We start from the raw sequence: 115,343 nt of genomic DNA on the forward strand, positions 1-115,343 counted from the left end.
GCAGCTCGCCGCGCTTGGTCAGCTTCAGCCTGCCGGGAGAGCGTTCAAACAGCTCGGTCCCCAGGGCCTCTTCCAGCCGTTTGATCCGCGTCGTCACCGCCGGCTGCGTCAGGTTCAAACTTCCCGCGGCCTTGTTGACGCCGCCATGGCGGACAACGGCCAGAAAGGCCCTCAGCTGATCGAGATTGAGCGGATGCATGAAACGTCCCGGCGTGATCGGTTTGGGCTACTTTGCGCGAAGCTGCGGACATTGAAAAGGTTTCGGGAACAGACCGGCGCGCAAAAGCAGAACGAGAGAGAACCTCATCCCCGGCCTTTTTGGCGAGATGTTACTGCCCAAGGGGCTCTTGCCCCTTGAAGAAAAGAATTTCACTGCTGTGCAGGCTCAGGCGCTCAGCGCCAGCTCGGGCCCTGCAAGCACTTTCCCTGCAAGCCGCCTGATCCGCTCAGGGTCCGGATGGAGGTCAGCCTTTTCTGCCATGCGTGCCCACAGGACCTTCAACAGCGTCTTGCTCGTCAGTTTCATGAAGTCATGGGCAAGGGCTGTCGGGTCCTCGCTCTGCAACACCCGATCCCTAACCCGGCACCAGTTGGCGACAACCTCGCCCAGTTGCGGGCAAGTTTTATCGTTCCGCAGACATTCGGCCCGCAGGAATTCCTCGAATGCCTCGCTTTCCTTGCCCGGCAGCAGACGCGTGACCAGTGCTCTTTCATGAATGGCGTTGGCACCTTCATAAATCGCGGTGATCCGCACATCCCGGTAGCACTGTTCCAGGACGTATTCCTTCAGATAGCCGTACCCGCCGAGCACCTGCATGCCAAGCTCCGTTGCCTGCATGCCGGCTTGCGTGCAGTAAGCCTTGGCGATCGGTGTCAGGAATTCCGCCAGAGCCCGGTTCTCGCCTGCTTCGACCGTGACCAGCGCAAGGTGCGCGATTGCTCGTCCGCCAAGGGCAAGGGCATCGATCTCGTCCAGCATGCGACGTACGTCGGCATGACCATCCAGCGTCACCGGCTTGCCCGCAGCATCCCGGCCCTGCTTGCGTTCCGCCGCATAGGTGCTGGCGATATCCGCAGCGCGGGCGGCATGGGCAACACCCTGCAAGGCTACATCCACGCGGGCATGGTTCATCATCGTGAACATCGCCTTCAGGCCTTCGCCTTCCCGGCCAACCAGTTCGGCGACGGCGCCGTCGAAAGCAAGCTGGCAGGTGGGCGAAGCATGCAGACCCATCTTTTCCTCAATACGGGTCACGGTCACCGCGTTGCGGCTGCCGTCCACGCGGGTGCACGGGCACAGAAACAGCGACAGGCCCTTCACGCCATCGTCTGACGTGCGCGCCAGCACCAGGTGATGGATCTTCTCGCTCATGTCCTGATCGCCGCCGGAGATGAAGATCTTCTCGCCGCTGATTGAACAGCCATCACCAGCCTGCACAGCCCGGCAACGGATGCGGGAAAGATCGGACCCCGCGTCCGGTTCGGTCAGGCACATGGTGGCAAGGGCCTCGCCGGAGGCAAATTGCGGGATCACGCGCGCCTGCTGATCTTCCGTGCCAAAGGCCAGCAGGGTGCGGGCGGCACCCGCAGCAAGGCTCGTCACCATCTGCAGACTGTGGTTGGCACCGGTGAAGATTTCCGAGGTGATCGCAAGTACGCCGGCATCGAGCCCCTGCCCGCCAAGTGCTTCCGGGATCGTCAATCCCGGCCAGCCCTGCTCCGCATAAGCGGCATAGGCTTCGCGGAACCCGTCCGGCATGCGCACCCGCCCCTCCACCAGCCGGCAACCCTGGCTGTCGCCCGGTTCGTTCAACGGGGCCAACTGCTCTTCTGCAAAGGCAGCAAAATGACCGCCGATCTCGGCGGCAAGATCCGCATCGAAGTCCGGCAGATCGGCTGCCCCGGCAACATGGGTCAGGCAGAACAGGATATCGTCAAGCGGTGTGGTGAAGGGTTTCATCAGTTCCAGGCTTTCAACAGATACTCAATCGGGTATTCGCTTTGTATTCCCCCTCATCCTGAGGAGATCGGTGATCGAGGACTTCGTTTCGGGACGTTTCGAGACCCCGGACATCACAACTTCGCTCCTGTCCTCACCCCACCCGAAACAAGGACACAAGCACGGCGGAGGCAAGTCGCCGGCCGGTGCCGACGAAAAGAGTATTGTTGACCCAGTCATAACGCGGGTCTCCGGTCTCCAGCCTCGCCGCCGTGCGGAAGTAATAGAGCGTCGGGTCGATATCCTCGCCGCGGGCAAGCGCTTGCAGCACGTCCGGCGGACCATGGCGAACACCCTTGTTGATGATCTCGATCACCGCGCCGTCGTCTGTCTCGAAGGCGTAGCGGGTGTCGATGTCGGCCGACCCGTCTGCCAGGATCGTCTGCCAGTCAGCGCCCATGTCCAGCACCGTTCCGGACACCTGACCTGTCACCCGGCCACCGACAATCGGGATGATCCGCCGCGCACCCGCCCTGCCCTGGCCCAGTTCCCGGACAGGGCCAAGTTCGACCTCAAGGTCGCAGAAATGGGTGAGCTCCGGAGTGATCATGCCAGCCCCAGTAGCCTAGCCGCATTGCCCTTGATGATGTCCGGCCGAAGCTCGTCCTTGATGGCGATCTTCTCGAAATCCGCCAGCCAGCGCTCCGGCGTGATCATCGGCCAGTCGGAGCCGAACAGCACCTTCTTCTTCAGGATCGAATTGCAGTATTTCACCAGGATTTCCGGGAAATACTTCGGCGACCAGCCGGAGAGGTCGATATAGACATTGGGCTTGTGCTGGGCGACCGCCAGGGCTTCCTCCTGCCAGGGGAAGGAAGGATGCGCGAGGATGATCTTCATGTCGGGAAAATCGACCGCGACATCGTCCATATACATCGGGTTGGAGTATTTCAGCCGCATGCCGTTGCCACCGCGCATGCCGCTGCCGACGCCTGTCTGGCCGGTATGGAACAGCGCAATGGAGCCTTCTTCCGCGATCGCTTCATAGAGCTCGTAGGCCATGCGGTCGTTGGGGTAAAAACCCTGCATCGTCGGGTGGAACTTGAAACCCTTGATGCCGAAATCCCTCATCAGGCGCCGCGCCTCGCGCGCACCCATCTTGCCCTTGTGCGGATCGATGGAGGCGAAGGGGATCAAAACATCGTCGTTTTCGGCGGCAAGTTCCGCCACTTCCTCATTCTTGTAGCGGCGGTAGCCGGTCTCGCGCTCGGCATCGACCGGAAAGATTACCGCCGCAATGTTCTGTTCGCGGTAATGGGCTGCCGTTTCCGGTACGGTCGGCGGATGGCTCCAGGGCGCGCGGAAGTATTTCGCCATCGTGGCCTGCAGGTCGTCATAGCCATCGTCGGAATGACAGCCGCAGGGCTCTTCGGCGTGAGTGTGGATGTCGATGGCGCGAACCTTGGTGATGTCGACCATTTCAAGCGCTCCTCAATCAGAGTGTGACCACAGCAGGGTCATCGTCGGTGTAAAGCCGTTCCAGCAGGTCCTCGCGGCGCGCCAGAACCTTTCGGATGTTCAGATTGCCCTTGGCGGTCATCTCGCCTTCGGGCATGGAAGCTGGCTGAGACAGCACGATGGCGCGGGACACCAGTGTCGAGCTGCCGCTGATCTCGCGGGCGCGCGCCGAAAGCCGGCGGTGGATTTCGCCCTGCAGCAGCTTGCAGCGGAAAGCACCGTCATCATCGTTGAGGTCAAAGCCTTCCCGGGTCAGCTCCGCGACATTCGGGAAGATCATCACCCCGATCTGGTTCCGATCGGCGCCGGTGATGATCAGGTCTGCGGCAAGCGGTGCGAGACGGGACAGCATGTCCAGCTTCAGCTGCGCCGCCCGCACCCAGGTGCCGGACTGCAGCTTGAAGTCCTCCGATATCCGGCCGTCAAAGCGCATGCCCTTGTTTGCGTCTGCTGGATCAAGAAACAGCATCGCATCCCCGGTGATGAAGAACCCTTCTTCATCGAAGGCTGCGGCGGTCTTTTCAGGATCGTTGAGATAGCCGGGCATCACGTTGGGGCCCTTCACTCGGACTTCGCAGCGCATGTCCGCATCGGGTAAAAGCTTGACGGTGACGCCGCTCACCGGAACACCGACAATGCCGGAGTGGGGTGCAGGTTCCTGCTGCATCAGGGCCGAGGGCGCTGTTTCGGTCAGTCCCCAGGAAGACGTCATCAAGGGCACCTCGCCCTTGACCTCCATCGCCATGCGCTCAAATCCGGACCAGACCTCCTGCGGCAGGGAGGCCCCTGCATAGAAGATCAGGTCCAGATCCTCGAAGAACCGCTGACGCAGATCCGTATCTGCTTCCAGTGCCTTCAGCAGCATGCCGAAGCCAAGCGGCACGTTGAACACCAGCGTACCGGTCTTCAACGACAGGTTCTCCACCGTCCGTTCGAACAGGCCCTTCACCGGCTTGCCGTCGTCAATGTAGAGACTGCCGCCGTTGGCCAGCATCATGTTGAAATTATGCGAGCCGCCGAAGACGTGGTTCCAGGGCAGCCAATCGACGATCACCGGCGGGCGCTTGCGCAGGAACGGCATGGAGTCGGCAAGCTGGGCCTGGTTCACGCACATCATCCGGTGGGTGGTCAGAACGCCCTTCGGGCTGGAGGTCGAGCCGGAGGTCATCAGGATCTTGCCGACCGTATCCGGCGTGACGGCCGCGAAGGCACTGTCGACGTCGACGCTGCCGTCTCCCTTCAGAAGGTCGGCGAAGGCGGTAACGTTCCGGCTTCCCGGGCGGCTGGCGACAATCTCGACCGACGCAAGATCTTCAAGGTTCAACGCTTCGCCGTATTGGTCGGCATCGACCACATAGGCCATTTTCGGCTTGATGAGGTTGATCGCCTCGCGCAGGCGGCCATGGGCACCGTGAATGAGCGAATACTGCTCGGCCACCGGCACCACCGGCACTCCGACATACTGGGCAGCAAGCGCAAGAATGCCGTGATCGACACCGTTGCCGGACATGATCAGGATCGGCGTATTTGCCCCCATGCCTCTTGCCAGGAGCGCGGCACCGATCGCCCGAACCTTTTCCAGGATGCCCGCATAGCTTTCCTCGCGCCAGCCGGCACCGCTGCGTTCGGCCAGAAACACCCTGTCCGGAGCTTCCCCCGCCCATTGGTGCAGCCAGTCTCCCGTCCGCTCGACCACCGGGCTCAGCGGATAGGTGGACCGCAGCAGAATGCTGCCATCCGGGCGGTCTTCCCGCTCGACCGAGTGGCGCAGAAATTCCGTGGTGCGCTTCATGATCGTCTCCTCCCGAAACTTCATGTCAGTCTTCCCGTTGGCGGTTGCTTTCAATCAGTTGCATCACCTTGGTGGCGACACTCAACGCGTCCTTGCTGATACCGTTGAGCAGCATCTTTTCGTGCTCCATGACCGCGGCGATTGCCTTTTCACACAGCCGGCGACCGGCCAGTGTCGCCTTCAAGGCATAGGCCCTGCGGTCACTCGGCAGCCGGTCCCGGATGATCAGGTCACGCCGCTCCAGTTCGTCGACAATCACGACCAGGTTGGGCCGTTCGATATCCATGGCCTCGGCCAGTTGGGATTGTCGCAGGCCCGGGTTGTCGACGATCAGCACAAGGGCGGTATAGGTCAGCATGCGCAGGTCGAACGGCTTCAGGGTGCGGCTCAGGTCCGACTGAATGACGTTGAACGTCCGCTTCATCTGATAGCCGTAAAGCGCGCGCAGGGTCCTGTCGCTGACGTTGACAATTCCGGTCTCGGTCTCCGGTTCCATCGCGGTTTTCCTCATGAGATCACCTGAAGGTCGGGTTGCGCTTTTCCAGGAAGGCGGCAAGGCCTTCCAGCGCGTCCGGGCTGGTCTGTGTAATCGCGGCGCACAGGCTCTCGGTAAAGAGACCGTCCGTCTTGGACATGTCCGCAATGCGCGCCAGCGCCTGGATCATGATGTAGTTGGACAGCGGCGCGTTGGAAGCGATCCGGCTTGCCAGGTCCTGCGCCTTGGCCAGCGCCTCTCCCTCGCCGACGGTGTAATGAGCAAGGCCCAGAGCCAGGCCTTCGTCCGCGTTGTACTTGCGGCCGGTCAGCATCATCTCGGTCATCCGGTCCGCTCCCAGAATGCGGCCCACGCGCACGGAAGCGCCACCACCGACGAAGATGCCCCGGCGGCCTTCCGGCAGCTGGAAGAACGCGGAGGTTTCGGCAACGCGCACATGGGTGGCACTGGCCAGTTCCAGACCGCCGCCGATGACGGCGCCGAACATGGCGGATACCACCGGCAATCCGCCGAACTGGATCCGGTCCATCACCTGGTGCCAGCCACGCGAATGGCGCATGGTTCCTTCCGCGTCGCGGGCCACATGCTCGGACAGATCAAGGCCCGAGCAGAAATGCCCGGCCGTGCCGGTGATGACCACCGCCTTCACCTCGGCGGGCGGAGACAGGAAGAAGCCGTCGATGGCCCCAAGCAGCTCGTCGCACATCGCGTTGCGCTTGTCCGGACGGTTCATGGTCAGGGTCGCGACGCTGTCGGAAATCTCAATTTTCAGGATCGGTTCTGTCATCGGTGTCTCCTCAGCGCGGCGGCAGACGCACGGCGCCATCCAGGCGGATGGTCGTGCCGTTCAGGAACGGGTTGGTCACGATGTGCCCGGCAAGCAGGGCGAATTCCTCCGGCTCGCCAAGACGTGGCGGGAACGGAATGTTGGCCGTGATCTTGGCTGAAACCTCTTCCGGCAGACCTTCCATCATCGGCGTTCTGAACAGGCCCGGCGCAATGGCCATCACGCGGATGCCGTGCTGGGCAAACTCCCGCGCTGCCGGCAGGCACATGGCAGCAATGCCGCCCTTGGACGCCGAATAGGCAGCCTGGCCCAGCTGGCCGTCCTCGAAGGCGACCGATGCCGTATTGACGATCACGCCACGCTCGCCGTTTTCCAGCGGTTCCACGTCCATGAGGCGTCTTGCGGCATGGCTCATGACATTGAACGTGCCGAAGAGATTGACCTTCAGCGTCTTTTCAAAGGTATCGAAGGAGAGCTTGCCTTCCCGGCCGACGATGCGCGCGGCAAAGCCGACGCCGGCGCAGTTGACGACAACGCGCGGCGTTTCACCGAGCAACCCGATCGCTTCGTCGAGTGCAGCGCCTACGGCTGCCTCGTCGCTGACGTCGGCCTGAACGGCGAAGCCGCCGATTTCTTCCGCCACAGTGCGGGCCCGGTCGATATCGAAATCAAGGATCGCAACTTTCGCGCCCTGGCTCGCAAAATGACGGGCTGTCGCGGCCCCGAGGCCACTGCCGCCACCTGTCACGAAAGCCGCTTGTCCGGATATCAGCATGGCACAGCCTCTGAATTGGTTTTAGTCATCATTGTTATATCTCATACCTATTTTGATACGCCGAAAGGGCGCACTCCTTCCGGCTGGGTTTAGCCAGCCAGAAGGAACAGGGTGATTGACGGAAAGAGGACCAACAGGATCACACGGACTATGTCGGACGTTACGAACCAGAGAACCGCCTTGTAGGTTTCCTTCATCGGCGTCGACCGATCCATCGCGTTGATGATGAAAAGGTTCATGCCGACGGGCGGTGTTATCAGCCCCACCTCGACAACGATCAGCACCAGGATACCGAACCAGATGGCAACGTGTTCCGGGCTCATGCCGAAGTCGAGCACGCTGATCACCGGAAAGAAGATCGGGATGGTCAGAAGGATCATCGACAGGCTGTCCATGAGGCAACCGAAGACCAGGTAGAACAGCAGGATCAGTGTCAGAACGACAAGCGGACTGAAGCCCTGGCCAACGACCCAGCCGGAGAGTTCCTGCGGCAGCTGGCTGAGTGCCAGGAAGCTGTTGTAAAAGCCGGCGCCGAGCACGATGAAGAAGATCATCGCCGTGCTCATAGCCGTCTGGATCATGCTGTCGACAAAGACCTTCCAGGTCAGGTTACCGGAAATGAGCGCGATGATGCCCGTTCCGGCCGCACCGACGGCAGCGCCCTCGGTCGGGGTAAACCAGCCCAGATAGATGCCACCGACCACGAGCCCGAACACCAGAAGCACAGGCCAGACGTCCATCAGCGCACGCATGCGCTCCGCATAAGGCACCGGCTCACGCGTTCCGGCGGAGCCGGGGTTGAGGCGGACATAGATCGAGATGGTGATCATGTAGCCGATGGCCGCCAGAATGCCCGGAATGAAGGCAGCCAGGAACAGTTTGGCGATGTTCTGTTCGGTCAGGATGGCATAGATCACCAGGATGACCGACGGCGGAATGAGAATGCCGAGCGTGCCGCCGGCGGCCAGCGTTGCCGTCGAAAAGCCGCCGGAATAGCCGTAGCGGCGCAGTTCCGGCAGGGCGACACGGCTCATGGTGGCAGCGGTTGCCAGCGACGATCCGCAGATGGCGCCAAAGCCCGCGCAGGCCCCGACCGCAGCCATGGCAACACCGCCCTTGCGATGGCCGAGCCAGCTTTCGGCGGCCTTGAAGAGAGACGACGACATGCCGGAGTGGGTCGCGAACTGTCCCATCAGCAGGAACATCGGAATGATCGTCAGCGAGTAGCTGGAGAAGGTGGAATAGGTCTCCGACTTCAGCTTGGCGAGAATGATGTTGGAACTGCCGGTCGCAAGATAGAGACCACCCAGACCGCAAATCATCATGGCAAGGCCGATCGGCGCCCGCAGGAAGATCAGCAGCAGAAGAACGGGAAACGACAGATAGCCGAGTTCAAGCAGGCTCAATGGACCCCTCCCTCGGCATCGGGCGTGAAACGCCGGCCGGTGATCAGTTCAAGCACCTTGGCGACGGCGCAGTAGAGCGCGACGACGGAGGCAACAGCGGCGGCGGCAAAGCTGAGCGCGAAGGCCCACCAGATCGGAAACTGCAGCAGGAAGGTGGTTTCGTTGTAGCGCATCTTGTCTTCCATGCCGACGAACAGCCGCCAGGTGATCAGGAAGATCAGCAAGCTGAGGAGAACCTCCCACACGACTTCCAGCCACCGGTTCATCCAGCGCGGAAAACTGCCGGCGAAGACGTCCACGGTGGCGTGCCCCCGCTTAAGCTGGCAGATGGGCAGAAAGGCGAAAATGGTGAAGCTGATCCCCGCTTCGACCAGCTCGAAATCGCCGGAAACCGGACCGACGCCGGTCGCGATCAGCGCGTTGGCAGCGCTTTCGGACAGCGAGGTCATAAATTCGGAATGACCGAATGTGTTCAGCCCGCGGCCAAGCACGCTGACACAGGTCAGCCCGATCAGCGCTGTCAGAACCAGACCGCCAAGGATCGCCATGAAGCGCGCGAGACGCTCCACCAGAGTGAGCAGCATTTTACGTGTATCCTGTCGAAGAATGCCCTCCGGAACACCTGGTTCCGGAGGACTGCTTCATGACGGTCAGTTGGCCATCAGCGCTTCGGCACGGGCCTGCAGCGCCTTGCCGTCGATGCCCTTGGCATCCATTTCGGCGTACCACTCGTCGATGGTGCCCTGAGCGGCGGCTTCCCACTCGGCAGCCTGCTCGTCCGTCAGCGTGATGATGTTGTTGCCCATCTCCACGGCTGCGGCCCGCGGGCCGGCATCATCGGCCTGCATCTGCTTGCCGGCGAAGGCAGAGAATTCCTCACCGGAGTTAGCGTCGATGATGGCCTTCAGGTCGTCCGGCAGGCTGTCGTACTTGTCCTTGTTCATCCCGAAGATGAAGGACGTGGTGTAGAGCGCCTTGCCCGGGAACTCGGTGTGGTTCTTGACCAGCTCGTTCACCTTCAGCGCGCCGACGACTTCCCACGGAATAACCGTCGCATCGACAACACCCTTGCTGAGCGCTTCCGGAATGGCCGGAACCGGCATGCCGATCGGCGTTGCACCCAGATTGGAGAACAGCTTGTTGGTGACACGGGTCGGTGCGCGAAGCTTGACGCCGTTCAGGTCGGACAGCGCGACGATCGGCTTGCTGGAGTGGATGACACCGGGTCCATGAACCCAGAGGGCCAGCGGCTTGAAGCGCGCGAAGTCCTCATCCATCATCGTTTCTTCGGCAAGCTTCCAGTAGGCGCGGGACATGGTCTCCGCATCCGTCATCGTGAACGGAAGCTCGAACACTTCTGCGCGCGGGAAGCGGCCCGGAGTGTAACCGGCAACGGTCCAGACGATATCAACGACACCATCGACGACCTGGTCGATCAGCTCCGGCGGCTTGCCGCCCAGCTGCATGGCCGGATAACGCTCGATCTTGATGCGCCCACCGGATTCCGCTTCGATCTTGTCGGCCCAGGGGTCGAGAACGTTCTTGGGTACATTGGCCTGAGCCGGCAAAAACTGGTGCAGGCGCAGCGTGACTTCCTGCGCAAGTGTGGACGACATGCTCCCGCCAAGTGCGATTGCGGAGACAGTCGCAGCCACAGCCAGTTTGGCAAACTGCTTATGCAAGTTGATCATGGTTTCCTCCCTGTTCGATCAACTTCAAAACCTGACCGGATTCCTCCCTCCGATCAGATGATGATCTATAATAGTTATATTACATAACTTTTTTCAAGCTCTATTTGGCGACCTGGTTCACTCCCTTCGCCTTGAGCTTTGCATGCAGGCGACCAATCGGAAAGTTATACATTCTGGTCAGCCGCAAAAGCATCACAAGATCCCGTAAAATTTGCCGGAGTTTGTGATGGATCAATCCCGAAGGCAAGGGTTTCCGTGAGAAGAATGGACAGAAAACGTCTTTATCTTCAACCCTGCCACTTCCTGCAAAGGAAGACCCGCCAGCCGGCATGACGACAGGCACCTTACCTAACGCAAGGGCATCAAGGCGGTAGCATCAAGCCAACGGGAATTTGTGGAAAGCCTGCCGGAGGTCGCAATGTCCCGGGCCTTGCGGGCTATCCGAACGCCGGAACACCATTGGCGCGGACACTCGACCAGAGGCTGGTTCAATAGAATGGAAAATCAGGGAAAGCACCGGCAGGCCGTGGGCTCGAAGCCCGGCCTGCCGGTCAGGTGCCGGCCTACGCGGACTTGGAGGTAAGGGCCGGTGAGAGGGTCAGTTGCTCGAACAGCCGGGCGACGGCCTCCGCGCCCGGATCGTTGTGACCGGAGAGGCTCGCCTCCGAGACATAGGATGCCCTGCCCGCGCGCGCCCGCGTGATCCGCGACGTGGCGTCCGCGCCCTGACGGGCTTCGGCAGCAGCCGCCTCGACACCGTTTTCCAGCGCATTCAGCGCCGGCAGCAGGGCGTCGATCATAGTGCGGTCACCTGGCTGGGCGCCGCCCACCTGCATGATCCGGTCAAGACCCGCTTTCAGCGCCCCAATGGCCCCACGGCCGCTGGAGGACGCATCGCCGGCAGCGGCAAAGAAGATCGCCAGCAGGACACCGGAAGACCCGCCCATTGTCTGGCTGAGTTCCAGACCGATGGCCCGGTAGAGCTGGGTGAGATCCGCCAGCGGCAACCGGTCGAGTGCCTTCACCAGTGCCCGTGCAGCGGTGGCAAGCGTGCTGCCGGTATCGCCATCGCCCGACTTGGCATCAAGCGCATTGAGATCGTCCTCGGCCGCGATCAGGATGTCGCAGCAGCGTTCGATGAACTTCCGCGTCTCCGGGTTCTTGGACGGCAGCGGCTGGATCGGCGTCAGACCGTCCGGCAGCGGCAGCACCGACACAGCGCCAAGCGCAAGGCAGCCGGGCCACGCCCAGGGTGCGACCGGCGCCTGCAGCAGGGCTTCTTCCGTCTTGCCGACCGGCAGCAGCGACACCGAGAACCCATGCATGTCGAGCGAAGTCATCATCGCCGCGGGGCCGATGACCCAGCGGATCTGGCTGCCGATGCGCGAGGCCGTGAGCTCTTCCAGAAGCACCGACATTTCAAGAGGTGTCGTGCTGCCCAGGTTGTTCACGATCGCCACATGAGGTCCAGGTGCGAGGTTCGGTGCAAGCCGGTCCACCACCATGGCCATGGCGGCGCGGGCATTCGAATAATCAACCTGCTCGATCCCCGCCTCGCCGTGAATGCCAAGCCCGAGTTCCGCCTTGCCATGGGCAATCCGGTCTTCCTTGGGCGAGCCAGGCACCGTGCAGGTGTCCAGCGACATGCCGATCGAGATCGCACCGCCGATGGTTTTCTTCGCCGCCTCGGTAATGGTTTCCAGATCCGCGCCCTGATCGGCAAGCGCTCCGGCGATCTTGTGCACGAACAGCGTACCGGCGACACCGCGCGCCTGCGGCAGGTCCGGCAGGGCAACGTCGTCATCGACAATCACCATGTTGACCTTCAGTCCGAAGGAGCGGGCCCGCTCGGCCGCAAGACCGAAATTCAGCCGGTCGCCGGTGTAGTTCTTGACGATCAGAAGGCAGCCGGCCTTGCCGGTGACGGCCAGAATGCCCGCTAGTACCGCATCCACGGAGGGCGAGGCAAACACCTCTCCGCAGACGGCCGCCGTGAGCATGCCCTGGCCGACGAAACCTGCATGGCTCGGCTCATGGCCGGAACCACCTCCGGAGACAAGCGCCACCTTGGATTTGTCCCAGTCGGTGCGCACCACCACCTTGATATGCGGATAGCCGTCGAGACGGGCGAGCCGCCCGCCGGCCGTGCGCAGCATGCCGTCAATCGCTTCGGTGACGAGCGTTTCCTTGGTATTGATGAATTGCTTCATGTCCCGTCTCCTCAGGAAATGCGAGCGCCGCTGGCGTCGAAGAAAAGCGGATTTCTTGGTTGAATGGCGAGAGTGTCGCCCGGTTCCAAGGCGGTGTGGCTGTCTGACAGCGTTACGACGGAATGTCCATCCAGAGATAGATGCAGCCGGGTCTGATCACCCAGATGTTCGACCCGGCGAACTTCCGATACCTTGCCTTCGCCTTGCGCGATATGCTCCGGACGCAGACCGATGGTCTTGGCACCGCTCGGCGCACCGGCAAAAAGATCGGCCGGCAGCACGTTGATGCGTGGCTGGCCGAGACGCCCGGCGACATAAAGATTGACCGGGTTCTCGTAGATCTCGCGCGGCGATCCGAATTGCACCAGGCGGCCATGATCGAGAACACCGACGTGCGTTGCCATGGTCATGGCCTCGATCTGGTCATGGGTCACGTAAAGCAACGTCGCCCCCAGGCTTTCCTGGATGCGCTTCAACTCGATGCGCAGGTCAGACCGCAGCTTGGCATCGAGCGAGGAAAGCGGTTCATCCATGAGATAGATGGACGGATCGCGCACCAGAGCCCTGCCGATGGACACCCGCTGCATTTCGCCGCCGGAAAGGTTGGTCGCCTTGTTGGCAAGCTTGTGCGAAATGCGCAAGACTTCGGCCACTTCGGCAACCTTGCGGTCGATCTCGTCCGCAGGCGTCTTGAGCAAGGGCGAGCGAAGCGGAAATGCCAGGTTCTCCCGCACGCTCATGTGTGGATAGAGCGAATACTGCTGGAACACCATGGCCACGTTGCGCTGCGCCGGCGTGTCGCCAACCACCGACCGCCCCGCGATGACGACGTCGCCGGCGTCCGGCTGTTCCAGTCCCGCGATCAGACGCAGGATGGTGGTCTTCCCGGCCCCAGTCGGCCCCAGCAGCGTCACGAAGGCGCCATTGGGGATGTTCATGCTCACCTCATCGACAGCGAGCGTGTCGCCGAACCGCTTGGTGAGGCCTGACAGCCTGACTTCAGCCATGAGCAAGCACTCCCTCGTTCAGTTCCGACCGCAGCGCCCGCCCCGACTGATTGTCGAACAGCGTCACCGTTGACCCGTTGAATTCGAGGCCGACAAATTCACCGGCGCGAACAGGCTGGTCTGAGGGAATGCGGGCCTTCAGTTCACCGGAGGCGGTCTTCAACGTGACGATCTGCGTGGTGCCGAGATATTCGGCGGCCAGAACCTCACCCCGGTAGGATCCGCTGTCGTTGAGCGTGATGTGCTCCGGACGGATGCCGAAGACCATGTCACCTTCAAAGGGTTCCATCAGCCGCGGCACGTCCAGCTCCTCGTGATGCATCATTACCTTGGACGCGCCCGCATGGACCTCGCCGTGAAAGCGCAGGAAGTTCATCGGCGGCGAGCCGATGAAGTCGGCAACGAACATGGTTGCCGGCTTGTCGTAGATATCCTGCGGCGTGCCGAACTGCTCGATGACGCCATGGTTCATGACCACGATCTTGTCGCCCATCTGCATCGCCTCCAGCTGGTCGTGGGTGACATAGACAGTGGTGGCGCCCATGCGGTCATGCAGCGCCCGCAGCTCCTCGGCCATATGCTCGCGGAACTCCGCATCGAGCGCACCGAGCGGCTCGTCCATCATGAAGGCTTTCGGATCCCGGACGATGGCCCTGCCGAGCGCGACACGCTGGCGGTCGCCGCCGGAAAGCCCGCCCACCGGCCGGTCGAGGATCTTCTCGATCCCGAGAATGCGGGCAACTTCCGCCACCTTCTCGGCAACCTGATGTTTCGGCATACCCTGGCTGACCAGCGGATAGGAGATGTTCTTGCGCACATTCATGTGCGGGTAGAGGGCGAACATCTGGAAGACGAAGGCGATATCGCGCTGGCTCGCCGGCCGTTGGCCGACCTCCTCGCCGTCGATATAGATCTCGCCTGACGTCGGCAGCTCCAGCCCGGCAATCATGCGCAAGGTGGTGGTCTTGCCACAGCCGGACGGGCCGAGCAGCATGAAGAACTCACCGTCCTCGATCTTGAAGGAAGACGACTGCACGGCAGTGAAGTCGCCGAATTCCTTCCGAAGGTTTCTGATTACGATCTCTGCCAAGACAGTCACTCCGGAAAGTGGCTGACGATGATGAACATGACTGTTCCGGTCAGCGTAACGATGAAGGAATAGGTGTAGGCCCACAGGAAGACCGGCTGCATCAGCATGATCACACCAATGGCGATCAGAAGGGATGCGAGCATTTCCCAGGACCCGCGGCGCAGGCGGACGAGGCCGCTCATGAAATCGCTGATCATTTGCGGACCGCTCCGAAGGTGATGCCGCGCAGGAGATGTTTGCGAAGCAGGATGGTGAAGACCATGACCGGCACCAGGAACAGGGTTGCCCCTGCCGCGACCGCCGGCCAGTCCTGGCCGCCGACGCCGATGATGGTCGGAATGAAGGGGGGAGCCGTCTGGGCCGTGCCGGAGGTCAGCAGCACCGCGAAGGCATATTCGTTCCACGAGAAGATCAGGCAGAAGATGGCCGTCGAGGCGATGCCCGTTGCCGCCTGCGGCAGCACCACCTTGTAGAACGCCTGGAAGCGGGTGTAGCCGTCGATCAGCGCCGCTTCCTCGTATTCTCGCGGGATCTCGTCGATGAAGCCCTTCAGCAGCCAGACCGCAAGCGAGATATTGACCGCCGTATAGAGCAGGATCATGCCCAGGTGCGTATCCGACAGCCCAAGGGTGCGGAACATCAGGAAGATCGGGATCGCGACCGCGATCGGCGGCATCATTCTTGTCGACAGGATGAAGAACAGCAGGTCGTCCTTCAGCGGCACCTTGAACCTTGAAAAGGCATAGGCGGCGAGCGTTCCGAGGAACACCGACAGGAAGGTGGAGCCAAATCCGATGATGACCGAATTCAGGAACCTTTCGCCGTAGCGGGAGGGGCCTGCGATCACCATGTCGCGGTTGCGGACGATTTCCTCGTACCAGGTAGCGGGCGGCGGCAGGGCCTGAAGCTGTTCCGGCGACACGCGGGTGCGGGTGGTGAAGAGGTTGACGTAGCCTTCCAGAGACGGCTCGAAGAGCACCTTCGGAGGATAGGCGATGGCATCGACCGGAGACTTGAACCCTGTCGTCAGGATCCAGACCAGCGGCAGCAGGGTGATGACCGCGTAGGCGATGACCAGCGACCCGGCCACCCACTTCTGCCGCGAAGACGGTTCTGTGATGGAATAGCTGCTCATCTTTCCTTCACCTTGTTCAGGGCTTTGACGTAGATCGAGGCGAGGCCGAAGACAGTCACGAACAGGACGATCGCGTAGGCGGAGGCATAGCCGGTGCGCCACTTCTCGAAGGCTTCACGCTTCAGGTTGATGGAGGTGAGTTCGGTCACGGAGCCAGGGCCACCGCCGGTGAGCTGCACCACAAGATCGAACATCTTGAAGTTCTCGATGCCGCGGAACAGGACTGCCAGCATGAGGAAGGGCAGCACCATGGGCACAGTGATCGTCCAGAACTGGCGCCACTTGCTGGCCCGATCGATTTCCGCGGCCTCGTAGATATAGTCCGGTATCGATCGCAGGCCTGCCAGACAGATGAGCATCACGAAGGGGGTCCACATCCAGGTATCGACAATCACGATAGCCCAGGGCGCGAGCGCCACGTCGCCGATCATCTGGAAGGATGCCGGATCGACCCCGGTGAAGAAGGACACACCGTAATTGAAGAGACCGATCTGCGGCTGGTAGAGAAAGGTCCAGAAATTGCCGACAACGGCCGGTGACAACATCATCGGCAGCACGATCAGGGTGGTCCACAGATCGTTGCCCTTGAATTTCCGGTTGATCAGCCAGGCCAGTGTGAAACCGATCAGCACCTGCAGGACGATGGTCCAGAACAGGAAATGCGCGGTCGCCTGCATGGTCAGCCAGATGTCGCCATCGGTCAGGATGCGCTCGTAATTGCGCAGGCCGATGTATTCGACATCGCGGTTTGGCCGATTGGCCCGGAAATTCGTGAAGCTGAGATTGATCGTCCAGATCAGCGGGAAGATATTGACCGCAAGCAGCAGGAAAATTGTCGGAGCGACAAAAAGCCAGGCAATCGTACGGTCGGAAAGCCCTCGGATTTTCGCGGCAACGGTGGGCGGCGTTGCCTTTGCTACTCGGTCTATCGGGGTATCGGACATGAGACGCTCTTCTTGAGAAACGGTTCCGGAAAGCACGGGCCGGGACGGCCGGTCTTTCAGGGTGAGACAGCCCGCCAGAAGGCGGGCCGTCCGCAGAGGCAGGATCAGGAGTTGGCCGACAAAAGACCGGCCATCCGCTGAGACAAGGGCAGGTCAAACCCTGACAATCGCATTGGTATCGTCAGGGTTCACCTGGAGCCGTCAGAGCTTGCCTTCGTCCTCGAAGGTTTCGGTCCAGTCGGCGATCAGCTTGTCGAGCGCTTCCTGTGCGGTGCCCTGGTCGGCAACCACATAGTCATGAAGGCGTTTTTGCATCGCCAGCAGCAGTTCGGCGTAAGCCGGCTCCTGCCAGAAATCCATCACGTTATCCATGGCCAGAAGGAAGTCGGACGCAAACGGCGCACTGTCCGGGAAGCTCGGATCGCTGAGGACGCTGACATGGCAGGAATAGCCGCCGAGATCCCACCACTTCTTCTGAACGCTCGGCTGCGCGAACCACTTGATGTACTCAAGCGCCGCATCCTGCTTGTCGGAATAGGCCACCACGGAGATGCCCTGCCCGCCGAGCGTCGAGGCTTCCCGGTTCTGGCCGGGATTGACGAAGAAGCCGATCTTGTCGCCGCCCACATCCGGGTCGGCATAGAGGCCGGGGAAGAAGGCGAACCAGTTCATGGCCATGGCCACCTGCCCCGACTTGAAGGCATCGAGGGACTGTTCCATGTAGCTGTCGGTGTAGCCCGGCGGCGTGCCGGTCTTGTAGAGTTCCTTGTAGAACTCCAGGCCCGCCACGGCTTCGGGCGAGTTGACCGCACCTTCCATGTCGTATTTGCCCGGCGTCATCTCGTATTTGAAGCCGAACGGATAAAGCGCACTGGTCGCGCCCATGGTGATGCCTTCCGAGCCGCGCTCGGTGAAGATGGACGCGCCGTACCGGGTCTGACCGTCGATCTCGCGTCCCTGGAAGAACTGTGCGACTTCCAGAAGCTCAGCTTGCTTCTTGGGCGGAGCCAGGTCACGGCCGTGCTTCTCCTTGAAGGCAGCCTGAATGTCCGGCATTTCGAACCAGTCCTTGCGATAGAACCAGCCATTGGCATCGCCCATGGCCGGCAGCGCATAGTAGTTCGGCTCGCCCTTGGGCCAGGTGGAATAGGCATAGACGGTCGCCGGAGCGAAATCGTCCATGCTGATGCCTTCCTTCTCGAAGAAGTCGTTCAGCTTGACGTAATGGCCGTTTTCCGCGCCGCCGCCGATCCACTGGCTGTCGCCGATCAGCAGATCGCACAGTTTGCCGCCGGAGTTCAGCTCGTTCAGCATGCGGTCGGCGAAGTTCGGCCAGGGCACGAATTCGAAGTTCATGGTGTGGCCGTATTCGGCTTCAAATTCCTTCGACAGCTCGACCAGCGCGTTGGCCGGATCCCAGGCCGCCCAGCACAGCGTCAGCTCATCGGCCTGCGCATTGGAAACAGATAGTCCGCTAACCGCAACAATGGCGGTCGCCGCGAGAAGTTTCGCAGTTTTCATGGGTGAAGTCCTCCCGAATGGTCGCGTGCCGGCGCATGCCGGACCGCAGCACTCCTCCAAGTGCAGGCTCACGCTATCTGACATACGTATGTCACGTCAATCAAAAAACTGACATACGTCTTTCTTTTCGAGGTCAATCAGACCTGATTCATGCCGACAACACAGGGCATGATATTGATATTGCTTATTTTTAAGGGACAGAACTCTTGGCCGGAGCGGCCAGCCTCAATAGAGGTTTTCGCGCATGATGATCTCGATCCGGATCTTTTCCTGCGCCTCATAGATGTCCGTGCCGTCGCATTTGGCCCGCAAGACCCGCAGGGCACTGCGCACGAGATGACCGACATTCTGGGCGATGACAGCATCAAGTTCGCCATCGGCAAGAGCCTGCCGCGTTACGGGCGTCAGATCGTGAGCGATCACCACAAACCGTCCGGCAACGCCATGCTCACGCAATGCATCCAGCATGGCCGCATTGCCCGACCCCATGGAATAAACCGCCTTCAGCTCCGGGTGTGCCTTGAGCGCATGGTCAAGGGTTTCATGGATCCGGTCCGGATCATCGTAGAATTCGATCGTCGGCAGGGTTTTCAGTTGCGGAAAGTCCCGCGACAGCACTTCGTCCAGACCGAAGCGGCGCTCGATGCTGTCACGCGCCACCATGGAATTGGTCACCACCAGGATGCTGCCGGTCTCGTTGCGCAAGAACTTGCCTAACAGCGCCCCTGCGGTCTTGCCGGCGGAGAAATTGTCGACACCTGCAAAATAGTGGCATTTCGAGTTCGGCAGGTCAGACACCAGCGCGACGACATAAACACCTGCACTCTTGATATGCGCGATGGCATCGCGCACCTGAGGTGTTTCCGGAACCATCATGGCAACGCCGTCCAGTTCGGACAGGTCCAGGGTCTTCAGCTTGTCGACAACCGCGTGCGGATCGGCGGCGTCGACCAGCAACACGCTGACGTCAGTCCGGTCCGCCACCTGCGCACCGGACGCTTCTTCGACCGCGGCCACCAGCGTTTCGACGAAATGATTGGGCCCTTCGGGAAGAACGAACACGAATTTGTACTGGCGCTGCCTGGCGAGATTGGCCGCATTGGTATCGCGCACATAGCCGAGCTTGCGAACAGCTTCCTTCACCCGCTCCGCGTTCTTCGGGCGCACATCCGCACGCCCGTTCAAGACCCGGTCGACGGTCGACAGGCTGACCCCGGCCTCGCGGGCGATATCGTGTACGGTTGGCTTGACCATTACGTCTCCCGGACCATCCCGCGTTCTCGTGAACGCAGACAAGATGATCCACCACTTCAACGCCGATCAGCGTCTGGGCCCTCCCGCGGGACCGACCGGACACCCGCTGACCGACAGGGAGACAATGTCGCGCAGCATTCTGACATACGTCAATCAAAAATCCGCTTTACGGCGATTGACGGAAGAAATTTCCCCAAGGATATCAGGCAATTGCAAATCACGGGCAAGCGTTGCAGAAGCAAGATGGCGCCACTGGCCACGCTTTCCTGCAGCTAATCCGATTCATGGCAACAGAGCAAGCCAGGCCGGTCGTTTCAACCGGCACCAGCTCAAGAAACAGCAATCAAACAGCGGACAGACCGGCGTCAGTAGCGCCCGCACTGTAGGCACATGCAGGCTCTGCAAGCGGAGCCTTGCCATTTGCATCCGCAAAGGCCCGAACCATATGCGCAAGCCCTTCCTCTATGCTTGTCTTCGTTTGCCAGCCAAGCAATTGCCGGGCGCGTTCCCCCGACCCGACGAAGCCGTTGACGTCGAAGCTGCGCGGCCCGACATGGTGGATTTCGGCGGCCGTTCCGGCCAGCCGTACGCTGGCTTCGGCAAGTTCGGTCAGGCTGGTGCCGACCCCGGAGACGAATTGCACAGGCGGTGGCGCCTTCCGTTCAGCCTCGATGAAAGTGACCATCTTCAGAATACCGTCAACGACATCATCCAGATAATTGAAGTCGAAGACATGATTGCGGCCCTCGACCTGCAATCTGTGCCCTTCGGTGGCGGCTCTTGCGAAGGCGGGAACAACACGGTCCGCATGATCGGAAATCCGGCCATAGACGTTCGAGAACCGCAGGATAGCGGCCTTGACACCGGCCTCCTGGGCTGCCTCCACCAGCTTCTCGCCTGCCAGCTTTGACCGTCCATAGACATTCATCGGGCAGCGTGCAGTGTCTTCATCTGCCGGAAATCGGGTGACCGGCCCATAGGCTTCCCGGCTGCTGCCGAAGAGAACCCATGGACGGCTCCCGCTACTTGCAGCAGCTGCAAGAACGTTGCGGGTTCCCCCGACATTCACGTCCCGGCACAGCACGGGATTATGCTCACCCCAAAGCACCCGGGACACTGCTGCCAGGTGAATAACGCCGCTGCAGCCCCGCACCGCGTCTTCAACCGCAGCGCCGTTGCGGCTGTCCTGCCCAGCATCGGCAATATCAAACGTACGGACAGGACGGCCCAGCGCCGTCAGCGTGTCCACAAGGGCGGACCCGATAAGGCCGGCACTTCCGGTGATCAGAATGGGAAGGGACATGTTGTGGTGTGTTCCGGGGTAGCTGCGAAAGCCCGGCCGCCTACCCGCTCGGCCGTTAAATCGCGCCTAGCACGCGCCGTGCCAAAGATGCCCGGCAGCATCACAAAGCTGCCGCGGATCAAAATCTCTCGGCCAATTCCGCCAGACGGCTTCTCAATCAAGCAGCGTTTGCTCGGAGACCCCTCAGCCAATGCCGGCCCATGGCATGGCCGCGCCAGGGCATTTCCTGCCGAGCGCACCACCAGCACCGGGCGAATTTTGCCTGGGGACAGCGGCAGATTTTGTCCGACACGACCAACAGCCGGCATCCATTCAACAGGAGAAATCAGCGTTTTTCGCAAAAACAGGCACTGGCACGGAAGTTGCTGAGCAGCCTTCGGCCCGCTATGGGGCTTTCTGGAACCTCCTTAAGTGACGACAATCAACGCCACGCCCAGCGCGGCAACCTTCTACGTCTCACCTGCAAGCTCGTCGGTGTCTCCGGCCACGGAGGAGCCATCTTCCGATACAACTTCCGGACAAACGACGACGGGATCTGGAACCAGCACCCTCACCTCGTCCCAGACGCTCGCCAGTTACGATGCGATCACCTACCAGGAAGTCAGCACCGACGACGCGGACCATATCCGCGCGCTGACCACTACCCAGATCCGGCAACTGACGGCGGAGGACCTTGCCGGTTTTTCCGCGAGCGAGTTGCAGGCACTGACGGCACCCCAGATCGCCGCCCTTTCGGCCACCCAGATCCAGGATCTTTCGGGAACACAGATCGAGGCGTTTTCGCCCGGTCAGGTCAAGAGCTTTGCGACATCCGTCCTCGCCGGGTTTTCCGACAGCCAGTTTTCGCATTTCGGCTATGACGATATTTCCGCACTGACCAGCCTGCAGGTGAAGGCGCTTTCACCCGCGAGAGTGGCGGGCCTGAGCCTGGAACAGTTTTCCGGCATGGCCAGCACCCAGCTTGGCATGCTGAGCGTGTCGCAATTCCGCAATCTGACCGTGGACCAGGTTGCGGCAATGACGGCGGAACAATCCGGCCAGCTGACGACCACCCATATGGGCAGCCTGACGATGCCGCAGGTGAAGGCGATCAGCGTCGACACGCTGCTGTCGCTCGCCAGCACCCAGTTCCGCGCCCTCAGCAGCCAGAGCATCGCCGCACTGACGACGACCCAGTTCAGCGCCCTGACCGCCACCCATATCGGCACGCTGTCGACCACCCAGGTGAAAGGGCTGACGCTGCCGGAAATATCCGCGCTGACGTCCTCCCAGCTTGCCGGGCTCACGGCCCAGCAGGTCTCCGTGCTGTCGACCAGGCAGGTTCAGTCCTTCTCCGAGGACCAGATCCAGACCTTCAGCCCCGGGCAGATCAGGTTTTTTTCCGGAACCTCCATCGGCGCCATGACGACCACGCAGATCGGTGCGCTGACGGCTCCCCAGATCGCAAATTTCAGCAAGGCCCAGATCCAGGGCCTTACCCAGACCCAGACGCGTTACCTGAACGAGACCCAGCTCGGCGCGCTGAACTTCTCACAGATCGGTCAATTGACCCGGACGGCGGTGGCTGCCCTCGGGGCTCAGCAGGTCGCCTCCCTGACTGCGGACCAATTCGCGTCTTTTTCGGCAACGCAGATCACCTCGCTCAACAACGAGGTCATTTCCGGCCTCAGCGAGACACGCATCGCCAGTCTGACCACCACACAATTCCAGGGACTGACCGCCGGCGACCTGTCGCTGTTTTCCGAAGACCAGTTCAAGGCGCTGACAGAGACCCAACTGACCTCGATCACCGCGACCCAGGGCAAGGCGCTGAAAGAAACCCAGATCGCGCTTCTTACCGGCACACGCCTGAGCGCCCTGTCCAGTTTCGTGATCGCAGGGTTCAACGAGACCCAGTTCGACGCCCTGTCGACCGACCAGATCGGCGCCTTGAGCGTCAACCAGGTGCGCGGCATCGGCACCACAATGATCGCCGCACTGGATGAAACCCAGATCGGCGCACTCGGCTCGCTGCAGGTCCGCTCGCTGACCGCTCCCCAGATGCGGGCCTTTTCCGCCGGACAGCTCCGAACTTTCAGCACCGAGCAGATCGGCTCGATGGGCTATGCACAGGCGCTAGCCCTGAATGGCACGACAATCCGCCAGCTCAGCAGCGACCAGATCGCCGCCTTCAACAGCACAGCCATCAAGGGCTTTTCCACCACCACGATTGCCGCGCTCGGACCGGAGCAGATGGAAGCGCTGTCGAGCAGCTTCCTGTCGAACCTGTCGACCAGCCAGTTGCGGAGCCTGACCGAAACCGCCTTCGCAAGCCTGAGTGCCGAGCAGTTTACGGCGCTCGGCAACACGCAACTTGCCGATCTCGCCCCGGCGCAGATCCGCGGTTTGAGTGAAAGCCATATCGCGGCCCTGACGCCAGACAGGCTGGAAAGCCTGACTGCCACTGCCCTGTCGGGCCTGACCGCCTCCCAGATCGGGTTTTTCTCGACGAGCCAGCTCAGCCAGCTTGCCCCGACCCAGATTGCCGGTCTCTCGGGCCAGGCAATCGCCGCCCTTGGAACGGACCAGCTTGCAGCGCTGTCGATAACGCAAGTGGCGGCTCTCACCGGCGCACAGGTGAAAAGCCTGACCGCATCGGCGGTTTCATCGCTGTCGTCCGATCAGTTCCAGGCGTTGTCCACCACCCAGATTGCAGCCCTTGCCGGCAACACCGCCGGCCTGACGGATGCTCAGGTTTCCGCCCTGCAGGGCGAGCGCCTGAACGCCCTTTCGGCAGCCGGCATTTCGTCCCTCGGCTCCGGCCAGATCGCTGCTCTGACACCGGACCAGATTGCGGCGCTGAGCAACACACAGGTTTCAGCTCTTTCCAACACCGCCGTCGGCCAGTTGAGTACGGCGCAATTCGACGCCTTCACGACAACGCAGATCACATCCCTTGTCGCCAATCAGGCCAAGGGCCTGACCCGGGACCAGATTGCCTCCCTGTCGACAACACAGGTGGCAAGCCTTGCACCTGCCGCACTAGGCGCCCTCGACGGCACCCAGACCGAAGTGCTGTCTTCGACCCAGGCGGCCGCGCTGTCTGCCAAACAGATCGGCTCGCTGTCGACGTCCGGGCTTGCCGGCCTGAACAGCGACGTTATTGCAGGGCTTGAGAAAACCCAGATTGCCGGACTGACAGCCACCCAGACCGCATCTCTCGGTGCAACCCAGATCGCCGCATTGTCCGCAGACCAGCTGGCCCAGTTCAGCTCCGTGCAATTGCGTGCCCTGACCCAGACACAAATGGCGGCGGTGACGGCGACCAAACTCGGATCTCTGTCGAACGCGCAATTTGGCGAACTGACGGCAGCCGCGATCGGTGGCCTGCGTGAAGAGACCATCGCCGCCCTGACGACGACACAACTCGGCTCCCTGACAACAACACAGATGAAAGGCCTGACCGACGATCAGGTCGATGCGCTGTCGCCCGAGCAGATCCTGGCGCTGAGCGACAAGCAGATCGGCGCATTGTCTGCAACAGGTCTTGCAGGTCTTTCCGCCTCCGACGTGTCGGGCCTGACAACAGCCCAGTTGAACGGCCTGACCGGAGTTCAGTTGAAGGCCTTGAACGCAACCCAGTTCGAAGCGCTGGTGCCGGATCAGATCGCGGCGCTGACAGCAACCCAGATCGCCAGTTTCAACGCGGCGCAGGTGACCCGCCTGACAACGGCACAGGTGGAAGCGCTGACCACCACCCAAACCGCAGCCCTTTCGGCCACCGGGATCAAGGGCCTGACCCGAACCGCAATTGCAACCTTGAGCGATGCCCAGCTGGCCGCCTTGACCGGCACGACGATGGCGGGCCTCGCCACCACGCAGATCCAGTCTTTCAGCACCGGTCAGATATCCGCCCTGTCGGCAACACAGGTGAAAAGCCTCGGCGCCGGAACGATCGGCGCGCTCAAGGCCACTCAGGCAGCCGCCCTCACCAACGAGCAGCTTGCGGCCCTGAGCACCACACAAATTGCGGGCCTGGGTGATGAAGCCCTTGAAGCCTTTTCGAGTGAGCAGATGGCGGCGCTGTCACGGTCGCAGATCAGCAGTCTGAGCACCGCGGCGCTGACCGGACTAACCACCACACAGACCGCCTCCCTCTCCACATCACAGATCAGCGCGCTCACGAGAACGCAGATCGGATCGCTGTCGGCTGATCAGATCGGCGCTTTCACAACCAGCCAGATTGCCGGGCTGACGACCACCCAGGTCAGCGCCATTTCCGGAGACGCTGCTGCAGGCCTGAGCCCGGCTACCACCGCCTCCCTGTCGACAACACAATTGAACGCGCTTTCAGCCGCAGCCTGGAAAGGCCTTGCTCCGGCAGCAGTTTCCGCACTCTCGACCAGCCAGATATCCAGCCTCGCTGCAATCACCATCGGCCTTCTGAACGGCGATCAGGTCGGAGCGCTATCGACCACGCAGATCGAGAGCCTGTCGAAAACGCAGATGCAGCGGCTTTCCGCCGAAGGTCTCGGCGCCATGAGTGCCGGGCAACTGGGTGCTCTTACCGACAAGCAGATCTCCGGCCTGTCTTCGAAGGCCCTTGCCGGTTTGACCCCGACCCAGGCAGACCAGCTTGGCCCAGACAAACTGCTGTCGCTGACCTCCGAGCAGATATCAGGGCTCTCCACGAGCGTCATTTCAAGCCTGGCGCCGGGCACGATCGCCAGCCTCAGCACACATCAGGTAAAGGCCCTCACGACAAGGCAGACAGGTGCCCTGACAACTGAGCAGGCCGCCGCCCTCACCGGCAATCAGATCGCGGCCATGTCGACAGCCGGTATCGGCGGACTTTCGTCCACGGTCCTCTCGAGCCTTTCGCAGGAACAGATCTCCCGGTTCGATCCGGATCAGGTCGCCGCGCTTGCTCCCGGCGCCCTGGCAGGAAGCGGCACTGCCGTGCTTTCCAGATTGTCCGGGGAGCAGTTTTCCGCATTGACCGCCGGTCAGCTCGCAGCTCTCAAACCAGCGCAGATCGCGTCCCTTGAAAGCGGAACGATAGCCGGACTGGCAACGACACAGATTGCGGGGCTGTCGGCAGCGCAAGTCGGCGCGCTCACCCAGGATCAGATCGGAGCGCTTGGCACACGTCAGGTTGCGGCGCTGACACCTTCCGGCCTGTCCGGTCTGGGGGCCGATCAATTCTCCTGGCTGTCAGCCGGCCAGCTCGCCATGTTCAGCGGAAAGCATGTTGCCGGGCTTTCGACAACCACGATTGCCGCACTCGATGCAACGAGCCTTGCAGCTTTCTCCGGCGGACAATGGGCGAGCATGACCGCCACCCAGGCTGCAGCGTTGACGGCAACGCAGATCGGCACACTGACGCCACTGCGGGTCTCTCAATTGTCGCTGATCGAGATGGGTGGCCTTTCCAGCTCGGCAGCCGGTGCCCTGTCCGCCCCTCAACTGGCCGCGCTGACAACAGGACAGATTTCAGCCCTGTCCCAAAATGCTGTTTCCGGCCTGAGTGCGGCACAAATCAGTGCACTGTCGGAAGACCAACTCACAGCTCTGACGACCAGCCAGATCGAGGGATTGTCCGGAGCAGCGCTTGCCGGGCTTTCCCCAACGACGCTTGCCACCTTCACAGATCCGCAATTCGGCGCACTGTCGGCCACCGCGCTCAGCGGACTGAGCACCGGCCAGATCGCCTCCCTTTCCAGCACACGCATTGGCCTTTTGACGCCAGCCGCAGCCGGCGGCCTGACCGGGGCACAGGTCGCCTCCCTGACCACCGACCAGTTGGCCGCGCTCAAGCCCGCACAGATTACGGCCCTTTCGGCCAGCGGCATCAAGGGACTGACGGCAGCGCAGCTCTCCCAGTTCAACTCAGGTCAGCTTGGCGCCCTCGGTTCGACCGGACTGGAGGCCCTGACCGCCACCGCCATTGCCGGCCTCACGCTGTCGCAACTGAGCTCGCTCTCTACTTCGCAGATGGAATATCTGTCGGCGTCGGCGATCTCCGGTCTGAGCGCGGACCAGATCGGTGGTCTGGCGACAGCACAGCTTCTCGCTCTTGCCAGAGAGGCGGTCTCCGGCCTGACGGCAACCCAGATTGGCGCCTTGTCTGCAGACCAGTTCACCGCCTTCACCTCGACCATGATCGGTGCGCTTTTGCCGTCGACGATTGCGGGGCTTTCGGAAAACCAGATCGAAGCGCTGACCCTGACCCAGATCAGCGGCTTGAGCGCTGCGCAGGTCGGATCCATTTCCACTAGCGCGCTGGCCGGTCTTTCTCCGGATGAAATCGCCGAAATGAGCGCGTCACAACTTGCCGGTCTCGTGCGTGTGCAGTTGCGCGCCCTGTCAAACGCGCAATTCACGGCTTTGACCCCATCCCAGATCGCCTCCCTCAGCGCAAACCAGGTTTCCAACCTGACCAGCAGTGAAATCTCGATCCTGTCGTCCACCCAGTTCGGAGCGCTGACCTCGCGCCAGGTCGGGGCGCTGACGGTCACGCAGCTGGGTGCCCTGGCACCGGAACGCATCGGAGCCATGTCTTACGCCCAGCTGTCCGGCCTCACAGGAACCCAGATCCGTTCGCTCAGCGCGCAGGCGATCGCAGCCCTCGGCCCGCAGTCGATCGAAGCGCTCGACGCTGACCAGATCGGACACTTCACAGAGACACAGATCGCGACCATGACACCTGAGCAAATCGCCGCCATGGCTGTAGCGGTCTCCTGATCCTTGCGCCATCATTCCGACTCACCAGACACACCCAGGACCGCCACGAATGGCAAATGAAACCAGCCTGTCGATCGTTGAACTCATCGGCGCGGCCGAGGCCCTGAAAGGCAACGGCTCCTTTGGTGCCGCGGAAGTTCTCTATGGCACCTGGGTGGCACAGAACCCGGATGACCCACTGCTGTATGCAGTGCTTTTCAACCAGTCTGTGCTGTTTTCCGAAACCGGCAAGCTGGCGGCTGCGCGCGAGACCCTGGAGCGCGCGCTGAACCTCAATCCGAGCTTTCATGCGGCCCATATCAACCTCGGTCGTGTTCTGGAACAGCAGGGGGATATCGGCGCGGCGGTTGGCCAGTGGAACACAGTGCTGGAACAGACCCTTGCGGTGACGCCGGCTTCGCTCTCCGTTCGACTGACGGCCCTCAACCAGATCGCCCGCACACTGGAAGCCGCCAACCAGGATGTTCTAGCCGAAAGCATGCTGCGCCAGAGCCTGGAACTCGACCCGCACCAACGGGAAGTCGCGCAGCATTTCATTGCCCTTCGGCAGCGCCAGTGCGAGTGGCCGGTGGTGCAGCCGCTGGAACGGGTAACGCCTTCACAGCAGGTGCGGGCCATGTCGCCCCTTTCGGCCGCGGCCTTCAGCGACGACCCGCTGTTTCAGCTTGGCCTTTGCGCCGACTACAGCCGCCAGGACGTCGGAATACCCTCCGCCCCCATGAAGGCATGGCCAAAGGCCATGGAGCACGACGGCCCGCTGCGGATCGGTTACCTGTCGTCCGATCTTCGCGAACATGCCGTCGGTCACCTGATGGCGGAAGTGTTCGGCCTGCATGAGCGGTCCAAGGTCGAGGTCTTCGCCTATGATTGCGGCCCGACAGCGGATGATCCGCTCAGCCGGAATTTCCGGGAAACCACCGACAACTGGCGCACCATTTCCGGCATCGACGAGGAAGCTGCCGCACGGTTGATCGCCGAAGACGGCATCCAGATCCTGATCGATGTAAACGGCTATACCCGGGAAGGCCGCACGCGGCTGGTCGCACTGCGTCCGGCTCCGGTCATCGTCAACTGGCTCGGTTTTCCGGGCACGACGGCCAGCCCGTTCCATCACTATATCGTCGCCGACGACATCATCATTCCGCAGGACCACGAGATCTATTATTCCGAAGAGGTTCTGCGCCTGCCCTGCTACCAGCCGAACAACCGCAAGCGCGTCGTTTCCGAGCGCATCTGGCAACGCTCCGATTTCGGACTGCCGGAAGATGGCACGGTGTTCTGCTGCTTCAACGGCAGCCACAAGATCACGCGGTTCTGCCTGGACCGCTGGTTCGCCATCCTGAAGAGGGTACCGGGAAGCGTTCTCTGGCTGCTGACCGGCGGAACGGAAACCGACCAGCGTCTCAAGGCTTGTGCCGAAGCGGCAGGCATTGCTCCGGACAGGCTGGTTTTTGCCGGGAAGATGGCCAACCCCGACCATCTGGCACGTTATCCGCTTGCCGACCTCTTCCTCGACACCACACCCTATGGCGCCCATACCACCGCCTCAGATGCCCTCTGGATGGGCGTGCCGGTCCTCACGATTGCCGGAAAATGTTTCGCCGCACGGGTCTGTGCGAGCCTGGTCACCGCCGCTGGTCTTCAGGAGCTCGTCTGTCCGACGCCGGAGGATTACGTGAAGCGCGCAGCAGACCTCGGCAAGGACCGCCAAGCACTGCAGGACCTTCGCCAACGCCTGACCGAGAGCCGGGACGACTGCCTCCTCTTCGACACGCCGCTTCTGGTTTCGAAACTGGAAGATCTTTATGCTGAAATGTGGCAGGCATGCCGCAGCAATACGCTTCCAAAACCCGATCTCAGCGATCTGGACGCCTTGCTCGAAGTTGCCACCGGCATCGACCACGAAACGACAGACATGCTGGCCGTGGACGATTATCCCGCCGCCTGGCGCGATCTTCTCATCGCACGTCACGAGGCAAGGCCATTGTTCAGCCGCCGGTTTCTGGACTTTACAGGGGCCTGACCAACATCAGCCACGGGAACGAGTGGGGTGTTCAGGCTTGGACGAGCGCGCCAAGTCGTTCCACGGTGAGGTTCACCTGTTCATCCGCCAGGCCAGGATGTATGGGCAGACACAGGATCCTTTTTGCCAGCATGGACGCAGTTTCGAGGCGACCGGACCGGCGGCAATGCTGCAGAACCGGCTGGTCGTGCAGCGGAGCGGGATAATGAACTGCCGTTTCTATGCCTGCCTCGCGCAAACCTCTGGCAAGCGCTTCGCGATCCTCCATAACGACGGCATATTGCGAACGGGCACTGCTTGCCATGTCCGGACTGCTGACAAAATCCAAACTACCAGTCTCCCGGAGTGGTTCGAGGAGCCTGTCGTATAGCTCACCGATACTGCGGCGACGATCCAACGCCTTGCTGAAACGGTCGAGCCGCGCCAGCAGGGCAGCGGCGGCGATCGAACTCATCCTGCCGTTCATACCCAGCCGCAGGTGATGGTACTTGCCGCCTTGTCCATGGTCACGGATCTCGCGAAGCGCGCCGGCCATTACTTCATCATTGGTGAAGACCGCTCCGCCGTCCCCTGCCCCGCCGAGCACCTTCGTCGGAAAAAAACTGGTGCATCCGAGCCCCGCCAGATTGCCGCTCCGCCTGTCTTCCAGCCCCGCCCCCAGGCTCTGGGCAGCGTCTTCGATCACTGGAATTCCGTGCCTTGCGGCAATCGAATTGATGGCTTCGAAGTTGGCAGGCAGTCCAAAAAGCGAGACCGCGACGATGGCCTTGGTGCGGCTGGAAATCGCTGTTTCCAGTTCATCCGGGTCAAGCAGGCCGGACGGGTGCAGGACGTCTACCAGAACCGGCTCCGCACCGAGCACAAGAGCGCTTTCCGCTGGCGCGATGAAGGTAAAGTCCGGAACAATGACTTCATCACCCGGCCCTATGCCGAGAGCCATCATGGCCATTTGCAGGGCCGTCGTTCCCGAAGCACAGGCGACTGCAAATCTTGCCCCAGTTATTCCGGCAAGTTTTTGTTCCAGCTCGGCAATTTCCGGACCGCCGACAAAACGCCCATGTGAGAACACCCTGTCGATACCTTCCAGAGCCTTGGCCCGGACAGGTTGCCATTCGGCAACCACATCGGCGAAGGGAACAATCACCTTCACGCCGCACCTTCCGGTAGCTTGGAGGTCTCGAATGCGCATCGTCTGATTGCGTCCGACAGTCGAAGTACAGCGAGCGCCTCTTCAGCTGTCGCCAGTTCAGCCGCGTCACCTGCTCTGCTCATGACAAAAACTTCGGCCTGCCGCGTCAGTGGGTCCGGCCGCCCGTCGGGCGACAATGCAAGAAGGTCGAAACAGCGCGTTTCACCTCCGTCCAGCCTGACGTCAAGGCTGCGCTTCCGTTCGCTGGCTCCATGAACCGCAGCCAGCTCATAGGACCTGTCGCCAAAACCGAGACGGCAGCAGACATGATCCAGGCAGCCAGCCGTCCTGCGGCTCTCCAGCACCGTTATCTCGCAGTCACTTGTTCCCTCGAGTTTCACGATCCAGTCCAGATCATGCACCATCAGGTCGGCGATCACGTCCGGGCCGCCGGCAACGCTTTGCATCCGGGACAGCCGTTGCACACGCACCTTGCCCGAGCGCTTGCGCAAGGCGGCCATCGTGCTTTCGATGGCCGGGTTGAAACGTTCGACCTGCGCGACCGATAGCCTGGCGCCGCCGGTGCGGGCCGCGGCAATCATCGTCTCTATCTCTCCCGGGCACAGGGACAAAGGTTTTTCGACAAGGCAATCGATGCCGCGCGCGAGCAACGGAACGGCAGCCTCGGCATGCCTTTCGACAGGAACCGCAATAACGGCAGCTGCAAACTCGTTGGCGAGACCATCGATCGATCGCGCGAACGGGATCCCGTTTGCAGCAATCTCTTTGCCCTCGTCTTCATCGACGATACCGACAAGAGAAACGCCGGGCATTTTGGACAGGCATTCCATATGGAGCTGGCCCATCTTGCCAAGGCCAACCAGCAGCACGCGCAATGGTTCCTCGGAGACAATTTCGGCAAGATGCAGGGTCACGATTTCGGCTTCCTGAAGGACGCTATCTGCCGGCGGCACCGTTTGAGAACCTGCTTCTCGAACCCCTGCCAGGCCATCCGGACAGCCAATCCTGGAAATCTGTGTCTTTCCAGTTCCCTCTTCAGGCCCTGCACTTCTCTTTCCAGTTCAGCGATCCTCGCCTTGTGCCGCGCATCATTGTTGGCAGCAACTGCCGTATCCCGCTCCAACTGAGCTTTCGCCGCCCTGAGGTCTGCATCGGCCAGGTTTTTACAATGTTCCGCCTGTTCCCTTGCCTTCACCCGCGGTGCAAGCTGACTGACATAGCGCGATGCGGAGGTCAGTCTCTCGCCATCGTGCAGCGTCACGGCAACATCACTCCAGCATTCAATGGTCCTGTAGTAGATTTCCAGCCATCGATCCACGGCTGCTTCCAGGCCGGCATTCGCCCTGATCCACTGTGTCACCGCGCGCGCATCCGATGCGTCGTAACGCTCCAGTTCACGCTCGATCTTGTCCTGATGCAAAAGCTGGTTCTGCAAGGTTCGGATGCCGAAATTCAATCCACGCATGCTTTGCAGATTGGAGGAACTGACAAGCCCGCCAAGTTGACCGTAATCCATGACGACAACGGCACATCCGGATGCCATTGCCTCGATTGCAGCGCGCGCCTTTGCAAAGACAACGTCATAGTCCGCCAGGATGGTCTCCGGGTGCGCGGCGGAGCGGCCGGAGTTCTGTCCAACGATATCGACGCGCTCGATACCCATGCGGGTGCAAGCGTCGCGTATAGCCTTCGGGACCTGAGCCGCAGAATTGCTGAAGACAAGTGCGGACTTCGGCTTGTCCGGAAGGTCCCGCACCTTTCTGAAGCGGTCGAGATCGACAAAATTATGCAGGACCGAGATCTGGTCAGCCGATACGCCCGCACTCGTCAGAAGACGTTCCCGGCACAGGTCATCAACCGCGACATAGTGCAGGATGTTCGGGAAGACCGGTGGCCATTCCTGCCAGGGAATCCAGCCGTGACAGGTATAGGTGACCGGCACTTGCGGAAAACGAAGCGCGGCCGTCATCGTTTCCAGATGATGCTGCCCGTGGATCACATCGGGCACCGCGGACAGGTCCCGCAGGTCGTCAACGACAGGAATGGTCGCCGCTCGGAGACGGTCAGCAACCGGGCCAAGGCTCTGGCTGTAAGCAACCGGGAAGTGCCCGCGCCGCATGAGGGACAGCGCCAGATCCCTGAGATAAAGCTCCGACCCGGCTGGTTGATCCAGCGTGTTGTTCGTCATCAGGATCCGGAGCGGACGACGGTCAGCCTGCATGACGCGTCATCCCGAGCGCTTCGCGAACCTGCGAGGCAGAGGCAAACCGCTTGCCAAGGAGCGTGCAGAGTTCGCTTACCCGGCTAACCAGTTTCTCGTTCGTAGCCGGTCGCGTTCTGTCCGCGTCAAGCCACAGAAAATCCTCCAGACCGGTTCGCACACCGTTTCCGAACAAGAGCCCCAGCGTGTTGGCGGCAAGCTGGCCTTCGCCGATCCCACCTGCACACCAGACGGATTCTGGAGGCAGATCCTGCGTGATCGCCGCCAGATGCAAGGGCGTTACCTGTGCACTGCTGAGATTTCCGAGCAGCACGTTGAAATAGAAGGGAGGCTTCAATATCCCGCGGTCTGCAAGATACCTGGCGTAGTTCACCATGCCCGCATCGAAGACCTCCAGCTCGGGACGAATGCCGCGGTCTTCCATGGTCTTTGCAAGGCGGACAACCATGTCCGGTGCATTGATACTTTCGGTGCGGGCAAAGTTCAGCGAGGACAGCGTGAGGCTGGCCATGTCAGGCCTGAGGTCCCCTGTCAGCAGCAAGGGGTCTGAACGTTGTTCGAACTCCGGGAAGTTCCGACCGCTGAGGGACACGCAGATGATCACATCCGGATGCGTTTCCCGGATACCTGCGATGATCCGCGCGTATATGTCTTTCCGGAATGTTGGCCGGCAATCCTCGTCTCTTGCATGAATGTGCAGGATCGTCGCGCCAAGGTCCGCACACAGGCGGCAGTCGGCGATGATCTCGTCCGGCGACAGCGGCACGGCCGACGACATGGCACGGGTCGGCACCATACCCGTGGGTGCAAGGTTCAGGATCAGGTCCTTCATGGGGATTTCTGAGCTTGCCTGTCCTGTCCGTCGGATCTGACACGAGCCGGATTACCAACCACGAGAGCACCCGGAGGAACGTCCCTGGTTACAACACTGCCGGCACCGACAACTGCATTTGCACCGACACGAACACCTGGAAGAATGCGGCTGCCACCACCGATCTTCGCTCCGCGCTCGATATAGGGATAGACCATCGGTCCGCCTTTCAGCTTGTCGTTGAGCGTGACGACTTGCGGGCCGATGAAGACGTCATCTTCAACAGTAACCCCACGTGTAATATGGCAGCCGGTCTGAATGGAAACGTTATCGCCAATGACACATTCGCAAATATTGCAATGCGACCCGATAGTAGTTCCAGAACCAATGCTTGCATTCTTGTGAATTATCGTCATGGAACCGACACGTGTACCGGGTCCTATTGTGACGTTTTCCTGCACCTCCGTGAGTGAGGCATTGTAAAAAAGCACGTCGGGAAAACGTTCTTCTGGCGTTTCGGATTGGCTCATGTGATTTGACGGGGCTGTTGTTGTTGTTTTTGAAGATCAGGTCTGCGGAACAATGGCATAGCCGTTGACGACGTGAAAGGTCAAAAGCTTTCAAATACGCCTTTGCCGCAGGTGCTGTTTCGCGGTAGTCCACATGCCCGTTCCCGTCCTGTTACGACAGGACAAACACCACGAACCGCGAGACCTGACACCTTCACACGGAACGTGTTGCGGGCAGACAGACAAGGCAATGAAGACAGCATCGGATCAGCAAAAAACAAACGTCCAGCGCCTTGGCGAGAAGATGGCGCTCGACCACGGATTTCTTGGCGTGCCGACCCAGACCTTCGATGAAGGTGGCAGACGTCAATTCGCAGAACTCCTGCGCGAAGGCTTGTCGCCCGAAACGAGCGTGCTGGAAATCGGCTGCGGTTGTCTGCGGACCGCCTACTGGCTGATTCCCTTTCTTGGAGAGCAAAACTACTGCGGTATCGAACCGCACCGCGACAGGGTGCGTTGGGGACTTGATCTGTTGTTTGATGATCAGGTCCTTCGACAAAGACAGCCGCGTTTCGACCACAATGCCGAATTCGACCTGTCCGTGTTCGGTAAAAAGTTCGACATGGTTCTGGCGGGGTCCATCTGGACCCATTGCAGCAAGTCTCATATCCGCACGATGCTGGAGGGTTTTCTCCAGAACTCGAACGAGAATGCGGTTTTCCTCGTTTCCTACCTCCCTGCGAAGTCCCCGGAAGAGGACTACAACGGCACAGCATGGGTCGGCACAAGCCATGTTTCCGATGAACCGGGGATCGTTCGCCACAGCAAGTCCTGGATCGACACCGAGTGCACCAGTCTTGGACTTCGTGTGGATTTTCTCGACAGGAAGGCCTTCGACGGACAACTCTGGCTGCGGGTACAACGGGCATCCAGCATCGGCTTCCCCGGCCGTCTTCAAGACTGAGCCGCTTCACGCCGTCCACGAAACACGCCGCAAGCATGTGGAACCATGACGTTTCGGCAAGCGCGTTGTAATTGTATTTCCAAGAAGACTTGCTAAATAAGAATCACTTTGAAAAAATTTTATCCGGAAGGGGCCCATGGCGGATTTCAGCGCTCAGATTGAAAAGTCGAAAAAGGAAGTTGCCGCCGCGAGGCAGAAGATCGACGAGCTGACCTCGAAGATCGAAACCGCGAAGTCCAAGCTGGACACCGGGCAGGACATTTCCATCGACATCGAGAACGCGTCCCTGGACGATGTTCACAAGCACACCGAGCTCATGGGCGCCAACATCGCCGAGCTCATCATGGGTCTTGACGATGTCACCGCGACCTTCTCCAAGGACTTCGATGCCATGCGCACGAAGACCGGATGGGAAAGCTTCATCGGCATCTTTTCCAAGCAGCGCTCCGACAGCATCCGCCAGGAACGCATGCGCTCCGCCAGCATCGACGACAAGCTGCAGGACCTGATCACCAAGTCCAATGTCATCGGACAGCTGCTGCAGGAGCAGCTCAACACGCTGAACGAACATTCCAAGCGCGTGGAAACCAACCTCAGCGAAACACTGAGCCAGCGCGAACAGACTGTCGGCACGCTGGAGGAAATCAAGGCCAAGCTTGTGGCCATGGATCCGGACGTGATTGCTCTGGAAAACAAGATTTCCGTGGAAACCGATGCCTCCGAGCGCACCAAGCTGGAGAGCCAGCTGGCGGAGATGAATGCCGAATACAACCGCCTGGCCCAGGAAGAGCAGGTCAAGCTGGCCGAGAGCCAGACGCTGGAACGCTACATCGAAAAGGGCAAGACCTGGGTCGACAGCCTTCAGAACCAGGCGGCTACCCAGATGGTGCTGATCAACAAGCTGCAGACGGACACAAAGCAGCGCGTCGTGCTCTACGATGCGCTTGTGAAATCCCTCAAGACGGCCCAGCAGCAGGATATCGCCCACAAGATCAACGAGATCGGCGTGGCCACCGACAAGGAAGCCCAGTCCGCCATGGCCGCCATCGGCTCGGCAACCAACCAGCGCATGGCCGACATGATGGAAGCCCATGAGGACCACATGGTGTTCGCCCGCAAGGTGCTGGAGGAAAAGGCCAAGTCGGACGAGCGTTTCGCGCGCCGGTTCCAGCAGATCGTCGAGAAGCACGACAAGAACACGTACGGGGCCTGAGGGTCTGAACCGTGGATCTGACCCTGGACCACAGAACCCTGGAAGAAGCGCATGAAACACGGCGCTACTTCGCCAAGTTCGAGCGGATCATCTCGCATTTGCAAGGGGTGGCGGAAAGCGTCATCAACGAGAACACTGCGCTCGCCTCGGAAATACCGGTTCTGAAAGAGTACCTGGAAGCGCTGTCGGGAACCTTCACGGCGCTTTCCTACAAATATCTGCTGGCGGGCCGCGTGTCGGACATGCTGCCCTCGCTTTTGAACATCGACCGTCAGGACAGCGGCTTCCCGATCTATCAGGAGCTGCTGCAGATGGCGAACGACGCCATGCAGGCGGACAAGCATTTACGGTCGCTGCCGGCAATGCGCGAACTCAAGCTGGAGATGGTCAACCATATCCTGCGTGAACAGTCGTCGCCGACCAACCTGCAGTTTGCCGCCTCCCAGCGCCAGTATTACGAAGAGCTCGCCAAGGGCGACCTGTTCTGGGCACGGAACGACCCACGTCTGGCCTGGATGGGCAACGTCGTCGACAACCGCCGCCTCTACAGGGTGCATTGGGCCGTCTATGACAGTCAGCAGAACATTCCGCTGATCTACATTCTCGACCTGGAAGACAGCGGCAAGTGGCCTCTGGCCAAGGACGAGCGCCGCTGGCCGCGCGTCCAGAGCCATCTGACCGCCCAATCCTCGGCGTCCCTGAAGCTGGTGACAATCGCCCGCGGCTTCGACCGCGACTTCGATGACCTGCATCCCAAGCGCCTGCGCCGGTTCTTTCTGGGGCCGATGTACAGCCACACCTTTACCCAACAGTCCGGTCCGCTGCGCGACGTCCTGGCCGAAGCTGCCGGTCGTCCTGGAGAAGACTGGGCCCTGGCCTGGACGACCGAAACCCTGGTCGCCTCCGGCTCCGAGTTCGAATCCGCAGGCTTCTTTTCGTCGGTCGAGCGGCAGATCTACCAACTCGATCCGCTGTCGGCACACAATCCGGCATCACAGGAAGTCGCAGGCCATACACACCAGCAGCGATCGCTGATCCTGCCGCAGCGGCCTTATCAAATTCTGGAAGAGCGAAACCCGCCGGGCTTTGCCAATATCCGCAAGTATGTCGTCAGCCCTTCGGGCAAGATCCTCAGTTACAAATAGGTTTTTCGCGTGACCCTTTCCAACGACCTCATGGAACTGAAAGAAGACAAGATCCGCGAGAAATACGCCTTTGCGGAAGCAATGCTCCAGGGCTTCGACCACACCCCGCGGATCGCCAAGAAGTCGGATATGCCCGTTGCACAGGACCGTTCACCCGGCCTGGGCGCCCGCCGGAGGTTCCGCTCCACGACGCCTGGCCTCGTCACCCGCTCCACGGCCCGTCCCGAAGGTGTGCAGCTTTCAAACCGCATTCTGGAATGCGACGACGATGCTCTGACCACCCCGCTTCAGGCGAGCGTTCTGCGGTCCCTGCGCCGGGCGCTGGCTGTCGCCCAGGTGGCGTCCGACCAGTTTGCCGACCAGACCGGCCTTGCCGAGCTAAAGCGCGCCAACCTTGCCGGAACGCTGGACGCCTCGCAGAAGATGCGGTTCCAGGATCTTCTGTCGGCAACGGCCATGATTGCGCTGCACGTCTTTGCCAACATGACGGACTTCCTCCTGTCGGGGCTCTCAGCCGAAACCGGTGAAACCGAAGTCCAGTGCGGCGACGTCGAGGAAATCCTTTTCGACAACGACCAGCTCGCCCTTCATGGTGTTCTCTGGGAGCTGGACCAGGAAATTGCCGCCGCCGCGATTGAAACCGATGCCCAGTTGATCGGCCTGGTGACGTCCTTCTGCGAACAGCTGATGGAAAAGGTGACACTACGCGCGGAAGGCGTCAGCGTGCTTCAGGCATTCTCGGAAAGCCGCTACCGCGTGGAAGCGGACAATTTCGAGATCACCGGCTTCACGCCTTCTGCACACACGCACTCGACCACGCTCGCCATGGCGTTCAAGAAGCCGGAAGAAGTCGTCGGCAACCACATCGCCAAATACCAGGCGATGAAGCTTGCCAAGATGCTGATGGCCTACGATTTCGACCGCAAGCTCAACCCGTTCGCGGAACTCGGCGGCTTCATCTTCACCTTCATGGGCGACGGCAAACCGGGCACCGGCAAGACAACCCTGATCCAGATGATGGCCGGCATGGTCAACGACTATTGTCAGGTCGCCGGCTATCCGTTCCGCTACCAGAACCTCTCCACAGAGAGCATCGACAGCTACCAGGGCAAGTCTGCCCAGAATGCCAAGGCCTTCATACGCAATGTCACCGACCCGAATGTGATCGGTTTCGGCACCATCGACGACATAGACCAGCTTGCCGGCAAGCGCGGCGATCGCCAGTCCTCCGCCGGCCAGCTCGAAATTACAGCGGTCCTGATGGAGAGCTTTGCCGGCGCCAACACTGTGGTGCGCGGCAACTGCACGTTCGGCATGTTCTCCAACTATCCGGAGAACGTCGATGACGCCCTGCGTCAGCGCGCCGGCGCCCGCTTCCTGGTCGACGGCCCGCAAAGCCGCGAGGACTACATCGACATCCTGCATCTGCTGATGGGCAAGAACCACTCGATTCCAGTCGGCGACCATGATCTTTTCGAGGCCCAGGCCCTGAAGAAGGCCGTTGCGGCGTCCTACGAGCGTCACTCCCGGCCACAGGAAGATGCGCTGACAAAGGTGTTCGACAACGTGCGGGCTGAAATCGGTGACCTGGACACGATCGCCAAGCTCGGGACCTACCTGAAGGCCATCCAGCAAGCGGACGAACGTTTCACCGGCCGGGCGATCAAGAACATCACCGATGCCGTGAAAGTGCGGGCGATGGACTTCGAATTGCCGGATGCCTGGATGGAAGATCCGGAACTGTTCCTGTTCAAGGACTACGAGACCAAGAAGGCTATGATCGCCGACCTGGCGCAGCCGATCACCGTTGATATGGTCATCCAGGAAATCAACCGCTACGCGGACAGCGAATTCCGCTATGCGGACAAGTCGGACGAGGTTGCCATCGACAATGCCGTGCGTGAGATGCAGCGCATGGAAGAAGCCAAGCGCCGCTACATGGAAATCACGCGCACATGATGAGGCTCGTCAAACATGGTTTGATGTTCGGCAACCTCTACGAGGTCTCCGCACCGTCCATGGTGGCCCGCTACAACCGCGCGCTGGAACACCTGACCGGCAAGCGAACGGCGCTCGACGCCTTTCACGTCGATATCTCCGGATTTTCGCCGGAGATCGGCGACGAGCTGGACGACATCCACTACCTCAATCCGCACGGCTGCAACCGGCAGTTCATTCTGCTGTCGATCGAACAGAAGACCGCACCGCTGCTGAACGCGCGGTTCTCCACGTCGCGTTCGATCCTGAAACGCTTCATCGAGGACAATGAGGAACAGCTCTTTGCGCTGTCGATCCGCGATTGCGTCGTCGGTGAACTGGTCAACTCGATCTATTCCATCACCTCGCCGCAGGATCTGTTTTATATCAGGGCCATCGAGGTGGAGGCGGACACCGTCGGCGGGCATTCCGAAGCAGGTGACGAACTGACCGACAAGATCGAAGCGTTCATGAGCGAGCCCGACGGCTGGTGGGACGATGTGCTGATCGCGGACATGATCGAGCTTTCCAAGCACACCGGCGACATCATCCGCACCCCCTTGGCGATCAGTTCGAAAAGCTATGAGCAGGGAAATTTCCATACCTCCCATTTCGGCGGCCTCTACATCTTTCGCGATGTGAAGGAAACCGCATGCATCGCCTCCAGGCGCATGGACATTGTCGTCGACCTGCCCGTGAAGCATCTCTTCAGCCTGGAAGACCGCTACGAGGTGGCCGATTTCCTCAATCGAAACCAGTTGGTGGAGCCTATCCTCGATGCAGGCGGCAGCATCGCCAAGAGCCTTTTGAAACAGAAACTGGACTTCATCGTCATCGACACGGCCGCCAGCCAGGGCGAGGATCTGTCGGACGTCTCGCGGCGCGACCTGCGCGCTTTGAGACGCAAGTATCACCAGCAGCTCCCCGCGGAATATCACGCCCTCAACGACATCGTGCACAGACTGGAGCTGAAAGACGACAAGCTGTGGGTCGAACCGGAAAACGCGGCCTATTTCTATCTGCTTCGCTCGCGCAATCACCGCGACAAGAACCTGGTCAACATGCTGCTGTCCGAATTGACACCGCTTGACTTCCGCCAGCTTTTCATTTGTCACAAGGACGCATTCTACGGTCATTACCGAAGCTGGAGCGAAGCCAAGAAGAACTACGCGGTCCAGTTCCTTGCCGAAGAATATATGGTCGACAAGGTCGGCACGCGGCTGGAGCTATTCGGACCGGAGGCCGCCATGGCGGAAGAAGACCAGGCCGACTACGGCTTCGGCAGGAACATGGGGCCGTGGGGTGCAATCCCCGGGGAACAAGACGGCGAGGACGGGGTACAATGAAGTGGATCAAATGGATAATCGGCATTCCGCTTCTGCTGATCCTTGTCGCCTTCCTCCATTACACGTTGCCGGGACGTGATGTGGTTCGGATCGTCGGCACCGACGTCAAGCGCATGGACATCGGCGCTTCGTCGCTCTTCTGGGCCGCCCCCGATGCAGGTACCAACAAGAACTGGACAAGGGACGTCCGCTTCATCAACACGGTCTGGCCGAACGGCAAGCCAAGGGTCTACCGCAACGAAGACACCGACTGGGGCTGGCCGCCCTATTTCAAGTTCGACAGCAGCAACATCACCGCCCAGGCGCAGGATCTGGCCAAGAAAAGCGATGATGTCTGGATCGCCGTCACCCACTATGGCTGGCGTGTGGAGCTGTTCACGATCTTTCCCAATGCCATCAGCATCGAGGTTGTCTCCGGACCGGATGTCTTCCTGATCCCCTGGTTCAATATCCTGTTCGTCGTGGTGCTTGTCGCCCTCGCCTATCTGATCATCAAGACCGTCAACGCCTTCAAGAAACGCCGGATCGACCCGGTGGTCGACGGTATCGACGACTTCATGGACGATGTCGGTGATAGCGCCGAGCAGGCCCGCGCCAGCGCCCATCGTCGCGCGAGCGAAGCCACGAGCGGCTTCCGCCGATGGCTGAAGCGCTGGTTCGGTTGACGAGACCGGAACGGCGTGCCTCTCTGTCGGCCGTGCTCTCTGCACCGCCCTCATCCTGAGGAGGACCGCCAGGTCCGTCTCGAAGGATGGGCTTCATACTCCTGAGCAAGCGGCCCATCCTTCGAGACGGCGCTTGCGCGCCTCCTCAGGATGAGGTCGCTCGTTTTAACTTTCCAATCGGCAGGAACCCCGAGTTTGAATCAGCCAATCGACCTAGTCATCTTCGACTGCGACGGTGTTCTCATCGACAGCGAAGTCATCAGCGCGCGCATGCTGGTGGCAGAACTCGCGACGCGGAACGTCCACATCACCATGGACTACGTCGCTCACCATTTCCTGGGTCGAAGCTATCCGGTTGTCCTGCAGCAGATCCGCAAGGAATTCGGTGTCGACCTGCCGCCGGAATTCGAAACCGCCTACCGGGCAAGCCTTCTCAGCGCCTTTGAAGCGGAGCTCAGACCGATCGACGGCGTGCGGGAGGCGATCGAGAACCTTGGCGTGGACTATTGCCTTGCGACCAGTTCCAGCCCGCCGCGGCTCGCCAGATCGCTGGAGATAACCGGGCTGACGGATCTCTTTGCCGGCCGGACCACCACGGCTTCCGAGGTCGCTCACGGCAAACCCGCGCCGGACCTGTTCCTGCTGGCGGCAGAAAAACATGGCGTCGCACCGGAGCGCTGCCTGGTGATTGAGGACAGCGAAAACGGCATCAAGGCAGGGCTTGCCGCCGGTATGGCAGTCTACCGTTTCATTGGCGGTTCGCACCTTTCCGGCCTTCTGAATTCGGCCACTGCCACTGCGGGTGCCGCGCAACTGTTTGCATCTTTCGGCGAATTCTTTCAGCTTAGGCCGGATCTGAAGAACAACGGCAACTAAGATGAAACAGAAAATTCCTGCCGAGGCATCCCGTCTCGATGACGCCGCCCGCGCCGGCTGGTTATACTATGTTGCCGGCAACACCCAGGACGAGATCGCCCGCAAGCTCGGCGTGTCCCGCCAATCGGCACAGCGGCTGGTTTCGCTTGCTGTCAGTGAACGGCTGATCAAGGTGCGGCTCGACCACCCGATCGCCAACTGCATGGAACTGAGCACCCGCCTGACGGAACGCTTTGGCCTGCAGAGCTGCGAAGTGGTTCCCAGCGACCCGGATGCCCCGTCCTCCACGGTCGGCATTGCCCAGGCGGCCGCCACCGAGATGGAACGTCATTTCCGCTCCCAGAAACCCAAGATCATCGCCTACGGCACGGGCCGCACCTTGCGCGCTTCGGTGGATCAATTGCCGATGATGGACTGTCCGCAGCACCGCATCGTCTCGCTTCTGGGCAACATGATGTCGGACGGCTCGGCCTCGGCCTACAACGTCATCATCCGGCTTGCCGACCGCATCAATGCCCGGCACTACCCGATGCCGCTGCCCGTCTTCGCCCGCTCCCGCGAGGAGTTGCAACTGCTGCATAATCAGGAAGCGGTGCACAATATCCTCGATCTCATCCGGCAGGCGGACGTTACTTTCGTGGGTATCGGCAACATGGGACCGACTGCACCACTGACGGTCGACGGATTCGTCAGTCACGACGAAATGCGCGCACTGGAGAAAGCTGGTGCCATCGGCGAGATTACGAGCTGGGTCTACGACCGAAAAGGCGCGCTGGTCGAAGGACTTACCAATGACCTGGTAGCCAGTGCCCCCCTGCTGCCGGCCGGAGAGAAACCGGTTTACGGAATTGCGGCGGGTGACGGCAAGGTGCCGGCCATGCTGGGAGCGTTGAACGGCAAATTTGTCAATTGCCTGATCACCAACGAGACGACGGCTGAGCAATTGCTCAAGCTCTGAGCGATTTCCCAATATAAATAACTATATGAATTTTAAAGGCTTTTCGCAGTGCAGCGAGAAGCCTTTTTTGTTTTAGGCGATTCACATCTTGACTCGGGGTGCGAATTGGAGCGAATATTTGCCCGCAAGAATGGCAAATGCCCAATCTCGCTTGGGAGGAAAATATGGCATTTCATACCCGTGCGCTCCTCAGCGCATGTGCAATGGCGGCTCTGTGCGCATCCGCATCTGCAGAAACAATCACCATCGCGACCGTGAACAACGGCGACATGATCCGCATGCAGGGTCTGACGAAGGACTTCACCGACAAGAACCCTGACATCGAAGTCAAATGGCTGACCATGGAGGAGAACGTTCTCCGCCAGCGCGTCACCACTGACGTCGCCACCAAGGGCGGTCAGTTCGACGTCATGACCATCGGCACCTATGAAGTTCCGATCTGGGGCAAGCAGGGCTGGCTCGTTTCCCTGAACGACCTGCCGGAAAGCTACGACGCGGACGACATCCTGCCGGCCATCCGTGGCGGCCTGACCGTTGACGGCGAGCTCTATGCAGCACCGTTCTACGGCGAAAGCTCCATGGTCATGTACCGCAAGGACCTGATGGAAAAAGCCGGCCTGGAAATGCCGGAAGCCCCGACCTGGGACTTTATCGTCGAAGCCGCCAAGGCAATGACGGACAAGGAAAACGAAGTCTACGGCATCTGCCTGCGCGGCAAGGCCGGCTGGGGTGAAAACATGGCGTTCCTGACGGCCATGGCGAACTCTTACGGCGCCCGCTGGTTCGACATGGACTGGAAGCCGCAGTTCGACACACCGCAGTGGAAAGAAGCTCTTACCACCTATCTCGACGTGATGAACGAAGCAGGCCCTCCGGGCGCTTCTTCCAACGGCTTCAACGAAAACCTGGCCCTGTTCCAGACCGGCAAGTGCGGCATGTGGATCGACGCCACCGTGGCGGCCTCCTTCGTGACCAACCCGAAGGATAGCCAGGTTGCTGACAAGGTCGGCTTTGCTCTGGCGCCGGACAAGGGCCTCGGTAAACGCGGTAACTGGCTCTGGGCATGGTCGCTGGCCATTCCGGCCGGCACCCAGAAGGAAGCTGCTGCGAAGAAGTTCATCGAGTGGGCGACTTCCAAGGAGTACCTGGAGCTGGTTGCAGCCGAAGAAGGCTGGGCGAACGTTCCCCCGGGAACCCGTACTTCTCTCTATGAGAACCCGGAGTACCAGAAAGTTCCGTTCGCAAAGATGACGCTGGACAGCATCAACTCTGCTGATCCGCAGAATCCGACCGTGGATCCGGTTCCGTATGTCGGCGTGCAGTTCGTCGCCATTCCGGAATTCCAGGGCATGGCGACCGTTGTCGGCCAGGCATTCTCGGCAGCTCTTGCCGGCTCGATGGATGCGGACGCTGCACTGGCTGCTGCCCAGGCGACCGCTGAACGCGAAATGAAGAAGGCCGGTTACCTCAAGTAGAAGCCTTCGCGGACCGGCGGGTGCCTGCCCGTCCCGCCGGTCTCCTCCTTTCTGTTCCGCGTGAGCTCTGGCTCTGACCGAGCAAAGGTCGCATCATGGCTACCCAACATTCACGGGCGGCGGCCCGTTTGATGATCTCTCCGGCAGTTCTGCTGCTGCTGGGTTGGATGATCATCCCGCTCTCGATGACCCTCTATTTCTCTTTCCTGCGCTACAACCTGCTCATTCCGGGAATGGAAGAGTGGACCGGCTGGACCAACTACGAGTTCTTCCTCACCGATCCGGCTTTCTTTGCAGCGCTGAAGAACACCCTGCTGCTCGTTGGCGGCGTCCTTCTCATCACCATTGTCGGCGGCGTGCTGCTGGCCCTGCTGCTCGACCAGCCCTTCTGGGGCCAGGGGATCGTGCGCATTCTGGTGATTGCCCCGTTCTTCGTCATGCCCACCGTCTCCGCGCTGGTGTGGAAGAACATGTTCATGAACCCGGTCAACGGCCTGTTCGCATACTTTGCGAAGTTTCTGGGGCTGCAACCGTTCGACTTTCTTTCGCATGCACCGCTGTTCTCGATCATCCTGATCGTCGCCTGGCAGTGGCTGCCCTTTGCGACGCTCATTCTGCTTACCGCCCTGCAATCGCTGGACAGCGAACAGCTGGAAGCGGCCGAAATGGACGGCGCCAATTTCCTGAACCGCTTCGTCTTCATCATGGTGCCGCACCTGGCGCGCTCGATCACGGTCGTGATCCTGATCCAGACGATCTTCCTGCTGTCGGTCTTCGCGGAAATTCTTGTCACCACCAATGGCGGTCCGGGCTATGCCTCGACCAACCTCACCTACCTGATCTACGCCCAGTCGCTGCTGCAGTTCGACGTCGGCGGCGGATCGGCCGGCGGTGTGGTCGCCATTATCCTCGCCAACATCGTTGCGATCTTCCTGATGCGGATGATCGGCAAGAACCTGGAGGCCTGACCCATGGCGCGCGCAGTCTCCAACCGCCGCAAGGCTCTCGTCACCGTATGTGCGTGGGCCGTCGGCATCGCCATCTTCTTCCCGATCCTGTGGACCGTGCTGACCAGCTTCAAGACGGAAGCGGAAGCCATTGCGTCTCCTCCTAGCTTCCTGTTTTTCGACTGGACGCTGGAAAACTACAGCACGGTCCAGGAGCGTTCGGACTATTTCCGGCACTTCTCCAACTCGGTCATCATTTCCTTCGGCTCCACCCTTCTGGGTCTGCTGATCGCGATACCGGCGGCCTGGTCAATGGCCTTCGTGCCGGGCAAGCGCACCAAGGACGTCCTGATGTGGATGCTGTCCACCAAGATGCTTCCGCCGGTGGGCGTGCTGATCCCGATCTATCTCCTGTTCCGGGATACCGGCCTCCTCGACACGCGTGTCGGCCTCGTGATGGTGCTTACCCTCATCAACTTGCCGATCATCGTCTGGATGCTGTTCACCTACTTCCGCGAAATTCCGGGCGAGATCCTGGAAGCCGCGCGGATGGACGGTGCGGAGCTGTGGTCCGAGATCATCTACGTGCTAACACCCATGGCGGTGCCCGGCATTGCCTCGACCCTGCTGCTGAACATCATCCTGTCCTGGAACGAAGCGTTCTGGACCTTGAACCTGACGGCGGTCGACGCCGCCCCCCTCACCGCTTTCATTGCCAGCTATTCCAGCCCGGAAGGCCTGTTCTACGCAAAACTGAGCGCTGCCTCGACGATGGCGATCGCCCCGATCCTCATCATCGGCTGGTTCAGCCAGAAGCAGCTCGTACGCGGCCTGACCTTCGGCGCGGTTAAATAGGAGACCTGAACATGGGTCAGATAACCCTCAAGCAGATTACCAAGAGCTTCGGCGACGTTCAGGTTATCCCGCCGCTGGACCTGCAGATCGACGACGGCGAGTTCGTGGTGTTCGTCGGTCCGTCCGGCTGCGGCAAGTCCACACTCCTGCGTCTCATTGCAGGCCTGGAGGATGTCTCTTCCGGTGACATCACCATCGACGGCAAGAACGCCACCGAAGTGCCGCCCGCAAAACGTGGCCTTGCCATGGTGTTCCAGTCCTACGCGCTCTATCCGCACATGTCGGTGCGCAAGAACATCGCCTTCCCGCTGCGCATGGCCGGCATCGACAAGGCGGCACAGGACGCCAAGGTGACCGCCGCTGCCAAGGTGCTGAACCTGACGGATTACCTGGACCGTCGCCCGGGTCAGCTTTCCGGCGGTCAGCGCCAGCGTGTTGCCATCGGTCGTGCCATCGTGCGCGAACCGGCCGCCTTCCTGTTCGACGAACCCCTGTCAAACCTGGATGCGGCGCTGCGTGTCAACATGCGGCTCGAGATCTCCGAACTGCACCAGTCCCTCAAGACGACCATGATCTACGTGACCCACGACCAGGTGGAAGCCATGACCATGGCCGACAAGATCGTGGTGCTGCAGGCAGGCAAGATCGAGCAGGTCGGCTCGCCGCTGGAGCTTTATCATACGCCGCGCAACAAGTTCGTGGCCGGTTTCATCGGCTCGCCGAAGATGAACTTCCTGATGGGATCCTTCGCCACCGAATACGATGCCGCCACGATCGGCATCCGCCCGGAGCATCTGACCGTCTCGCAAGGCGACGGCAAATGGGTCGGAAAGGTCGGTGTCTCGGAACATCTCGGATCCGACACCTTCCTCTACGTCGATATGGAAGGCGTCGACGAACCGATCACCGTGCGCTCGTCCGGTGAGATCGGATTCCGTCATGGCGACACCGTTCACCTGACCCCGGCTCCTGACAAGATCCACCGCTTCGACAACCAGGGCCTGAGGATTGCATGAGCCGACTTGAAGGAAAATCCGCGCTGATCACGGGTTCGGCCCGGGGCATCGGCAAGGCCTTTGCCGCGCGGTTTGCAGAGGAAGGCGCCCGGGTGGCGATTGCCGATATCAACCTGGCCGGCGCAGAAGCGGCGGCCAGTGAAATCGGCCCGAATGCCTATGCCGTTCAGTTGGACGTCACCGATCAGTCGTCGATCGATGCTGCCATCGCCGCCGTGGAACAGAAGACCGGCGGGCTCGACATCCTGGTCAACAACGCGGCTCTGTTCGATCTGGCACCGATTGTCGAGATCACCCGCGACAGCTACCAGCGCCTGTTCGACATCAACGTGTCCGGAACCCTGTTCATGATGCAGGCCGCGGCAAAGTCGATGATCAGGCGTGGTCAGGGCGGCAAGATCATAAACATGGCCAGCCAGGCAGGCCGGCGCGGTGAAGCGCTGGTGGGCATTTATTGCGCCACCAAGGCAGCGGTCATCAGCCTGACCCAGTCGGCAGGTCTCAACCTGATCGAACACGGCATCAACGTGAATGCCATCGCCCCCGGCGTCGTCGACGGCGAGCACTGGGACCATGTGGATTCGATGTTCGCGAAATACGAAGGCCTGCAGCCCGGTGAAAAGAAGGCAGCGGTCGGAGCCGCGGTGCCTTTCGGCCGCATGGGCACCGCCGAAGATCTCACCGGCATGGCTGTTTTCCTGGCGTCGAAAGACGCGGATTACATCGTATCGCAGACTTACAACGTCGATGGCGGCAACTGGATGAGCTGACCAATGACCCAGAACCTAAGTGAAACTGTGCTCTCTTCTCTTCCCGAATCCGTCAAGGCACCGGCGTATCGCCGGTCGGACCTGACCCCCGGCATCCTTCACATCGGCGTCGGCAACTTCCATCGCGCGCATCAGGCCATCTACCTGAGTAAGCTGTTCGATCTCGGCGAAGGCCGTGACTGGGCCATCGTCGGCGCGGGCCTCAAGCCCTACGACAAGACCATGCGTGAACGCCTCCAAGCCCAGGACTGGCTGACGACTGTGGTCGAGCTCGACCCGGAAGGCCTCAGCGCGCAGGTCTGTGGCGCCATGATCGACTTCATCGACGTGGATCCCAAGGCGCTGATCGCTCGCCTTGGCGAAGCCGATATCCGCATTGTCTCGCTGACGATCACCGAAGGCGGTTATTTCGTCGACCCGAACACCGGTGGCTTCGACGTCAATCATCCGGAAATCCAGGTGGATCTCGCCTCACCGGACGCGCCGCAGACCGTGTTCGGCGTGCTCGTTGCCGCCCTGCTGGCCCGCCGCGACAAAGGCCTTGAACCCTTTACCGTGATGTCTTGCGACAACCTGCCCGAAAACGGCCATATGGCGAAACAGGCCGTTGCCGGTTTCGCCAGGGCCTTGTCGCCGGAAGCCGGAAGCTGGATTGCCGAAAATGTCGCCTTTCCAAACGGCATGGTGGACTGCATCACCCCCGCGACCGGCGACCGCGAACGCGGCCTGGTTCAGGAACGCTTCGGCCTGACCGATGCGGCCCCTGTCGTCTGTGAACCCTTCCGCCAATGGGTGCTGGAGGATCATTTCCCTGCCGGCCGCCCGGCGCTGGAAAAGGTCGGTGTCGAATTCGTCGAGGACGTCGCTCCATACGAGTTGATGAAATTGCGTATTCTCAATGGCGGTCATGCGACCATCGCCTATCCGGGTGCACTGCTGGGACATTACTTCGTCCATGACGCCATGGCCGATCCACTGATCTGCGCGTTCCTGCAAAAGCTGGAAGAAGACGAGATCCTGCCGACCGTTCCGGAAATTCCGGGGGTCAGTTTCGAGACCTATCTCACCACCGTCATGGACCGGTTCTCCAATCCGGCGGTGGGAGACACGATCCCCCGTCTCTGCCTTGACGGGTCCAACCGCCAGCCGAAGTTTATCCTGCCTTCTATCCAGGACCGCCTCGACAAGGGGTTGCCGGTGGCTGGCCTTGCCCTCGAAACGGCTCTTTGGTGCCGTTACTGCCTCGGTCACAACGAGGCTGGAGAACCGCATGTCATCGAGGACAACAACGCCGACATCCTGAAGGCCTGGGCACAAGGCGTTTACGCCGACAAGCCTGCGCGCATCGAAATGCCGGAGCTATTCGGTGGGCTCGCTTCCGACGAAACCTTCCTGAAGGCCTTCAGCTACGCCGCAGGCATGATCGCTGAAGATGGGGTGGCCGCAACGCTGAAGGCCTACCTCGACGGCCGCTTCGACAAAGGCGCCGCCACCCTCAAGGCGAACGCCCACTAGGAAACGAGGGATCACACTCGCGCCACCGTGTGCGCAATGTGATCCCATTTGCCTTTCAATTTGCCCTGTCCCGCTTACCTTGATGTCATTGACAGACGAGGATTTGACCTTCGCCTGCACGACAGAAAGCGGTAAGGCGGGATTACGGGCATGAGACAATTGAACAGACGGGACCTTCTGGCTGGTAGTGCGGCAATGGCATTGCTGCCGGGAACGGTGTTTGCGGCAGGCAACGACTTCTTCCGACTTGGTCTGGCCGAACCGGCCTTCGAAATCGAACCCAAACTCGACCTTCCCGATCTTGATGGCACCGTCCACACGCTTGCCGACTATTCCGGAAAGATCCTGCTTGTATCGTTCTGGGCGACATGGTGTCCGCCCTGCCGAAAGGAAATGCCGGGTCTGGCGCGTCTCAACCGGGAACTCGGCCCCGAAGGCTTTGCAGTGCTCGCCGTCAACGTAGGTGACCGGCAGGACCGGATCGAAGGTTTTCTGGATGAGATCGACCATGATGGTCTCACCGTCCTGATGGACACGGACAAGGCCATGCCGAGCACCTGGTTACTCCGCGGTTTGCCGGTGACCTACGTCCTCGATGGCACCGGCAAGGTTACCCTCGCCGCTATTGGCGACCGGGTGTGGGATTCAGAGGAAATGATCTCCGCGCTGCGCAGTTTGAAGACCGCCTGACCTGGTCGAACATCACCAGGGTGAAAGACCCTCAGCCGTTGTCCATCGGCACGATCACAGGCCGCCCACCACCCGGACGTGTCAGGATTTCCAGCGGAAAGTCATAGGCTTTCGACAACATCTCCGCCTGCATGACCTCGTCCCGCGTACCGAAGGCAAGACGGCGGCCACCCTGCATGACCAGCACCCGGTCGGCAAAGGCAGCGGTCAGGTTGAGGTCGTGCATCACGGCGACGACGCCGCCACCACGCTTGGCGTAATCGGCTGCAAGCTGCATGATCTGGACCTGGTGCTTGATGTCGAGACTGGAGACCGGTTCGTCCAGGAACAACCAATGCGGCAAGCCTTCTTGCGGAAGCGGGTCCCAGACCTGACACAACACCCGTGCGAGCTGCACCCGTTGCTGCTCGCCGCCGGACAGTTCCTGATAACTTCTCCCTTCGAACCCCGACAGGCCGACTTTCGCAAGGGCTTCGGCGATGCGCCGGGCACGGAAGCTCCGCTCCCGGCGGCTGGAGGTCAGGCCGAGACCGACCACTTCAGCCACGTTCAGCGGAAAGGAAATCTGGCTTGCCTGCGGCAGCACCCCGCGCATGGCGGCAAGCACTTCCGGTGACAGGCCACCAACCTCCAGCCCTGCCAGCGTTATCCCGCCGGAATAAGGCAGTTCACCGGTCATTGCCTTCATCAAGGTCGTCTTGCCGGAACCGCTTGGCCCGATGATCGCCAGCACTTCCCCAGCCTTTGCGTGAAAGGAGAGGTCCTGCACGATCCGGGTCTTGCCTGCCGAAACAGACACCTGCTCGACAACAAGATCGGGTGCCAGCGCCGTGCCATTTTCAATTGTCCTGTGCAACATGACTACACCCTAAAGACCTGTGAGGCCGCGCTTGCGCAGCAGGATCCAGAGGAAGAAGGGCGCACCGGCAAAGGCGGTGATGATACCGATGGGCATTTCCGCCGGTGCCACGATGGTGCGCGCCAGCGTGTCGGCGGCTATCAGCAAACAGGCGCCAAGAAGCGCTGCGGCTGGCAGCATGTAGCGATGGTCGGGACCGATTGTCAGACGAAGCAAATGCGGCACGACGATGCCGACAAAACCGATGCCTCCGCTGACAGCCACGGAGGCACCGGTTGCCGCCGCCACCAGCAGGATGCTGAGGTTCTTGAGCCGCTGCACCTTGATGCCGATGTGCGAGGCGGCGGCTTCGCCAAGCGTCAGACCGTTGAGACCGCGTGCCAGGAACGGCACGCAGACCAGCATGGTGAGTATGATTGGCGCGGCGGAAGCGACCTTCTGCCAGTTGGATCCCGCGAGCGACCCAAGTCCCCAGAACTGCAGGTCGCGCAGTTCCTGGTCATCGGCCACATAGACCAATAGCCCTGTCATCGCACCGGTGAGCGCGCCGAGGGCAATGCCCGCCAGCAACAATGTCGCAACTGACGTGATGCCTCCGCGCGTGCCGATCCTGTAAAGAAGCAGCGTCGTGACGAGGCCGCCCGCAAAGGCTGCCAGTGGGACCGCATAGATACCCAGAAGCGCCATCACCGGCGCCAGTACGGTATTTCCGAGAACGATGAACGCGGCAGCGCCCAGACCTGCCCCCGCCGAAACGCCGACAATGCCCGGATCTGCAAGCGGGTTCCGGAACAGCCCCTGCATTACAGCGCCGGACACCGCCAGGGCCGCTCCGATGAGCGCTCCCAGCGTAACCCGCGGCAGGCGAATATCCATGAGCACGATCCAGTCCCTTGCCGAAACGCCCTGTGGCACGCCCTCTCCCGCTCCCGCGAAATAGGACGGCACATACGGCAGGAGCTCCAGAACCGGGATCGAGATCGGGCCGATGGCAAGACTTCCCAGAACGACGAGACATGTCAGCACGGCGAGCAGCACAATAACGGCCCGGGCGAGCGGAGCCCTGTCTCCGCGCTGCAGGTCGGCAAGCCCAAGGAGAGAGGAAATCCGTCCGCTTCTGGCGGGCAAGACCGTATCGCTCATCAGTGCCATCAGCTTGCCGTATCCGCCAGACGGGTCGACAATTCACGGACGGCTTCTGCGGTGCGCGGACCGAACCCCAGCAGGAGCTGCCCGTTCATGCGGACAAGTCGCCTGTCCTTCCCTGCCGGCGTTTGCGCCACGGCCGGATGATCGAACACCGCATCACCGCTCGTTGCGTCTTCGCCGTCGCCGTGGCGGTCCATCATCAGCACGACGTCCGGTGCCGCACTGACGATCGCCTCGTCGCTGAGGATCTTGTAGCCGGAAAAGCCGGACGTCGCGTTTTCAGCACCCGCAAGCGCAAGTATGCCGTTGGCGGCCGTATCCGATCCGGCGGCAAGGATACGCCCGCCCTTTGTCGACAGGACGAAGAGGACACGAACGCCTGACGTCCGGCTTTCAGCGGCACGTTGCGCCTCGGCCAGATCCTGTTCAAGCTTGCCAGCAAGAGCATCGGCCTTCGCCTCGACGCCGAGCACTTCACCAACGACACGCACCTTTTTGATGATGCCTTCGGCGGTATATGCCTCCGGCACATCCGCCATCGCCACACCGGACTTGCGCAACACGTCCACCGTTTCCTGAGGCCCGCTGCCTTCCAGCATCAGGATCAGCTCCGGATTGACGGAGAGCACACCTTCCGGGGACAGCGCGCGCATGTACCCGACATCCGGAAGGCTTGCCGCTTCCGCCGGGAAAATGCTGGTGCTGTCGCGGGCAATCAGCCTCTTGTCTTCACCCAGGGCGTAGACGATCTCCGTCACCGAACCACCGATGGCAACAACATTGCTGCTGTCCGGACTGCCCCTGCCTTCCGCAAACAGTGGCTTGCCGGGCAGGACCAGGGCTGCGACGGTCAGCGCGACAGCCGCCGAGACACCGGAAAAACGCGAAAGAGACCCAATCATTCCGCTGCTCCCAGCTTTACCGCCCGATCCAGTTTCGGCAGGTTTTCGGCAAGACCGCGCCAATCGGACCGTTCCTGGTTGCCCTCACCACGCACACCGAAGAACTGGATGATCTGCTGTCCTTCGCTGTCATAAGCTTCCACCGACGTGACATGGCCGACATCCGCCGGTTTGCGCACGGCCCAGACCTCGTGGATGTGGTCGGTCCGCAGATGCAGATGGAAGGTCGGGTCCATCACATTGATCCATGGGCCCCGATCCATCACCGTTGCCACCGCCCCGGAGTGGATCTGAATGCAACCGCGATTGCCGACAAAACACATGATCGGGATGTTTTCCGACGCTGCAAGACGCAACAAGGCCGGCACCGCCCCACGATCGAGCGGCCAGGCCCAGGCATCGCCCGCCAGTTCAAAGGCGCTGACCCGGTCGAGGTCCAGATCCTTCAAAAGTCCGTGGAACTGATGCGGATCGGTCATCGCCTGCCAGCGGTCGCGCAGCATCGCTTCAGCTCCTTCGGATGCCTGTTTTCGGCTGAAGGGTTTTGCTTCGCTCACTTGCGGCAACACATCCGGCGTCTGGTCGTCCAGCACGAGCTTTTCAACCAGAGTGTTCCACGCATCCAGGTCCGTTTCCGCACGGGTGTGGATCTTCATCACCGCATCACCATGGGCATCGAAGAACTGCAGTGACCGGCGGATATCGTTGCCGTCAGCCTTTTCGACCGCAAAGCCATGCACCCAATTGGCCGGAAACATGCGCGTGTCGATCTGCTCGCCCAGCATCAGGGCCGCCCGCTTGCCGTTCACGAATTTCTCGAACGGTCCGATCTTCTCGTGCACTGCGCTCTCGTTGCGCGTCAGTGCCATGACCGTGCCGACGGTCTGCAACCCCGGAAACAGATCCTCGAAACGCGGCGCGATGCGGCGCACGCCATGCCCTACGAAGCTGGCGACCAGCTCCGCTTCCGTAATGCCGAGTATCTGCGCCAGATCCCGCTCCCGCATCTTCGGATTGTCCGCGCGTGCCGCCCGGATGTCGGCTGCGCTCTGCCTGGTTTCAGAGGAGATCTGATCGGCATTCATGAGTTCTGTCCCCAATCGCTATGGTCTTCCTGCAGCCCGCGCTCAGTTTTCCGCCTCATCATCCCGTAACGTAAATTACTGAGATTATTAGGAATTTTTGAATCATTCCAAAGAGACGCTTTTCCTCGGCGACCGCAATCTAATACTTGACTCCTATATTCATATTTCATTAGGAACACAATACCTGAGTCACTGACTCATGTTTAAAACGCTGTGTGAGAGGCAGCGAAAAGGACGCGAACAACGCGCACTCTTGGAGAATTTTTATGGGGCTCAAGAAGACCGGTAACACCCGCTTGATGGGTGGTGTTGCCCTTTGGGTTTTGGCTTTTAATTGCGGGGCGGCTGCACAGGATGCAGTAGCGGATGCAGCACCGGCGACACCCGTTGCCGGACAGGATCAACCGGTATCGCAGCTACAACAGATCGTGGTCAGCGCCGGCGTGCCCAAAGTCGCGATCGACACTCCTCAGGCCGTCACCGTGCTGGACCAGGAAGCCATCGACGACCTGCAACCGCGCTCGATCGGAGACGTCTTCCAGGAGATCCCCGGCGTCACGCCGATCGGCAGTAACTCGATCCTCGGCGAAAGCATCAATATCCGCGGTATCGGTGAAGCTCTTTCCGGCGACGAGACCCGGATCATCATGCAGGTAGACGGGGTCAACAAGTTTTTCGAACAGTACCGGATGGGGTCGTTCTTCTCCGATCCGGAACTCTATAAACAGATCGAGGTCCTGCGTGGACCGGCATCATCAACCCTTTATGGCGCCGGTGCGATGGGGGGTGTGATCACCTTCACCACAAAGGATGCCAGCGATTTCCTCGATCCGGGTGACCTGATCGGCGGCCGGCTGAAAACCTCCTGGGATTCGAACGGCAACGGCTGGCTGGGCAGTGCGATCGTCGCGGCGGAGCCGGTCAAGAACCTCGAGTTGCTCGGCGCCCTCAACTATCGGCAGTCTCAGGACATTACGGACGGCCAGGGCAACGAGGTCCCGGACACGGATTTCAGCTCCATCAACGGTCTCATCAAGGCCCGTTACACCTTCGGGGAAAATGAAGACCAGTCCGTTTTCGCAAGTTACCAGAACTGGTCGAGTGACGAGGACGACCAGAACTACGACCAGATTGCCTGGGGTCCTGACTTTGGCGATGTCGACCGCACCGTGACGGATCAGACCGCGATCGTCGGTTATGCAAACGGGTTTTCAGGAAACGATCTGCTTGATGTGAAGGCCCAGTTCAGCTGGTCCGACACGCGGGTCGAGCAGAAAAACCAGGATCAGATCTGCGCCCAGTACGCCCCTGCGCCCGCGCCGCCGACCTGCTATTATCCGTTTGGCTTCAATTCCGAATATTCCTACGAGACCTGGCAGGGCAAGGCCGACAACGTCGCAACGTTCCAGCTGGGCGAAGACTGGATGGCCTATGTCACGACCGGTATCGACGGCCAGTACCAGGAGCGTCGCAATCCGCGTGATTTCGGCACCTATGTGCGCAGTGGTTCAGGGTCTCACCCGGAAGGCGAAACGGTCAACGTCGGCGGTTATGCGCAGGCCGAACTGGTGTGGAACGACCGCATCACCCTCATTCCCGGCATGCGGATCGACTACAGCAACGTGTCTGTCGGCAGCTACGTGGACGGCAGCGGCAACACCATCAACCTGAACGAGGAAAAGAGCGCCGTCGGCTATTCGCCAAAGCTTGCAGCCATGATCAAGATGTCCGAATGGCTCGGCGTCTTCGGCTCCGTCGCACACACCGAGCGTCTGCCGTCCCTCGACGAGGTGTTTTCGAACTACGTCGTCAACGATCTCGACAAGGAACTGTCGAACAACTTCGAGGCCGGTGTCACCTTTTCTTTCGATGACCTGATCATGGGTGGTGACGCTTTCCGCCTGAAGGGAACGGCGTTCCGCAACAACGTCACAAACTACTACGCCAGCTACTGGAACGGTTCGACGGTGGTGACGGAAATCATTCCGAAAGCCCGTTACGAAGGGCTTGAGCTGGAAGCCTCCTACTGGACCGAAAGCATCTACGGTTCTCTCGGCGCCTCGCTGATCCGGGGCAACAACGTCAGCACCGGCGGCTACATGAATGCCGTCCCCGCCGACAGCGCCTTCCTCAAGATCGGCTACGTCTACCGTCCGTGGAACCTCGACTTCGGCTGGAAAGGCGACTTCTACGCCGCCCAGGACCGTGTGGGCGCAGACGAACAGGAAACCGCAGGCTACGTGCTGCATAACCTTTATGCGGCATGGAAACCGACCGACGGTTTCATGGCGGACAGTGAGGTCCGGTTCAACGTCGACAACGTGTTCGACAAGTCGTACCGGAACCACCTGAGTGAAGACGAAGGTGCAGGCCGCAGCTTCAAGCTGAGCTTCGCCAAGAAGTTCTGACCCATGACCCGCCGCCTGTCCCCGCGGGCGGCGGGTTTCAAGCCCGGTTTCGGCTGACCACTGCACATCGAAAAGCGCTCCCTTTCCCTTCTGGAAACGCTTTCATCAAAGTGACATCGACACCCTGTATTCAGTGTTGGAAACGTTTCCAAGACTGAAGGAGCCAAGGGTGAGATCGCGTCCGCCGACGATCAAGGATGTTGCCGAGCAGGCCGGTTGCGGCATTGCAACGGTAAGCCGCGTCCTCAACGGCACCGGCTCTGCCAGCGCCGACACCCGCCGGAAGGTTCTTTCGGCCGCAAAAGCACTCGGCTTCGAATTCAGCGCGCTTGGCCGATCTCTGCAAAGCAGCTCGACAAAGACACTCGGCTGCATTGTCCCTTCTCTCGCCAATCCCGTGTTTGCCGAAGTCGTCCAGGCCGCCCAGCAGGAAGCCCACCGCGAAGGCTATCAGCTCATTCTGGCATGTTCGGAATACGACGAAGTGCTGGAGCTTCAGGCCGCACGCACCCTGATTGCCAAACAGGTCGACGGTCTGGTCCTGACGGTCAACAATGCCGCCGACAGCGAGGCACTGGGGCTGATCCGGGATCGAAACCTTCCCTGCTGCCTCGTCTATAACCGCTCCTCTTTCGGCTTGCCCGCGTGGGCTGTCGACAACCGCGCCGCCGCGCGTGAAGTCGCAAGGGCTTTTCACAGCCAGGGACACATTCAAACCGGTTTTCTGGCCCTGCGGTTCCACCGCTCCGACCGCTCGCGTGAGCGCTACGAAGGCTTTGCCGCTGCATGCCGTGAGTTTGGCATGGCAGACCCGCTTCTTCTGGAAATCGAGGAGCAGGACGGCACCCTTCTGGAATTGCTCGGCACGCTTCTGGCGGAGCATCAGGCCCTGACCGGAATTTTCGCATCCAACGACTTTCTCGCCCTTGCCGCCATGAAGGCCGCACGGGCCCTTGGCAAACGCATTCCCGACGATCTGTCGCTGGTCGGCTTCGACGGTATTTCCACCGGCCTGCTGGTCGACCCACATCTGGCGACCGTCGAAACAGATCCGCGCACCATGGGTCAGGGCGCCGTCAATTCCGTGCTGGCAAGGCTGCTGGACCGGCCCACCCCCGACCTGCCGTCCGCAGCCGCCACATTCAGTTTCCGCGCGGGAGGCAGCCTTGGCCCTCCCGTTCCCGGAAAAGCCGATGGCAGAGAAGCTGCCACTTCCCTGCCATCCAATGAGTAACCCCGAGACCTGCTTGAGATCGCTTCAGGAGTCACTGACATGAAACGTACACTTTTCGCATTGGCCATGACAATGGCGGCCGTCGTGCCGGCAAAGGCCGAAGATGCCGTTTGCTACAACTGCCCTCCGCAATGGGCCGACTGGGCATCGATGCTGGAAGCCATCAATGAGAAGCTCGGCATTGCCATGCCGCATGACAACAAGAATTCCGGCCAGACCCTCAGCCAGCTTCTGGCCGAGAAGGCCGCGCCGGTCGCCGACGTTGCCTATTACGGCGTGACCACTGGCATCAAGGCCGGCAACGAAGGTGTCGTAACCGCCTATAAGCCGGCCGGTTTCGATGACATCCCCGAAGGCCTGAAGGACCCGGAAGGCAAGTGGTTTGCCGTTCACTACGGCACCCTCGGCATGTTCGTGAATGTCGACGCGCTCGGCGACGCTCCGGTGCCGCAGTGCTTCGCCGATCTGAAAAAGCCGGAATACCGAGGCATGGTCGGCTACCTTGATCCGTCTTCCGCCTTTGTCGGCTATGCAGGTGCGGTTGCCGTCAACCTGGCCTTCGGCGGTGATCTGGAGAACTTCGATCCGGCTATCAGCTACTTCAAGGAACTGGCGGAAAACGACCCGATCGTCCCCAAGCAGACCTCTTTCGCGCGCGTCGTTTCCGGCGAAATTCCGATCCTCTTCGACTATGACTTCAACGCCTATCGCGGCAAATACGAAGAAGACGGCAACTTCGAATTCGTGCTCCCGTGCGAAGGTTCCGTGCGCGTTCCCTACGTGATGAGCCTGGTGGCAGGCGCACCGCATGAAGAAGCCGGCAAGAAGGTTCTGGACTTCATCCTGTCCGACGAGGGCCAGGCCATCTGGACCAATGCCTACCTGCAGCCGTCCCGCCCGGTGGAACTGCCGGCTGAAGTCGCCGCGAAGTTCCTGCCTGCAAGCGATTACGAGCGTGCGGTTGCCGTCGATTATGCCCACATGGAACGCGCCCAGGCCGGTTTCGGCGAGCGTTACCTGAACGAAGTCAAATAACACCCTGACCTGGCAGGCCGGAGCGCATTGGCGTTCCGGCCTGTTTTTCCGAAGGCATTCTTCATGTCCGACAGAACATTCGTGACCGCCTGCCTTGTACCGCTGGCGGTATTCGCCCTCGCTTTTCTGGCTCTGCCGCTGGTGCGCCTGGTTCAGGCGTCCTTTGAATCGGAAGCCGGCTGGCAGATCTACCTGCAGATCCTGCAAACGCCTCGATATCTTGAAACCCTGGTCAACACGGTGCTGGTGTCGCTGGCGGTCAGCCTTGCCGCGCTCGCTCTGGCGACCACCGCCGGCCTGTTCCTGGCGCGGAACAGGTTCTTCGGACGCGGCCTGCTGCTTTCCGTCCTGACCCTGCCGCTGGCCTTTCCCGGCGTCGTCATCGGCTTCCTGATCATCCTCCTGGGGGGACGTCAGGGGCTGTTCAACCAGCTATTGCCCGGGCACATCGTGTTTGCCTATTCGCTGATCGGCCTCTTTCTCGGCTATCTCTATTTTTCCATCCCGCGCGTCCTGCTGACGGTGATGGCTGCCGTTGAAAAACTCGACCCCGCACTGGAAGAAGCCGCCCGCACCCTCGGCGCATCCCCGTGGCGCATTGTCATCGACGTGATCCTGCCCGGTCTTGCCCCATCCCTCGTCGCCGCCGGTGCAATCGCCTTTGCCACCGCCATGGGAGCCTTCGGAACCGCCTTCACGCTGGCCACCAACATCGATGTCCTGCCGATGGTGATCTATACCGAATTCACCCTGTCGGCGAACATCGCCATGGCGTCAGCCCTGTCCGTTCTGCTGGGCCTTGTGACCTGGGCCCTGCTTTACATCGCCCGCAGTTTTGCGGGAACGACGGTTGCGGCGGGAGGCTGACATGAAAAGATCCCCCGCCTGGTGGCTGCAATGCGCGGTCACGCTTGTTATCGCCGCCTTTCTGCTGGTCCCGGCCATCCAGTCGATCCTGGCCGGGGTAACAGCCAACTACTTCCGCGGTTTATCCTCGGGCCTGACCCTGAAATGGATCGGGCGGGTCTGGGAATTATATTCCGCCAGCATCTTCCTGTCGCTCTGGCTCGCGATAGCCTGCCTTGCCGTCACACTGGTGGTCGGCGTTCCGGCGGCCTACGCCCTTGCCAGAAATCCCGGACGCCTGTCGCGCCTGCTGGAAGAGTTTATCTCCTTGCCGCTCGCCATCCCCGGCCTCGCACTGGCGCTCGCGCTCTTGCAGCTCTACGGAACCTTGTCCGGGTTCCGCACGTCCTGGACCTTCATCCTCGTCGGCCATGTTCTCTACACGCTGCCGTTCATGGTGCGATCGGTCCTGGCCGTCCTGATGGCCATGGATTTCCGCAGCCTGGAAGAAAGCGCGGCAACACTTGGCGCGTCTGCCTTCACGCGGTTTCGAACGGTGATCATCCCCAATGCCATGCCGGGCATCCTGGCTGGTGCCCTGACCGTGGTGACGCTCTCCATCGGCGAATTCAACCTCACCTGGATGTTGCATACGCCTTATCTGAAAACCCTGCCCGTCGGCCTTGCCGACAGCTATGCCTCCATGCGGCTGGAAGTCGCCTCCGCCTATACGCTCGTCTTCTTCGCGATGATCGTGCCGCTGTTGATGGCCATGCAATGGGCCTCCGCCAGAGCGCAAAGGATCGCTCAATGACCCTGACAATCGAAAACGCCGCCAAGACTTTTGCCGATGGCACGCGGGCTCTCTGCCCGACCAACCTGACCGTTGGTCCCGGCGAAATCCTGTCGCTGCTCGGTCCCTCCGGCTGTGGCAAGACGACCCTGCTGCGCATTATTGCTGGACTGGAGCGCCCCGATGCGGGCAGCCGGATCCGGTTCGACGAGACCGACGTGACCGGACTTGCCGTGGAACATCGCAATGTCGGCATGGTGTTTCAGTCCTATGCGCTCTTTCCCAACATGAGCGTGCGCGCGAATGTCGGCTACGGCCTGAAGGTTAGAAAAGTACCGGCGGAAGAACGCCGACAACGTGTGGACGAGGTGCTGAGCCTGTGCCGCCTTACCGACTACGCCGACCGTCCGACCCATGCCTTGTCGGGCGGGCAGCGCCAACGGGTGGCCCTGGCCCGCGCCGTCGCGCCGCGTCCCAGGATCCTGCTGCTGGACGAACCCCTGTCCGCGCTGGACGCCGCCTTGCGCGACAACCTGCGTGACGAACTGGCCGCAATGCTGCGGCAGTTCCGGATCACGGCTGTTTTCGTCACCCACGACCAGAGCGAGGCGATGGCGATCGCAGACAGGATCGCGGTGATGTCGAGCGGAACCATGCTTCAGGTCGGCCGGCCAGAAGAGCTGTACCACACTCCGGCCAATGCCTTCGTTGCCCGGTTCATCGGCAACGCCATGCCATTGACCGGACACATGGAAAACGATGTACTGCAGCTGCCTGGCGGACAGTTGAAGCTTCCCGCTGGCGCCGCCGGCAAAACAGCTTACATACGGTCGGAAAACGTCCGGCTAGACCAGACAGGATCCTTGTCGGGAACAGTGGAAACCGTCACGTTCTCCGGCGGTCATTTCCGTCTCGCCGTGGGCGGCGTCCTTCCGGATGCCGGCCTTCTCTATCTTCAGCACCCGGGCAGGACAGCCCCTGAAACCGGCAGCACCGTGCGCCTCGCCATTGATCCCTCCGACCTCATCTTCCTTTCAGACCAGACATCGACTCATTCATGACCAAGATCATTCAGATTTCAGACACCCACATTGTTCCTGAAGGAGCACTCGCCTACGGACAGGTCGACACCGCCGCGGCCCTTGTCGAAACGGTCGCCACAATCAACCGCCTGCTGCCGCAGATCGGTCCAGTCGACCTCGTGATCGTTACCGGTGACCTGACCGAACATGGAACGCCGGAAGAATACGACCGCTTCAAGATGCTGATGGCGGACCTCGACCTGCCCTACAGGGTGCTGCCGGGCAACCACGACCGGCGCGAGCCGATGCGGGAGAGCTTCGCGGACGCACAGTGGATGCCCCGCACCGGCCCCCTGGACTGGCAGATCGATTTTGAAGACTTTGCCGTTGTCGGGCTCGACAGCCTTACCGAAAGCGCAGCGCATGGCACGCTAGAGCCGGCAACCCTGTCCTTCCTGACGGACGCGCTCTCCGGTCTTGGCGACAAACCCGCGATAGTCGGTTTTCATCACCCTCCCTTTGCCGTGGGGATCAATGCGATGGACGCGCAGAACCTGCACGACGCAGACAGCCTGGGCACCGCCCTCTCCCTTCATTCCGGGCAGGTTCGGCTGGTCTGCGGCCATCTGCACCGCTCCATCGCCGGCCTCTTTTCCGGCAGCCTGTGTCAGGTCTGCCCCGGCACCTCGCATGCGGTCACGCTGGACCAGCGCACCAACGCCGGCAACAGCCTGACCAAGGAACCCGGCGGGATGCTGCTTCACGAATGGCGAGAAGATGGTTTCCTGACGCACCTCATTCCGGTCGGCGCCTTTCCGGGGCCTTATCCCTTCCTGGGCGTTTCCTGAGGACCTGAAACGGGCGTCATCCAACGCGCCTGCCGGCGCCTCATGGCCCGGGAAACGTCGACCGCCAGCGGCGCAAAAAGGTTTCCCGGGTCAGGGCATCCAGTGCGACCATGAGCGCGGGGGAAAGACCGATCGGCCGCAAGGCTGTCGAACTCAGAACCTCGCCTTCATTGCCATCCTCCGTTTCCAGAAGCGGGCTGATCAGCAATGCGGTCCGAAGTGCAAGCGTGCCTTCCGAGGACAAGAGGAAATCCAGGAACGCCTCGGCCTCGGCTTCGTTGTTTGCCTGCTTCGGGATCATGAAGGTGCGCGACAGGACCAGTGTGTAGTCGGACGGCAGCACGATGCCGATCCTGTCGTCGTTCAACTGATAGCCCTGGGCGTAGGAGCCTAGCACGTTGTAGGCGATCAGGTAGCGCCCCTCGGCAACACCCTTGATGATGTCGACCGAGCAACAGGTGGAAATCGCCTGTGAGCGGCCGAAGGATTCCTGCAGCGCGCCAAAGGTGGTTGCTTCCTGCGCGTCGGCAAAAGCAAACAGATACCCAAGCCCCGACTGCTCGATGTCATAGGTTGCGACCCGCCCGGCATAGGGGGTGCCGGAAGGCCGAAGGAGATCGAGCAGGTCGAAGCGGGTCTGCGGAATATCCTCCACGGGCACCAGCTCGCGGTTATAGACGATCACCGCGGGCTCGCGGGTGATACCCCACAATTCGTCGCGCCAGCGAAGGGCCTCCGGCAACTGTTCGGTCAACCGTGAGCGATAGGACGCTGCGCAGGCTTCGTTGACCAGTTGCACCATCTGGTGAACACCGGAGCTGATGACAATGTCGGCGCCTGGAACGCCGTCGCGGCAGTCCCGGCGGGTCAGGCGGTAGAGCTCGTTCGATCCCCATTGCTCGTAGCGCACCTGCAGCCCAGGCCGGGTGCGCAGGAAGCTTTCGACCACGGGACCGAAGATGGAAATATCCGTCGTGGAGCGCACCACCAGCACACGGTTGGTGGTCTCCGGTCCGAAATTTTCCACCAGCTCCTGGGACAACACGACCCGGCCGGTGGCAAGCAGCATCACGACTGCAGCCAGGCACTTCAGCAGATAGGCGAGCCGCTTCATGTCCGCCCCTCCGGTACGGCTGCAAACACAAGGGCAGCGCGAAAACGCGCCCCACCCGTCTTTTCCAGGCGCAATTCGCCATCGTAGGAAAGGGCGACGGAATGCGCGATCGCAAGACCGAGGCCGGAACTGCTTTGCCGCGACAGCGCGCCCTTGTTGAAACGGGACCCCAGTTCGGCAAGAACCCCATCCACCGGTCCACCGCCCGCATCTTCCACCCAGATACTGGCTCGCCCACCTTGCAGCGAAGCCCCGACCCGTACCGGCGAGCGGCCGTATTTGAGTGCGTTGTTCAGGAGGTTCTTCAAGGCTTCCTTCAGCGATTGCACATCCGCCAGCACTTCGACAGGGTCTTCGCCGATATCCAGGATCACGTCGAATTCCGGATTGAGAACAGCATGATCGCCTTCCTCGAAAACGTCGAGGGCAATATCGCGCAAGTCCACCTTCTCCCGTCTGGCGCTGTCGCCGCGGTGGATCACCAGTGCCTGGCTCAGAAGCTGGTCGAGCAGACGGCCGAGGCTTGCCGTTCGGGTCTGTATCCTCTCAACGATCTTTTCCTTGCGGGAAAGTTCCGCTTCGTCGGTGAAGAGATCCGCCTGGGCCCTGAGGGCAGCGACAGGCGTCCTGAGCTGATGTGCGGTGTCGGAGATCAGATGCCGCATGGAATTCATCTGCCGGTCGAGCCGGGCCATGAAGCCGTTGAGGGCATTGATCATCACCGCCGTTTCCCGCGGCACCGAGGTGTCGAGCGGTGTCAGGTCGTGGGGGTCCCGTGCCGAAAGACCGCCGGCGATCCGTTCCAGCGGCTGCAGCACCGAGCGGACGACGACGACCGACAACAGCACCATTGCCAGGCCGGAGGCTGCAAGCACGTAGAGCGCCTTGCGGGTGATGTCATAGGCCATGTCGTTACGCGCCCGCAGGGTCTGGCCGACGACCACCTTGATCGTGCCGTTGAGCGTACGCTCGGCAAACCGGCGCGAGACGACAGCAAAACGGGCTGGCTCTCCAAAGAACGAACCGTCGAAAAACCCTTCCCGGAAATCGCGCCGGCCTGTCGGCAGGGTGATTTCATCATAGCCGGTCAGCGTCGCGCCCTCCGGGCCGATAATGCGATAGCCGATCCTGTCGTCGGGGGCGAGCGCCAACAACTCGAACGCCGAAACCGGCAACTCGATGACGGGCCTGTCGTCCTGAACGGTGATCGACGAAGCAATGCCTGTCGCCGCGCCCAGGAGCAACCGGTCGTAGGCGCTTCTGGCCGCTTCCCGGCCATAGGCGAATGCCGCGATGGAAACGATCACCCCACCGAAGATCAGCAGAAAGGCTATCCCGAAGGCAACACGTGCGGTGAGCGAGGTCGACGCCAGCCTGCGGATGAGATCAGTCATCGACTTCCAGCTTGTAACCAAGCCCTCTCTGGGTCTCGATCCTGACAGATCCGCCCGAGAGTTTCTTGCGCAGCCGCGCAACATAAAGCTCCAGCGCGTTCATGCTGACGTCGGTGTCCTGGAAACTGAACACCCCTTCGAACAGACGTTCCTTGCTGACGGTCTTGCCGCGATTGCGGACCAGGATCTCCAGCAGCGAGAATTCGCGCCGGGTCAGATTGATCGGGCTATCGCCCTGACGCACGACCCGCGCGGAAGCATTGAACGTGAGGCTGCCGAGCGTCAGTTCCTCGGCCTTGTCGCCCTGTTCGCGGCGATAGAGTGCGCGGATGCGGGCTTCAAGTTCGCGGTGGTCGAACGGCTTGACCAGGTAATCATCCGCCCCGGAATTGAGCGAGGATACCCTGTCGTCGACGGAAAATTCCGCCGTCAGCATCAGCACCGGCGTGCGCTCGCCCCGAGACCTGATCTCTTTCAATAGCTCGGTACCCAGGCCATCCGGCAAATTGATATCAAGAACGATCACGTCGTAATGCTGAACGTTGACGCAGGCCCTCGCCTCTTCCAGTGACTTTGCCAGATCGCAGGCAATGCCTGACCGGTCCAGCCGGATCATGATGGCCTCCGCCATGTCAAACGTGTCTTCAACGAGCAAAAGGCGCAAAGATTCGTTCCTCCCGCCTCCAGTCTTGCCCCGCAAATTCGCTGCTTGCAAGCAATGTACCCCCTGGTGACAGGTTGATGACAGGGTTTGGCGCTAGGCTCTCCTCACGTCCGTTGGGAGGACCCGCTTTAACGCGGCACAACGGATACCAGGGGCTCACCAAAAGCCTTGCACATGTGGAGGAAACACAACATGGCATTCAAAACGACCCGCCTTCTGCTGGCGGCCGCATTCCTTGGCGCATCCGCTTTCGGCGCAACAGCTGCCGATTTCACGCCGGAAAACCCGGAGTGCATCGCACCGGCCAACCCGGGTGGTGGCTGGGACTTCACCTGCCGCCAGGTCGGCAAGACCCTTCAGGACCTGAAGCTTCTCGACAAGACCATGCAGGTTGTGAACCTGGCTGGCGGCGGCGGCGGTGTGGCCTATGCTGAAGTCGTCAACAAGCGCGGCGACGACAACGACCTGATCGTTGCAGCTTCCTCGGCAACCGCAACCCGCCTTGCCCAGGGCGCCTTCCCGGGCAACACCATGGACCAGGTTCGCTGGGTGGCTTCCGTTGGCGCTGACTACGGCGTGATCGCCGTTGCGGCCGACAGCCCGATCAACACCCTGCCGGAACTTCTCGACCAGATGAAATCCGACCCGACGTCCGTATCCGTTGCCGGCGGTTCCGCTGTTGGTGGCTGGGATCACCTGAAGGTTCTGATCGCTGCAAACGCTTACGGCATCGAAGACGTCCGCACCGTGAAATACATCGCTTTCGACGGTGGTGGTGAAGCCGTGACCCAGCTTCTGGCCGGTTCCGTCCAGGCTTTCACCGGTGACATTTCCGAAGCCAAGGGCTTTGTCGACAGTGGCGACATCAAGGTGATCGCTGTTCTGGCACCTGAGCGTCTGTCCGGCGAATTCGCCGACTTCCCGACGGCAAAGGAACAGGGTGTCGACGCGATCGGCGCAAACTGGCGCGGTTTCTACGCACCGGGCAACATGTCCGACGACGCCTATAACGCATGGGTGTCCAAGATCTCCGATCTGTACGCAAGCGAAGAATGGAAAGGCATCATGGCTGCAAACGGTCTGGCTCCGCTCGACCTGCAGGGTGCCGAGTTCCAGGAATTCGTTGCCAACTCGGTTCAGCAGATCCAGAACATCTCCAAAGAAATCGGCATCATCAAATAAGAATGCCGTCAGTCCGACTGGAGGGGGCGCAGTCCATGTGCCCCCTTCTTTTTCAGGACGCGTCCGAACGCGGGCATATCCGGTTTACCGCACGCAGCTTTGAGACTGACAGCGTAACGCCGGAAGTATGTCTGCCTGATCATTGTCCGCCCGATTGGGCAAAGTGGATTGTCGGCGGACACAGTGGCACACTTCGGGTGCCAACAAACAACAGAACACATAAGGGGCGGCCGCCGGACTTGGGGAGGAGCCGCTATTAGGAAGGTATCCATGAGCGACCGCATCTTTGGCGCGGTCGGGCTACTTCTCGCGCTGGGATATGCCTGGGCCGCTCTTGTCATCGAAGAAAGCTTTCTGTCCGACGCCGTCGGCCCGAAGGCGTTCCCCCTGATCATCGCATCCGTGTTGGGTCTGTCGTCGCTGGCGATTTTCCTGAAACCCGACGTCGCCCCGGAATGGCCGTCGCTGCCGCGTCTGCTTGAAGTCGCCATGGCAGTGCTGGCGATGATCCTCTACGCGATACTCCTGCCGGAAGCCGGCTTCATCATCGCGACAGCCATTGCCGCTGCCTATCTGACCTGGCGCCTCGGCTCTTCACCGATCGGCTCGCTTATCACCGGCTGCCTGACTTCGCTCGGCATCTATGCGGTCTTCCACCTCGTTCTTGGCCTGTCCCTGGCCAAGGGCCCGTTCGGCTTTTAACGGAGCATCGCCATGGAAACTCTCTCTTCACTGGCCGACGGCTTCATCATCGCGCTGACCTGGCAGAACCTGCTGCTGGCCCTGCTCGGCTGCTTTCTCGGAACCATCATGGGCGCCCTGCCGGGCCTCGGCCCGTCCAATGGCGTCGCCATCCTCATCCCGCTTGCCTTCACGCTCGGTCTTGGCGCCACGCCGTCATTGATCCTGCTGACGTCGGTCTATTACGGCGCCATGTACGGCGGGCGTATCTCGTCGATCCTCTTGAACATTCCCGGTGACGAACCGGCGATGATGACCTGTCTTGACGGCTACCCGATGGCCCAGCAGGGCCGCGCAGGCGAGGCCCTCTCGCTGTCGGGCGTTGCCTCCTTCGTTGGTGCCTTCCTGGCCACCTGGGGCCTGATCCTGCTGGCACCGCAGCTGGTCAAGATCGCGCTTCTGTTCGGTCCGGCGGAATATTTCGCCCTGTTCACCCTGGCCTTCGCCACCCTGGGCGGCGTTGCCTCGACCAACCAGGCCAAGACCGCCTTCGCAGCAGCGCTCGGCATTGGCCTTGCCACCGTCGGCGTCGACACCCAGACCGGCGTGCCGCGCTTCACCTTCGGCGAAGTGCACCTCTACGACGGGATCGACTTCCTGGTTGCCATCGTCGGCCTGTTTGCTCTGTCCGAGGTCTTCCTGTTCCTGGAACACCGTCACGGCAATGCCGACGCCAACTCCAGCAAGATTTCCGTCGGCCGGCTGATGCCCAGCTTCTCGCTGCTGAAGTCCTGCACCCCGACCATGCTGCGCACCAGTCTGCTCGGCTTCATTGCCGGCGTTCTGCCTGGTGCCGGCGCGTCGCTCGGCTCGTTCATCTCCTATACGTTCGAGAAGAAACTGGTCGACAAGGAAGGCACCTTCGGCAAGGGCGACCCGCGCGGTGTCGCCGCGCCTGAAGCCGGCAACAACGCCGCCGCGGGCGGTGCGCTGGTGCCGATGCTCGCGCTCGGCGTTCCCGGTTCCGGGACCACGGCCGTGCTTCTGGCGGTTCTGCTGGCGCTCAACATCACCCCGGGCCCGCTGCTGTTCACCCAGCAGCCGGATGTGGTCTGGGGTCTGATCGCGGCCCTGTTCATTGCCAACTTCATGCTGCTGGCCATGAACATCCCGATGATCGGTCTCTTCACCCGCGTCCTGTTGATCCCGCCGCGCATCCTCATGCCCATCGTCGCCATGGTCAGTTTCGTCGGCATCTACGGCATCTCCGGCTCCTCCTTCGACCTTCTGGTCATGGTCGGCTTTGGTGTGCTGGGCTGGGTGTTGCGCAAGCTGGATGTGCCGCTGGTCCCGATCATCCTTGGCACGCTGCTCGGCAACGCCATGGAAAACAACCTGCGCCGCGCGATCACCATCAGCAACGGCGATTGGTTCACCCTGATCGACAGCCCGCTTTCGCTGACCCTGTGGAGCATGGCCATCATCGGCTTCGTCCTGCCGATCATCTTCGGCAAGGTCCTGAAGGCCCGCATGCGTCACATGAAGAAGGACGAAGAGGGCTCGGTCATCGACTGATCGCTGCCAACAGCGCAAGAAACGAAAACGCCCTCTCCTTCCGGATGAGGGCGTTTTTTTGTTTGCGGACGTCTCACCGTCGTCATTCCCGATGGTCCGAAGCGAAGCTGCCACCCAGCGGGGAACCAACATGCAAGGCGCCAGTCAAAAATGCTTCAGACTTGAGAAGACGAACTCAGCTAAACCACCAGCGCTCCGTAGCGCGCAGACCGTCGAGCGGCCAGTTTGCTGCGACTTTTTCCGGATGATTGACCTTGTCGCTGAGTGCCATCACGTAGCTTGCGAACATGGGGATGATGGTGCCGCCATCGGTCCTGACGATGTTCTGCATCTCGCGATACATATCCGCGCGCTTTGCTTCGTTGAGTTCGGACCGCGCTTCGCTCAGAAGCCGGTTGAAGCGCTCGTTGTCCCAATAGGTATCGTTCCACGGCGCCCCGGCGGCGTAAGCGAGCGTGAAAGTCGCGTCCTCGGTCGGGCGTCCGGTCCAGTAGACCGCGCAGAACGGCTTCTTCATCCAGACATCGGACCAGTAACCGTCATTGGGCTCGCGCACCGGCTGAATGTTGATCCCGGCCGCCTCTGCCTTGCTTGAATAAAGCACTGCTGCATCGACAGCGCCGCCAAAAGCAGCGTCGGAGGCGGAGAGTTGCAGATCCAGCGAGCTGAGGCCCGCCTGTTTCAGATAATATTTCGCCTTGTCCGGATCATAACTGGTCTGCTCAAGATCGGCTGCGTAAAAGCGGTTGGCCGGGCTGATCGGGTGGTCGTTGCCAACCGAGCCATAACCAAAGAGGATCTTGTCGACGAGTTCCTGCCGGTCGATGGCGTATTTCAAGGCCATGCGGACATTGTTGTCGTTGAAGGGCGCTGCCCGAGTGTCCATGGCGAAGGTATAGTGCTGACCGCCGGTCGCCGAAACGATCTGGACGCCCGGCGCGCGCTGGAACAGATGCACCGTCTTCAGATCCACCTGGTCCACGACGTCGACATTTCCGGTCATCAGTGCAGCCTGCCGCGCTGCCGGATCAACAATGGCCATCAGGACAACCGCATCGAAATGGGCACGGTCCGATTTCCAGTAATTCGGATTGCGCGTGAGCTCGGCGATGTAGCCGGGTTTGAAGTTAGTGACTTTGTAAGGACCACAACCGTCACCGCTGGTGGGATCGATCTTGCCATCCGATGACTTCAGGATCGGCATATGGTAGTCGCTCACCACATAAGGGAAATCGGCGTTGCCTGCATCCAGCGTGAAGACGACGGTATCGCCGTCGCTGGCAATGTCGGTAACCGGTGCAAGGAAGGGCTTGGCAGCCGAACTGCTGTCCGCGCCGCGGTGATAGTTGATCGAGGCGACGACATCATCAGGTGTCACGGTACCGCCGCTGTGGAACTCGACACCGCTGCGGATCTTGAACGTCCAGACCTTTGCATCGGGAGATGACGTCCAGCTTTCCGCCACTTCCCCGACGAGGGACCCGTCCGAGGCGATCTCCACCAGGTAGCCGTTGCGGGCAAAGGCGAAGACCTGCGAATAGGTGTTGTCCCAAACTGCCGGATCGTACGTGTCGTTGGTATTGCCCGAGGCAATCCCGAAGCGGATCGTTCCGCCTTTTTTGGGCTGGGCAACGGCCGGCCCGATACCAAGAGACGATACGAGAGCCGTGGCGCCGAGCGCAGCAGTTCCCCCGAGAACGCTTCGCCGCGAGACTGCCAGTCGGTTTTGCGGCGTAAAGGCCTCTCCCATTCCATGGTTCTCCTTGATGAGCGTGATAGGTTTCAGTTCAACTTGTTGGCCGATACGGACGGCCAGTCGCGATAACCGGAATTTTGACAAATTCCGTCCGCCCGGCCCGGCGATGTCACCATCGGGCCTTGCATGATTTTGTTTCGAGTGTCCGCAGCCTTGCGTCCGCAGCCTGGGCCGTGCCGGTGCCTAGCTGGCGTAGTTCGAGCCTTCGTCGTCCAGAATGGCTTTCAATTCGGCGAAGTGGTCGTGCCCAAGGCCCGGATAATTTTCAATTTCCTGCGCGGTCTTCTCGGCAATCTCCGGGCTGAGAACGCGCAGTGGTTTTCCGGTCTGCAGTGCCCGGATGTAGGTCTCTGCAGCACGTTCGAAATGATAAAGGCGGTCAAAGGCTTCTGCGACAGTACTGGCGACGACCAGAACGCCGTGGTTGCCCATGATCAGCACCTTGATCTTCGGGTCGCGAAGCAACGTCGCGCAGCGTTCGCCTTCTTCCTCGAAAGCAAGTCCGCCATAGTTCTCGTCAATTGCGAAGCGGCCATAAAAAGTCGCGGTGTTCTGGTCGATCGGAGGCAGAGTGCTGTCGGCAAGGCAGGCCAGAACCGTGGCATGGACCGAATGCACATGCATGACGCAGCGCGCATGTGGGCATTGCCGATGGATGGCGCCATGTAATCCCCAGGCAGTCGGGTCCGGAGCATTTGGATGTTCCAGCGTTTGCGGGTCATTTGCATCAAGCAAAATCAGGTCGGATGCCCTGATCCGGCTGAAATGCCGCTGGCGGGGGTTTACCAGAAAAGCCGTGCCTTCGTCATTGACGGCGAGGCTGAAATGATTGGCGACAGCTTCGTGCATTCCAAGACGCTCGGTCCAGCGGAATGCTGCCGCCAGGTCGATCCGCTCCGCCCAGTGAGTGATGTTCGAATGTTCTGCAACACGCAGCATGCACTGTCTCCCTCGCTTTCTCTTCGACGCTAGGGAGCGCTTTCAACATTGACAAACAATATATTCGATGGCGTTGCATTAATAAAATTAATACGCATTATGTCAGTTGATGAATGAGTGAGGTGCACGCATGAAGACGGTTGGATTGCCGCCGCTGGCCTGGTTGCGGGCATTCGAGGCAACCGCGCGCCATCTCAGCTTCACCCGTGCCTCGCAGGAATTGAACCTGACCCAGTCCGCGGTCAGCCAGCATGTACGCAGCCTCGAGACCTTGCTCGGCTGCAGTCTTTTCGTGCGCAAGACGCGTGCCCTGGAACTGACGCTCGAAGGGGAAACCTATCTGCCGAGCCTGCGTGAAGCCTTCGACCTGATCACAAGGAGCACGCAGCTTGTCACCGGTAGTGACCTGGGGCGAAACCTGACGCTTCAGTGCAATCTGGCCTTTTCCGTCTATTGGCTGGCCCCGCGCCTTCGCCGACTTTACGAAGAATTTCCCTGGCTGACGCTCAATATCGTGACATCGATCTGGGACACCGAAAAGCGCGCGGCCGATGCCTCTCTGGAAATCCGCTTCGCCCGTCCGGAGGACATGCCGACCGCGGCCATTCGGCTTGCCCAGGAAAAATGCTATCCGGTCTGCTCACCCGGCCTGCCTGAAGAAGAGCGCTCACTCGAGAGTGGCAGGCTGTTCGACTGCGCGGGCATAACCGGCTCCTGGTCCGGTTGGATGAACTCGCAAGGCAGGTCCTTTGCAAGGGAAGCCGAAGTCAATCTGGCGTCGACCTATGTGATCGCGATTTCGGCAGCCTTGAACGGTGCGGGCCTCGTCCTCGCACACGACACGCTCGTCGGGGACCTCCTCCGAAGCGGTGACCTTGTTCGTCCTTTTGAACATCAGGCGCCCCTGAGTGAAGCCTACTTCGTCCGGACCCCGCCACCTTACGCGGAAACGCCTGCCTCCAAGGTGTTTTTGGACTGGATCCAGAAAGAGCGGGCTTCTGCGCGCTGATCTGCAATCCAGCGCTGCCAGCGCAAGCAAAGGCGCTTTCACAAGAGCGCAATAGTCTGAGTTTTTGAATACGGCAAAGCGCCCAAGGCAATAGGTTATCCAGGGCCCGGATCTTACCGCGCAGCCACGCCGTGACCCACCCGGAATACCGGTGGAGGGGGCTCATACCCTCCCCCCTGAGCCCACAAAAACGGCCAAAACCTTCCCCCAAAACTCAAAACCGCCGCCTTCAAGTCAAGTGACATGCCGCACAAGTGCGACCTGCAGGACGCGTGATATCCAGCCTCTCAACGAGAACTCAAGTGATACCGAAATAGAGGTGTAAATCTGATGCACGTTCAAATCAGAAAACCAAAGAACCCCATCCCCAGGAACTACTTTCCCCACAACCGTGTGGAACAAAAGCGCGACGGCGTCTGGGTGAGGTGCGGAGTCGTTATGCCTGTCGGCGCCGGCGACAGCTGGGAGACGATCGGCAAGTTCTGCGACGGCATCCCTGCCGAAGAAGTGGCCTATGCCAACTTCGAGACCTATGACCCCGCCGAGATCAACTGGTACCTGAGAGAATATGTCGGCTGCCACAAGCCTGGCCCTCGCGGCTTCAACTTCATGTTCGATGGCGCCAAGCCTGGTCTTATCCTGGCTCCGTTCCGGGATGCACTGATCGGCGATGTGGTGGAACGCGCGCACAGGCAGGAGGAGCGCCGTCAGCGCCGCACCATCCTCGATCGACGATGGGACAACCGCAATATCGACATTCCGGAGGGTGAAAAACTCGTCGTCCAGGCACGCGAAATGATTTACCGGCGCGTCCAGAACCACGTCCCGAATTCGCAGGATTTCGATCTGCAAAAGGAATTGACGGGATTTCTCGTGGGCGAGGCGATTGACGGTGGCGGCGGGCTCCTCACGCCGCACAAGGCGCTCTTGAAGACCTTGCTCAAGCCCCTCAAGGAACTCCATCCGGAAAACGAGCGGGTTCGTAAGCTGCGCAAGAAGTATTATGAAGGGTTCGCAAACGGCGTGGCGGCGGCGCTCTTTCCAGGGCACGACTACGCGCTTCACGACAAGGTCCCGGGAGAGAGGTTCTTCTACAATGCCGGTCTCGAGCATGGTCGCCAGATGAGCGGTCTGCAACGTTACCAGTTCGTGATGGGCCTGATGGAACGCGCACGCCGTTATGGTCTGCGGGGAGGCAACCCGATCTATCAGCAGAAAGCCAACTTCTCGAAGGGTTTTGGCGGACGCGCCGTTGCGTTCTATCTCGCACGGGAATTGTCTTCCAGCCGTTTGCTGGAACGCAATATCCACGAGACACCGCTCAAGGAAGACATTGTGGATGCAGTAAAGGACACCCTCACGGACAAAGCCAAGGAAGCTGTCGGTATCCCGTCCTTCTGAGACGGGCTACTGCTGGCCTTAGGCGACTGCTCAGGACGTGCAGAAGGCGGCGCGGATCAAAAAGCGAGCACAGAAATATTCATCTTGTGCGTGTTGTGGGGTGCGCAGAGGCCCTCCCTCACTTCCTACGGAGACCCTGTCGGTTACTTCTCGGCCGCCAGGCTTTGCCAAACCTGCCACGCCTCGTCGAACGCCGGTGTTCCGCCTTCCGACTGGATATAGGCGCGGACATAGGCCTGACGGTCTGCAATTTGTTTGGGAATGGTGAGGGTATATTCCGGGCCGCCCATGCCACCCTCGACTGTCGTCAGGGTGTGCGGGGCGGGGTCGGTCCCTTCGGTGTCGACCCCTCCGGCGACCGGCTGCGGCGCGGTGGTCCAAATGGCGATTTCATCGACTTCGCGCAGAGCCTGTTCCGGCAAAAGCAGAATGTGATCGGCACCTGTTTCGACCTTGCGTCCTTCGGGTACGCCAAACTGCAGGCCGTCGACAACTTCAGTCTTCATCTCAATCACTCTTTGCTGCTCGGCATTGCAGGACGCCAGAATAAACGGAACCAGTAAGGGAAATATTTTCAGCCACTTCACCATGATATCTTGGCGCCTGACATGTCGGAATGAGCTTCACCGACAAAGCTTCCCCAACCGGTCACCCTGTCGTCCCACGGCCGTGAGGTGTATTCGGACCCAAGCGCCGCAACGTTGTCCGCAGGCCAGTTCCTGGCATGCTGCGCATAGGCGGCAAAATTGATACCGGGAAACGCAGCGGCGGTTCTTGGCAAGTCCGTTTTTGTCTTTTTGCCGACGAGATTGGCAACATACCTGATGTATTTCGCGACAGCGAAGATGTTGAACTCGTCGCACGTCAGAAGCGTCGCGATCTGCGCGCCGTCGAGACCTTGCCTCCGTTTGTGTTCAAGCAACCCGGAGAACAGATCCGTACGCGCGACAGTGTCGTCGCGCACCTGACCAAGGCCTACAGAGGTTGTGCGCCTTGAGACCGAATGCGTCGCCGCAGTGTAGTCCAGCATGTCTTCGTTTTGAGATTGATCACGCTGTTCCGCCAAGACGATCGCTCCAATGACTTCCGGCGTCAGATTATAGGTTTTTGCAGCAGCGTTCATCACGGCTCCCCGGGACGGGCGACCGTTCAGGTAAATCGGCTCAAACAATGTGGAGATCGGCAAACTCGTAATGCGCGCGGCCTGCCGAAGACGTTCACTGGCGGAACTGGGAACAGTCAGACCATTCCAGAGCGGATTGGAGTAGCTGCGCGACACGGGACCGGATGCGCCAGGATCACCTTGCGGATTTGTCTTCTGCTCATAGAGGATGCGTGCCTGGTCAAACGCAGAAACGCGGTGATTGAAGATGTCGCGTCCCGTTGCACCGCTGCCTGAGAAAGACGCGGATGCACTTGAGGGAATAGTCGCACTGGTGATGGGTTTCTTGGTGCTGATCGAAAGCAAGCCGTACTTGCGCATGCTGTCGGCAAGATCGTTTGCAAGCCCGAACACCTTTGCCGGATTGCCAAATTGCGCGTTGAGGATTGCTGCATCTCGGTCGAAAAAGAAGAAACCAGCCAGGTTGTTTTCGATACTGGAAACTGAGACGGGCCCGGCTTTCGCTGCCATCAGCATTACGGCGTCGTAAAGCGAAGGAGCACTTTGCTGATTGAAGTACCTTGTAAAAAACTCTCTCAGAACTTTGCCGGATTGCAATTGCGTGATTGTTGCGTCGAACCTCGTGTCACGTTCAAGAAGTTCCAGAGCTTTTGCCCGCTCCCCGTCGGTAACCCATCGGAAGACATCTCCCAGTTCCAGGAGTTTGATGACCTCATCGCCAACAACGGTCATGATTTTCTTCAACCCCTCTATTGCTCGGGCTGGTCAGGACAGAAATTGTTTTCCAATCCGAAAATTAAAATAAATCAACTAGTTAACAAACTTTCAGAATCCAACCCTAATTGATTGCCGACCCAGTTACAACTCTAAGGGGCGCAATCGCAATGAGCGGGGCCATGCCCGGCCGGTATTTGAACAACCTTGCTGGAGAGGTCGGAAAACGCCCCTCCCAGCTCAGATCTCCGTCCGCATCCGGTAGCCCGGGGCGAAGATCAGGCGGACATGGGTGATCGGCAGGGGGCCGGTCCAGGTGATGCGTTCCATCGCAAAGAGGGCTGCGCCCGTGGAGGCATCCAGTTTGCGCGACAGGGTCTTGTCGGCATTGACGGCGAAGAAGGAAATGTCGCCGTGGCTGTAGGGCGCGTTGTGCACCAGCCACTCGTTGGCGCTGACGTCCTCGAACGTCATGTCACGCGCCGCCGGAGCCGCTTCCAGGTTGATGTAGCGTTCCTCGAAGGCATAGGGCCGGTCGTCGGCAAAGTGCAGCGTCTTTAAAAACAGGACATCCGCGCCGAGCGTCACCTGGAACGCGCCGTGCAACATGGGTGGCAGGGGCCGGAGATCCTTTTCCAGAAGGCTGTGCCGGTAGGTGCGGCCAAGCGCTTCGACTTCCTCGCGCAGGATCGGAATGGTGAGCGTCGCGCGCTGAGGCGGGTTGAGCGCAACACGCGTTCCCGCCCGGCGCTTGCGCACCACAAGCCCGCTTTCGGCAAGGTCCCGGAGAGCACGGTTGACGGTGGTGCGGGCGCAGCCAAACTCTTCCGCAAGATCGGCCTCATGGGGGATCTGCTCCCCCGGCTGCCAGATCCGGTCATGGATCCGCCGAAGGAGTTCTTCGCGAATGCCCGTCCAGGAATTTGTGTCCGCAAGCGCCAAGTCGTCTTACCCGTTCAAGTCGTTCTTCACAGTCTGGCGCGCAACGAGGCCATGGTGGCCCGGTATTTCGCGCGGATCGCGTTGCCTTTTACATGGTTTCCGCCGGAAACAACATGCCGGCCGGCGGACCAGACCTCAGCGACCATCCGGTCGTCACCGGCAAAGATCCAAGCATCGAGAATTTCGTCGCCTTCCCGGCCTTCCAGGTCGATGGCGATGCCATCCAGTGCGACGAGATCGGCAAGCGACCCTTCCGATATCCTGCCCGCTGCACGCCCCGCCGCCTGCGCACCACCGGCCACGACGCCGTCGAAGAGGACCCGACCGGTGGACTTTTCCTTCGTTGCAACAGAAGCCCGGCAGGTATCCCGCAGGCGCTGGGAATATTCCAGCGTGCGCAGCTCTTCGGAGAGCGCGATGCGGATGTTGGAATCCGAGCCGACGCCGAAGCGGCCGCCCGCGGCCAGGTAGTCGACGCCATCGAAGATCCCGTCGCCGAGGCTGGATTCCGTTATCGGACAAAGCCCCGCGACGGCCCCGGTCGCAGCAAGACCGGCGGTCTCCTGCGAGGTCATCTGCGTGCAGTGGATCAGGCACCAGTTTTCTGAAACCGCGTGGTTGGCAAGCAGCCATTCCACCGGGCGCTGCCCCGTGGCCGCCAGAACCTCGTCCACTTCCGGGATCTGCTCGGCAAGATGCATGTGCAGCGGGTTGCCGCCGGCAAGGGCAACGGCCTTCTTCAGACTGTCGCCATCAACCGCCCTCAGTGAATGCGGGGCAACGCCGATGACCGCATCATCCGGCAAGGACTTGAGCGCCTCGGACGCAAGCTCGTGCAGTTTCTGGAAACGGTCGAAGTCGTTGCCAAAGCGAATCTGTCCGGCAGCCAATGGGCGCCCGTCACAGCCGCCGAATTGGTAATGAACCGGGAGGTGTGTGAGGCCGATGCCGGTATCGGAAGCGGCCGCCATGATGCGATCCGACATTTCCGCCAGGTTGGCGTAGGGCGCACCGCCCGGCTGGTGATGCAGATAGTGGAACTCGCCAACGGCGGCATAACCCGCCTCCAGCATTTCCATCTGCACGAAGGCGGCAATCGCCTCCACGTCTTCCGGCGTCAGGGCGTCCAGAAAGCGGAACATGATCTGGCGCCAGGTCCAGAAACTGTCGCGGCTTTCGCTACCGCGCCGCTCGCTCATGCCCGCCATGGCCCGCTGGAAGGCGTGGCTGTGCAGGTTGACCGGGGCCGGCAGAAGAATGCCGACGCGTTCGCCGATTGGCTGCGCATCTCTTTCAACCGAGGCGATCCGGCCGTCCGGCCCGATCGAGACAACGACATTTTCCGCCCAGCCGTCGGCCAGAAGCGCCTTTTCCGCAAAAACCGTCGCGCCAGAAACTGTCGACATGCCGTCTTTTCCTCCGTTGACACGTTAATATGTGCATGCATATTATCTTATATCGCAATCTAATCAAGCCGGAGATGGACGTGCTGAAACGCCTCCTCACAAACGCCAAGCTGGCAACGCTCACCGCAAACGGAGAGCCGTACGGCCTGATTGAGGACGGTGCGCTGGTGATCGAAGGTGGCCGGATTACCTGGGTCGGCAAGGCCGCAGACCTGCCGTCTCATTATGCGTCGCTCAGCGCGGATGATATCGGCGGACGGCTGGTGACCCCGGGCCTGATCGACTGTCATACCCATGTTGTTTTCGGCGGCGATCGGGCGCGTGAATTCGAAATGCGCCTTCAAGGTGCAACGTACGAGGAAGTGGCCCGGGCCGGTGGCGGCATCGTTTCCACGGTCAAGGCAACGCGCGCAGCCAGCGAAAAGCAGCTGCTGGAAGCTGCCCTGCCACGTGTCGATGCCCTGATCGCCGAGGGCGTCACCGCCATCGAGATAAAGTCCGGCTATGGCCTCGACCGGGAAACGGAGCTGCGCATGCTGCGCACCGCCCGCAAGATCGGCAAGCTGCGACCGATCACCGTCAAGACCAGCTTCCTGGGCGCCCATGCCATTCCGGCCGAATACAAGGACAAGGCCGACCTCTATCTGGAAAAGGTCTGCCTGCCGACGCTGGAAGCGGCTCATGCCGAGGGACTGGTGGATGCCGTGGACGGTTTTTGCGAAGGCATCGCCTTTTCGCCGGAACAGATCGGCAAGGTGTTTGACAAGGCCAAGCAAATTGGTCTGCCGGTGAAGCTGCATGCAGAGCAACTGTCCAACCTGAACGGCGCGGCCCTTGCTGCTTCCTATGACGCCCTTTCCGCCGACCATCTGGAATATCTGGATGAAGCCGGCGTCAAGGCGATGGCCGAAAGCGGGTCTGTTGCCGTGCTTTTGCCGGGCGCTTTCTACACCTTGCGCGAAACGCAGTTCCCGCCGCTTGATCTTTTGCGCAAGCACAATGTGCCCGTCGCGCTGGCAACGGACTGCAATCCAGGTTCATCTCCCCTCGCCTCGTTGCTCCTGACCATGAACATGGGCTGCACCTTGTTCCGCATGACACCGGAAGAAGCGCTGGCCGGCGTCACCCGCGAAGCGGCAAAGGCGCTTGGTCTGGACGATCAGGGCACGCTGGCGCCCGGCAAACGGGCGGATCTGGCTGTCTGGAACGTCAGCCACCCGGCGGAGCTTTCCTACCGGATCGGCTTCAATTCCCTCTTCAAACGCATTTTCGGAGGCTCTGAATGAGCGCCCTTACCCTGACACCGGGCTCCGTGACCCTGGCGGATCTGGAACGCATCTACCGGGAAGAGCTGCCAGTGCGCATCGACCGCGCGGCGGAAGCCGCGATCAACCTTGCGTCCGAACGAGTTGCCAAGGCGGCCCGGGGCAGCGAGGCCGTTTACGGCGTCAACACCGGCTTCGGCAAGCTGGCCAGCGTCAAGATCGCCCCCGAGGACACTGCAACCCTGCAGCGGAACCTGATCCTCTCCCATTGTTGCGGCGTCGGCGAACCGCTCGACAAGACCACCACCCGCCTGATGATGGTGCTGAAGCTGCTCTCTCTTGGCCGCGGTGCCTCCGGTGTCCGCTTCGAAGTGATGAAGCTGATCGAGGATTGCCTGGAAAGAAACGTCACGCCGATGGTTCCCTCGCAAGGGTCTGTCGGTGCATCCGGCGATCTTGCGCCGCTGGCCCATATGACGGCTGTCCTGATCGGTGAAGGTGAAGCTGATTTCGGCGGCACGCGCATGCCCGGTGGTGAAGCCCTTGCCAAGGCGGGACTGACCCCGGTCGTGCTTGGCCCCAAGGAAGGCCTTGGGCTGATCAATGGCACGCAGTTTTCGAGCGCCTGTGCGCTCACCGGCCTGTTCGACGCCTGGCGTCTGGCCGAAGCGACCCTGATGACCGCCAGCCTTTCCACCGACGCCATCATGGGCTCGACCGCACCGCTCCTGCCGGAAATCCATGAGCTGCGCGGCCATCGCGGCCAGATCGAAGTGGCAAGGGCCATGCGCGCAATCATGGACGGCTCGGAAATCCGCGAAAGCCACCGCGAGGGCGACACCCGCGTGCAGGACCCTTACTGCATCCGCTGCCAGCCCCAGGTTGCCGGTGCCTGTGTCGATCTGCTCCGCATGGCGGCCCGCACGCTCGAGATCGAAGCCAATGCGGCAACCGACAATCCGCTGGTACTGATCGATGCCGACCGGATCGTTTCCGGTGGCAATTTCCATGCCGAACCAGTTGCCTTTGCTGCCGACCAGATTGCACTGGCCATTGCCGAACTCGGTGCGATTTCCCAGCGCCGTGTCGCGCTCATGGTCGACCCGACGCTTTCCTTCGACCTGCCGCCGTTCCTCGCCAAGGATCCGGGCCTGAACTCGGGCATGATGATCGCGGAAGTGACGACCGCCGCCCTGATGAGCGAGAACAAGCATCTCGCCAATCCGTGCTCGACGGATTCCACGCCGACCAGTGCCAACCAGGAAGACCATGTTTCCATGGCCGCCCACGGTGCTCGTCGTCTTGCCCGCATGAACGCCAACCTCAGCCAGATCCTGGGTGTGGAACTTCTGTGTGCCGCCGAAGGCATCGAGCACCGCGCCCCGCTGAAGACCAGCGCTTCGCTGCAAACGGTGATGGGCACTCTTCGCGGTGTCGTCCCTTCCCTGGAAAAGGACCGCTACATGGCACCGGACCTGGAAACGGCAGCCGGCCTGATCCGCAGCCGCAAGCTGGTCTCGGCGATTTCCGCCGGCCACATGATCACGCTGGGAGATGCCCATGCAGCCGGTTGACGTTTTCCGCGGTGATGGCCCGGTCGTTCTTGGCGTGCCTCATGCAGGCACATTCGTTCCGGACGACATCAAGGCAAGGTTCAACGACACCGGCCTGAAGCTGGCCGACACCGACTGGCATGTGGACCGGCTTTATTCCGATCTCCTGCCCGGTGCGACCATGGTGAAGGCGAACTTCCATCGTTACGTGATCGACGCAAATCGCGATCCGGAAGGCGTCAGCCTTTATCCGGGCCAGAACACCACGACGCTCTGCCCGACCACCGATTTCGATGGACGCCCCATCTACCAATCCGGCATGGAACCGGAGACCGGTGAAATCGAGGCTCGGCGTCTTGCCTGGCATGCTCCCTATCACGCTGCCCTTCAGGCGGAAATGGAACGGGTCCGCGCCAAACACGGCGTCGCCATTCTCTACGATTGCCACTCGATCCGCTCCGTAGTGCCGTTCCTGTTCGAAGGCACGCTGCCCGATTTCAATACGGGCACCAACAACGGCACGACCTGCGCCAGCGCCATCGAGGCTGCCGTTGTCGCCTGCACCCAGGCAGCGGAAGATTACACGTCGATCCTCAACGGCCGCTTCAAGGGTGGCTGGACGACACGGCATTACGGCCGACCGGCCGAAGGCTTTCACGCCATTCAGATGGAGCTCGCCCAGAAGACCCATCTTGCCACCGAAGACACGCCCTTTGCCTATGACGAGGCCAAGGCCGACCGGCTTCGGACCCATCTGAAAGACATCCTGAGCGCGCTGGAAAACCTCGCGCCCTCCTTATTCCAGAACAACACCCAGGGAGCGAACAATGACTGATCGCCGCCACAACGCCCGCGACGTATTCCCGCCCACCGGCACCGAGCTCAACACCAAGTCCTGGCTGACCGAAGCCCCGCTGCGCATGCTGATGAACAACCTTCATCCGGATGTGGCGGAAAACCCGCATGAGCTGGTCGTCTATGGCGGCATCGGCCGCGCGGCACGCACCTGGGACGATTTCGACCGCATCGTCGCAAGCCTCAAGACCCTTGAGGAAGACGAGACGCTGCTGGTGCAGTCCGGCAAGCCGGTCGGTGTCTTCAAGACCCACAAGGATGCCCCACGCGTCCTGATCGCCAATTCCAACCTGGTGCCGAACTGGGCCAACTGGGACCATTTCCACGAGCTGGATAAAAAGGGCCTGGCCATGTATGGCCAGATGACCGCCGGTTCCTGGATCTACATCGGCACACAGGGCATCGTGCAGGGCACCTATGAGACCTTCATGGAAGCCGGACGCCAGCACTACGAAGGCAACCTGAAGGGCCGCTGGATCCTGACCGGTGGTCTCGGCGGCATGGGCGGTGCCCAGCCGCTTGCAGCCGTCATGGCCGGGGCCTGCTGCCTTGCGGTGGAGTGTGACGAGAAGAGCGCCGACTTCCGCCTGCGCACCCGCTACGTCGATGAAAAGACCCACTCCCTCGACGAGGCGCTGGCACTGATCGACCGCTGGACCAAGGCAGGCGAAGCCAAGTCCGTGGCACTGATCGGCAACGCCGCCGATGTCTTCTCCGAACTGGTGAAGCGCGGCGTGAAGCCGGACATCGTCACCGACCAGACCTCCGCCCATGATCCGGTCAACGGTTACCTGCCGCAGGGCTGGACCGTCGCCGAATGGCGCGCCAAGGCCGAGACCGATCCGAAGGCGGTGGAAAAAGCAGCTCGCGCGTCCATGAAGGTGCATGTCGCCGCCATGGTCGACTTCTGGAACATGGGAGTGCCGACACTCGATTACGGCAACAACATCCGCCAGGTTGCCATGGAAGAAGGCCTGGAAAACGCCTTTGCCTTCCCGGGTTTCGTGCCGGCCTATATTCGTCCGCTGTTTTGCCGCGGCATCGGCCCGTTCCGCTGGTGCGCGCTTTCCGGCGATCCGGAAGACATCTACAAGACCGACGCCAAGGTGAAGGAACTGATCCCGGACGACCAGCACCTGCACAACTGGCTGGACATGGCGCGCGAGCGCATTTCCTTCCAGGGCCTGCCGGCCCGCATCTGCTGGGTTGGCCTTGGGCAGCGCCACCGCCTCGGCCTTGCCTTCAACGAAATGGTCCGCAACGGCGAACTGAAAGCGCCGATCGTGATCGGCCGCGACCACCTCGACAGTGGTTCGGTCGCATCGCCCAACCGCGAGACCGAAGCCATGAAGGACGGCTCCGATGCCGTGTCCGACTGGCCGCTTCTGAATGCCCTGCTCAACACCGCTTCCGGCGCGACCTGGGTGTCGCTCCACCATGGCGGCGGCGTCGGCATGGGCTTTTCCCAGCACTCGGGTATGGTCATCTGCTGCGACGGCACTGAAGATGCCGATCGGCGAATCGGTCGGGTGCTCTGGAACGATCCGGCAACGGGCGTGATGCGTCACGCGGATGCCGGCTACGAGATCGCGCTGGACTGCGCGAAAGAACAGGGGCTTAACCTGCCGGCGATTCTGGGTCGTCCCGCGTCCTGATGGACGCAGAAAGATGACCCAGCAACTATAATGCAATCAACTTTCTGCTTTCATGGTCCAACATGAAAGCAGGTTGATCTTGGGGAAACAATCAAGCACGGCGGGACACTCCGATCCATTCCTTTGACTGAGGGGTAATACCATGAAAAGACGTGATTTTCTGAAAGCCGGCGCCACCGGCACAGCCGCAGTTGCGGCCTCCACCCTGGCCGCACCTGCCATTGCGCAGGATGTGCACCAGTGGCGCATGGTCACCGCATGGCCGAAGAACCTGCCGGGACCGGGCGTCGCTGCCCAGATGCTGGCGGACCGCATCACCGCACTGTCCGGTGGCCGCATCGAGGTGAAGCTCTTTGCCGCCGGCGAAATCGTCCCGGGCAACGGTGTGTTCGATGCCGTCGGCCAGGGCACTGCCGAGCTGTACCATGCTGTTCCCGCCTATTGGGGTTCCAAGTCCAAGGGCATCCTGCTGTTCGGCTCGCAGCCGTTCGGCCTGACAGCTCCCGAACAAGCCGGCTGGATGATCCACGGCGGCGGCCAGGCGCTCTATGACGAGATCTATGCCCGCTTCAACCTGAAGCCGTTCCTGTGCGGCAACTCCGGACCGCAGTGGGCTGGCTGGTTCCGCAACGAGATCAACAGCGCCGACGACCTGAAAGGCCTGAAGTTCCGGTCCACCGGTCTTGCCTCCGAAATGTGTTCCAAGCTCGGCATGGCGGTTCAGGCCATGAGCGGCCCGGCCATGTTCCAGGCGCTTCAGTCCGGCGCACTTGATGCGGGCGAGTTCATCGGTCCGTGGACCGACAGCGCGCTCGGCTACTACCAGATCGCCAAGAACTACTACTGGCCGGGTGTCGGCGAGCCGTCTTCCGCTGAAGAATGTGCCGTCAACCTGGAAGCCTACAACGCCCTGCCGGACGACCTGAAGGAAGCCGTGCAGCGTGCCTGCGCCAGCCTCTACAACGACGTTCTGACGGAATACAACACCAAGCACGCCCAGGCACTGACCCAGCTGGTCAACGATCACGGTGTGATGGTGAAGAAGCTTCCGGACGACGTCATCGTCGCAATGGGCAATGCCGCCGGTGAAGTGATCGCCGAACTGCGTGCGGACGAAGACGAGCTGGTGAAACGCATCACCGAAAGCTTCCTCGCCTACCGCAAGCTGATGCGCGAATACATGCCCTATGCCGACAACGGCCAGATGAACGCGCGTATGCTCGACTACAACTACGACTGATCGGGTTGACGTCTCACATCGGGGAAATCTGTTTTCCCCGATGTGATGTCGTTTTATCGCCCTGTCTGTCGTCGTCCCATGGCGAGCCACTGGGATCCATTTCGGTTCCTCTTCGCGTCAGAATTCGCTTCGGGGAAACGGCATGACCTGCAGGGTCAAGTCCTATAAGGATTTTGAGGTTTGGGCATCTGTTTTAAGCCGCTTGGGAAGATGGACGGCAGGGGACAAGTGGCGCCTCTATAAAATGGAACGGCAATGCCCTCCACTTGTCATCCCCGCGCAGGCGGGGATCCAGTAGCCACCGGCGCCCATGCTTTTTACAGGGGCTGCGGCGTACTGGATCCCGGATCTGCGCTCCGTTCCGTCCGGGATGACAAGCGTCGGGATGCCCGATCTCACGTTCAGGCAGGCAGAAAGCCTTAAGGGGCAAAAGAACCGGGAAGCTACTTTGATGGAAAAACTGGCGGGCGCGCTGGAGCGTGTCAATTCGGTAATAGGCAACACGCTGTGCTGGGCGGCGCTTCTGATGTTGCTGCTGCAATTCACGATCGTGTTGCTTCGCTATGTCTTTGGCTACAGCTTCATCTTTCTCGATGAGGGCGTGCTGTATTTCCACGCGGCGATCTTCATGCTCGGCGCCGGGTACACTTTCCTCGTCAATGCCCATGTGCGTGTCGACATCTTCTATGCCAGAAACAGCGAGCGCGCGCAGGCGTGGGTCGATATCTTCGGCCATCTGTTCCTACTGACACCGGCTCTCGTCGTGCTGATCTGGTTTTCCTGGCCGTCCGTGCGCGGCAGCTGGGCCATTCTGGAAGGGCCGATTTCCGTCGGCGGCATCCCTGCCTCCTTCCTCCTGAAATCCCTCATTCCCGCCTATTGCGTGCTGCTGCTGATCCAGGGCGTAACCGCCTTCATCCGCGATGTTCAGAAGCTGAAAGGCGTCAGTGCATGAGCCTGCCTCTCGATCTCATCATGTTCGGCGCGCTGATCGCCTTCATTCTGCTCGGCTATCCCGTTGCCTTCACCATTGCGGGCGTTGCCACGGGCTTTGCCCTGCTCGGCTGGATGATGGGCGACTTCAACATTCAGCTCATGGGCGCCATGGGCCAGCGTTTCTTCGGCGTGCTTACCAACCCGGTCCTGACCGCAATCCCGCTGTTCGTCCTGATGGGCGTCATTCTGGAAAAGAGCCGCATCGCAGAGGATCTGCTGGAAACCATGGGCCGCCTCTTCGGCCGCATGAGAGGTGGCCTCGGTGTTTCGGTGATGCTGGTCGGCGCCCTGCTCGCCGCGTCCACAGGCATTGTCGGCGCAACGGTGGTTGCTATGGGCCTGATCGCCCTGCCCACAATGCTGCGCAATGGCTATGACCCCAAACTTGCCTCCGGCATGGTCTGTACTGCCGGAACGCTCGGCCAGATCATCCCACCGTCGACGCTGCTGATCATCCTGGCCGACGTCATGTCCAATGCCTTCCAGCAGGCGCAATACGCGCAGGGCAAGTTCACCATCGAGACGATCTCGGTCGGCCAGACTTTTGCAGCCGCCATGATCCCCGGTCTGCTGCTCGTCGCCGTCTACTGCGCCTATATTGTCGGCCGGGCTTACCTGTTCCCGAACGACGCGCCAGCGATGTCGGAACATATCGACCAGCCGTCAGGCCGGGAGATTGCTGCCGCCATCGTGCCGCCGATCCTGCTGATCGTTGCAGTGCTCGGCTCCATCCTCGGCGGTATCGCCTCGCCCAACGAGGCAGCTTCCGTCGGTGCCGTGGGCGCGATCCTGCTGGCAGGCCGCCGTCTCGGGGTGTCCTCAAAGCTCATCGTGTTGGCAACAGCTGCGCTCCTGACGCTTGCAATTGCCGCATCGATCCTGCCGATACGCCTGCAACGCTCCGATGTCACGGCCGGTGGCTACGTTATCGCCGCTGTCTATGCGGGGCTGGCGCTGTTTTCCCTGGGCGTCGTTCTGCACATCCTGAAGAAGGCTTTCGCGGACGGGCTCCTGAAAGCTTCCATGCTGTCCACACTGACCGTCACCTCGATGATCTTCGCAACCATCCTGATGGCCAGCTTCTTCTCGCTGGTTTTCGTCGGCCTTGGGGGGGAAGACCGGGTCCACGACATCCTTCAGGAAATGCCGGGCGGTCCGATAGGCGCACTGATCTTCGCAATGCTGTTCGTCTTCGTGCTGGGCTTCTTCCTGGATTTCGTCGAGATCTCGGTGATCCTGCTGCCGGTTCTGATCCCGCCCCTGATCCTGATGGGCATCGACCCGATCTGGCTGACGGTCCTGATCGCGATCAACCTGCAGACCTCGTTCCTGACCCCTCCTTTCGGCTTCTCGCTGTTCTATCTGAGAGGCGCAGCGCCGAAGGAAATCACAACGGGCCAGATTTACCGCGGCGTCGTTCCCTTTATCATCCTGCAGATCGTCGCCGTCGCCATCCTCTGGACCTTCCCGATGTTCGCCACCTGGCTGCCCCGCTGGCTGTATTGAGGAGTTTCTCGGCAAGCCGATAAAATTCACGATCTACCTAAAAAAGCCACAGCGCCTTCCGCTGTGGCTTTTTTGTGCGTGTCCATGTCGTACATGAGTTTCATTCTTTGGCATTTTACGTTATTTTTTCCCATAGAGAGGGAGAAATGACAGGAATGGACAGTTTCTGGGGGGCATTTGCTGGAGCCCTTGGCCTGGTCGTCGCGCTGGATCCGGATCTGATGGAAATCATCGGCCTGTCCATGCGGGTCACGCTTACGGCTGTCGTTCTCGCCTGCGTCATCGGCCTGCCCCTCGGCGCGGCGGTCGGCACTTTCAATTTCCCCGGAAGAACGCTCGTCGCCGTCATCTTGAACGCGCTGATGGGCCTGCCCCCTGTCGTGGTCGGCCTGCTTGTCTATCTCGTCCTGTCGGCATCCGGACCGCTCGGGCCGCTGCGCCTGCTCTACACGCCGACTGCCATGATTATCGCGCAGATGGTGTTGGTGACGCCCATTGTCGCCGCGCTGACACGTCAGGTAATCGAAGACCTCAACAGGGAATATTCCGAGCAATTCGCATCGCTCGGCGTCGGCCGATTTGATCGTCTGACGGCCATGCTCTGGGATGCCCGCTACAGCCTGCTGACCGTCGCGCTGGCCGGTTTCGGCCGTGCGGTTGCCGAAGTCGGAGCGGTTATCATTGTCGGTGGCAACATCAACCATGTTACCCGCGTGATGACCACGACCATCGCCTTGGAAACATCCAAGGGCAATCTCCAGCTTGCCTTGGCGCTCGGCGTGATCCTGCTGATGATCGCCTTTGCCGTGAACGCCGGTGTCATGGCCCTTCGTGCCTCAGCCGCGAGGGCCGCCTATGCGTGACGCAGCCTTCGACACACCAGGCACTGCCTCCACGATGTCGCGCCGTAGCCCGGCAGCGCACAACCCGTTGCTGGATGTCAGAAGTCTCGGCTTTTCGGCAGGCGGCGAAAAACTTCTGCACGACGTCGATGTTGCCATCCGGCGCGGTTCACGCACGCTCATCATGGGCCCGAACGGAGCCGGCAAGAGCCTCTTGCTGCGATTGATGCACGGTCTGCTTCAGCCGCAGGAAGGCGCTATCCTGTGGGAAGGCGGCCGGATGGACGCCACCGCCCGACGCGCACAGGCTATGGTCTTCCAGCGTCCCGTGTTGCTGCGCCGCTCGGTTATCGCCAATCTCAAGTTCGCACTGAGCGTTCGCGGCCTGCGGGGCAGCGAACGCGCCGACAAGGTCAAGGCCGCGCTGGAAACGGCGGGCCTCAGTCATCTGGCCCGGCGCCCGGCGCGCGTCTTGTCCGGCGGCGAGCAGCAGCGCCTGTCCCTGGTGCGTGCTCTTGCCTGCGATCCCGAACTCCTGTTTCTCGACGAACCTACTGCCAATCTCGACCCGGCCTCCACTGCCGCGATCGAGTCCCTGGTACTGGAAGCCAACGCCCGCGGTGTCACCGTTGTTCTGGTGACCCATGATGCAGGCCAGGCAAAACGCCTCGGTGAAGACCTCGTGTTTCTGCAGAACGGCACCGTGGTCGAGACAGGCCCTGTCGAAAAAGTGCTTGCCAACCCCAGAAGCGAACCCGTTCGCGCCTGGCGGGAAGGCAGGCTTTACCTTGGACCCAACACCCAATCCCTGAATGATTACCCCGGGAGGAAAAATTGATCAGAAGAGCATTTCTGGCGCTTGCCGCCGCCGTCCTGACGACCGTATTTGCCGGTCAGCCGAGTTTTGCGGAAGACAAGTTCATTGTCGTCCAGTCGACCACCTCAACCCAGAATTCGGGCCTGTTCGACTATCTCCTGCCCATCTTCCAGGAAAAGACCGGCATTGAGGTCCGCGTGGTTGCCGTTGGCACTGGCCAGGCCATCAAGAACGCCGCCAATGGCGATGGCGATGTCCTGTTCGTTCACTCCAAACCGTCCGAAGAAAAATTCGTTGCAGACGGTCTCGGCGTTTCCCGTTCCGACGTCATGTACAACGACTTTGTCATCGTCGGCCCGGCAAATGACCCTGCAGGTGTCGCCGGCTCGAAAGATGTCGTTGAGTCCCTGAAGAAAATCGCCGATGCGAAGGCCCCATTTGCCTCTCGCGGCGATGACAGCGGCACCCACAAGGCGGAGCTTCGCCTGTGGAAGGCCGCCGGCATCGACCCGAACGAAGGCTCGGGCGACTGGTACCGTGAAACCGGCTCCGGCATGGGCGCTACCCTCAACACCGGCACCGGCATGGGCGCTTACGTCATGACCGATCGTGCCACATGGATCTCCTTCGGCAACAAGGGCGACTACAAGGTTGCCGTTGAAGGCGACCCGATCCTGTTCAACCAGTACGGCATCATTCTGGTGAACCCGGAAGTTCATGCCCATGTGAAGGCCGATCTTGGCCAGCAGTTCGTTGACTGGGTGCTGTCCAAGGAAGGCCAGCAGGCTATCGCCGACTACAGGGTCGACGGCCAGCAGCTGTTCTTCCCGAATTCGGACAAGGGCTCAAGCTGAGCCCGTCTGACCGTCGTCTCGCTTTCCGAGTGAGTGGAGCCAGATAGCAATCTGTGTCGCATGCTCCGCTCAGACCTTCCCCCTTCTCACGCGAGGAGGGGGATTTTTTTTGACCTGATCAAAGCCAAATGGACTTGCGTGGAGTTTCAAGGTCACCCCGGGGCAAAGGCAAGTACGCCCACACAGGTACCTCGCATGAGCTGTCAACAGCCCATGTTGAAAGTGATTAGCAGCAGGCGTCGCCTGTTTCCGTCGAATTGCGGGTAATCGTTATTCCCCCAAGCGCACGGACGGGCTGGACGTGAAGTCGGCGCTGGAAAACCGCAGGTGCTCCAGAACCTGGTTGGCGCCGATGGCAATCACGATAATGGCGGCAAACGCGATGAGCATTGTTTTCATTGTGTATCTCCTTCGGATGGCGCCGTCGCCGATTTCAGATAGTCGATCAGATCGTCACGGTCTTGCTGTTCCACAATCCGCTGCATCGGCATCTTCGACCCGGGAATATAGTGATCCGGGCCGTCCAGGAACAGTTGATCGATCGTCGCTTCCGACCAGACAATATCAGATCCTGACAGGGTCGCCGAATAGGGGTAGTCCGGAATAGTGCCTGCACGCCGGCCGAAGATGTTGTGAAGCGTCGGCCCGGCCTTGCGCGCGGTATCGCCGGTCAGGGCGTGGCAGATCGAGCATTTGCGTGCGAACTGCCGTTCGCCGTTGGACATTTCTTCCGGTTTCTTGAGGAATTGCGGTGTCTCGGTTGCCATCGGATCGAATGTTGCAAGATCCGCAAGCGGCCACGAATAGACGATGTTCTCGATGCCGCCCGCATGCAACACATCGCCATCCTTCGAAAAGGCAAGCGCCCAGATCGGACCTTTCAGCGCTGCCCGGAAGTCCGTTTCGAGCGCCCAGGACGTCGTGTCGAACACGGTGATATATCCATGACCGTCACCGGTCGCCAGACGTGAGCCATCCGGACTGACCGCCATGGCCAGTATCGGCCGGCGCTCGAAAGTGAAGTCATGCAGCCGTTCGCCGGTTTCGATATCGACGATCCGCGTCACTCCGTCCTGGGAGCCGTAGGCAATCCAGCTCTCCCGGTCACCCTCACCGCCAATGGCAATGACATTGATGCCGAAACCGTTGCGATCAACGACCCGCTTTTCACTGCGCGTTGCCAGATCCCAGAGCTTGATCGACCCGTCGACTGACGCGGAGTAGAGCTGGCGCCCGTCCCTTGAAAACGCGACCGCATTCACCCCGGCTGCATGTCCGGCAAGATAAGCCGGCTCGCCGCCGGCAACCGGCCACAGCCCCACACGTGCATCCCAGCTTGCGCTGGCAATCGTCGTCTTGTCGGGAGAAACCGCAAGCCCCATGATCTTGGCCGTGTGCCCTTCCAGAACCCGGTTCGAGTTATTGCGGGTGTTCCAGAGAATAAGCTCGTTGTCGTCTCCGCCGGACACCAGATGACTACCGTCCAGAAACTGAACCACCTTGACCGCCGCCGCATGACCTTCAAGCCATTGCGGCACCCGGTCTTTCCAGATGCCGACCGAATTGTCGAAGCTGGCAGTGGCCACCTGACCGGTCTCAAGGGAAACATCGATATCCATGACCGGGCCGCCGTGACCCTTCAGGGTCTGGAAATCGGCGCTACCGGCTGCGGAGACCAGCGTCAGAAGGAAGCCGGCAGCGGGCCCGAAGACCCGTGCAAGCAACCATACGGGATCCGGCTGAAACGGCATGTCACGCCGGGCCTATTCGGCGGGAACCGCGCTGTCGCCGCCTGAATGTTTGGCGGCTTCGCGCTTTTCAGCTTCTTCGACTTCCTTCACCCAGAGACCGTGGTGCTCCTTCGCCCACTGCAGTTCAACCTCGCCGGAGCCCATGGCGTCATAGGCGCCTTCCATGCCGATGGAACCGATGTAGATATGCGCCAGGATCAGCGCCATCATCACGAAGGCCACAATGGCGTGCCACAGCTGCGCAAACTGCATTTCCTCATGCGGTGCAAGCGCGGTAGGCAATGTACCGAGACCCACCAGCTGCGGCAGGCCGAGTGCGTTGAGCTTTTCGAAGGTGACTGCAAACATCGGCATTTCGAACGGGAACAGCAGCGACAGCCCGGAAACGGAAATCGACGCGCCCAGCACGATCACCCCCCAGAACACTAGCTTCTGACCGAAGTTGAATTTCTTGGCCGGCGGGTGCACGCCCTTCTTGAAGAGCCCGCCACCGACGGCGATCCATTTCACGTCCGTCTTGTTCGGGATGTTGTGCGCGACCCACATCACGAACACCATGATCAGGCCCAGCATAAAGGCCCAGGCGACGTTGTTGTGGATCCACTTCGAGAAATGCGCGACGGGCGCAAAAGCGTCCTTGCCGATCATGGGGATGATCACGAAGCGCCCGAAAAGCGTCAGCAGGCCGGTAATGCCAAGCAGGACGAAGGATCCCGCAAGCAGCCAGTGCCCGAAGCGCTCGATCGCCTTGAAGCGGGTGATGGTGCGGCCGGTCTTCTCGCCATCGATGCGAATACGGCCGCGAATGAGATAGAAAAGGGCCAGCAGCACGATAGTCCCGCCGAGCAGCCAGGCGCCATAAGTGGCAAGTGGTCCCTTGCGCCATTCAAGCCAGCGCATGCCACCATCCTGCATCAGAACGGTTGCAGCAAATCCACCGGAAGAGACGGTCACGTCCGCGGAGCCGTACCGCAGTGCCCGCCAGAGCTCCGGATCGGAGACACCGCCAAGTGTCCCGAGCTGTGAGGAAATCGACGCCGCGTCGTCCGGATCACCGGTATTGTTGCGGCGGAAGTCGTAGTCGACCTTCTCGCCGCGCTGGCGTTTCATGATGTCTTCAAGCGTCTGCGCACCACCGGTCGCCGACCGGTCGGCGGACGTATCCTGTGCAAACCCTGTCCCCAGACCCGCACCAAGAAAGGCCAGAAGAACAAGCAAAGCCATAGTCACGCGTTTCATGACCGCAAACCTCATTGTCGATTACAACCGGAGACGAGCGGGGCGGCTGTAAAGCCGCCCCGCCTACGTTTCTTTCAGGCATCTACCCAAGCGTGACGGGCAGTCCGGCGTGCCGGTCTGCCCTCACCCCGCAAGGGATCAGCCGCCTTTCTGGCCGTAAGCGGTACCCCAGCCCCAGGCACCCGAGCCGAAGCCGCGGGCAACCACACGTTCGCGGTAGATGGCCGACACGACGTCGCCATCGCCCGCGAGCAGGGCCTTGGTGGAGCACATTTCCGCGCAGAGCGGCAGCTTGCCTTCCGCGATACGGTTGCGGCCGTATTTCGCGAACTCTGCAGTGGAGTTGTTTTCTTCCGGACCACCTGCACAGAAGGTGCATTTGTCCATCTTGCCGCGCGATCCGAAATTGCCCGCTTGCGGGAATTGCGGTGCGCCGAACGGACAGGCGTAGAAGCAGTAGCCGCAGCCAATGCACAGGTCCTTCGAGTGAAGCACCACGCCTTCTTCGGTCTGGTAGAAACAGTCCACCGGGCACACCGCCATGCAGGGTGCGTCCGAGCAGTGCATGCAGGCCACGGAGATCGACCGTTCGCCTGGTTTGCCATCATTGATGGTCACCACACGGCGGCGGTTGATGCCCCACGGCACTTCGTGCTCGTTCTTGCAGGCCGTGACGCAGGCATTGCACTCAATGCAGCGTTCGGCGTCGCAAAGGAACTTTGATCTTGCCATTTGTCGTCCTCCTTACGCTGCCGAGATCTTGCAGAGAGTAGCCTTGGTCTCTTGCATCTGGGTCACCGAGTCATACCCGTAGGTCTGAGCGGTGTTACAGCTTTCCCCAAGCACATAGGGGTCTGCACCCTTCGGATACTTCGACCTCAGGTCCTCGCCCTGGTAATGACCACCGAAGTGGAACGGCATGAAGGCAACGCCTTCGCCGACACGTTCGGTAACCATCGCCATGACCTTGACCTTGCCGCCCTCCGGGCCTTCGACCCAGACCTGTGCGCCGTCACGCACCCCGAGATTGTTGGCATCCCGCGGATTGATTTCGACGAACATGTTCTGCTGGAGTTCAGCCAGCCAGGGGTTCGACCGGGTTTCGTCCCCGCCGCCCTCGTATTCGACCAGACGGCCGGATGTGAGGATGATCGGGAAGTCCTTGGAGAAGTCGTTCTTCTGGATCGACGCATAGAGTGTCGGAACACGCCAGAACGACTTGTCGGCATAGGTCGGATAGTCCGCGACCAGATCCCGCCGGTTGGTGTAGAGCGGCTCGCGGTGCAGCGGCACCGGATCCGGGAAGGTCCACACAACGGCACGCGCCTTGGCGTTGCCGAACGGGGCACAGCCATGGGCGATCGCCACGCGCTGGATACCGCCCGAAAGGTCGGTTTTCCAGTTCACGGTGCCGATCTTGTCCGCAGCGCCGGCAACAGTCTCGATCGACTGACGCTCTTCGGCCGTCAGGTCACCATCCCAGCCGAGATCGATCAGCATCTGCATGGTGAACTCGGGATAGCCGTCCTGAATGTCCGCACCGGGGTTGGAGACCCCTTCCGCAAGAAGGTTCTGGCCATCACGCTCCACGCCGTAACGGGCACGGAAGCACAGACCGCCTTCAGCGACCGGCATGGACATGTCGTAGAGATTTGCCGTTCCCGGGTGTTTCATCTCTGCGGTGCCCCAGCACGGCCACGGCATGCCGTAGAACTCGCCGTCGTTCGGACCACCGACTGCACGCAGCGTGGTACGGTCGAAGGTGTGCTGGTTCTCCATGTGCGACTTGATACGCTCAGGCGACTGGCCGGTGTAGCCCACCGTCCACATGCCGCGGTTGAACTCGCGTGTCAGGTCCTCGATGTTCGGCTCGTCCCCGTCCATGCCGATGTTGCGGAAGAGACGGTCGTCGAAACCGAACTTCTTGGCGAACATGGCGATGATCGTGTGGTCGGGCTTGGATTCAAACAGCGGTGCAATCACCTGTTCGCGCCACTGCAGCGACCGGTTGGAAGCGGTCACCGAACCACGGGTCTCGAACTGGGTCGAGGCCGGCAGCAGGTAACAGCCGTCGGTGCGGTCGTGCAGGATTGCCGAAACGGTCGGATAGGGATCAACCACGACCAGAAGGTCGAGCTTTTCCATAGCCTGTTTCATTTCCGGCAAACGGGTCTGGGAGTTCGGGGCATGGCCCCACAGCACCATCGCACGGGTGTTGTCCGGCTGTTCCAGGTTTTCCTTGGCTTCAAGGACACCATCGATCCAGCGGCTGACCGGGATACCGGTCAGGTTCATCATGGCCTTGTCCTTGCCGTCTGCACCCTTGATGGTGCCGAAGCGGCCTTTCAGCCAATCCAGATCTTCTTCCCACACACGAGCCCAGTGAGCCCAGGAGCCGGCGGTCAGGCCGTAATAGCCCGGCAGCGTGTCGGCAAGAACGCCGAGGTCGGTCGCTCCCTGCACGTTGTCGTGGCCACGGAAGATGTTGGTGCCGCCACCGGCGGTGCCCATGTTGCCGAGCGCCAGCTGCAGGATGCAGTAGGCACGGGTGTTGTTGTTGCCGTTGGTGTGCTGGGTGCCGCCCATGCACCAGATCACGGTGCCCGGACGGTTGTTGGCAAGCGTCCGCGCCACGCGCTTCAGCTGGCTTTCCGGCGTACCGGTGACACGCTCGACTTCATCGGGCGTCCATTTGGCAACTTCTTCGCGGATCTGGTCCATGCCCCACACGCGGGTGCGGATGAACTCCTTGTCTTCCCAGCCGTTTTCGAAGATGTGCCACAGAATGCCCCAGATGAGGGCAACGTCCGAACCCGGACGGAAGCGTACATATTCGTCGGCATGGGCCGCGGTGCGGGTGAACCGCGGATCGCAGACGATCAGCGGAGCGTTGTTCTGTTCCTTGGCGCGCAGCACGTGCAGCAGGGAGACGGGGTGAGCCTCCGCCGGATTGCCGCCGATGATGAAGATCGCCTTGGAATTGTGGATGTCGTTGTAGCTGTTGGTCATGGCGCCGTAGCCCCATGTGTTCGCTACGCCGGCAACCGTCGTGGAGTGGCAGATGCGGGCCTGGTGGTCGACGTTGTTCGTTCCCCAGTAGCCTGCAAACTTGCGGAAGAGATAAGCCTGCTCGTTACTGTGCTTGGCCGAGCCGAGCCAGTAGACGCTGTCCGGACCGCTTTCTTCGCGGATCTGCAGCATCTTGTCGCCGATCTCGTTGATCGCTTCATCCCAGCTGATCCGCTTCCACTCTCCGCCTTCCTTTTTCATCGGATATTTCAGGCGGCGCTCGCCATGAGCGTGTTCGCGGACGGAAGCTCCCTTGGCGCAGTGGGCACCCAGGTTGAACGGGCTGTCCCAACCGGGCTCCTGCCCGATCCAGACTCCGCTGGAAACTTCGGCGATAACGGTACAGCCAACGGAACAGTGCGTGCAGATCGACTTGACGGTCTTCACGGCATCGCCGGTGGATTGTGCCTTGGCTTTGGTGACCGTTCCTCCGGTCACGGTAATGGCGGCCAGGCCGCCTGCGGCAAGACCGGATCCCTTAAGGAACGTACGGCGGTCTACCGACTTGTGTGCAGCGTCTTTCAGGATACTTGCACCTTGGGGGCGTCGCGCAACCCCATTGGTCTTTTTCCTAAGCATATTGCCCTACCTTGCTTGTATCAGAACCTGATACGGCTGGGTTATTTGTGAACCGGCGTCCGGGCGTCACGCAACCATGGCCGGGGAAGTCTCACAGGGTCCAGTTAGAACCGGGCGCTGTCGTAGTAGGCACGGGTATGAACCGTGTCCTGCATCTTGTCGGAAGCCAGGTCCGGTTCAGCCGCTTCAGCGGTGGTTCCGGCGGTTACCGTGGTCACGGCAACCGGGGCAGAAATCGCCGCCAGCTTCAGGAAGTCCCGGCGGCCTGTACCCTCTTCGGGGCTTGCCGTTTCGGGTCGTTTCATTGTCGCATTCCTCCTCTCGCAGATGGATGGCCAGGCCACCCCATTTCAGATGCAACCGTCAGTTCGAGATCATGTCGAAGCCCTGTGCCTCGATTTCCATGAACTGGCGCCCCAACGATCCGACAGCACCATAGAACACCGATGTTCCAGCCGCTTCCAGATCAGTGAAGAAATGTATCGCCCAGGGTTCCACATGGGCGTTGAAGAAACTCTTCTGTTCGCTGAGAGACGTCACCTTGCCGAAACGGCCGAGGATCATCCCCGCCATCATCTCCATCAGCGATGCGATGTTGTCTTCCGGCTCGTGCTTGTCTTCAGCGCGCTCGATCCCGCGCTCCGCCATGTCCTGGCGCAGCTTTGCGAGAGGCTTTTCGTTGAGGAACCCTGTCAGGTAATAGCTGGCGTATGGCAGCAGTTCGCCGCGCCCGAGACCGACGAAAAGGGCATTGAATTCACGCTCGGCCGTCTCCGGCGTCGTCACTGCCGCAATTCTGGCAAGCACATTCAGAGCATTGCCCAGGGGCGTGTCACCACCCTGCAGGCCCGCAATCTGCTCGAGCAGTTCGGCTCCGGCCGGGCGCGCAAGCACCAGTGCCAGAAAGTCGTACAATTCGGACCGGGCCTGATCTTCCGGTTCGATAATGAATTCCCTCGCCACAACGGCCATTCGAGCCTTTTCCTCCCACACGCGCGGTGCTTTTCTGGCGCAAAAACTTCTTAGACTTTAGTATTAATCAAAGTCGAAACGCATTCGGCGCCGTTTCGGCAGGCGCTCTTCTTCGGTTTCGACCAGTGCTGTTTCATCAGACACAATAGTTCCAATTTCACTAATTTGCACCTTCTCGTCTCTTTGCGTCAATCGAATAGATGTTTTTCCATTTTCGACATAAGTATGCTGCGCTGCAGCAAGTTGTTCCGATTGCGGCGCAGCAGAATCACTTTGCCCGGAAAGTACTTCACCTTCTCCGGCCTGCGTAGCGTCCGAGTTTTCGTCCGGCTCCGTTTCAGAGATTTTTTTCAAGAATCCACGACCAACTTCATAGGCGGTCTTCACCACCTGACCGGCGGTCGATGCATCGGTAAAATCATCGTCATAATCGTTCAGGCCATCGAGATTGGCGAGAACGGGGTTGGACAGCCACAAACGGCGCAATGCCCTCCGGCGCAGACGCTCCGGCACGGTCTTGGCCAGGAACTTCGTGAAATCGTCGTCCTTCTGCAGGCTGTCGGGATCAGGCAATCCAAGTTCTTCCAGGATTTCCGCATCGGTCTTTTCTTCCAGCTCGACCCGTTTCGCGGTTTCAAGCTCAGCGTCCCGGCGCTCGACCTCCGCGGCTTCGGCCTCGCGAACCGCAGCCTTGCGCCTTGACCAGAAATCCATTGGCTTGTCGTCGCCGGTGTTCACTGCAGTGTGTCCTTCTTTCGGGTGCCGGGCGCCCGGTAAACGTCGGCAAGCTGCCGGATGCGTGGATCACCGATGCCTTCTTCCTCCAGGTCGATCCGGTGCTTGTCACGCTGACGCTTGTAGAAGATTTCCTCTTCGTGGTGCATGTCAATGAATTCCCGGACCCAGGCAATCAGCCCTGGCGGCATTGGCACCTTCTCGACAAAGACCTCGGCGGAATCCGCGTAATCCAGGCCTTCATGGGCAGACGCTGTCATGTGCAGCACCTCAATGGGGATCGCCGGAGCCAGCTCCGGGGCAGCCCTCATCACAACGTAGACGGAGGGAACCTTGTCGGACAGGGCAATCAGATAGGCTTCGGTCTGGGTGTGATGCAGCTCCAGGCTCAAGGTCGTCGCATGGTACTCGATCGCATCGCCTTCGGCCCGCAGCATTTTCCAGTCCGCAGGCGCGGCTCCCGGCAGCAGGGACACCGGCAACCAGGTCCACTTCTGCCAGCGCGTTACGCCAGGCAGCCTGCGCACCACAACCCCGACCGGCATGACGCGCGTTCTTTCCCTAGTCACGAACCACCTACCTCCCCGTCCGCCGGTTCAATCCGACTCTGTTTTGATGTTACGTAAAATGCTGTAGCAAGCGACATAAATTTCAAGCCCCGCAGAAGTCGAACTTGACGCGCGCCTTTCAGCGCCCTTGTTATGGGGTTCGGTATTGTCTGACAAATCACAAGAGAATCGGTTTCGGACGATCCGGGGGAGAGGACGCGCACACAATGACGCAACCAAGGCTTCTGCTTTGCGATTGCCTGAATACACAGGCTATTGACGCCGGGCTTATCGAACAGGCAACGGGACTGACCTGTTCGAAAATCCACACGCAACTTTGCCGCGGCGAAGCAGCGCAGGCTGCCGAAGCGCTTCAGGCGGGCAATGTCATCATTGCGTGTCAGCAGGAGCGCCAGGCATTCGAGGATCTGGCCGCAGACCTTGAAGCGGACGAACCTCTTTTTGTCGATCTGCGCGACCGAGCCGGTTGGACCGCCGACACCCGCAGCACGTCTCCCAAGATGGCCGCGCTGCTCGCCGAATCGATCTTGCCGACACCCGGTGCAAAGGTCGTGGACGTTACCTCGGAGGGCACCTGCCTCATCCTTGGCGACAGCGAAGCTGCGCTTACCGCGGCAGACCATCTTTGCGAGCTCCTGAGCGTTACAGTCGTTCTCGACCCTGCCGACGAATTGCCTCTTGCCGACGACCGGCGGTTCGACATCGTGCGCGGTCGGGTAACAACAGCAACCGGTGCGCTTGGCCACTTCAAGGTCGGTTTCGATGCCCTGCAGGAGCGCATTCCTGGTGGGCGGGGCGCGTTCAACTGGACAGATCCCAAGAGCGGTGGGCGCACGGAATGCGACATCGTGCTGGACCTCCGCCGGGGGCAGCCGCTCTTTCCCGCACCGGAAAAGCGGGAAGGCTACCTGCGGGCAGACCCGGGCAATACGGGCGCGTTCACCAAGGTGCTCCTGGATGCCTCACAACTTGTCGGCACCTTCGAAAAGCCGCTCTACGTTCGTCTGGACGAGCAGCTCTGCGCTCACTCCAGGGCCCGCAAAACAGGCTGCACGCGCTGTTTGGATCTTTGCCCAACCGGTGCCATCAGCCCCGGCGGCGACAGTGTTGCGGTCGATACGATGGTCTGCGCCGGCTGTGGAAGCTGTTCGGCGGTCTGTCCGTCCGGCGCCATCAGCTACGACGCTCCTCCCGTCAGCCACACCTTCCAGCGACTGCAAACGCTGGCGGCAACCTGGCGCAAGCTCAGCTCCGACGCACCGCGCCTGCTCGTTCACGACAGCAGCCACGGCGCAGAACTGATCCGCCTGGGCGCGCGCTACGGCAAGGGCTTGCCGGCAGACGTCATTCCGCTGGAGATGGAAGCCATTGCCAGTTTCGGCCATACGGAAAGCCTGGCAGCACTTGCCTGCGGCTTCGCCGACGTGACCGTGTTGCTATCACCAGCCACGGAAAAGGAAGGCATGCCCTTCCAGGCAGAACTCTCCAATGCGATCGCCGGCGAAGACCGCGTCTGCCTCATCACCCCGTCCGATCCGGACGAGCTGGAAGAAATCCTTTACCGCGAACAGTCTCCGGTGACCGCGAAGCAGCCGATCCTGCCCCTTGGCTCCCGCCGGCAAATCACGCGTCTTGCCGCCAAAACGCTCAACGAGCCGGGCAAGGTCATCCCGCTTCCGGAAGGAGCCCCCTATGGCTCGGTTGTCTTTGACCAGGACGCCTGCACGCTGTGCCTGTCCTGCGTGTCGCTCTGCCCGTCCGGCGCCCTGAAGGAAAATCCCGATGCGCCGCAGCTGCGCTTTCAGGAAGATGCCTGCCTGCAGTGCGGCATCTGCACGACAATCTGCCCGGAAAAGGCCCTGACACTGGATCCGAGGCTTGATCTTTCGGACGACGCATTGCGCGCCAGGGTGCTGAAGGAAGAAGAGCCGTTCAACTGTGTTGAATGCGGCAAGCCATTCGGTGTCCGGTCAACAGTGATGAGACTGACGGAAAAGCTCGCCGGCAAACACGCCATGTTCCAGGACAACAAGGCCATACAGCTCATACAGATGTGCGACGACTGCCGGGTGAACGCCGTCTACCATTCGGAAAACAACCCGTTCGCCTCCGCCGAGCGCCCACGTGTTCGCACGACGGACGACTACATCAGCAAGCGGCGCGATCATTGAACCGCATGAGACAAGATCACTGGTACTGTATGGGGGCTCCGAGGTCGGCCGGCGGAATGCGGGAAACGAACGCAAGGATCGCTTCGAGTTCTTCAAGCGTCATCTGCACCGGCACGATTGGCGATGGCCGGCTAATGTCGAAGGGTTCGGTAACGCCGTCGATCACCGTGAAAGCGGGATGCGGATTGAGGGCAAAAAACGCCTCAAACCGCATTTGCCAGTCGGAGAAACTGCGCATCACCGCGAAGGAAGGCGATGAACCGATGGTCGTAAGGCGCGTCGCCTCGTTGACCATATGGCACCGTCCGCAATGGAGAACGGCCAGTTCCTCACCCCGGATCGCATCGCCGGACAGGACGACCGGACCGTCGTCCTCCACCTGTTCGAGCGCTGCGGTGAACACCTGCTTGCCGTCCTCCTCGAAAGCATCAACCGTGCGCCTGCCGATATCCCCGGTCAGCCAGTCCCGAAAGCGGATCGCGTGTTCGTTTGTTTCCTCATGGGTCATGAGGAACCAGGTCTTGCCAAGTCCGGAGAACACGGCAACCCCGGAAGCGCCTTCCGAAAGACTGAGTTCGGAGGATTCCGTGTCACCCACAATTTCGATGCGGATCCCGGTCTTGAGCGAAAAGCGCGGCAGCAGATATTGGAGGAAGCCGGTTTCCGCAATCGCGTTCGGCACGCCCATCCGGAAAGACCGCGATTGCGCGATCCCCGGTTTATGGAACAGGATGCCCGCCGACAGGGCAACGGCAAGAAATATCAAGGCACGGCAGCCCACGCGCTCCTCCCTCACGTTGCTGGCCAGATCCGCTAGGGTAGGTTTCAATCGGGCGAGCCGTCAATGTGCGCCGCATTCAACAGGAGAATAAGATGAGCGAAGATTTCAACATGTCCATGCGCAAGTTCCTGAAGCAGGTCGGTGTGACCTCGCAGCAGGCCATCGAAAATGCGGTGCGCGAAGCAGGCCCGAATGCGGGAAAATCCTTCAAGGTGAAAGCTGTCGTAACGATCGAGGAACTCGGTCTCGAGCACGTGGTCACCGGCGAAATCGAGGGGCAGGACTAACGTGTCACTGACGCGCGAAACCGCCCTGTCGGTTCTGAAGACGATCAAGGATCCGGCCTCCGGCGAGGACATTGCCGCCTCGGGCATGATGCGGGCACTGCAAGTCAATGGCGGTACGGTCCGCTTCGTTCTGGAGATCGACCCGCGGCGCGTGGCCGAGATGGAAGTTCTGAAAAGCGAAGCGGAAACGAAGCTCGAAGCGCTGGAAGGCTGCGAAAGCGTTCAGGTGATCCTGACGTCCCATGCGGACCAGCCGACCGCACAGGCCGCCAAACCCGCAGCGCCCAAACCGTCCGAACCGCAGCCGATCCGGGCGAAACCGGCAGCACCGGGCGCAACCGGGCCGCAGAAGGTGCCTGGCATCGACCGGGTGATCGCGGTTGCCTCGGGCAAGGGCGGCGTCGGCAAGTCGACCGTGGCTGCCAATCTTGCTTGTGCGCTGGCCGCCGAAGGTCGCAAGGTGGGGCTTCTGGATGCCGACGTCTATGGTCCGTCGCAGCCCAAGATGCTTGGCATCTCCGGCCGGCCGACCTCGCCGGATGGCCAGATGATCCTGCCGCTGCGCAACCACGGCGTCACCATGATGTCCATCGGCCTGATGACATCTGGCGACGAGGCAGTTGCCTGGCGCGGGCCGATGCTGATGGGTGCTCTGCAGCAGATGATGACCCAGGTGCAATGGGGCGCGCTCGATGCGCTGATCGTCGATCTGCCGCCCGGCACCGGCGATGTCCAGATGACACTTTGCCAGAAGTTCGCCGTCGACGGCGCCATCATCGTTTCGACACCGCAGGACGTTGCCCTAATCGATGCCCGCAAGGGCATCAGCATGTTCGAACAGATGAAGGTTCCGCTTATCGGCATGATCGAGAACATGTCGACCCACATCTGCTCCAACTGCGGCCATGAGGAACACGTCTTTGGCCATGGCGGCGTTGCTGCGGAAGCGGAAAAGCTCGGTGTTCCCCTGTTGGCCGAAGTGCCGCTGCATCTCAACATCCGCCTTGCCGGCGATGGCGGCACGCCGATTTCGATCAAGACACCTGAAGCGCCGGAAGCTTCCGTGTTCCGTCAGCTCGCCCGAACTTTGATCGCGGAGGGCAATGCATGAGCGAAGTGCAGTTTCCGCCGCTTTTTCAGGGCGAGGCGCTGACCGGACAGGCAGACCCCTTCGAACGTGCATTGGCGCTTGCCATCACCGGCACGGATCCTGGAACAGTCATCTATAACCTTGGCGGGGAACGTCTGCGGGCGGCTCTGATCTTTGCGCCGGAAGTCCCGCTGGAGGAGGCCATGGCCATCCTGCCCGTGTGCGGCCTTGGCTTTCAGGCAGCGCTCGGCACGCTCGCCCCGCCGGAGGTGGCAGTCCATCTGGAATGGGATGGCCGGATTCGCGTCAACGGCGCGGTCTGCGGGCGCATGCGCGTCAAGGCGTCTACGCAGGATCCCGAGGCAACCCCGGACTGGCTGATCCTCGGCCTGGAACTCAGCATGACAAGCCGGAAATCAAACCCAGGCAAGGATCCTGACCGAACCTGGTTGTCCGAAGAAGGCTGCGGCGAGATTACCCCCGACCAGCTCCTGGAGTGTTGGGTGCGCCATAGCCTTTACTGGCTCAATCGCTGGCTGGACGACGGCCCGCGCCCCGTCCATTCCGACTGGCGCGGTCTTGTTCCGACGCTGGGTGAAACGGTGGAGGTTGACGGAACCTCCGGCACTTTCGTCGGTGTCGATGAAAATTTTGGTATGTTGCTGAGAACGGGTGAGGACACGACCTTGATCCCGCTTTCCAGCCGTCTTGAGGGATAACCGGATGAAACTCGCTCGTGCCATTCACCTGGATGACAGCGACCGCAACGTCTTCTTTTCCCCGGCTCGTACCGGCGAATGGTGCCTGTCCGGCGGCTTCGAGTTTTCCGACTGGACCGAAGCCGACCTGACCGGAAAGGCACGTCAGGCCTTTGCCAACGGCTGGCTGGGGCTGGAAACCTTCGGCAGAGCAACCTTCGTTGCCGTCACCCCGATCGAAGAAACCGAGCTTGCCACCCTCGCCGAGCGGCTTGCTCAGCATTTTGTCGACATTTACGGCGCACCTTCCGTGGAGGCGGCGCTTGGTGTTGCCCGTCAGGAGCTGGCCTATATGGTAGAGCTTTGCGAGGAGCATCCGGAAAACACGCTGATCGCCGTTCAGCGCGACCTGACCGAAGACGGTGTGCGCGAAGCCTTCAGAACCATTGCCGCGCCGGAAGCAAAACTGGATATGGTCGCCGTCCACGGCGACATCGAATAGCACCCGACCTGCCGGCCGGATGCCGTTCTGGAGCCGGCCACTTGCTTGTCTGCTCAAGACACGGTTGCTTAACCAAGAAGTTTCAACAAACCCGCATTACACGTCGTTAAGTTGATCTCTCAGGTGCGTTTCGCGCATCATGCATATGCTTGTTTTGATTTCAGTATCTCCCCAAGGAATTTGCATATGCCCCGGCACATACTCTCCCGCCGTCTGTTTCTCGGCACTGCGACCGCTGCACTGACTACACTGCCGCTGCGTGGGTTTGCGCAGGAGCTTTCTCCTGCCCAGACACCAGGCGTTGAAGCCTCGCCCGAGCAGATTGCAAAGGCAGTCGCGGAGCTTGACGCAATCGTGGCCGACGTGATGACGCGCAGCAAAATCCCGGGACTGGCCGTTGCCGCCGTTCATCGGGGCGAAACCGTCTATTCCAAGGGCTTCGGCGTGCGCCGCCTTGGCGGACCGGAAACCATCACACCGGACACCGTGTTTCAGCTTGCGTCCCTCTCCAAACCGGTGGGCGCGACCGTTGTTGCGAGCCAGGTCAGCAAGGGCGTCGTCGGCTGGGACAGCCGGATGCGTGAACTGTTGCCCTGGTTCGAATTGTCCGATCCCGACCGCACCGAAAAGCTGACCATAGGTGACCTCTACAGCCATCGCTCCGGTCTGCCGGACCACGCCGGCGACGATCTGGAAGACCTGGGTTACGACCGCAAGGAAATCCTGCAGAGATTGAAGCTTCTGCCGCTGGCACCTTTCCGGATTTCCTATGCCTATACCAACTTCGGCCTGACTGCCGCCGCGGAGGCCGTTGCCGAGGCTGCCGGCACCGACTGGAGCAGCCTTTCGGAAGAAGCGCTTTACAGGCCACTCGGCATGACGTCGACCAGCTCACGCTTTGCCGACTACATAGCAGCAAGCAACCGCGCCATCCCACACAGCCGAGACGGCGACGGCTTTGCTCCGCTGTACCAGCGCAAGCCCGATGCCCAGTCGCCGGCAGGTGGCGTCAGTTCGACCGCCAACGATCTGGCCATCTGGCTGAAGATGCTGCTTGCAGACGGCGCCCACGCGGGAACTCCGCTTATCGCACCCGAGGCGCTTCTGCCGGCCATCAGCCCGCAAAGCTTTTCGGATCGCCCCCACAGCCCCGATGCCAGGTCCGGCTTTTACGGTTACGGTTTCAATGTCGGCACTGATCCGTCCGGCCGTGTCCGGATCGGCCATTCCGGCGCGTTCCTGCTGGGCGCGGGCACCTGCTTTGCGATGATCCCCTCGCTCGGCCTGGGCATAGTCGTCCTCACCAATGCAGCCCCTGTCGGGGCAGCTGAAGCCATCACGGCCTCTTTCACCGACCTGGCACAGCTCGGCCACATCACCCGGGACTGGTACGGCGGATATTCGAGCAGGTTCGAAGGCTTCTACACCAAACGTGGCAGCACTGTCGGTCAGGACCGCCCGGCAGATGCCGGCCCGACGCCTCCGCAAGACCTTCTCACCGGCACCTATTCCAACCCGTATTTCGGCAAGGTCGAAATCAAGGCAGACGGCGACAAGCTGGTGCTGATGGCAGGACCGAAACAGATCCCCTTCCCGCTGAAGCCCTGGAGCGGGCCGGTAATGGTGTTCGATTTCGTCACCGAGAACGCGCCCGACGGATCCCGTTCGACGCTCGTCTTTGGCGATGTATCATCCGGTCCGGCCAAGTCGCTCGAGATCGAACTCTTCAGCGAGACGGGACCAGCGCTGTTCGAACGGGTCTGACGTCACACCGGCGCAGCGGGTTTCACAGGTGAAACTCGCCCGTCAACCTCAAGGCCGCATACCCACCGACAGAAACACCGGTGACTTCGCCGCCAGCCGTGTTCAGCACGGTTCTGACGATGCTTGGACGGCCCATCTCGAAGCCCTGCTCTGCGACCAGGACCGCCTGTCCGCCATTGCCAGGCAGAAGTTTTTGCGCCCGGAACAAGTGGCAGGCCAGCGCACCGTTGGTGGTACCGCTCGCCGCCTCTTCCGGATCGCCGACACCGTGGCAGAGATCCCGCAGGCGAACCTTAGCCTTGCCCAGACCACGCCCTGTCCGGCACCAGATGCCCATCGTGTCGATCAACCGTTCCTGGCTGAAACGGCGCAGCCCGTCATCATCCGGACGAAGGGTTGCCAGAGCATCGGTATCTGCCACTTCGATGAAAACATGCCGAAGGGCTGTCGAGGACGCCGCAACGCTGAGAACACCAGCCGGTTCCATGCCGAGCAGCGGAGCTATCTCGTCCGCGGTTGCCTCGTTCAATCCGAACTTCGGCAAAGGCTGGTGCATGGTGATGGCAGCGTCCGAGGCGACATCAACACCGATTTCCCCCGCGGGTGTTTCCTGAACATAGCTTCCAGGCCCAATCCGCCCGTCGGCCAGCAACGCCGCAAAAATCGCAACGGTAACATGGCCGCACATATCCATTTCCGCCCGGGTCGAGTGAAAGCGGACCTCGATCCTCTTGTCGGACTTCTGGCGGACAAAACCCGTCGTCGGGGCACCGATATCCGCAGCGATCCGCTGACGCGCGTCCGGCCACAGCGGCGTATCCTCAAAAACAACGCCGCCGATGTTGCCGCCTCGCTCATCGGCAGCAAAAGCGGCATAGAGGCGGACGGGCAACTTATCCATTTCGGCATTCTCACATTGTCGGCATTGCGAAGAGGGCGCATCCGATCATGCAAGAGGAAGTGTAGCAACAGCGCCGTCGCGTTATCCAAAGATTGGAAACAGCCGCTGCGAGGCGTCAATTTTTCATCACGAATTCGTCACGCAGGACCCTCGCCATTTTATTTCCATGTGATCGCATTCAGAGCCAAGTATCTGCCAGCAGAAGAGACAATCTCAGGAAAGTGATCCCGTCATGAATACGACTTCCAGCCAGGCCCAGACTGCCGGCACCCTGCCCGCCCTGAGTTTTCATACGCTCGGTCTGATGTTCATCTCGGGCTTCTTTGCAACCAACGCGTTCGACCTCTGGGGCCAGATCATCAGTCCGGCTTTGGGTTTCGCGACCCTTTCACCGCACGGCCTCGCAAAAAGCCTGCTTGGCAGCCTGGGTCTTCCGAACGGTGACTTCGGCGGATATTTCGTCCATTTCTACGCCGTCGGACTGATCGGCTACCCTGTCGGCTGGATGTTCATCTTCGCGCCGTTGTGGCAGCGCGTGGTCGGCAACACCCACTGGCTCCTGCCGTCGGCAATTTACGGTTTCGGTCTCTGGGTCTTCGCCATCGGCGGCATCACATCGGTCGCCGGCCTGCCCTTCTTCCTGAACTTCAGTGGCATCGTCTGGGTCGCCCTCGTTGGCCATGTTCTCTACGGCATCGTGCTTGTAGCAGTGCTGAAGCTGATCGAACGCAGCCAGGGCGCTTCATCCTGACACCTTGAGACGACCAGCAGCCTCCCACCCCCGAAAGCACGGGAGGCTGCAGTCCAGATGAGCAAAAAGCTCGATCGTGTCCCCGGCCAGGCCGTCAGTTTGCCGCCTTCAAATCTTCGCGGAAAGCCTCGACAATCATCTCGGCCATCTGATCGTGCAGCTCGGCACGAGACCTGCCGCCACCATCGGTGCACAGGCTGTCCGTCTCGCCGATGGATTTCATGAACGCAATCGCATCTTCCTTGCACACGGGCAGGAAGCTGAAATGAACGGCATCCTCGATGTGATCCAGATCGGCGTCTGGCGCAGCAGCGGCCAGATGCGCAGAACGCACACCGACATCGATCTGCCCTGCCACGCCAAGATTGAGGAAATGCAGCGGCACACCGACGCCCGCGAAGCTTTGCTCCTGAAAAGCAGCCGCCAGCGCCGGATCGACAGCAATAACAGACTTGATCCGGGCATCATGGCTCTTTTGTTCGAAAAGAACCTTGTCGACCGTCCGCAGATCAAACGGCTCGACCTTGATTTCCTCCCTGTCGACAAACGCCCTGCCGCCCATGAACCATTGGCAGTCCGGCATCTGCGGATTGGTGTCGCAATAGTCGACATAAGCCTCCAGACTTGCCGTTGCACCCACGCTTTCCAGAACGGCAGCGCCGCCAAGGGAAAAACCGAGCGCCCCGATATTTCCTCGATCGATTGACGCCGACCAGTCGGGATCGCCAATCAACTTATCGATCACCACGGAAAGGTCGTCCGTTCTTTGCCAGAGCTTCGGCGTATCTTCCGGCGTGGAATCGCCGCTGGTGGTGCCGGGGTGATTTGCACCGGCGACAATAAAACCTTCGCCGGCAAGTTCACTCGCGATCCAGGCCATCTTTTCGACTGACGCTCCCGACCCGTGCGAGAGCACGATCAGCGGATACATCCCTTCCGCCCTTGCGGCATCGGCCAATGCTGGCGTGCCTTCGAAGATCCTGTCATCGCCGATCAGCACCGCCTCCCCGACCGGCTTGGCCGGGTACCAGACCAGAACAGTGAGATCCTCGCCTCTGGCTTTCGAATTTACCGAGATCTCGCGAACACCCACCGGTTCCTGGGCCTTGGCTGGTGTGGTGACGGCCAGCGTGAGAACCAGCGGCAAGAAAAGAGATTGTATTTTCATGAGGGGTCTTTCAGTCAGTGGAGCAATGACCGAATTCTTGCTAAGGCCGTGATGGAAAGCGTCCTCTTTCACGATTCAGTCATGCCGGATCGCGATAAAGGTCCCCGCCATCGCCCCATCGAGGTGCCTTGCCCGTGCTGTTTGTTCCCCTGCCCTTCGTCAACGCGTTGCTTCTGGCGCTTGTCTTTGTGTTCCTGAAGAAAAGCAACGGAGCAACAGCCACACGCGCCTTCCTGATGCTGATTGCTCTGTGCTGCCTGCAATCCATCGTCCTGGGCCTGCGCTGGGGATATAACCTCGACGCTTTGCGCTTCGTGCAGCCGCTGCTGGCCGCTCTGCTTCCCCCTCTTGCCTATGAGAGCTTTCGCGGTCTCGTCGATCAGGCCGCGCCCGGACGGTTTCGCCTGGCAGCGGCGCCACTGGCCGCACTCGTCATTCTGGGTCTGATGCTTGCGGCGCCTATCTTGCTGGATAGTGCCCTGGTGCTGCTGTTCCTGGCCTATGCCGTGGCCCTGGCACGGATCGCCTGGCGCGGACCGGACGGCCTCGGACTTGCCCGTCTGGACGAAGCTGCCGCTGCCCACCGGGCCCTGTGGCTGGCCGCCTTCTGTCTGTGCCTGTCCGCCCTGTTCGATCTGGTGATCCTTTTCGATTTCGAACGCTCGGGCGGCAGCCATGCAGCCATTCTGGTCAGTAACGCCAATATTGTCAGCCTGCTGCTGATCGGTCTTGCTGCCCGCACGGCAGGCCATGCCCAGACGGAGACAAACACCGAGCCGGAACCCGCGGCCCAGACCGCCACCTCCGAAGACGCGGAAATCGTCGCGCGAGTCGACGCCCTGATGACGGCACAGCACCTTCATCGCGACGACACGCTCAACCTCTCAAGGCTGGCTCGCCGTGCCGGTCTGCCCGCCCGTCAGCTCTCGCAGGCCATCAACCGGGTGCGCGACATGAATGTCTCACGCTATGTGAACGATTTCAGGATCAAGGATGTCTGCACGCTGCTGCGCCAGGACGGCATCACGGTGACCGAGGCCATGTACCGGGCAGGTTTTTCGACCAAGTCGAACTTCAACCGCGAATTCCTGCGGGTGACCGGCATGACGCCGGATCAGTGGCGGAAGGCGGAGAGCCGCGATCTCGAACAGAAAGACCTAATGGCGCGCTGAGCGCCAGCAATGCACGCACCACCAACCTCATCCTGGGAACGATCAGAGCGACCTGAAGTGCAAAGGCTATGAGAGCGTGATCCGCGACGCAGCGAAGCGAAGACCAGGGATCGGAGAGCGTCAAAGCTGTCCGCGAACAATTCTGGGCCATCTGCAGGCCCCGCGGCACACCGGCCCGGCTTGGCTACGCTTGGCCGTGATTGCGAAAGATGGCCTGAAAAACAAAAAAAGGCGCACCGGTATCCGGTGCGCCTTCGAGGTCAAGGGGTCTTGCTTCAGACGGTACCCTGCTGAGCCTTGTCGAAGATTTCCAATGCGCCTTCCTTGGTCAGCGGAACCGGGTTGCCGCCTGCGGTCGGGTCGACAATCGCCATTTCGGCAATCAGGTCGCGCTTGCTGTCATCGACATTGAGACCGGCCAGCGTGTGCGGTACGCCGAGGTCTTCACGCAGTTTCAGGATCGCATCGAGCACACCCTGATAACCGCCGGCGATGCCAAGGAAACCGGCAAGCCGCTCGAATTTCTGTTCGATGGCGGGTTTGTTGAACTGCAGCACGTACGGCATGAAGACCGCGTTGGTCATGCCGTGGTGAGTGTCATAAAGCGCACCGACCGGATGAGACAGCGAGTGGATCGCTCCGAGGCCCTTCTGGAAGGCAACAGCACCCATGGCGGCGGCACTCATCAGGTGACCACGTGCTTCAAGATCGGACGCATCCGCAGCAACTTTCGGCAGGTTTTCAAACACCAGCCGCATGCCTTCAAGCGCGATGCCTTCGGACATCGGGTGATACATCGGTGCGGAATAGGCTTCCAGGCAATGTGCCAGAGCGTCCATACCGGTGCCGACGGTGATGAAGCGCGGCATGCCGACGGTCAGTTCCGGATCGCAGATCACGATGGCCGGCAGCATTTTCGGGTGGAAGATAACCTTCTTGGTGTGCGTCGCTTCGTTGGTGACAACACCCGCGCGGCCAACTTCCGAGCCGGTTCCGGCAGTGGTCGGCACCGCGACGATCGGCGCAATACCGGCCGGATCTGCACGGGTCCACCAGTCGCCGATATCTTCAAAGTCCCAAATTGGCCGGGTCTGGCCGGACATGAAGGCGATCAGCTTGCCTGCATCGAGGCCCGAACCGCCACCAAAAGCGATGACACCATCATGTCCACCGGCCTTGTAGGCGGCGACACCGGCAGCAATGTTGCTGTCGACCGGGTTCGGCTTGACGTCGGAAAAGACCGCAGCCTTAAGGCCGGCAGCTTCCAGGCTTGCAATCGCCTCTGCGACCATCGGCAGGCCGGCAAGGCCCGGGTCGGTGACCAGCAGCGGATTGGCCATGCCGGTGGCCTTGACCGCATCGGGAAGTTCCTTGATGCGGCCGGCACCGAAGCGAACGGAGGTCGGATAGGACCAATTGACGGAAGGAAGTGAGCTCATGGGTGTCTCGTTGTCTTGAAACTCAGGGTTCTGGTCGCTGCCACACCGACAAGGGAGGCAGTTACAAGTCTCGGCATTGCCTCTTGCACCCCTCTCCCCCCTTGCGGGGGAGATGTCAGCGAAGCTGACAGAGGGGGGTGACTGGGCTCTGCGTATATTCCGGTGCCTAGTTTCCCGAGGGGGTGGCACCCCCCCCTCTGTCTCCTTGCGGAGACATCTCCCCCTCAAGAGGGGAGAGGGGAGCAAGCTCAATCACCCTGCCCGATTTGGGACTAGGAAACTGGGCTCGCTCGGTCGTTTGTCAAACCGGCCTCAATGCTCCAGACGGAAGTGGAAAGACTTCGGTCGGGTCAGGTTGTGGAAGCCGATTTCGGAAAGAGCCGCGCCCTTGCCGGTGTCCTTGACGCCGGTCCAGACCAGGGCCGGGTCGAGATAGTCGCAGCGGTTCATGAACACGGTGCCGGTCTCGATCTTGTCGCCGATCTCGGCAGCGGCCTGAACGTCTTCGGTCCAGATCGATGCGGTGAGGCCATAGGGGCTGTCGTTCATGAACTGCAGCGCTTCGTCGTCGTCCTTCACCTTCATGATGCCGACGACCGGGCCGAAGCTTTCTTCGCGCATCACGGACATCTGGTGATTGACGTCCGTCAGCACCTGCGGCGCCAGGTAAGGCGTGCCTTCCTTGTCGGCTTCGAACTTGGAGGTATCGATGTGCGCCTTCGCGCCCTTGCGCAGAGCTTCTTGCGTCTGCTCGCGGATCCAGGCGGCAAAACGCGCCTGGGCCATCGGGCCGAGGGTGGTTGCCTCGTCCAGCGGATTGCCCAGCTTGTACTGGCTGGTCAGATCGACAAAGCCTTCGACGAAGCGGTCGTAGAGGCTTTCATGCACATAGACGCGCTCGATGCCGCAGCAGCACTGGCCGGCGTTGTAGAATGCACCATCGACCAGGTTCTCAACCGCATAGTTCAGGTCTGCGTCAGCCCGCACATATGCCGGGTCCTTGCCACCCAGTTCCAGGCCAAGCGTCGCGAAGGTACCGGCCAGCGCCTTTTCGATGGCACGTCCGCCGCCGACGGAACCTGTGAAGTTGACATGGTCGATCAGACCGGAACCGAGCAGTTTTTCCGTGCCCTGGTGGGTCAGGACGATGTTCTGGAAAACGCCCTTCGGCAGACCGGCAATCTCGAAGGCCTTGGCAAGGCGCTCACCGACCAGAAGGGTCTGCGCGGCATGCTTCAGCACGACCACGTTGCCTGCCATCAGTGCCGGCATGATGGTATTGATCGCCGTCATGAACGGATAGTTCCACGGCGCGATCACCATGACGATGCCGAGCGGCACGCGGCGCAGGTAGCGCTTGAAGCCCGCCTTGTCGGTGCGCTCCACATCGGCCAGCGCTTCAGCAGCGATCTTCGCGCAATATTCGGTGCGCTCGATGGTGCCACCGAGTTCGCCACCGAAACGGATCGGCCGGCCCATCTGCCAGGCCAGTTCGGGCACGACTTCTTCGTTCATCGCCTTCAGCGCTTCCAGCGCTTTGAGGCAATAGGCAACGCGTTCGGCAACCGGCACGGCAGCCCAGCTTGCCTGTGCGGTCCGTGCGGTGGAAACGACCCGGTCGACCGCGGCGTCGTCCAGCGCCGTGCGTTCGGCATAGACCGAACCGTCGATGGGGGAAATCAGCTTGATGACATCTGACATTTTGAACCTCTCAGAACCGCCTCTACGGACGGTTTGTTGAAAGTGGTTGGCTCCGATTTCTTGTTTTTCAGCACCCGCCTCCCTCATCCTGAGGAAGCGCGCGAGCGCTGTCTCGAAGGATGGGCCGCTTGTCCGGTGTGCCGCCCATCCTTCGAGACGGACCTAGTGGTCCTCCTCAGGATGAGGGGTAACCAAGCAGCTTGCCTTCTAGTGCTTCATCGCCTCTTACGCCCGCTCGAAGCCGCGGGCAATCTCGTAATCGGTGACCACGCGGTCGAACTCCTCCAGCTCCCATTCGGCGGCGCGGGAATAGTGGTCGATCACCTGGTCGGAGAACGCTTCACGCAGGAATTTCGACTTGCGCAGGGTCTCGCGGGCCTCGCGCAAAGTGTGCGGAATTTCCCTCGCCTTCTTGGCGTCGTAGACGTCGCCGGTGGTCGGAGCGTCGAGTTCCAGCTTCTCTTCCATGCCCTTGATGCCGGCAGCAATCTGAACCGCCAGTGCCAGATAGGGATTGAGGTCGGAACCGCCGATGCGGCACTCGACGCGAAGGCCCTTGGTGCCTTCGCCGCAGAGCCGGAAGCCGGCGGTGCGGTTGTCGACCGACCACACGGTCTTGGTCGGCGCGAAGGTGCCCTTCTGGAAGCGCTTGTAGCTGTTGATGTAGGGCGCCAGGAAATAGGTATAGTCCGGCGCATACTTGATGAGCCCGGCGATGTAGTGGCGCATGGTCTCGGACATGCCGTATTCGCCCTTGGCATCCACGAAGACGTTGTTGCCGTCCTTGTCGAACAGCGACTGGTGCACATGGGACGATGACCCGACGCGGGAATGATGCCACTTGGCAAGGAACGACGCGGAACGCCCTTTTGCCCAGGCAATTTCCTTCACCGCATGCTTGGCGATGGTGTGATATTCGGCCGTGTCGAGTGCCGGTGCATATTTGATGTTGAGCTCTTCCTGCCCGGCTTCGGCTTCACCCTTGGTGTTCTCGACCGGGATGCCGGCGGCATAGAGGTGATTGCGCACCGGGCGCATCACATCCTCTTCCTTGGTGGTCTGCAGGATGTGGTAATCTTCGTTGTAACCTGAAATCGGCTCCAGATCGCGGTAGCCGCCCTTGCGCATGTCCTCAAAGCTTTTCTCGAACAGGAAAAACTCCAGCTCGGTCGCCATGATCGGCGTCAGCCCAAGTTCCTCCAGACGCGCGACTTGCGATTTCAGCATCGCACGCGGCGAATGCGGCACTTCCTTGTGGGTGTGGTGATCGAGGATATCGCACATCACCATGGCCGTGCCTTCCAGCCACGGCACCCGCCGCAGGGAGGAAAGATCCGGTTTCATGACATAGTCGCCGTACCCGCCGGACCAGCTCGTCGCCGCATAGCCTTCGACCGTGTACATCTCCAGGTCGGTTGCCAGCAGATAGTTGCAGCAATGGGTCTCGTGATAGGCACTGTCGACGAAATGCTGGGCGTGGAAACGCTTGCCCATCAGCCGTCCCTGCATGTCGACGATACAGGTCAGCACCGTGTCGAGCTCGCCGGATGAGACGAGAGACTTCAGTGCATCAAAGGTCAGGTTGCCAGGCATTTTACGGTTGTTCCAGGTTGAGCGGTCGAG

The 115,343-nt window shown here is 60.8% G+C and carries 100 protein-coding genes (1 of these 100 cut by a window edge); 47 read left to right on the forward strand and 53 right to left on the reverse strand.

Features of this window, described 5'->3' with window-relative positions:
* The 20 genes from J7447_RS14365 to J7447_RS14460 all read right to left on the reverse strand — a co-directional run.
* Positions 1–199: the 5' end (the start) of a LysR family transcriptional regulator gene (locus J7447_RS14365; protein ID WP_209170021.1), read on the reverse strand. It extends 710 nt beyond the left edge of the window; 199 of the gene's 909 nt are visible here — the first part of the coding sequence; the start codon lies at positions 197–199; its stop codon lies beyond the left edge, outside the window.
* Positions 200–385: 186 nt separating this feature from the next.
* Positions 386–1,960 carry an acyl-CoA dehydrogenase family protein gene (locus J7447_RS14370; protein ID WP_209170022.1) on the reverse strand — a complete coding sequence of 525 codons (1,575 nt, stop codon included), beginning with the start codon at positions 1,958–1,960 and terminating at the stop codon, positions 386–388.
* A gap of 133 nt (positions 1,961–2,093) precedes the next feature.
* A complete protein-coding gene (locus tag J7447_RS14375; RefSeq protein ID WP_209170023.1) occupies positions 2,094–2,549 on the reverse strand; it encodes a DUF3237 domain-containing protein in 456 nt (151 codons plus the stop codon).
* The gene (locus J7447_RS14380; RefSeq protein WP_023003195.1) at positions 2,546–3,418 is read right to left on the reverse strand and encodes an amidohydrolase family protein; all 873 of its coding nucleotides are present in this window, start codon (positions 3,416–3,418) and stop codon (positions 2,546–2,548) included. Before J7447_RS14380 ends, J7447_RS14375 begins: the two co-directional genes overlap by 4 nt.
* Before the next feature lie 16 nt (positions 3,419–3,434).
* Positions 3,435–5,249: a feruloyl-CoA synthase gene (locus tag J7447_RS14385; protein WP_209170024.1), complete on the reverse strand. Its 1,815-nt coding sequence runs from the start codon at positions 5,247–5,249 to the stop codon at positions 3,435–3,437.
* A gap of 25 nt (positions 5,250–5,274) precedes the next feature.
* Entirely contained in the window at positions 5,275–5,745 is a 471-nt protein-coding gene (locus J7447_RS14390; protein ID WP_209009312.1) for a MarR family transcriptional regulator, read from the reverse strand.
* 19 nt (positions 5,746–5,764) lie between these two features.
* Complete coding sequence (locus tag J7447_RS14395; RefSeq protein WP_168685057.1) at positions 5,765–6,532, reverse strand: crotonase/enoyl-CoA hydratase family protein; 768 nt, start codon at positions 6,530–6,532, stop codon at positions 5,765–5,767.
* Positions 6,533–6,542: 10 nt separating this feature from the next.
* Positions 6,543–7,307 carry an SDR family NAD(P)-dependent oxidoreductase gene (locus J7447_RS14400; protein ID WP_055656147.1) on the reverse strand — a complete coding sequence of 255 codons (765 nt, stop codon included), beginning with the start codon at positions 7,305–7,307 and terminating at the stop codon, positions 6,543–6,545.
* A gap of 89 nt (positions 7,308–7,396) precedes the next feature.
* Complete coding sequence (locus tag J7447_RS14405) at positions 7,397–8,713, reverse strand: TRAP transporter large permease (RefSeq protein ID WP_023003190.1); 1,317 nt, start codon at positions 8,711–8,713, stop codon at positions 7,397–7,399.
* Positions 8,710–9,297, reverse strand: coding sequence for a TRAP transporter small permease (locus tag J7447_RS14410; RefSeq protein ID WP_023003189.1), 588 nt, complete (start codon positions 9,295–9,297; stop codon positions 8,710–8,712). The genes J7447_RS14405 and J7447_RS14410 overlap by 4 nt, the downstream gene beginning before the upstream one ends.
* A gap of 66 nt (positions 9,298–9,363) precedes the next feature.
* Positions 9,364–10,404 carry a TRAP transporter substrate-binding protein gene (locus J7447_RS14415; protein WP_023003188.1) on the reverse strand — a complete coding sequence of 347 codons (1,041 nt, stop codon included), beginning with the start codon at positions 10,402–10,404 and terminating at the stop codon, positions 9,364–9,366.
* Between the two features lie 563 nt (positions 10,405–10,967).
* Positions 10,968–12,614: a dihydroxyacetone kinase subunit DhaK gene (locus tag J7447_RS14420; protein WP_023003186.1), complete on the reverse strand. Its 1,647-nt coding sequence runs from the start codon at positions 12,612–12,614 to the stop codon at positions 10,968–10,970.
* An 11-nt stretch (positions 12,615–12,625) separates the two neighbouring features.
* Positions 12,626–13,621 (reverse strand): ABC transporter ATP-binding protein, encoded by a 996-nt coding sequence (locus J7447_RS14425; protein WP_023003185.1) that lies wholly within the window; start codon positions 13,619–13,621, stop codon positions 12,626–12,628.
* Entirely contained in the window at positions 13,614–14,711 is a 1,098-nt protein-coding gene (locus J7447_RS14430) for an ABC transporter ATP-binding protein (protein WP_055656157.1), read from the reverse strand. The genes J7447_RS14425 and J7447_RS14430 overlap by 8 nt, the downstream gene beginning before the upstream one ends.
* A gap of 5 nt (positions 14,712–14,716) precedes the next feature.
* The gene (locus J7447_RS14435) at positions 14,717–14,905 is read right to left on the reverse strand and encodes a hypothetical protein (protein ID WP_035908047.1); all 189 of its coding nucleotides are present in this window, start codon (positions 14,903–14,905) and stop codon (positions 14,717–14,719) included.
* On the reverse strand, positions 14,905–15,846 hold the full coding sequence (locus J7447_RS14440; protein ID WP_023003182.1) for a carbohydrate ABC transporter permease: 942 nt from the start codon (positions 15,844–15,846) through the stop codon (positions 14,905–14,907). The genes J7447_RS14435 and J7447_RS14440 overlap by 1 nt, the downstream gene beginning before the upstream one ends.
* Positions 15,843–16,790 (reverse strand): sugar ABC transporter permease, encoded by a 948-nt coding sequence (locus tag J7447_RS14445; RefSeq protein ID WP_031270370.1) that lies wholly within the window; start codon positions 16,788–16,790, stop codon positions 15,843–15,845. Before J7447_RS14445 ends, J7447_RS14440 begins: the two co-directional genes overlap by 4 nt.
* A gap of 201 nt (positions 16,791–16,991) precedes the next feature.
* Positions 16,992–18,311: an extracellular solute-binding protein gene (locus tag J7447_RS14450; RefSeq protein WP_209170025.1), complete on the reverse strand. Its 1,320-nt coding sequence runs from the start codon at positions 18,309–18,311 to the stop codon at positions 16,992–16,994.
* A 225-nt stretch (positions 18,312–18,536) separates the two neighbouring features.
* Entirely contained in the window at positions 18,537–19,565 is a 1,029-nt protein-coding gene (locus J7447_RS14455) for a LacI family DNA-binding transcriptional regulator (RefSeq protein WP_023003179.1), read from the reverse strand.
* Between the two features lie 343 nt (positions 19,566–19,908).
* Complete coding sequence (locus J7447_RS14460; protein ID WP_209170026.1) at positions 19,909–20,868, reverse strand: NAD-dependent epimerase/dehydratase family protein; 960 nt, start codon at positions 20,866–20,868, stop codon at positions 19,909–19,911.
* Positions 20,869–21,279: 411 nt separating this feature from the next.
* Between J7447_RS14460 and J7447_RS14465 the strand changes: the two genes are divergently transcribed.
* Together J7447_RS14465 and J7447_RS14470 are read left to right on the forward strand one after the other, a co-directional pair.
* Positions 21,280–27,591, forward strand: a complete 6,312-nt coding sequence (locus tag J7447_RS14465; protein WP_209170027.1) for a hypothetical protein — start codon at positions 21,280–21,282, stop codon at positions 27,589–27,591.
* Positions 27,592–27,640: 49 nt separating this feature from the next.
* A complete protein-coding gene (locus J7447_RS14470) occupies positions 27,641–29,614 on the forward strand; it encodes a tetratricopeptide repeat protein (protein ID WP_209170028.1) in 1,974 nt (657 codons plus the stop codon).
* Between the two features lie 31 nt (positions 29,615–29,645).
* Here J7447_RS14470 and J7447_RS14475 read toward each other — a convergent pair whose 3' ends face one another.
* The 5 genes from J7447_RS14475 to J7447_RS14495 are packed head-to-tail and all read right to left on the reverse strand — an operon-like array spanning position 29,646 to position 34,212.
* Complete coding sequence (locus tag J7447_RS14475) at positions 29,646–30,764, reverse strand: DegT/DnrJ/EryC1/StrS family aminotransferase (RefSeq protein ID WP_209170029.1); 1,119 nt, start codon at positions 30,762–30,764, stop codon at positions 29,646–29,648.
* On the reverse strand, positions 30,761–31,678 hold the full coding sequence (locus J7447_RS14480; protein WP_209170030.1) for a Gfo/Idh/MocA family oxidoreductase: 918 nt from the start codon (positions 31,676–31,678) through the stop codon (positions 30,761–30,763). The genes J7447_RS14475 and J7447_RS14480 overlap by 4 nt, the downstream gene beginning before the upstream one ends.
* The gene (locus J7447_RS14485) at positions 31,675–32,985 is read right to left on the reverse strand and encodes a glycosyltransferase (protein ID WP_209170031.1); all 1,311 of its coding nucleotides are present in this window, start codon (positions 32,983–32,985) and stop codon (positions 31,675–31,677) included. The genes J7447_RS14480 and J7447_RS14485 overlap by 4 nt, the downstream gene beginning before the upstream one ends.
* Entirely contained in the window at positions 32,975–33,817 is an 843-nt protein-coding gene (locus tag J7447_RS14490) for a 3-keto-5-aminohexanoate cleavage protein (protein ID WP_209170032.1), read from the reverse strand. Before J7447_RS14490 ends, J7447_RS14485 begins: the two co-directional genes overlap by 11 nt.
* Entirely contained in the window at positions 33,814–34,212 is a 399-nt protein-coding gene (locus J7447_RS14495; RefSeq protein WP_205838374.1) for an acyltransferase, read from the reverse strand. The genes J7447_RS14490 and J7447_RS14495 overlap by 4 nt, the downstream gene beginning before the upstream one ends.
* A gap of 343 nt (positions 34,213–34,555) precedes the next feature.
* Here J7447_RS14495 and J7447_RS14500 point away from each other — a divergent pair, with 343 nt between their 5' ends.
* The 15 genes from J7447_RS14500 to J7447_RS14570 all read left to right on the forward strand — a co-directional run bounded on the left by J7447_RS14500 (position 34,556) and on the right by J7447_RS14570 (position 50,717).
* On the forward strand, positions 34,556–35,269 hold the full coding sequence (locus J7447_RS14500; RefSeq protein ID WP_209170033.1) for a class I SAM-dependent methyltransferase: 714 nt from the start codon (positions 34,556–34,558) through the stop codon (positions 35,267–35,269).
* Between the two features lie 136 nt (positions 35,270–35,405).
* Positions 35,406–36,482, forward strand: a complete 1,077-nt coding sequence (locus tag J7447_RS14505; RefSeq protein ID WP_023003168.1) for a hypothetical protein — start codon at positions 35,406–35,408, stop codon at positions 36,480–36,482.
* An 11-nt stretch (positions 36,483–36,493) separates the two neighbouring features.
* On the forward strand, positions 36,494–37,627 hold the full coding sequence (locus tag J7447_RS14510; protein WP_075281902.1) for a hypothetical protein: 1,134 nt from the start codon (positions 36,494–36,496) through the stop codon (positions 37,625–37,627).
* Between the two features lie 9 nt (positions 37,628–37,636).
* Positions 37,637–39,586: an ATP-binding protein gene (locus J7447_RS14515; protein WP_353653796.1), complete on the forward strand. Its 1,950-nt coding sequence runs from the start codon at positions 37,637–37,639 to the stop codon at positions 39,584–39,586.
* Positions 39,583–40,950: a DUF6638 family protein gene (locus J7447_RS14520; RefSeq protein WP_209170034.1), complete on the forward strand. Its 1,368-nt coding sequence runs from the start codon at positions 39,583–39,585 to the stop codon at positions 40,948–40,950. Before J7447_RS14515 ends, J7447_RS14520 begins: the two co-directional genes overlap by 4 nt.
* Complete coding sequence (locus J7447_RS14525) at positions 40,947–41,615, forward strand: DUF1523 family protein (protein ID WP_023003164.1); 669 nt, start codon at positions 40,947–40,949, stop codon at positions 41,613–41,615. The genes J7447_RS14520 and J7447_RS14525 overlap by 4 nt, the downstream gene beginning before the upstream one ends.
* A gap of 195 nt (positions 41,616–41,810) precedes the next feature.
* Positions 41,811–42,491 (forward strand): HAD family hydrolase, encoded by a 681-nt coding sequence (locus tag J7447_RS14530; protein WP_209170035.1) that lies wholly within the window; start codon positions 41,811–41,813, stop codon positions 42,489–42,491.
* 1 nt (position 42,492) lies between these two features.
* Entirely contained in the window at positions 42,493–43,449 is a 957-nt protein-coding gene (locus J7447_RS14535) for a sugar-binding transcriptional regulator (RefSeq protein ID WP_023003162.1), read from the forward strand.
* A 203-nt stretch (positions 43,450–43,652) separates the two neighbouring features.
* Entirely contained in the window at positions 43,653–44,924 is a 1,272-nt protein-coding gene (locus J7447_RS14540; RefSeq protein WP_208992187.1) for a sugar ABC transporter substrate-binding protein, read from the forward strand.
* 95 nt (positions 44,925–45,019) lie between these two features.
* Positions 45,020–45,892 (forward strand): sugar ABC transporter permease, encoded by an 873-nt coding sequence (locus J7447_RS14545; RefSeq protein WP_031270353.1) that lies wholly within the window; start codon positions 45,020–45,022, stop codon positions 45,890–45,892.
* 3 nt (positions 45,893–45,895) lie between these two features.
* A complete protein-coding gene (locus J7447_RS14550) occupies positions 45,896–46,726 on the forward strand; it encodes a carbohydrate ABC transporter permease (RefSeq protein ID WP_023003159.1) in 831 nt (276 codons plus the stop codon).
* Between the two features lie 11 nt (positions 46,727–46,737).
* Positions 46,738–47,742, forward strand: a complete 1,005-nt coding sequence (locus J7447_RS14555) for an ABC transporter ATP-binding protein (protein ID WP_055656185.1) — start codon at positions 46,738–46,740, stop codon at positions 47,740–47,742.
* Positions 47,739–48,512: an L-iditol 2-dehydrogenase gene (locus J7447_RS14560; protein ID WP_062487354.1), complete on the forward strand. Its 774-nt coding sequence runs from the start codon at positions 47,739–47,741 to the stop codon at positions 48,510–48,512. Before J7447_RS14555 ends, J7447_RS14560 begins: the two co-directional genes overlap by 4 nt.
* Positions 48,513–48,515: 3 nt before the next feature.
* The gene (locus tag J7447_RS14565) at positions 48,516–50,027 is read left to right on the forward strand and encodes a mannitol dehydrogenase family protein (protein ID WP_209170036.1); all 1,512 of its coding nucleotides are present in this window, start codon (positions 48,516–48,518) and stop codon (positions 50,025–50,027) included.
* A gap of 150 nt (positions 50,028–50,177) precedes the next feature.
* The gene (locus J7447_RS14570; RefSeq protein WP_209170037.1) at positions 50,178–50,717 is read left to right on the forward strand and encodes a TlpA disulfide reductase family protein; all 540 of its coding nucleotides are present in this window, start codon (positions 50,178–50,180) and stop codon (positions 50,715–50,717) included.
* A 31-nt stretch (positions 50,718–50,748) separates the two neighbouring features.
* On the opposite strand, the gene J7447_RS14575 is transcribed toward J7447_RS14570, so the two are convergent.
* From J7447_RS14575 to J7447_RS14590, 4 genes are read right to left on the reverse strand one after another with little or no spacing between them, the layout of a single operon-like run.
* Complete coding sequence (locus J7447_RS14575) at positions 50,749–51,576, reverse strand: heme ABC transporter ATP-binding protein (RefSeq protein ID WP_209170038.1); 828 nt, start codon at positions 51,574–51,576, stop codon at positions 50,749–50,751.
* A gap of 9 nt (positions 51,577–51,585) precedes the next feature.
* Positions 51,586–52,719, reverse strand: coding sequence for an iron ABC transporter permease (locus J7447_RS14580; protein WP_209170155.1), 1,134 nt, complete (start codon positions 52,717–52,719; stop codon positions 51,586–51,588).
* An 8-nt stretch (positions 52,720–52,727) separates the two neighbouring features.
* On the reverse strand, positions 52,728–53,627 hold the full coding sequence (locus J7447_RS14585) for an ABC transporter substrate-binding protein (RefSeq protein ID WP_209170039.1): 900 nt from the start codon (positions 53,625–53,627) through the stop codon (positions 52,728–52,730).
* A complete protein-coding gene (locus J7447_RS14590) occupies positions 53,624–54,712 on the reverse strand; it encodes a ChuX/HutX family heme-like substrate-binding protein (RefSeq protein WP_209170040.1) in 1,089 nt (362 codons plus the stop codon). The genes J7447_RS14585 and J7447_RS14590 overlap by 4 nt, the downstream gene beginning before the upstream one ends.
* A gap of 266 nt (positions 54,713–54,978) precedes the next feature.
* Between J7447_RS14590 and J7447_RS14595 the strand changes: the two genes are divergently transcribed.
* The 7 genes from J7447_RS14595 to J7447_RS14625 all read left to right on the forward strand — a co-directional run bounded on the left by J7447_RS14595 (position 54,979) and on the right by J7447_RS14625 (position 62,898).
* Positions 54,979–57,120 carry a TonB-dependent receptor gene (locus tag J7447_RS14595; RefSeq protein WP_023003150.1) on the forward strand — a complete coding sequence of 714 codons (2,142 nt, stop codon included), beginning with the start codon at positions 54,979–54,981 and terminating at the stop codon, positions 57,118–57,120.
* Between the two features lie 169 nt (positions 57,121–57,289).
* Positions 57,290–58,354: a LacI family DNA-binding transcriptional regulator gene (locus J7447_RS14600; RefSeq protein WP_168685100.1), complete on the forward strand. Its 1,065-nt coding sequence runs from the start codon at positions 57,290–57,292 to the stop codon at positions 58,352–58,354.
* 39 nt (positions 58,355–58,393) lie between these two features.
* Positions 58,394–59,389: an ABC transporter substrate-binding protein gene (locus J7447_RS14605; protein ID WP_209009314.1), complete on the forward strand. Its 996-nt coding sequence runs from the start codon at positions 58,394–58,396 to the stop codon at positions 59,387–59,389.
* Between the two features lie 63 nt (positions 59,390–59,452).
* The gene (locus tag J7447_RS14610) at positions 59,453–60,256 is read left to right on the forward strand and encodes an ABC transporter permease subunit (protein ID WP_209170041.1); all 804 of its coding nucleotides are present in this window, start codon (positions 59,453–59,455) and stop codon (positions 60,254–60,256) included.
* Position 60,257: 1 nt separating this feature from the next.
* A complete protein-coding gene (locus tag J7447_RS14615; protein ID WP_209170042.1) occupies positions 60,258–61,049 on the forward strand; it encodes an ABC transporter permease subunit in 792 nt (263 codons plus the stop codon).
* Positions 61,046–62,089 (forward strand): ABC transporter ATP-binding protein, encoded by a 1,044-nt coding sequence (locus tag J7447_RS14620; RefSeq protein WP_209170043.1) that lies wholly within the window; start codon positions 61,046–61,048, stop codon positions 62,087–62,089. The genes J7447_RS14615 and J7447_RS14620 overlap by 4 nt, the downstream gene beginning before the upstream one ends.
* Positions 62,086–62,898 carry a phosphodiesterase gene (locus J7447_RS14625; RefSeq protein ID WP_209170044.1) on the forward strand — a complete coding sequence of 271 codons (813 nt, stop codon included), beginning with the start codon at positions 62,086–62,088 and terminating at the stop codon, positions 62,896–62,898. Before J7447_RS14620 ends, J7447_RS14625 begins: the two co-directional genes overlap by 4 nt.
* 40 nt (positions 62,899–62,938) lie before the next feature.
* On the opposite strand, the gene J7447_RS14630 is transcribed toward J7447_RS14625, so the two are convergent.
* From J7447_RS14630 to J7447_RS14640, 3 genes are read right to left on the reverse strand one after another with little or no spacing between them, the layout of a single operon-like run.
* Positions 62,939–64,012, reverse strand: coding sequence for an extracellular solute-binding protein (locus tag J7447_RS14630; protein WP_286189140.1), 1,074 nt, complete (start codon positions 64,010–64,012; stop codon positions 62,939–62,941).
* Complete coding sequence (locus J7447_RS14635; RefSeq protein ID WP_286189141.1) at positions 64,009–65,406, reverse strand: sensor histidine kinase; 1,398 nt, start codon at positions 65,404–65,406, stop codon at positions 64,009–64,011. Before J7447_RS14635 ends, J7447_RS14630 begins: the two co-directional genes overlap by 4 nt.
* On the reverse strand, positions 65,399–66,070 hold the full coding sequence (locus J7447_RS14640) for a response regulator transcription factor (RefSeq protein ID WP_023003141.1): 672 nt from the start codon (positions 66,068–66,070) through the stop codon (positions 65,399–65,401). Before J7447_RS14640 ends, J7447_RS14635 begins: the two co-directional genes overlap by 8 nt.
* Positions 66,071–66,262: 192 nt before the next feature.
* Between J7447_RS14640 and J7447_RS14645 the strand changes: the two genes are divergently transcribed.
* From J7447_RS14645 to J7447_RS14655, 3 genes are all read left to right on the forward strand, one after another.
* Positions 66,263–67,252, forward strand: coding sequence for a tripartite tricarboxylate transporter substrate-binding protein (locus J7447_RS14645; RefSeq protein ID WP_023003140.1), 990 nt, complete (start codon positions 66,263–66,265; stop codon positions 67,250–67,252).
* 270 nt (positions 67,253–67,522) lie between these two features.
* Positions 67,523–67,954: a tripartite tricarboxylate transporter TctB family protein gene (locus J7447_RS14650; RefSeq protein WP_023003139.1), complete on the forward strand. Its 432-nt coding sequence runs from the start codon at positions 67,523–67,525 to the stop codon at positions 67,952–67,954.
* A gap of 12 nt (positions 67,955–67,966) precedes the next feature.
* The gene (locus J7447_RS14655) at positions 67,967–69,508 is read left to right on the forward strand and encodes a tripartite tricarboxylate transporter permease (protein WP_168685106.1); all 1,542 of its coding nucleotides are present in this window, start codon (positions 67,967–67,969) and stop codon (positions 69,506–69,508) included.
* Between the two features lie 175 nt (positions 69,509–69,683).
* Here the strand turns inward: J7447_RS14655 and J7447_RS14660 are convergent, their stop codons facing one another.
* Positions 69,684–71,258, reverse strand: coding sequence for an ABC transporter substrate-binding protein (locus J7447_RS14660; RefSeq protein WP_023003137.1), 1,575 nt, complete (start codon positions 71,256–71,258; stop codon positions 69,684–69,686).
* 189 nt (positions 71,259–71,447) lie between these two features.
* Positions 71,448–72,203, reverse strand: a complete 756-nt coding sequence (locus tag J7447_RS14665; RefSeq protein WP_209170045.1) for a class II aldolase and adducin N-terminal domain-containing protein — start codon at positions 72,201–72,203, stop codon at positions 71,448–71,450.
* 130 nt (positions 72,204–72,333) lie between these two features.
* Here J7447_RS14665 and J7447_RS14670 point away from each other — a divergent pair, with 130 nt between their 5' ends.
* Positions 72,334–73,212, forward strand: coding sequence for a LysR family transcriptional regulator (locus J7447_RS14670; protein WP_209170046.1), 879 nt, complete (start codon positions 72,334–72,336; stop codon positions 73,210–73,212).
* Positions 73,213–73,650: 438 nt separating this feature from the next.
* Positions 73,651–74,613, forward strand: coding sequence for a hypothetical protein (locus J7447_RS14675; protein ID WP_055656214.1), 963 nt, complete (start codon positions 73,651–73,653; stop codon positions 74,611–74,613).
* A gap of 143 nt (positions 74,614–74,756) precedes the next feature.
* On the opposite strand, the gene J7447_RS14680 is transcribed toward J7447_RS14675, so the two are convergent.
* The 4 genes from J7447_RS14680 to J7447_RS14695 all read right to left on the reverse strand — a co-directional run bounded on the left by J7447_RS14680 (position 74,757) and on the right by J7447_RS14695 (position 78,798).
* Entirely contained in the window at positions 74,757–75,203 is a 447-nt protein-coding gene (locus tag J7447_RS14680) for a Tsi3 family protein (protein WP_209170047.1), read from the reverse strand.
* Entirely contained in the window at positions 75,197–76,468 is a 1,272-nt protein-coding gene (locus tag J7447_RS14685; protein WP_152533321.1) for a hypothetical protein, read from the reverse strand. The genes J7447_RS14680 and J7447_RS14685 overlap by 7 nt, the downstream gene beginning before the upstream one ends.
* Positions 76,469–76,690: 222 nt before the next feature.
* Complete coding sequence (locus tag J7447_RS14690; RefSeq protein ID WP_023003131.1) at positions 76,691–77,392, reverse strand: UTRA domain-containing protein; 702 nt, start codon at positions 77,390–77,392, stop codon at positions 76,691–76,693.
* Between the two features lie 26 nt (positions 77,393–77,418).
* Complete coding sequence (locus tag J7447_RS14695) at positions 77,419–78,798, reverse strand: formimidoylglutamate deiminase (RefSeq protein ID WP_209170048.1); 1,380 nt, start codon at positions 78,796–78,798, stop codon at positions 77,419–77,421.
* Positions 78,799–78,872: 74 nt separating this feature from the next.
* Between J7447_RS14695 and hutI the strand changes: the two genes are divergently transcribed.
* The 10 genes from hutI to J7447_RS14745 all read left to right on the forward strand — a co-directional run bounded on the left by hutI (position 78,873) and on the right by J7447_RS14745 (position 90,381).
* A complete protein-coding gene (gene hutI / locus J7447_RS14700) occupies positions 78,873–80,084 on the forward strand; it encodes an imidazolonepropionase (RefSeq protein WP_286189188.1) in 1,212 nt (403 codons plus the stop codon).
* On the forward strand, positions 80,081–81,637 hold the full coding sequence (gene hutH, locus J7447_RS14705; protein ID WP_209170050.1) for a histidine ammonia-lyase: 1,557 nt from the start codon (positions 80,081–80,083) through the stop codon (positions 81,635–81,637). The genes hutI and hutH overlap by 4 nt, the downstream gene beginning before the upstream one ends.
* The gene (gene hutG / locus J7447_RS14710; RefSeq protein ID WP_209170051.1) at positions 81,624–82,451 is read left to right on the forward strand and encodes an N-formylglutamate deformylase; all 828 of its coding nucleotides are present in this window, start codon (positions 81,624–81,626) and stop codon (positions 82,449–82,451) included. Before hutH ends, hutG begins: the two co-directional genes overlap by 14 nt.
* Positions 82,444–84,126: a urocanate hydratase gene (gene hutU, locus J7447_RS14715; protein ID WP_055656225.1), complete on the forward strand. Its 1,683-nt coding sequence runs from the start codon at positions 82,444–82,446 to the stop codon at positions 84,124–84,126. Before hutG ends, hutU begins: the two co-directional genes overlap by 8 nt.
* A 142-nt stretch (positions 84,127–84,268) precedes the next feature.
* A complete protein-coding gene (locus J7447_RS14720; RefSeq protein ID WP_023003125.1) occupies positions 84,269–85,366 on the forward strand; it encodes a TRAP transporter substrate-binding protein in 1,098 nt (365 codons plus the stop codon).
* 451 nt (positions 85,367–85,817) lie between these two features.
* The gene (locus tag J7447_RS14725; RefSeq protein WP_209170052.1) at positions 85,818–86,321 is read left to right on the forward strand and encodes a TRAP transporter small permease subunit; all 504 of its coding nucleotides are present in this window, start codon (positions 85,818–85,820) and stop codon (positions 86,319–86,321) included.
* Positions 86,318–87,868 (forward strand): TRAP transporter large permease subunit, encoded by a 1,551-nt coding sequence (locus J7447_RS14730; RefSeq protein ID WP_209170053.1) that lies wholly within the window; start codon positions 86,318–86,320, stop codon positions 87,866–87,868. Before J7447_RS14725 ends, J7447_RS14730 begins: the two co-directional genes overlap by 4 nt.
* Positions 87,869–88,023: 155 nt before the next feature.
* Complete coding sequence (locus tag J7447_RS14735) at positions 88,024–88,731, forward strand: ABC transporter permease (RefSeq protein WP_023003122.1); 708 nt, start codon at positions 88,024–88,026, stop codon at positions 88,729–88,731.
* Entirely contained in the window at positions 88,724–89,548 is an 825-nt protein-coding gene (locus J7447_RS14740; RefSeq protein WP_286189143.1) for an ATP-binding cassette domain-containing protein, read from the forward strand. The genes J7447_RS14735 and J7447_RS14740 overlap by 8 nt, the downstream gene beginning before the upstream one ends.
* On the forward strand, positions 89,545–90,381 hold the full coding sequence (locus J7447_RS14745) for a substrate-binding domain-containing protein (RefSeq protein WP_209170054.1): 837 nt from the start codon (positions 89,545–89,547) through the stop codon (positions 90,379–90,381). The genes J7447_RS14740 and J7447_RS14745 overlap by 4 nt, the downstream gene beginning before the upstream one ends.
* 270 nt (positions 90,382–90,651) lie before the next feature.
* Here J7447_RS14745 and J7447_RS31320 read toward each other — a convergent pair whose 3' ends face one another.
* The 9 genes from J7447_RS31320 to J7447_RS14785 form a co-directional block, all read right to left on the reverse strand.
* A complete protein-coding gene (locus tag J7447_RS31320) occupies positions 90,652–90,780 on the reverse strand; it encodes a hypothetical protein (RefSeq protein WP_023003119.1) in 129 nt (42 codons plus the stop codon).
* Positions 90,777–92,132: a c-type cytochrome gene (locus tag J7447_RS14750; RefSeq protein WP_209170055.1), complete on the reverse strand. Its 1,356-nt coding sequence runs from the start codon at positions 92,130–92,132 to the stop codon at positions 90,777–90,779. Before J7447_RS14750 ends, J7447_RS31320 begins: the two co-directional genes overlap by 4 nt.
* A gap of 12 nt (positions 92,133–92,144) precedes the next feature.
* Positions 92,145–93,371: a formate dehydrogenase subunit gamma gene (locus J7447_RS14755; protein WP_055656237.1), complete on the reverse strand. Its 1,227-nt coding sequence runs from the start codon at positions 93,369–93,371 to the stop codon at positions 92,145–92,147.
* Between the two features lie 138 nt (positions 93,372–93,509).
* On the reverse strand, positions 93,510–94,103 hold the full coding sequence (gene fdh3B, locus J7447_RS14760) for a formate dehydrogenase FDH3 subunit beta (RefSeq protein WP_006937368.1): 594 nt from the start codon (positions 94,101–94,103) through the stop codon (positions 93,510–93,512).
* A gap of 12 nt (positions 94,104–94,115) precedes the next feature.
* Entirely contained in the window at positions 94,116–97,019 is a 2,904-nt protein-coding gene (locus J7447_RS14765) for a formate dehydrogenase subunit alpha (protein WP_023003116.1), read from the reverse strand.
* Between the two features lie 104 nt (positions 97,020–97,123).
* Positions 97,124–97,324 (reverse strand): hypothetical protein, encoded by a 201-nt coding sequence (locus J7447_RS14770; RefSeq protein ID WP_023003115.1) that lies wholly within the window; start codon positions 97,322–97,324, stop codon positions 97,124–97,126.
* Between the two features lie 58 nt (positions 97,325–97,382).
* Positions 97,383–97,991 (reverse strand): molecular chaperone TorD family protein, encoded by a 609-nt coding sequence (locus J7447_RS14775; RefSeq protein WP_055656785.1) that lies wholly within the window; start codon positions 97,989–97,991, stop codon positions 97,383–97,385.
* Between the two features lie 63 nt (positions 97,992–98,054).
* On the reverse strand, positions 98,055–98,729 hold the full coding sequence (locus J7447_RS14780; RefSeq protein ID WP_209170056.1) for a DUF3306 domain-containing protein: 675 nt from the start codon (positions 98,727–98,729) through the stop codon (positions 98,055–98,057).
* The gene (locus J7447_RS14785) at positions 98,726–99,295 is read right to left on the reverse strand and encodes a DUF3305 domain-containing protein (RefSeq protein ID WP_208984238.1); all 570 of its coding nucleotides are present in this window, start codon (positions 99,293–99,295) and stop codon (positions 98,726–98,728) included. The genes J7447_RS14780 and J7447_RS14785 overlap by 4 nt, the downstream gene beginning before the upstream one ends.
* Positions 99,296–99,501: 206 nt before the next feature.
* On the opposite strand from J7447_RS14785, the gene J7447_RS14790 reads away from it, so the two are divergent.
* Positions 99,502–101,466, forward strand: a complete 1,965-nt coding sequence (locus tag J7447_RS14790) for a 4Fe-4S binding protein (RefSeq protein ID WP_209170057.1) — start codon at positions 99,502–99,504, stop codon at positions 101,464–101,466.
* 16 nt (positions 101,467–101,482) lie between these two features.
* Here the strand turns inward: J7447_RS14790 and J7447_RS14795 are convergent, their stop codons facing one another.
* Complete coding sequence (locus tag J7447_RS14795; RefSeq protein ID WP_208984239.1) at positions 101,483–102,247, reverse strand: hypothetical protein; 765 nt, start codon at positions 102,245–102,247, stop codon at positions 101,483–101,485.
* Between the two features lie 92 nt (positions 102,248–102,339).
* Here J7447_RS14795 and J7447_RS14800 point away from each other — a divergent pair, with 92 nt between their 5' ends.
* The 5 genes from J7447_RS14800 (at position 102,340) to J7447_RS14820 (ending at position 106,588) form a co-directional block, all read left to right on the forward strand.
* Complete coding sequence (locus J7447_RS14800; RefSeq protein ID WP_023003109.1) at positions 102,340–102,534, forward strand: DUF6494 family protein; 195 nt, start codon at positions 102,340–102,342, stop codon at positions 102,532–102,534.
* Between the two features lies 1 nt (position 102,535).
* On the forward strand, positions 102,536–103,645 hold the full coding sequence (locus J7447_RS14805) for an Mrp/NBP35 family ATP-binding protein (protein ID WP_209170058.1): 1,110 nt from the start codon (positions 102,536–102,538) through the stop codon (positions 103,643–103,645).
* A complete protein-coding gene (locus J7447_RS14810; RefSeq protein ID WP_055656245.1) occupies positions 103,642–104,343 on the forward strand; it encodes a biotin/lipoate--protein ligase family protein in 702 nt (233 codons plus the stop codon). Before J7447_RS14805 ends, J7447_RS14810 begins: the two co-directional genes overlap by 4 nt.
* 4 nt (positions 104,344–104,347) lie before the next feature.
* Positions 104,348–104,824, forward strand: coding sequence for a DUF6505 family protein (locus J7447_RS14815; protein ID WP_209170059.1), 477 nt, complete (start codon positions 104,348–104,350; stop codon positions 104,822–104,824).
* A 186-nt stretch (positions 104,825–105,010) separates the two neighbouring features.
* The gene (locus tag J7447_RS14820; RefSeq protein WP_209170060.1) at positions 105,011–106,588 is read left to right on the forward strand and encodes a serine hydrolase; all 1,578 of its coding nucleotides are present in this window, start codon (positions 105,011–105,013) and stop codon (positions 106,586–106,588) included.
* A 22-nt stretch (positions 106,589–106,610) separates the two neighbouring features.
* Here J7447_RS14820 and J7447_RS14825 read toward each other — a convergent pair whose 3' ends face one another.
* The gene (locus tag J7447_RS14825; RefSeq protein WP_209170061.1) at positions 106,611–107,489 is read right to left on the reverse strand and encodes a PhzF family phenazine biosynthesis protein; all 879 of its coding nucleotides are present in this window, start codon (positions 107,487–107,489) and stop codon (positions 106,611–106,613) included.
* Between the two features lie 232 nt (positions 107,490–107,721).
* Here J7447_RS14825 and J7447_RS14830 point away from each other — a divergent pair, with 232 nt between their 5' ends.
* Complete coding sequence (locus J7447_RS14830; protein WP_023003103.1) at positions 107,722–108,240, forward strand: hypothetical protein; 519 nt, start codon at positions 107,722–107,724, stop codon at positions 108,238–108,240.
* 94 nt (positions 108,241–108,334) lie between these two features.
* Here J7447_RS14830 and J7447_RS14835 read toward each other — a convergent pair whose 3' ends face one another.
* Entirely contained in the window at positions 108,335–109,408 is a 1,074-nt protein-coding gene (locus J7447_RS14835) for an alpha/beta fold hydrolase (RefSeq protein WP_209170062.1), read from the reverse strand.
* A gap of 134 nt (positions 109,409–109,542) precedes the next feature.
* Here J7447_RS14835 and J7447_RS14840 point away from each other — a divergent pair, with 134 nt between their 5' ends.
* Positions 109,543–110,580, forward strand: a complete 1,038-nt coding sequence (locus tag J7447_RS14840) for an AraC family transcriptional regulator (protein ID WP_209170063.1) — start codon at positions 109,543–109,545, stop codon at positions 110,578–110,580.
* A gap of 275 nt (positions 110,581–110,855) precedes the next feature.
* On the opposite strand, the gene J7447_RS14845 is transcribed toward J7447_RS14840, so the two are convergent.
* The 3 genes from J7447_RS14845 to J7447_RS14855 form a co-directional block, all read right to left on the reverse strand.
* A complete protein-coding gene (locus J7447_RS14845; RefSeq protein ID WP_023003100.1) occupies positions 110,856–112,019 on the reverse strand; it encodes an iron-containing alcohol dehydrogenase in 1,164 nt (387 codons plus the stop codon).
* Between the two features lie 312 nt (positions 112,020–112,331).
* Positions 112,332–113,720: an aldehyde dehydrogenase family protein gene (locus J7447_RS14850; protein WP_209170064.1), complete on the reverse strand. Its 1,389-nt coding sequence runs from the start codon at positions 113,718–113,720 to the stop codon at positions 112,332–112,334.
* A 225-nt stretch (positions 113,721–113,945) separates the two neighbouring features.
* Positions 113,946–115,313, reverse strand: a complete 1,368-nt coding sequence (locus tag J7447_RS14855) for a glutamine synthetase family protein (RefSeq protein ID WP_209170065.1) — start codon at positions 115,311–115,313, stop codon at positions 113,946–113,948.
* Positions 115,314–115,343: the final 30 nt, after the last annotated feature.

The organism is Labrenzia sp. R5_0 (assembly GCF_017743835.1).
In the GTDB taxonomy this organism is placed as follows: Bacteria; Pseudomonadota; Alphaproteobacteria; order Rhizobiales; family Stappiaceae; genus Roseibium; species Roseibium algicola.

Bases quoted from the DNA above. Each gene is read 5' to 3' on its own strand.
- J7447_RS14605 (WP_209009314.1), top strand. From the start codon at position 58,394: ATGAAACGTACACTTTTCGCATTGGCCATGACAATGGCGGCCGTCGTG.
- J7447_RS14595 (WP_023003150.1), top strand. From the start codon at position 54,979: ATGGGGCTCAAGAAGACCGGTAACACCCGCTTGATGGGTGGTGTTGCC.
- J7447_RS14575 (WP_209170038.1), bottom strand. From the start codon at position 51,576: ATGTTGCACAGGACAATTGAAAATGGCACGGCGCTGGCACCCGATCTT.
- J7447_RS14555 (WP_055656185.1), top strand. From the start codon at position 46,738: ATGGGTCAGATAACCCTCAAGCAGATTACCAAGAGCTTCGGCGACGTT.
- J7447_RS14655 (WP_168685106.1), top strand. From the start codon at position 67,967: ATGGAAACTCTCTCTTCACTGGCCGACGGCTTCATCATCGCGCTGACC.
- J7447_RS14560 (WP_062487354.1), top strand. From the start codon at position 47,739: ATGAGCCGACTTGAAGGAAAATCCGCGCTGATCACGGGTTCGGCCCGG.
- J7447_RS14400 (WP_055656147.1), bottom strand. From the start codon at position 7,307: ATGCTGATATCCGGACAAGCGGCTTTCGTGACAGGTGGCGGCAGTGGC.
- J7447_RS14535 (WP_023003162.1), top strand. From the start codon at position 42,493: ATGAAACAGAAAATTCCTGCCGAGGCATCCCGTCTCGATGACGCCGCC.
- J7447_RS14765 (WP_023003116.1), bottom strand. From the start codon at position 97,019: ATGCTTAGGAAAAAGACCAATGGGGTTGCGCGACGCCCCCAAGGTGCA.
- J7447_RS14770 (WP_023003115.1), bottom strand. From the start codon at position 97,324: ATGAAACGACCCGAAACGGCAAGCCCCGAAGAGGGTACAGGCCGCCGG.
- J7447_RS14725 (WP_209170052.1), top strand. From the start codon at position 85,818: ATGGAAAAACTGGCGGGCGCGCTGGAGCGTGTCAATTCGGTAATAGGC.
- J7447_RS14450 (WP_209170025.1), bottom strand. From the start codon at position 18,311: ATGAAAACTGCGAAACTTCTCGCGGCGACCGCCATTGTTGCGGTTAGC.
- J7447_RS14755 (WP_055656237.1), bottom strand. From the start codon at position 93,371: ATGAAACGCGTGACTATGGCTTTGCTTGTTCTTCTGGCCTTTCTTGGT.
- J7447_RS14415 (WP_023003188.1), bottom strand. From the start codon at position 10,404: ATGATCAACTTGCATAAGCAGTTTGCCAAACTGGCTGTGGCTGCGACT.
- J7447_RS14680 (WP_209170047.1), bottom strand. From the start codon at position 75,203: ATGGTGAAGTGGCTGAAAATATTTCCCTTACTGGTTCCGTTTATTCTG.
- J7447_RS14440 (WP_023003182.1), bottom strand. From the start codon at position 15,846: ATGAGCAGCTATTCCATCACAGAACCGTCTTCGCGGCAGAAGTGGGTG.
- J7447_RS14635 (WP_286189141.1), bottom strand. From the start codon at position 65,406: ATGACTGATCTCATCCGCAGGCTGGCGTCGACCTCGCTCACCGCACGT.
- J7447_RS14645 (WP_023003140.1), top strand. From the start codon at position 66,263: ATGGCATTCAAAACGACCCGCCTTCTGCTGGCGGCCGCATTCCTTGGC.
- J7447_RS14815 (WP_209170059.1), top strand. From the start codon at position 104,348: ATGAAACTCGCTCGTGCCATTCACCTGGATGACAGCGACCGCAACGTC.
- J7447_RS14610 (WP_209170041.1), top strand. From the start codon at position 59,453: ATGTCCGACAGAACATTCGTGACCGCCTGCCTTGTACCGCTGGCGGTA.
- J7447_RS14410 (WP_023003189.1), bottom strand. From the start codon at position 9,297: ATGCTGCTCACTCTGGTGGAGCGTCTCGCGCGCTTCATGGCGATCCTT.
- J7447_RS14490 (WP_209170032.1), bottom strand. From the start codon at position 33,817: ATGAAGGACCTGATCCTGAACCTTGCACCCACGGGTATGGTGCCGACC.
- J7447_RS14790 (WP_209170057.1), top strand. From the start codon at position 99,502: ATGACGCAACCAAGGCTTCTGCTTTGCGATTGCCTGAATACACAGGCT.
- J7447_RS14505 (WP_023003168.1), top strand. From the start codon at position 35,406: ATGGCGGATTTCAGCGCTCAGATTGAAAAGTCGAAAAAGGAAGTTGCC.
- J7447_RS14565 (WP_209170036.1), top strand. From the start codon at position 48,516: ATGACCCAGAACCTAAGTGAAACTGTGCTCTCTTCTCTTCCCGAATCC.
- J7447_RS14550 (WP_023003159.1), top strand. From the start codon at position 45,896: ATGGCGCGCGCAGTCTCCAACCGCCGCAAGGCTCTCGTCACCGTATGT.
- J7447_RS14695 (WP_209170048.1), bottom strand. From the start codon at position 78,798: ATGTCGACAGTTTCTGGCGCGACGGTTTTTGCGGAAAAGGCGCTTCTG.
- J7447_RS14590 (WP_209170040.1), bottom strand. From the start codon at position 54,712: ATGAATGCCGATCAGATCTCCTCTGAAACCAGGCAGAGCGCAGCCGAC.
- hutU (WP_055656225.1), top strand. From the start codon at position 82,444: ATGACTGATCGCCGCCACAACGCCCGCGACGTATTCCCGCCCACCGGC.
- J7447_RS14485 (WP_209170031.1), bottom strand. From the start codon at position 32,985: ATGCAGGCTGACCGTCGTCCGCTCCGGATCCTGATGACGAACAACACG.
- J7447_RS14660 (WP_023003137.1), bottom strand. From the start codon at position 71,258: ATGGGAGAGGCCTTTACGCCGCAAAACCGACTGGCAGTCTCGCGGCGA.
- J7447_RS14650 (WP_023003139.1), top strand. From the start codon at position 67,523: ATGAGCGACCGCATCTTTGGCGCGGTCGGGCTACTTCTCGCGCTGGGA.
- J7447_RS14585 (WP_209170039.1), bottom strand. From the start codon at position 53,627: ATGATTGGGTCTCTTTCGCGTTTTTCCGGTGTCTCGGCGGCTGTCGCG.
- J7447_RS14720 (WP_023003125.1), top strand. From the start codon at position 84,269: ATGAAAAGACGTGATTTTCTGAAAGCCGGCGCCACCGGCACAGCCGCA.
- J7447_RS14375 (WP_209170023.1), bottom strand. From the start codon at position 2,549: ATGATCACTCCGGAGCTCACCCATTTCTGCGACCTTGAGGTCGAACTT.
- J7447_RS14835 (WP_209170062.1), bottom strand. From the start codon at position 109,408: ATGAAAATACAATCTCTTTTCTTGCCGCTGGTTCTCACGCTGGCCGTC.
- J7447_RS14455 (WP_023003179.1), bottom strand. From the start codon at position 19,565: ATGGTCAAGCCAACCGTACACGATATCGCCCGCGAGGCCGGGGTCAGC.
- J7447_RS14855 (WP_209170065.1), bottom strand. From the start codon at position 115,313: ATGCCTGGCAACCTGACCTTTGATGCACTGAAGTCTCTCGTCTCATCC.
- J7447_RS14820 (WP_209170060.1), top strand. From the start codon at position 105,011: ATGCCCCGGCACATACTCTCCCGCCGTCTGTTTCTCGGCACTGCGACC.
- J7447_RS14500 (WP_209170033.1), top strand. From the start codon at position 34,556: ATGAAGACAGCATCGGATCAGCAAAAAACAAACGTCCAGCGCCTTGGC.
- J7447_RS14525 (WP_023003164.1), top strand. From the start codon at position 40,947: ATGAAGTGGATCAAATGGATAATCGGCATTCCGCTTCTGCTGATCCTT.
- J7447_RS14520 (WP_209170034.1), top strand. From the start codon at position 39,583: ATGATGAGGCTCGTCAAACATGGTTTGATGTTCGGCAACCTCTACGAG.
- J7447_RS14370 (WP_209170022.1), bottom strand. From the start codon at position 1,960: ATGAAACCCTTCACCACACCGCTTGACGATATCCTGTTCTGCCTGACC.
- J7447_RS14625 (WP_209170044.1), top strand. From the start codon at position 62,086: ATGACCAAGATCATTCAGATTTCAGACACCCACATTGTTCCTGAAGGA.
- hutI (WP_286189188.1), top strand. From the start codon at position 78,873: ATGGACGTGCTGAAACGCCTCCTCACAAACGCCAAGCTGGCAACGCTC.
- J7447_RS14420 (WP_023003186.1), bottom strand. From the start codon at position 12,614: ATGAAGCAATTCATCAATACCAAGGAAACGCTCGTCACCGAAGCGATT.
- J7447_RS14630 (WP_286189140.1), bottom strand. From the start codon at position 64,012: ATGAAGCGGCTCGCCTATCTGCTGAAGTGCCTGGCTGCAGTCGTGATG.
- J7447_RS14620 (WP_209170043.1), top strand. From the start codon at position 61,046: ATGACCCTGACAATCGAAAACGCCGCCAAGACTTTTGCCGATGGCACG.
- J7447_RS14830 (WP_023003103.1), top strand. From the start codon at position 107,722: ATGAATACGACTTCCAGCCAGGCCCAGACTGCCGGCACCCTGCCCGCC.
- J7447_RS14730 (WP_209170053.1), top strand. From the start codon at position 86,318: ATGAGCCTGCCTCTCGATCTCATCATGTTCGGCGCGCTGATCGCCTTC.
- hutH (WP_209170050.1), top strand. From the start codon at position 80,081: ATGAGCGCCCTTACCCTGACACCGGGCTCCGTGACCCTGGCGGATCTG.
- J7447_RS14775 (WP_055656785.1), bottom strand. From the start codon at position 97,991: ATGGCCGTTGTGGCGAGGGAATTCATTATCGAACCGGAAGATCAGGCC.
- J7447_RS14390 (WP_209009312.1), bottom strand. From the start codon at position 5,745: ATGGAACCGGAGACCGAGACCGGAATTGTCAACGTCAGCGACAGGACC.
- J7447_RS14825 (WP_209170061.1), bottom strand. From the start codon at position 107,489: ATGGATAAGTTGCCCGTCCGCCTCTATGCCGCTTTTGCTGCCGATGAG.
- J7447_RS14670 (WP_209170046.1), top strand. From the start codon at position 72,334: ATGAAGACGGTTGGATTGCCGCCGCTGGCCTGGTTGCGGGCATTCGAG.
- J7447_RS14385 (WP_209170024.1), bottom strand. From the start codon at position 5,249: ATGAAGCGCACCACGGAATTTCTGCGCCACTCGGTCGAGCGGGAAGAC.
- J7447_RS14545 (WP_031270353.1), top strand. From the start codon at position 45,020: ATGGCTACCCAACATTCACGGGCGGCGGCCCGTTTGATGATCTCTCCG.
- J7447_RS14675 (WP_055656214.1), top strand. From the start codon at position 73,651: ATGCCTGTCGGCGCCGGCGACAGCTGGGAGACGATCGGCAAGTTCTGC.
- J7447_RS14845 (WP_023003100.1), bottom strand. From the start codon at position 112,019: ATGAGCTCACTTCCTTCCGTCAATTGGTCCTATCCGACCTCCGTTCGC.
- J7447_RS14810 (WP_055656245.1), top strand. From the start codon at position 103,642: ATGAGCGAAGTGCAGTTTCCGCCGCTTTTTCAGGGCGAGGCGCTGACC.
- J7447_RS14470 (WP_209170028.1), top strand. From the start codon at position 27,641: ATGGCAAATGAAACCAGCCTGTCGATCGTTGAACTCATCGGCGCGGCC.
- J7447_RS14460 (WP_209170026.1), bottom strand. From the start codon at position 20,868: ATGTCCCTTCCCATTCTGATCACCGGAAGTGCCGGCCTTATCGGGTCC.
- J7447_RS14800 (WP_023003109.1), top strand. From the start codon at position 102,340: ATGAGCGAAGATTTCAACATGTCCATGCGCAAGTTCCTGAAGCAGGTC.
- J7447_RS31320 (WP_023003119.1), bottom strand. From the start codon at position 90,780: ATGAAAACAATGCTCATCGCGTTTGCCGCCATTATCGTGATTGCCATC.
- J7447_RS14665 (WP_209170045.1), bottom strand. From the start codon at position 72,203: ATGCTGCGTGTTGCAGAACATTCGAACATCACTCACTGGGCGGAGCGG.
- J7447_RS14615 (WP_209170042.1), top strand. From the start codon at position 60,258: ATGAAAAGATCCCCCGCCTGGTGGCTGCAATGCGCGGTCACGCTTGTT.
- J7447_RS14395 (WP_168685057.1), bottom strand. From the start codon at position 6,532: ATGACAGAACCGATCCTGAAAATTGAGATTTCCGACAGCGTCGCGACC.
- J7447_RS14445 (WP_031270370.1), bottom strand. From the start codon at position 16,790: ATGTCCGATACCCCGATAGACCGAGTAGCAAAGGCAACGCCGCCCACC.
- J7447_RS14750 (WP_209170055.1), bottom strand. From the start codon at position 92,132: ATGCCGTTTCAGCCGGATCCCGTATGGTTGCTTGCACGGGTCTTCGGG.
- J7447_RS14740 (WP_286189143.1), top strand. From the start codon at position 88,724: ATGCGTGACGCAGCCTTCGACACACCAGGCACTGCCTCCACGATGTCG.
- J7447_RS14735 (WP_023003122.1), top strand. From the start codon at position 88,024: ATGGACAGTTTCTGGGGGGCATTTGCTGGAGCCCTTGGCCTGGTCGTC.
- J7447_RS14685 (WP_152533321.1), bottom strand. From the start codon at position 76,468: ATGACCGTTGTTGGCGATGAGGTCATCAAACTCCTGGAACTGGGAGAT.
- J7447_RS14570 (WP_209170037.1), top strand. From the start codon at position 50,178: ATGAGACAATTGAACAGACGGGACCTTCTGGCTGGTAGTGCGGCAATG.
- J7447_RS14850 (WP_209170064.1), bottom strand. From the start codon at position 113,720: ATGTCAGATGTCATCAAGCTGATTTCCCCCATCGACGGTTCGGTCTAT.
- J7447_RS14495 (WP_205838374.1), bottom strand. From the start codon at position 34,212: ATGACGATAATTCACAAGAATGCAAGCATTGGTTCTGGAACTACTATC.
- hutG (WP_209170051.1), top strand. From the start codon at position 81,624: ATGCAGCCGGTTGACGTTTTCCGCGGTGATGGCCCGGTCGTTCTTGGC.
- fdh3B (WP_006937368.1), bottom strand. From the start codon at position 94,103: ATGGCAAGATCAAAGTTCCTTTGCGACGCCGAACGCTGCATTGAGTGC.
- J7447_RS14580 (WP_209170155.1), bottom strand. From the start codon at position 52,719: ATGAGCGATACGGTCTTGCCCGCCAGAAGCGGACGGATTTCCTCTCTC.
- J7447_RS14425 (WP_023003185.1), bottom strand. From the start codon at position 13,621: ATGGCTGAAGTCAGGCTGTCAGGCCTCACCAAGCGGTTCGGCGACACG.
- J7447_RS14540 (WP_208992187.1), top strand. From the start codon at position 43,653: ATGGCGGCTCTGTGCGCATCCGCATCTGCAGAAACAATCACCATCGCG.
- J7447_RS14380 (WP_023003195.1), bottom strand. From the start codon at position 3,418: ATGGTCGACATCACCAAGGTTCGCGCCATCGACATCCACACTCACGCC.